Raw genomic sequence first — 114,843 nt, forward strand, 5'->3', positions numbered from 1 at the left:
GCCTCGATCAGCGTGCTCTCCGGTGACGTGCACCACTCGTACGTGGCGCGGGCCCGGTTCGACGACCGGAGCGTCGTCACCCCCGTGCACCAGCTCACCTGCTCGCCCATCCACAACCAGGTGCCCGCCGGGATGCGCCCGCTGATGCGGCTGGGCTGGTCGCCCGGCCCCGCCGGGGCCACCCGGGCGCTCGCCCGCTCGGCCGGGGTCCGCCGCCCGTCGCTGCGGTGGAAGCGGCTGGCCGGCCCGTACTTCGGCAACGCCGTCGCCACGCTGGTGCACACCGGTCGGGCCGCCGAGGTGACCATCGAGGGCACCACGAGCGACGGCCACCTGCGGCCGGTGATGCGGCAGCGCCTGGCCGACGGCGACTGAGCCACCGGCCGGGCGCGGGCGCGATAACCGGTCGCGATTGTCGGACCGCTCGGTGAGGATGGCCCGCATGACCTGGCGAGCACCGGAGATCACCCGGACCCCCGAGCCCTACGTCGGCGACGAGCGCACCATGCTGGAGGGCTGGCTGGATTACCACCGGCAGACCCTGCTGCTCAAGTGCGCCGGGCTGACCGCGGAGCAGTTGAAGACGCCAAGCGTCGAGCCCTCCGGGCTGACCCTGCTCGGCCTGGTCCGGCACCTGGCCGAGGTGGAGGCCTGGTGGTTCCGGGAGAACCTCGCCGGCGAGCGGGTCGACTACCCCTACTTCACGCCCGACAACCCGGACGCCGACCACGACGTCAGCGCCGCCGACGCCGAGGCCGACTTCGCCACCTTCCACCGCGAGGTGGAGCTGGCCCGGAGGGCCGCGGCGGGCCGCTCGCTCGACGAGACCTTCACCGAGGTCGGCCCGAAGCGCCGCACGTTCAACCTGCGCTGGGTCTACGTGCACATGATCGAGGAGTACGCCAGGCACAACGGGCACGCCGACCTGATCCGCGAACGCATCGACGGCGTCACCGGGGACTGATCCCCTCCGGCCGCCGCGCCTGGCCGACCCGCCCGGCGTGCGGCAGGCGTTCGCCGGGCGGGGGTCCGACAGCCAGCTCGACGCCGGCGCCGTCCACGGTGACCGGGGTGCGGGGCCTGTGCTGACCGGCCCGCCGGTCGGGCGACGCCGGCCCCGGCTCAGTACGCCAGCGCCGCCCGCAGGTAGCGCAGGTCGGCCGGGCCGCTCCAGCGCAGCGCCGAGAGCCCGGCGGCGCGGGCGCCCCGGACGGCCCAGTCCTCGTCGTCGACGAAGAGCACCCGCCCCGGCGAGGTCTCCAACGCCTCGCAGGCGGCCTGGAAGTACTCCTTCGCCGGCTTGTGTACCCCGATCTTCGACGAGTTGACCACCACGTCGAACTCGCCGACGAGGCCGAGCGCCGCCAGGTCGGCGTCGAGCAGGTCGGTGGCGTTCGTGCCGAGCCCGACCCGGATGCCACCGGCCCGCGCGTCGCGGACCACGTCGAGCACCTCCCGGTCCACCTCGCCCCGGTAGCGCTGCCACTGCTCCACCGCCGCCCGGGCCCGCTCGCGGCTGCCCACCGACTCGGTGAGCGCGTCGGCGACGCTGGCCACCCAGTCGGCGTGGCTGACCTCGCCGGTCAGCACGGGCCGGAGCCGCCCCCACTGCATGGCGATCTCGGTGAGCACGCCCTCGGAGAGGCCGTACTCCCGCTCCACGCCGGCGGCCACCGCCGGGTCCCAGCGCCGCAGGACGCCGTCGAAGTCCACCAGGAGCGCCGTGGCGCGTTCCCGACCCACTACTCGTTCTCCTCGCCGCGGCCGTGCCGCTCGTCGTCGGTGTCGGCCCGGTTGAGCCGTTGGCTGATCACCTGGGTCACCCCGTTGCGCATCGTCACGCCGTACAGGGCGTCGGCGACCTCCATCGTCCGCTTCTGGTGCGTGATGACGATGAGCTGGCTCTTTTCCCGCAACTGGGCCAGCAGCGTGATCAACCGGCCCAGGTTGACGTCGTCGAGCGCCGCCTCCACCTCGTCCATGATGTAGAACGGGCTGGGCCGGGCGCGGAAGATCGCCACCAGCATCGCGACGGCGGTCAGCGACCGCTCGCCGCCGGAGAGCAGCGACAGCCGCTTGATCTTCTTGCCCGGCGGGCGGGCCTCCACCTCGACGCCCGTGGTGAGCAGGTCGTCGGGGTCGGTGAGCACGAGCCGCCCCTCGCCGCCGGGGAAGAGCACCGTGAAGACCTGCTGGAACTCCCGGGCCGTGTCCTCGAACGCGCTGGCGAAGACCTCCAGGATCCGGTCGTCGACGTCCTTGACCACGGTGAGCAGGTCGCGGCGGGTGGCCTTGAGGTCCTCCAGCTGCTCGGAGAGGAACTTGTAGCGCTCCTCCAGCGCGGCGAACTCCTCAAGCGCCAGCGGGTTGACCTTGCCGAGCAGGGTGAGTTCCCGTTCCGCCTTGGCGGCCCGCTTCTCCTGCACCGGCCGTTCGTAGCGCACCGGCTCGGGCACCGGCAGGCCGTCGCGCTCGGCGGCGGCCACGTCGGCCTGCGTGGGCGGCACGGGCTGGTGCGGGCCGTACTCGGCGATGAGGGTCTCCACGTCCAGCCCGAAGTCCTCCGCCGCCTTGGCCTCCAACTGCTCGATGCGCAGTCGCTGCTCGGCGCGGGCCACCTCGTCCCGGTGCACCTGGCTGGTCAGCCGCTCCAGCTCGGCGGCGAGCCGCTTGGCGGCGCCGCGTACCTCCTGGAGCTCGGCCTCGCGGGAGGCGCGTTCGCGCGCCACGGCGTCGCGGTGCTCCTCGGCCGCCGCGATGGAGGCGGCCAGCCGGGTCAGGGCCTCCCGGGCGCCGCCCGCCACGGCGCGGGCGATCCCCGCGCCCCGGGTGCGCGCCGCCCGCCGCGCCGCCGCGCGTTCCCGCGCGGCCCGCTCCGCGTTGGCCTGCCGGCGCAGCGAGTCGGCGCGGCCGGCGATCGAGGAGACGCGCTCCTCGGCGGTACGCACCGCGAGCCGGACCTCCATCTCGTTCTGCCGCGCCTGCGGCACCATCGCGGCGAGCTGGTCGCGCTCCTCGGTGGAGGGTTCCGCGTCGACGGGGGTCTCCTCGGCCAGCCGCAGCCGCTCCTCCAACTCGGCGAGGGTGAGCAGGTCCCGTTCCCGGGCCGCCTCCGCGCGGGCCCGGGACTCGCCGAGCCGGTCGGTCTCCGCCTTCGCCGAGCGGGCCGCCGCCCCCAGCTCGGCCAACCGCCGGGCGGCGGCGTTGCGGTGGCTCTCGGCCTCCCGCTTGGCGGCGCTGGCGTGCTGCACCGCCTCCTTGGCGGCGGTCACCTCGGCGCGGGCGTCGACGAGCTGTTCGCGCAGCTCCGCGCCGGTGTGCTCGGCGGCGAGCCGGTTCGACCGGGCCTCCTCGACCGCCGCCTGCACCTCGATGAAGCTGGGCGCCTTGGCCGACCCGCCGGCCGCCGCGTACGCCCCCACCACGTCGCCGTCGGGGGTGACCGCGCGCAGCTCCGGGTTGCCGGCGACCACCTCGGCGGCGGCGGCGAGGTCGTCGACCAGCACCACGTCGCGCAGCGCCCGGTGCACCGCCGGGCGGATCTGCGGGGAGCACTCCACCAGGTCGGGCGCCCAGCGGGCGCCGTCGGGCAGCTTCGGCCGCAGCGCGTCGACCGGGGCGTCCATGCCCGGCCCGGCGGGGCTGCCGACCAGCAGGCCGGCGCGACCGGCGTCGGAGATCTTCAGCAGCCGCATGGCCTCGACGGCCTCGTCGACGCCGCTGACCGCGACCGCGTCGGCGAGCCCGCCGAGCGCGGCGGCCAGCGCGGCCTCCTGCCCGGGGGCCACGGTGAGCAGCCCGGCCAGGCTGCCCAGCAGGCCGGGCACCTCGTCGGCGCGGGCCAGCAGCGCGCCCGCGCCGTCCTTGCGGCGCAGGCCGAGGGCGAGCGCCTCCTCCCGGGCCTTCCAGGTGGCGGCGTCCTTCTCCGCGGCCCGCTCGGCGTCGGTCAACGATCGCACCGTGGCCTGCGCCCGCTCCAGGGCGGCGACCGCCTCGGCGTGCCGGGCGTCGAGGTCGGCGTTGTCCCGGTCCGCCTCGGTGGACTGCTCGGCGACCGCGTCCAGCTCGGCCTGCGCCTGCTCGGCCCGGGCCAGCGCGTCGGCGTGCGCGGCGGCGAGCCGCTCGATCTCCTCGCCCCCGCTGGTCGTCCGGGCCCGCGCAGAGTTGACCTGCCCGGTCAACCGGGCCAGCCCCTCCCGCCGGTCGGCGATCGCCTTGGCCGCGGCGACCAGCTCGCGCTCGGCCGCGGCGAGCTGCCGCTCCAGCTCCTGGCGGTGCTCGACGGCCTCGGCCAGCCGGATCTGGTCGTCGGTGAGCGCGGCGCGCAGCTCCTCCTCCTGCTCCCGGACCCGCTCGGCCTCGGCCTCCAACTGGTCGGGGTCGCGGCCGGGGCGCTCGTCGTCCGGCGTGGCGCTGAGGTGCCGCAGCCGCTCCCGGGCGAGCTGCTCGATGGAGCGGAACCGCTCGGAGAGGGCGGAGAGCTTGTACCAGGTGTCCTGCGCGGCGGCCAGCAGCGGCGCGTCCTCGGCGAGGGCCGCCTCCAGCTCGCCCAGCCGCGCCTGCACCTCGGTGTGCTCGGCCTCGACCTGCTCGCGTCGCGCGCGTACCGCCGTCTCGTCGGCGATCTCCCGGTCGAGGGTGGCGCGCAGGGTGGCCAGGTCGTCGGCGAGCAGCCGCAGCCGGGCGTCACGCAGGTTGGCCTGGATCGCGGCGGCGCGCCGGGCCACCTCGGCCTGCCGGCCCAGCGGCTTGAGCTGGCGGCGCAGCTCGGCGGTCAGGTCGGTCAGCCGGTTGAGGTTGGTCTGCATCGCGTCGAGCTTCCGCAGTGCCTTTTCCTTGCGCTTGCGGTGCTTGAGGACGCCGGCCGCCTCCTCGATGAACGAACGCCGGTCCTCCGGCTTGGCGTGCAGCATGCCGTCGAGCCGACCCTGGCCGACGATGATGTGCATCTCCCGGCCGATGCCGGAGTCCGACAGCAGCTCCTGGATGTCGAGCAGCCGGCAGGAGTCGCCGTTGATCTCGTACTCGCTCTCGCCGGAGCGGAACATCCGACGGGTGATCGACACCTCGGTGTACTCGATCGGCAGCGCGCCGTCGGTGTTGTCGATCGTGAGGGTCACCTCGGCCCGACCCAGCGGCGCCCGGCCGGCCGTGCCGGCGAAGATGACGTCCTCCATCTTGCCGCCGCGCAGCGCCTTGGCGCCCTGCTCGCCGAGCACCCAGGCGATGGCGTCGACGACGTTGGACTTGCCGGAGCCGTTGGGGCCGACCACGCAGGTGATCCCCGGCTCCAGCTTCAGCGTCGTCGCGGAGGCGAAGGACTTGAAGCCCTTCACCGTCAGGCTCTTGAGATGCACCTTCTCGATCCTCGTCCGGTGGCCGCCGTACCGTCGCCGGCTGCGCGGACCTGGGTGAACCCGCAGACTAACCCGGGACCGGCGGCGGCCCGGCACGCGACCCGCCTGGTGGGCTCCCGGCCGGACCGTACGGCGGGGGCGGCGGGTGCCCGTCCGGCGGCGACGGAGCGGCCCCCATTCACAGTTCTCGGACCGGTCGGCGCAAGATCGCGAATTGACGTCGACGAAAAGGGTGCGGACAAAGCTGCGCGCCGGCACGGAAGTGTCGGCGCGCTTTTTGCGTGATGCGATTCAGTTTTCGGAACCCGAGGCTCAGGTCAGCGCGGGCTCGGCCAGACGGAGCAGGTCGTCCGCCTCCGCCGCAGCCGCCGCGAGCCGATCGTTCTCGGCACGCAGCCGCGTGATCTCGAACTCCAGAGCCCGAACCGTGGCACGCAGTCGGGTGACCTCGTCGAGCAGACGCCGATCGGGCGCTGCGCCTACGTGGCCGTACAGGGCCTTAGCCATGATGACTCCTTGATATGCGCTGCCGGAAAGGCCGGCCAACGCGCGCCCATGTGTACGCGGCTGTCATTTCCAGACGATTCTGGGCACGACCGGGCGCGACTGGCGACACCTACATATTGAGCCGATACCCCCTCCGTCGTCAAGTTCTCGCAGGCCGTAGATCATTTCCACGTCGACCTGTCCACTTGTCGGGGGGCTGCCACAAGGCGCGGACACGCTCTGTCCGGACACCCTGACTCTACGCCTCGTATCCCCGGAAGTCCCTACCCGGCCGTCCGACTTCCCCTTAACTCTTCCTTAGCCACGTTGCCGCTGTTCCTTCCCGACACGTAGCGTCACCCCGGCCCGCAACCCGACCCCGTGGAGGCACAGGCGTGTACCGCTGGACCGACCCGAACGACCCGGACGGCGCCCCCGGACGCCCCGAGCAGCCGCTGCGCGAGGAGCCGGCCTGGCTGACCGACCGTCCGGAGCCGAGGTCGGCCTACCTGTTCGGCGACGACCCGGACCGTCCCGCCGACGAGTGGCACCGCGACCAGCCGACCCCGCGCTGGCAGGCCGAGCCGACCACGACCTGGCAGGCCGAGCCCGCGGAGCCGCACCGGCCCTGGCAGGGCGGGGACACCCGGCCGGGCGGGCGCCGGCAGGGCGAGGCCGGCGAGCGCTGGCACACCGACACCGACCGCCGGGCGGACGGGCCGTACGCTGCCCCGGCCGCCGGCCGGCCGATCGACGCCCCGACCGCCGCGTTCGACCTCGCGGGGCACGGCGACTCCCCGGCCGCGACGGCGCCCGCCGAGGGCCGGCACCGCTTCCACCGCCGCCTCTCCCGCCCCGCGCTGATCGGCGGCGCCGCCGCGGCGGCCACGCTGGTGGTCAGCCTGGGCGTCGGCGCGGTCGCGCTCGGCGACGGCCCGGAGACCGACCGGACCGCCGCGGCCGACACCGTCGCCGGCGCACCGGCCCCGGCGGGCACCGAGGGCACGCCGGGCGACGCGCTGGCCGCGCCCACCCCGAGCGCCGCACCGACCACCGCGAAGCCCACCCCGACGCCCACCAGGACGACCAAGCCCACCCCGGCGCCGTCCCGCTCCACGGCGCCGTCGCGGCGCACCGTCGAGCGGAGCAGCGCGCCGACCACGAAGGCTCCCGCCAGCAGCGGCGTCAGCGCCCAGGCCCGCGAGGTGGTGAACCTGGTCAACGCCGAACGGGCCAAGGCCGGCTGCGGCGCGCTGAGCGTCGACACCAAGCTGATGACCGCCGCGCAGCGGCACAGCCAGGACCAGGCCGACCACCGGAACATGTCGCACACCGGCAGCGACGGCAGCGACGCCGGGGAGCGGCTGGACCGCGTCGGCTACGCCTGGCGCACCTACGGCGAGAACGTGGCCTGGAACCAGAAGACGCCCGCGGCGGTGATGGACGCCTGGATGAACAGCCCCGGCCACCGGGCCAACATCCTGAACTGCGCCTTCACCGAGATCGGCGTCGGTGTCGCGAGCAGCAACGGGCCGTACTGGACGCAGGTCTTCGCCGCGCCGCGCTGAACGCGAGTCGTGGCCGGGTCCGCGCTCGTTTGACCGGGTGAGGTACGCCGCACCGGCGTACCCGCCCGGGCGGCACGGGGCCGCCCGCGACCTGCGGAGCTGCCGATGCGGATCGGGCCGCGTACGCGCGCCCTCGGGCGGGGCCCGCGCGGGATCCTGGCCCGCTGCGCCGTACTCGCGCTGCTGACCGCAGTCGGCGCCTGCCGGGTGGCGCTCGCCCCGCCCGGCGCGCCGACCACCTGGCCGGTGGAGTCGGCCGGGCGGTGGCAGTGGCAGTGGCAACTGAGCGGGGTGCTGGACCCGACCGTCGACGCCGACGTCTTCCTGCTCGACCCGGTCGCCACCACCGCCGCCGAGACCGCCGAGCTGCGATCCCGGGACCGTCGGCTGGTCTGCCTGGTGCACGTGGGATCGGTCGCGCCCGCCGACCCCGACGCGAGCCGCTTCCCGACCGCCGTACGCGGCGCCCCGGCCCCGCGCCCGCAGAGCCGGTGGCTCGACGTGCGGCAGTGGGACGCGCTGCGGCCGGTGCTGGCGGACCGGTTCCGGCTCTGCCGGGGCAAGGGCTTCGGCGCGGTCGCGCTGGCCGACGCCGACGGGTACGCCCGACGCTCCGGTTTCCCGCTCGGCTTCGACGACCAGTTGCTGTTCAACCGCCGCCTGGCCGAGCTGGCCCGGTCCCTGGACCTCTCCCCCGGCCTGGTCAACGCCGTGCCGCAGGTGGCCGCCCTGGCACCGGACTTCGACTTCGCCGTCAACGAGGAGTGCGTCCGGCTGGGCCTGTGCGCCAAGCTGCTGCCGTTCGTCGAGGCGGGCAAGCCGGTGTTCCACGTGGAGTACACGGGCGCAACCACGGACTTCTGCGTCACCACGGTGGGCTACGGCTTCTCCTCGATCCGCAAGGAGCGACGGTTGGACGCCTGGCGGATCCCCTGCCCGACGGCGCACGCGACCGGGTGACGGCGCGCGTGGCCGGGCGACGGCGCGCGTGGCCGGGCGACGACGCACGCGACCGGGTGACAGCGCACGCGACCAAGCAACGGCGCGCGTGGCCGGGCGACGGCGCGCGTGGCCGGGCGACGGCGCGCGTGGCCGGGCGACGGCGGGAGGCCGGACCGCGGGTGCGGTCCGGCCTCCGGAGTGGGGTGGGTCAGCGCGCGCCGACCAGCTCCGGTGTCGGGGCCGGCGGGTCCGTGGGAGCGTCCGCGGCGGGGCGCGCCCGCAGGAACTTCGGGGCCCACCAGTTCGCGTCGCCGAGCATCGTCATCAGCGCCGGCAGCACCACCGCGCGGATGATCGTGGCGTCCAGCAGGATCGCCGCCGCAAGTCCGATGCCGAGCTGCTTCATGTCGATCGTGCTCAGCGTGGCGAAGATCGAGAAGACCCCGACCATCACGATCGCCGCGCTGGTCACCACGCCCGCCGACGAGGTGATGCCGTACGCCACCGCGTCCCGGTTCGACATGCCGGCCCGGACGCCCTCGCGGATCCGGCTCACCACGAAGACGTGGTAGTCCATCGAGAGTCCGAACAGCACCACGAAGAGGAAGAGCGGCAGCCAGGTGACGATCGCGCCCATCGAGGTGAAGCCGAGCAGCCCCTCGGCCCAGTCGCCCTGGAAGACCAGCACCAGCAGCCCGTACGCGGCGCCGGCGGAGAGCAGGTTGAGCAGGATCGAGCTGAGCGCGACCACCACCGAGCGGAACGTCAGCACCATCACCACGAAGGTCAGCACCAGCACGAAGCCCATGACGATCGGCAGCTTGTCGCGGATGTGCTGCGCGTAGTCCTCGCTGTCGGCGATGTCGCCGCCGACGGCGTACTCCACGCCGGGCACGCCGCCGAGCGCGGCCGGGACGAGGTCGTCGCGCAGCCGGTCCAGCGAGCGGCCGGCCTCGTCGGTGCGGCTGGTGTGCGGGGTGGCGACCTCCAGCACGGAGACCCGCCGGTCGGCCGAGACCTCGATCTTCGGGCCGTCCGCCTCGACCGGCGCGAAGAGCGGGTCGGCCGACGCCCTGGCCGCCAGCGCGGTCAGCGCCGCCGCGACGCGGTCCGCCTCGGCGGCCGGCGCCCGCACCGCGACCGTGTGGCTGGTGCCGTTGCTCGGGAACGCCGCGGTGAGCCGGTCGTACGCCTGCATGGCCGCCGTGCTGCGGGGCAGGTCCTCCATGCCGGGGAACTTCATCTTCATGCCCAGCGCGGGTGTGGCCAGGGCGAGCAGCAGCCCGACCGAGATCACCAGGGTGGCCACCGGCGCCCGGAGCGCGGGCTTCAGCACGGCCGGCCAGAACCGGGGCCGCGCCTCGCCGTGCCGCCCGGTACGCGGAGCGGTGAGCCGCCACAGCAGGGGCACCCGGGGACGGTCGACCCAGCGGCCGAGCTTGGCCAGCAGGGCCGGCAGCACGGTCAGCGAGCCGATCACCGCGACCGCCACCACCAGGATCGAGCCCACGGCGAGGGAGGAGAAGATGGCGTCGTTGGCGAGCAGCAACCCGCCCATCGAGATCATGACGGCGAAGCCGGAGACCACGACGGCGTGACCGGAGGTCTCCGCGGCGATCTCCACGGCGTCCAGGCCGGAGCGTCCCCTGGCCCGTTCCTCCCGCTCGCGTCGCACGTAGAACAGCGAGTAGTCGACGCCGACCGCCATGCCGATCAGCAGGATGACGCTGGCCGTCGTGTCGGTCGCCGGCACCAGGTGCGAGGCGAGCGTCGACAGCCCCATCGCGGCGGCGACCGAGGAGAGCGCCAGCAGCACCGGCACCCCGGCGGCGATCAGCGCGCCGAACGCGATGATCAGGATGGCCAGGGTCACCGGCAGGCTGAGCAGTTCGGCCCGCTTGAAGTCCTCGCCGAGCGTGTCGTTGAGCGCCTTGTTGATCGACGGTCCGCCGACCTGCTCGACCCGCAGCCCCGGGTGCCCGTCCTGCACCTGCGCGGTGGCGTCCCGCAACGGCTGCACCCGGTCGGACGCGGTCTCCGGGTCACCCGACATCGTGATCGGCAACAGCAGCGCGGAGCCGTCCCGGGCCGTCACCGGCTGGCCGACCGAGGCGACGCCGGTCACCGAACGCAGCCGGGCCGCCGCGTCGTCGGCCGCGGCCTTCGCGGCGGCCGGGTCGAGCGTCCCGCCACGCGCGGTGATCAGGACGTTCTCCACCGCCGGGTCGTCGAAGTCGCCGGCGTCGACGATGAGCCCGGCCCGGCCCGACTCGCCGACGGCCTGGTCGGCGCCGGTCGCCTCCTTGAGGCCCGCGGCGTTCCCCCCGACGAAGCACACCGCCACGAACACCACCCACAGGGCGATGGCCCGCCACGGGTGCTCCGCGCTCCACCGCGCCAACCGCACCGTCACCGGTCTTGCCATTCCGGGTCCCCCTGTCACGTCAACCCCCTGTCAACGGGTCGACGCTATGGGCGGGCCGGGCCCGGAACATCAGGGAAGCGCCCCGGCCTCACCCGGAACCTGGAAGCGGCCTGAACGTCGGCGCGCACGGGGCGACCCGGCCGAAACGGGCGCGTCGGGAGGGAGATCCCCGACCGGTCGGGCCGACGCGCCGGGCGCCACCCGGAAAACGGCTCGGGGTCATCCCCGAAGGGCCCCCCGGGGGCGGGGTTGGCAGCGCGGGCAACTGTACGACGAACGGTTCATGAACGCCTCCCGCCGCACGGGCGCGCCGCAGCGGCGGCAGGGCTGGCCCTCCCGGCCGTAGACGTTCAGCGACCGGTCGAAGTAGCCGCTCTCGCCGTTGACGTTGACGTAGAGGGCGTCGAAGCTGGTGCCCCCGGACGTGATCGCCTCCGCCAGGACGTCCCGGACGTGACCCAGCAGCCGCAGCGCGGCCGGGCCGGTCAGCGCGTCGGTGGGGCGGGCGCCGTGCAGCTTCGCCCGCCAGAGCGCCTCGTCGGCGTAGATGTTGCCCACCCCGGAGATCAGCGTCTGGTCCAGCAGGGCGCGCTTGACCTCCGTACGCCGTCGCCGCAGCGCGGCCACGAACGCCGCGTCGGAGAACTCCGGGTCCATCGGGTCGCGGGCGATGTGCGCGATCTCAACCGGCAGCTCCGCGCCGCCTGCGGAGACCGACAGCCCGCCGAACGTGCGCTGGTCGACGAAGCGCAGCTCGGGGCCGTCGTCGGCGAACCGGAACCGGACCCGCAGGTGGGTCTCGTCGGGCGCGTCGGCGGGCTGCACCAGCAGTTGACCCGACATGCCCAGGTGGCCGATGACGGCGTCCCCGCTGTCCAGCGGCAACCACAGGTACTTCCCCCGCCGGCGCACGTCGAGCACCGTCCGGTCGGCCAGCACGTCGGCGAAGTGCACCCCGCCGGGCGCGTGCCGGCGTACCGCGCGGGGGTGGCGTACCTCGACGGAGGCGATCCGCCGGCCCGTGACCCACCGGGTGAGCCCCTGCCGGACCGTCTCGACCTCCGGCAGCTCAGGCACGGCCCAGGCCCGCCTCGGCGCCGGCGGTCGCCCCGTCGGCCGCGCCGCCCGCCCCGGCCCGCTCCTGCTCGGCGCGTTCCTGCTCCGTCCGCTCCTGCTCGGCGCGTTCCTGCTCGGCCCGCTCCCGCTCCGCCTGCTCGGTGAGCGTGCGCCAGGCCGCCTCGGCGGCCCGCTGCTCGGCCTCCTTCTTGCTCCGCCCGTCGGCCCCGCCGTAGCGGTTGCCGGCGACCACCACCCAGGCGGTGAAGGTCTTGAGGTGGTCCGGCCCGGTGCCCTCGATGCGGTATTCCGGCACGCCGAGCCCGAGCGCGGCGGTCAGCTCCTGGAGGCTGGTCTTCCAGTCCAGGGCCGCGCCCCGGCCGGCCGACTCGGCCATCAGCGGGTCGAACAGCCGGTGGATGACGATCGCCGCCGTGTCCAGGCCGTACTGGAGGTAGATCGCGCCGAGCAGCGCCTCCAGGGTGTCGGCGAGGATGCTCGCCTTGTCCCGCCCGCCGGTGGTCTCCTCGCCCTTGCCGAGCAGCAGGTAGGCGCCGAGCCCGTCGGGGCCCAGGCCGCGGGCCACGTCGGCGAGGGCGCGCATGTTGACCACGCTGGCGCGCAGCTTGGCGAGCTGCCCCTCGGGCAGGTCGGGGTGGTTGTGGAAGAGCGCCGTGGTGATCACCACGCCGAGCACCGAGTCGCCGAGGAACTCCAGCCGCTCGTTGGTGGGCAGGCCGCCGTTCTCGTACGCGTACGAGCGGTGGGTCAGCGCGCGCTCCAGCAGCTCCGGATCCAGGCTGACGCCGAACGCGGCTTCCAGGTGACCGACGGACGCCCGCCGCCGCTTGTCGTTGCTCATGATGTGGGTACCTCGGTGTCGGTGGTGCGGTCGGTGCTTTCCTCGGGGTCGCCCGCCCCGGCGCCGTCGAGCAGCGCGCGGACCTGGTCGGCGGCGCGCCGCCGCCAGAGGTGGGCGGCCAGTGCGATGCCGGAGGCGACGTCGTCGGCCCGGGCCGCGCCGTGGCAGACGACCACCGTCCCGGCCACCCCGAGCAGGGCGGCCGCCCGGGGGGCGCCACCGCCGGGCGGCGGCCCGCCGGCCATCGCGTACGCGCCCTCGATCGCCTTGAGCAGCACGTTACCGGTGAAGCCGTCGGTGACCACCACATCGGCGCGCGTGCCGAGGGAGACGTCGTACCCCTCGACGAGGCCGACGTAGCGGGCGCCGCAGGGCAACGGCGCGGCGGCGAGGACGGGATCGGCGAGGCGGCGGGCGCGGTCGCCCTTGCCGGCCTCGGTGCCGACCGAGAGCAGCCCCACGCGCGGGGTCCCGACGGCGTGCGCGACGGCGGCGTAGGCCGCGCCGAGGACGGCGTGCCGGGTGAGGGTGGCCGGGCGCGGCTCCAGCGACCCGCCGACGTCGAGCAGGACCACCGGGCCGGCGACGGCGGGCAGGGTGGCGACCAGCGCGGGACGGCGTACGTCCGGCCAGCGGCCGAGGCCCAGCGCGACGGCGGTGACGGTGGCGCCGGTCGAGCCGGCGGAGACGAGAGCGTCGGCGATGCCGTCGCGGACGGCGTGCACTGCCGCGCGGACGGTGCTGTCGGAGCGGGCGGCCACGGGATGGTCGGCCATCCGCACGACGGACCGGACCGGACGAACGGCGACCCGGGCACGCTGCGCCGGGTCGAGGGCGTCGATCAGCGCGCCGGCGGCCTCGGCCGGGCCGACGAGCAGCAGGTGCAGATCCGGGTCGGCGCGTACGGCCCGCAGAGCGCCGTCAACCACGACGGCGGGAGCATCGTCCCCGCCGAGGAGGTCAACGGCGATCCGCGCGGTGCCCGGCTCCGTCGGATCGCCGGCCGGAGCGGGCCGGCCGACGTCGGAGGGAGCCGGGGCACCGGGCGATTGCCAGGGCGCGCGCGCCGCCCGACCAGCGGTCGGGGGCGTCACTCGGCTGCCGGGGTCAGACCTCGAGGACCTGACGGCCGTTGTAGGTGCCGCAGACGGAGCAGGCGGCGTGCGGCAGCTTGGCGGACTTGCACTGCGGGCAGGCCACGGTCGCGACCACGGCAGCCTTCCAGTTCGCCCGGCGGGCGCGGGTGTTGCTGCGCGACATCTTGCGCTTGGGGACGGCCACGGTTCCTACTCCTCTTTACGGGTCAGTTGCGACAGGCCCGCCCAACGCGGGTCGATCTGCTGGTGACTGTGGTCGGCCGGCAGATCGTCCCAGTGCACCCCGCATTCGGGGCACAAGCCTGGGCAGTCCTCCCGGCAGAGCGGGTTGGTCGGCAGTGCGAGCACCACCGCGTCCCGCAGCGCCGGTTCCAGGTCGATCAGGTCTCCCTGCATCCGGCCCACCTCGTCCTCGTCGGTCGTGGAGTCCGTGGTGCTGTTCTCGTACGCGTACAGCTCCTGGATCCGCACGGCCACCGAGTCGTTGATCTCGCGCAGGCAGCGGCCGCACTCGCCCCGGACGGGACCGGTGACGGTCCCCGAGACGAGCACGCCCTCGGACACCGACTCCAACCTCAGGTCGAGGTCGAGGTCAGCGCCCTCCGGCACGCCGATCAACTCCACGCCGAGGTCCGCCGGTGCCGGTGACACCCGCTTGACCGTACGCAACGCACCAGGCCGACGCGGCAGCTCCCTCGTGTCGAGGACCAGCGGCGACCTGGGGTTGAGTGTGGGAGGCGTGTGTTTGGGCATAGTCAGACTCCGGCCGGTGAGAGGCCGACAAAAGAGGTTACCTGGGCGACCGCCGCACCGTCGAACCGGGGGCGACGCCCGCCCCACCTGTCGGCTGGTGAGGTGCCGTTCAGAAGGGTAGCGGGCGTTCCGCCTCGTCCCCAGCGAAGGTGCCGATCTCACGCAGCGCGTGCATCTTGTCCCGGCCACGCTCTATCGAGGCCAGCGCCCGGGTGAGGAACTGCTCGAAGTTGGCCAGCGCGGTGTCGACGTAGTCGTCGACCTCCTCGCGCAGGCGCTGCGCCTCGGCGCGGGCCTCGGCGATGATCCGGGCGCCCTCGTGCTCGGCGGAGACGGTGATCTCGTTCACCGAGACCAGGCGGGCGTGTTCCGCCTCACCCTCGCTGATGATCCGGTCGGCCTCCCGCTTGCCGGCCTCCATGATCTTGTCCCGCTCCTCGAGCAGCGCGGCGGCCCGCCGCAGGTCGGCGGGGAGTTCGGCGCGCAGCTCGTCGAGGGCCGCGATGAACTCGCCCCGGTCGACCATGCAGTTGTTGCGCGACATCGGGACGGAGCGCGCCTGCTCCACCATGGCGATCAGTTCGTCGATGCGATCGAGCGGGTCCACCGGTACCTCACTCCTGTCGTTCGTCGGGCCGACCTACATGATGCGGGCTGCGGCCGGGTTCCCGCTCCACACATCATGTCGCGCCCCGACCACAGCGCGCCCCTCACCCCGGCCCGGCGCGTCGCGCCACCCGCCCCGTTGCCTTGCCGGGCGGCCGGTGGACGAAGGCCGGTGGCAGCGGCCCGCGGGTGAGGACGACCCACCGATGGAGGGTGACCCGCCCGGTGCGGGCGACCGCCGATGGAGGGCGGTCCGTCGACGGGGGGGGGCCGCCGACGGGGGCGACCGCCGACGGAGGGCCTCCCGGCACGTGCCGTGGCGGGCCAGCGATCAGGCGCGGGCCAGCGATCAGGCGCGGGCCAGCGATCAGGCGCGGGCCAGCGATCAGGCGCGGGCCGGCGGCGAGAGGCGGGCCGTGAGCTCCGCGCGGACCCGGTCCGGCACGTGCGCGGAGATGTCGCCGCCCCACTTCGCCACGTCCTTGACCAGGCTGGAGGAGAGGAACGAGTAGAGCGGGTTGGTCGGCATGAACAGCGTCTCCACGCCGGCCAGGCCGATGTTCATCTGCGCCATCTGCAGCTCGTAGTCGAAGTCGCTGACCGCCCGCAGGCCCTTGATCAGCACGCTCGCCTGCTGCGCCCGGCAGAAGTCCACGAGCAGGCCGCGGAAGGACTCGACCCGGACGTTGTCGTAGGAGGCGGTCACCTCGCGGAGCATGTCGATGCGCTCCTCGACGGTGAACAGGCCGCTCTTCGACTGGTTGACCAGCACGCCCACGATCACCTCGTCGAACAGGCGGCTCGCCCGGCCGATGATGTCGAGGTGTCCGTTGGTGACCGGATCGAACGAGCCGGGACACACCGCACGTCTCATGATCGGCGACCGTACCAAAGGGTGGTTTCGCCGTACCGGCGACTGCGCTCGCCGGTGACACCCTCCACCCATCCGACCGGCCCCGTCCGGCTGGACCGTTCCACCACGACCAGGGCGTCGGGGGCCAGCCAGCCGCCGCCCACCAGCGCGGCGAGCATCGCGGTGACCTCCGCGTCCGACACCGCGTACGGCGGATCGGCGAAGACCACGTCGTACGGGTCGCCGTCCGGGCCGGCCGCCAGCACCGTGGACACCCTGCCGGTGACCAGCCGGGCGGCCGGGGCGGCGCGCAGCGCGGCGACGTTCTCCCGGATCACCCGGGCCGCCCGCGCGTCGGACTCCACCAGCAGCACGTGCGCCGCGCCCCGGGAGAGCGCCTCCAGCCCGACCGCGCCGGAGCCCGCGTAGAGATCGGCGAAGCGGGCACCGGCCAGGTCGACCTCGGCCTGCACCGCGCTGAACAGCGCCTCGCGGACCCGGTCCGAGGTGGGCCGGGTGCCCGCCCCGGGCGGCGCGGCGATCCGCCGGCCGCCGAGCGTGCCGGCCACGATCCGCGTCACCTTCTCCGCCTGTTCATGCGCACGACGCTACGCGACGCGACGGCACGCCGTTCTCAGCCCTTCTCCAGGTATTCCGCGCGTTCCTCGTCGACCAGGGCCGACACCGAGGCGGCCAGGGCGGGATGGCGCGCCAGCTCCGGATCGTCCTCGACCAGGGTGATCGCCTCGGCGCGGGCGTCGCGGATCAGGTCGGCGTCGCGCAGCAGCGACAGCAGGCGCAGGTGCGAGCGCCGCCCCGACTGGGTGGCCCCCAGCACGTCGCCCTCGCGGCGCTGTTCCAGATCCAGCTCGGCGAGCTTGAACCCGTCCGTCGTGGAGGCGACCGCGTCGAGCCGCTCCCGCGCCGGTGTGCCCTCCATCGCCTCGGTGACCAGCAGGCAGAGCCCGGGAGCCGAGCCCCGGCCGACCCGGCCGCGGAGCTGGTGCAGCTGGGACACGCCGAACCGGTCGGCGTCGAGCACGACCATCACGGTGGCGTTCGGCACGTTGACGCCCACCTCGACCACGGTGGTGGCGACCAGCACGTCGACGTCGCCGGCCGCGAAGGAGCGCATCACCGCGTCCTTCTCGTCGGCCGGCAGCCGGCCGTGCAGCACGCCGATCCGCAGGCCGTGCAGAGGCCCCTCGGCGAGCAGCGGCGCCACCTCGGTGACCGCCATCGGCGGGCGCCGGCCGTTGTCGTCCACCGGCGGCGGCTCCTCCTCCGAGGCCGGCCCCTCGCCGATGCGCGGGCAGACCACGTACGCCTGGTGGCCGGCGGCCACCTCCTCGCGCAGCCGGCGCCAGGCCCGGTCGAGGAAGGCCGGCTTCTCGGCCGCCGGGACCACGTGCGAGGCGATCGGCGATCGGCCCTGCGGCAGCTGGGAGAGGGTCGAGGTCTCCAGGTCGCCGTAGACCGTCATCGCCACCGTGCGCGGGATCGGGGTGGCCGTCATCACCAGCACGTGCGGCGGCTGCTCGGCCTTCGCGCGCAGCGCGTCGCGCTGCTCGACGCCGAAGCGGTGCTGCTCGTCCACCACCACCAGGCCGAGGTCGGCGAAGTCGACGCCCTCGTAGAGCAGGGCGTGCGTGCCGAGCACGATGCCGGCGGCGCCGCCGGCCACCTCGGCCAGCGCCCGGCGGCGGGCCGCCGCGCCCAGCGAGCCGGTGACCAGCTCCACCCTGGTCGCGTCGTCGGCCGCGCCCAGCTCGCCGGCCCGCCCGAGCGGGCCGAGCAGGTCGAGGATGCCCCGGTGGTGCTGGGCGGCGAGCACCTCGGTCGGGGCCAGCAGCGCGGCCTGCCCGCCGGCGTCGACCACCTGGAGCATCGCGCGCAGCGCCACCACCGTCTTGCCGGAGCCCACCTCGCCCTGGAGCAGCCGGTGCATCGGGTGCTCGGTGGCCAGGTCCGCCGCGATCTCCGAACCCACGTCGCGCTGGCCGGGCGTCAGCTCGTACGGCAGCCGGGCGTCGAACGCGTCGAGCAGGCCGCCGGGCTTCGCCGGGCGAGGGCGGGCCGGCGACGCGGCGGCCCGGTGCTTGCGCTGCACCAGGGTGAGCTGCACGGCGAACGCCTCGTCCCACTTGAGCCGCCGCCGGGCCCGGTAGAGCGCCTCCTTGCTGGACGGCCGGTGGATCTCGCGCAGCGCCACGTCGATGCCGACCAGGTTGCGGCTCGCCCGCAGGGCGGCGGGCAGCGGGTCCTCCGGCGGGGTGAAGGTGTCCAGCACCACCCGGACGCAGCGGGCGATGACCCAGGTGGGCACCGCGGCGGCGGCCGGGTAGACCGGGATCAGCGCACCGGCGAACTCCTCGATCTCCTCGCTGGCCGCCGCCTCGCCGTCGCCGCCCTCGCCGAGCAGCACGTACTCCGGGCCGTTGAGCTGCCGCTTGCCCCGGAACTCGGTGACCTTGCCGGCGAACAGGCCCCACCGGCCGGGGCGCAGCTCCCGCTCCCGCCAGGCCTGGTTGCCGAAGAAGGTCAGCGTCAGGGTGCCGCCCGAGCCGTCGCCGACGGTGACCTCCAGCAGGTTGCCGCGGCGCTGGCGCATCGGGCGCACGGCGGTGCGCTGCACCTGTGCCAGCACGGTGACCTGCTCGCCGACGTCGAGGGAGCGGATGTCGGTGTGCTCGCCGCGCTCGTCGTAGCGACGCGGGAAGTGGTAGACCAGGTCGCCGGCGGTGTGCAGGTCGAGGTGCCCGGCGAGGGCCTTCGCGGTCTTCTCCCCGACCAGCTTCTTCAGCGGCGTGTCGACAGTGGACGGCTCGGACGTCATTCGACCCCCACCAGGAGCGGATAGTACGGCTGCCCGCCCGGGTACGCGTGCACCTCGACGAACGGCCAGCGCCGCCCGACGTGCTCGCGGACCGCCTCGGCCAGCCCGTCCGGGGCGTCCGCCCCGGAGAGCAGCGTGACCAGCTCGCCGCCACCGCCGAGCATCCGGTCGACCACGGCGACGCAGGTCTCGGTCAGGTCCGCCCCGATGAGGTGCACCTCGCCCTCGACCAGCGCCAGCACGTCGCCGGGGCGGCACGGGCCGGCGACGGTGAGCGCCTCGCGGCCGGCGTGGCAGACCTCGGCGTAGCGGCAGGCCCCGGCCGCCTCGGCCATCGCGATCACGTCGTCGGAGAAGCGGCGGGCCGGGTCGCGCACCGCGAGGGCGGCCAGCGCCTGCACCGGTGACCGGGTGGGCACCACGCTGACCTTGACGCCCTGCCGGTGCGCCTCCTGCGCGGCGGCGCTCGCCACCGCCTGCGTGTCGGGGTCGTTGGGCAGCACCACCACGCGGGCCGCGCCCGTCGCGCGGATCGCGTCCAGCAGCTCGCCCGTCGACGGGTTGCCGGGCACCACCGTCGCGCCCTCGCCGGCGAACAGCTCGGCGATGCCCGCGCCCGAGGCCACCACCACCGCCGCCCGGCCGTCGCGCGCCGCCGGCCGGGCGGGGGCCACCTGGTCGGCGAAGCGGGTCACCGAGATGCGGTGCGGCCGGCCGGCGACCACGCCCGCCTCGATCGCCGCGCCCACGTCGTTGACGTGCACGTGCACGTTCCAGGTGCCCGGGCCGGCGGCGCCGTCGCCGACGATCACGAGGGAGTCGCCCAGGGCGGCCAGCTCCGCCCGCAGCCGGGCCACCGCCTCCGGCCCGGCGTCGAGCAGGAACTGCACCTCGTAGGCGTACTCCTCGGAACCGGTCTCGCGGACGGCCGTCGCCGGCGGGCGGACGCTGCGCGGCGCGGGCGCGGGGTGCTCCGGGCTCTCCCCGGTGACCACCTCGACCAGGGCGTCGAGCAGCAGGCAGAGGCCCTGCCCGCCGGCGTCGACCACGCCGGCGGCGGCCAGGGCCGGCAGTTGCTCGGGGGTGCGCGCCAGCGCCAGCGCCGCCTCGCCCGCCGCCGCCCGGGCCACCGCGCGCAGGTCGTCGCTGTCGGCCCGCTCGGCGGCGCGGGCCGCCGCGGCGACGACGCTGAGCAGCGTGCCCTCGACGGGCCGGGCGACCGCGGCGTAGGCGGCCGTGGTGGCGTCGCGCAGCGCGGCGGCCAGCTCCCGCCCGCGCACGGCCGGCACGGCGGCGACCGCGTCGGCGAAGCCGCGCAGGATCTGCGACAGGATGACGCCGGAGTTGCCCCGCGCGCCGAGCAGCGCGCCCCGGGCCATCAGCCGCAGCGCGTGCCCGTGCGGGGTGGGGCCGTCCTCCGGGAGCGTGCCGAGATCCATCGCCAGCGCCTGCTGCGCGGAGGTGAGGGTGAGGACGAGGTTGGTCCCGGTGTCGCCGTCGGGCACCGGGTAGACGTTCAGGTCGTCGATCTCGCCCTGGTGCCGCTTCAGCGCGGCGAGCCCGCCCACGCACCAGCGGCGCACCGCGGCGGCGTCGAGGGTGTCCTGCACGGCGAGAAGCCTACTGGCGGGCACCGACGCGCGCCGGGGCCGCGGGTCGCCCCCCGGCGTGTCCGGCGGTGGACAGGCGGCTCCCCCGGCCCCGGTCGCGCCGGTGACGCCGGCCGTGACTACCCTCGTGGTCGCGTCCCTTCGTGCGCGTGGCTGAGGGACGGTGCCGACCGGGCGATCGTGTCCGCGTCGCGCTGCGACGGGCCCCGCCCCGGAGCCCCGCCCGGGGCCGGTTGGTCGGGTGCCCGGGTCATCGGGTAACCTGGCCAGGTTGCCCGGGCAGCGCCTGGCGGCGACCTCATGAACGTTTCAAACCCAGGAGTATCCCGTGGCTAGCGTGTGCGACGTCTGTGGCAAGGGACCGGGCTTCGGCCACAACGTGTCCCACTCGCACCGGCGGACCAACCGCCGCTGGAACCCGAACATCCAGTCGGTGCGTACCCCGGCCGGTGGCGGCAACACCAAGAAGATGCAGGTCTGCACCTCCTGCATCAAGGCTGGCAAGGTCACCCGCGCCTGACGCGGTAGCCCTCAGCTTCACACTCGTCACTACCGGCGGGCCCCTCGTGGGCCCGCCGGTTCTGTCGTGTCCGGACCTGCCGCCCGCCGGTCCTGTCGCGTCCGGGCCGCCGTCGAGACACCGGTCCGTTGCCGCCCGGCGGTCCGGGTCAGGGCCGGCCGGCTGACGGATAGGCGACGGCCGGTTCGAACGCACGACGCTGACCTGGTTAGGGTCTGCGTGCGCCGGGAGTCCGGATCGAGGCCGGCGCGACGGAGAACCGAGCGCGGAGGACGACTGGTGCAGCTTGACCTAGGCCGGCACGAGATGGTCATCGTCGGGGCCTCCCTCGGAATGCTGCGCTGGTTCAGCGAGGAGCTGCCGGCCGGCACCGTCGTCCTCGTCGAGGAACCGGACGTCATCGAACGCCGAGGGCTGGAGCGGTTCGCCCGCGAGATGGCCTTCATCTCCCGGGTGGTGCCCGCCGAGTACCAGACCGGCCTGGACGCCGCCGCGCTGATCGCCCGGGAACCCGCGCTGGCGACCGCCCGCCTGGTCATGCCCGGCCTGGAGTACGCCGTCGGCGCCGCCGCCCGGCTCGCCGAGGCGCTGGGCCTGCCCGGGGCCGGTCCCGCCGCGGCCGACATCTTCGCCGACAAGCACCGGATGCGGCTGCTCGCCGCCGAGGCCGGCCTGGCCAACCCGGCCTTCGCGCTGGTCGACTCCCCCGTCGCCGCGACGGAGTTCGCCGAGCGGCACGGCGGCCGGTGCGTGCTGAAGCCGACCCGCCGTTCGGGCAGCCTCGGGGTGCAGATCATCGCCGACCCGGCGGAGGTCGCCGGCGCCTGGGCGGGGACGGCCTCCCCCGAGGAGCCGCCGGAGGCGACCGGCCGGGGGCTGCCCACGGGCGTCCTCGTCGAGCAGGTCGTCGACGGTCGGGAGCACAGCGTCGAACTGCTGGTCGCCGACGGCGAGGTCTTCTTCGCCAACGTCACCGACAAGCGGGTGCTGCCGGGACGCGCCCCGGTGGAGACCGGCCACACCGTGCCGACCGCGCTGCCCGAGGCGACCCGTCGGGAGCTGATCGAGGTGGCGACCCGGCTGGCCGCCGCCGCCGGTTTCCGCACCGGCACGCTGCACAGCGAGTGGATCGTCGCCGACGGGGTGCCGACGCTGGTCGAGTGCGCGGCCCGGCTGCCCGGCGACATGATCACCGCGCTGGTGTCGATCGCGTACGAGTGCGGGTTCATCGAGGCGTACCTGCGGACGCTGCGCGGGGAGCGGCCGGCGCTGCCGGCGCGGCCGAGCGGCGCGGCGGCGGTCGAGTTCCTGCTGGCCCCGCCCGGCACCGTCACCGCCATCGACGGGAGGCGCCAGGCCCTGCGGGTGCCCGGGGTGCTCGAGGTGCAGCTCGACGTGGCGGTCGGCGACGCCGTGGCCCAGGTGACGTCCTCGCTGCGGCGCAGCGGTCACCTGCTGGCCTGGGGCGCCGACCCGGCCGAGGCGACCGCCAACGCCGGCAAGGCCGCCGAGCAGATCCGGATCACCACCGCCTGAGCCGGCGCGCGGCGCCCCGGGCGGCGGCTCAGAGGGTGCGGCCGAACGAGATGCAGCCCGGGGCGTCCTTGTAGAAGCCGAAGTTGGGGATCCGCTCGTAGCCGGCCGCCGTGTACATGGCGATGGCCTCGGGCTGCCTGTCGCCGCACTCCAGGACGATCCGCTTGCGCCCGTGCTCGCGGGCCGAGCGCTCCACCGCCGCCAGCACCGCCCGGGCCACGCCCCGGCCCCGGGCCGCGCGGGTCGTGAACATCCGCTTCAGTTCGGCCGTGTCGCCCTCGTCACCGTGGCTGCGCCAGCCGCCGCAGCCGACCGGCTCGCCGTCCAGGTGGGCGACGAGGAAGGCGCCGGCCGGCGGCTCGAACTCGCCCGGCTCGACCGGGGTGTCGTCGCCGCTGCCGCCGTACCGCTCGCCCAGCTCGGCCAGCGCGGCGCGGATCAGCCGCTGCGCGACAGGCGAGTCGAAGCGCTCGACGCGGATCTCGATTGCACTCACGGAGTAAAGGGTACGACCCGTGCCGGCCCTTACCGGAAGTGGTCCCAGCCGCCGGGCCCGTCGTAGGGGCGGCCGTCGACGGTGACGCCGGAGCCCTCCGTCACCCGCCCGACCGCCCGCCAGTCGGGCGGCAGGGCCACCGCCGGCGGGAAGGTCGCGGCCAGCGCGTGGTCCTCGCCCCCGGCGAGGAGCCAGGAGTACGGATCGACGCCGAGCGCCTGGGCGGCGTCGCGCATCTGCCGGGGCACCTCGAACGCGTCCCGCCGCACGTCCACGGCCACCCCGCTGGCCTTCGCCACGTGCCCGAGGTCGGCGACGAGCCCGTCCGACACGTCGATCATCGAGGTGGCGCCGAGCCGGGCCGCGTGCGGTCCGGCCGCGTACGGCACCTCCGGCCGCCGGTACGCCTCCACCAGCAGCCGGGGCGTGCGGAAGCCCCGGGAGAGCACGGTCAGCCCGGCTGCCGCGTACCCGGTCCGGCCGGCCAGGGCCAGCACGTCCCCCGGGCGCGCCCCGGCGCGGGTGACCGGCGGCCGGCCGCCGAGGTCGCCGAGGGCGGTGACCGCGATCGTCAGCGTGGGGCTGGCCGACATGTCCCCGCCCACCACGCTCGCGCCGACCTTCGCCGCCTCGGCGGCCAGCCCGTCGGCGAGCTCCTCGGCCCACTCGAGCTCCAACTCCGGCGGCATGCAGAGCGCCACCAGCAGCGCCGTCGGCTCCGCCCCCATCGCGGCGATGTCGGCCAGGTTGGCCGCCGCCGCCCGGTGGCCGACGTCACGCGCGGCCGACCAGTCCCGCCGGAAGTGCCGCCCCTCCACCAGCACGTCCGTCGAGGCCGCCACCCGGGCGTCCGGGGCGGACACCAACGCCGCGTCGTCCCCCGGACCGAGCAGAACGGTCGATCCGTACGACAACCGGGCGGTCACCCGGTCGATCAGGCCGAACTCGCCGATCCCCGCCACACTCATGCCGGCCCTCCGCCGTGCTCGCTCACCGCTTCTCCTCGACCACCGATAGGGATCAGACCTGGTCCGTAAGGTACTTTCTCCCTTCGGGCCGCCTGTGAGCGGCGACGGACGGAGGTCGAGTCGTGGTACAGGCGTACATCCTCATCCAGACCGAGGTCGGCCGCGCGCGTGACGTGGCCGGTCTCATCGCGGACCTTGCCGGCGTGGTGCGGGTCGACGCCGTCACCGGGCCGTACGACGTGGTCGTCCTCACCGAGGCGAACACCGTCGACGAGCTCGGCAAACTCATTGTCAGCAAGGTGCAGATGGTGCCCGGCATCACCCGCACCCTCACGTGTTCGGTGGTGCGCCTGTAAGTGGACAAGATCACTGACTCTCCCATGACCGGTTCCGCCCCGGCGGACGAGGTCGCCCCCGACCGCCCGACCCGGGACCGGACGACCCGCAGCGCGGCGCTGATCGCCACGCTCGTCGCGCTCCCGGTCACCGCGCTGGTGGGCGTGCTCGCCTTCGTCCAGCTCTCCCCGGACCAGCCGGCCGAGCCCGCCGCCGCGCCCAGCCCGACGGCCAGCGCCGTACGGCCGCAGTCCACCGCCCCGGTCGAGATGGCCGCGCCGGCCCTGGCCGAACGTCCCGCCACGGTGTGCCGTGCCCTGCTGTCCCAGCTGCCGCCGGCGATCGGCGACCTGGCGCAGCGCCCGGTCAGCGCCGGCCCGGAGCAGAACGCCGCGTACGGCGACCCGGCGGTCACCGTGGCCTGCGGCGGCACCGAGCCGGCCGTCGACGACACGGACGAGGTGCTCATCGTCAACGGCGTCTGCTGGCATCCCGAGCAGGCGGCCGACGTCACCGTCTTCGGCACGCTGGACCGCGAGACCGCGGTGACCGTCCGGGTGCCGAACGCCTACGAGCCGCCGGCGAAGTGGCTCCCGCTGATCTCCGACACGGTCGTGGCCTCGGTGCCCTCCGGCGGCGACGCCCCGCGCGGCTGCCGCGGCTGACCTCCCCACCACCGACCAGCCGACCTTCCTCCCGGCCCTTCCGCCCTCCGGGCAGGCCGGGCAGGCCGGGCAGGCCGGGCAGGCCGGGCAGGCCGGGCAGGGCAATTTCCCGGAGAGAGTGGCCTTCCCCCCGTCGGGAGGCCACTCTCTCCGGGAAACTGTGCGGATCTGGATGCGTCCGACGGGCCTGGAACTGTGCGGATCTGGATGCGTCCGACGGGCCGGCTGCCCGGCGGCCGGTCGTCAGTGCAGGCCGACGCCGCGGTGCAGAGCGGTGCGGATGAGGCGGTTGACCAGCTTCGGGTACTCCAGCCCCGACGCCGCCCACATCCGGGGGAACATCGACGTCGGCGTGAAGCCCGGCATCGTGTTGATCTCGTTGAGATAGACGTCCAGCTCCGGGGTGACGAAGAAGTCGACCCGGGCCAGGCCGGAGCAGTCGAGCGCGGTGAAGGCGCGGGTGGCGTACTCCTGGACCTGGCGGGTCACCCGCTCGGGCAGGCCCGCCGGGATGTCGTACTCGCAGGCGTTCTCGGAGTCGATGTACTTCGCCTCGAAGTCGTAGAAGTCGTAGTCGCCGACGACCCGCACCTCGGCGAGCACGGACGCCTCCGGCGCGCCGCCGGCCTCGCCCTCCAGCACGCCGCACTCGATCTCGCGGCCGACGACGGCACCCTCGACGAGCACCTTCGGGTCGATCTGGCGGGCCGTGGCGACGGCGGCGTCCAGGTCGGCCCAGTCGGTGACCTTGGTGATGCCGAACGACGAGCCGGCCCGGGAGGGCTTGACGAAGACCGGCAGCCCCAGCCGCTCCTTGTCCGCCTCGCTGAGCGTCATGCCGTTGCGCAGCACCGCGTACGGGCCGACCGGGATGCCCTCGGCGACGCAGAGCTTCTTGGTGAACTCCTTGTCCATGGCGGCGGCGGAGGCGAAGACGTTCGCCCCGACGTACGGGATGCCGGCCATCTCCAGCATGCCCTGGATGGTGCCGTCCTCCCCGTACGCGCCGTGCAGCACCGGGAAGACCACGTCGACGTCGGCGAGCGCCCGGGGGCCCTCGGTCGGGTCGAGCACCATCAGCCCGTTGCCGGTCGGGTCGGCGCGCAGCACGATGTCGGTGCCGGACTCCGCCGTGATCTCGGGCAACCGGCGGGCGTTGATCGCCAACTGGGCCGGGTCGCCGCTGGTCAGCACCCACTGGCCGGCCCGGGTGATGCCCACCGGCACCACCTCGAACTCGTCCGGGTCGAGCGCGCCGAGCACGCTTCCGGCGCTGACGCAGGAGATGCCGTGCTCCGGGCTGCGGCCGCCGAAGACGATCGCCACGCGGGTCCTGCCTGGGGTGGTCACTGCGTCACCTCTTCGTACGCGACTGCGGCGCCCGTCGTGGCGCTCACCCGGTTGACCTTACTGTGCGTGGCCGAATCCGGATGGCGATACCCGGGAGGGACGACGGCCACGCCGCAATCGGTCAGCAGCGCCTATACGGTGCGTAACTGCCGACGCGCCCCCTTTCTGCCGACCCGGCCGCCCCGCGGCTCCCGGCGGAGCGCCTCCCACCGACAGTCGACTCCGACCGCGCCCGGCCGCCCCGGCGACGCTCCCACCGGTCGCCTCACCCGGGCCGCGTCCGCCGTCACCGCCCGGGCCGCGATCCGGGGCGGTGACGGCACCGGGGGCCCACTACGCTGCTCGTCCTATGAGCGCTGATCCCCTCATCGAATCGCTGTCGGCGGCCCTGGACGCGCGCCCCGACGACCTGCCGCTGCGACTGCACCTCGCCTCGCTGCTGTTGGACGCCGGCCGGGCCGGAGAGGCGATCGCGCAGGTCGGGCAGGCGCTCGCCCGTGACCCGGGAAACGCCCAGGCACAGGCCCTGATGCATCGGGCGCTGGGTGGCTCCGTACCGCCGCCGGCGCCGGCCCCGGCGGGGCCGCGGCCGCCCGCGCAGCGCCCGGCGCCCGCGACGCCCGGCGGTCCCGCCGCGACCGCCGACCAGGATCCCCTCGCGGCCTACGAGCAGGAGTTGGCGGACGTCGTGCCGCCGCGCTTCGCCCGCGCCGGCGACGAGCCGGAGCCGGTCACCGGCGACTCCGACCGGGTGTACGACGTGGAGACCTCCGTCGTCCGGCTGGCGGACGTGGGCGGCATGTCGGCGGTGAAGGAGCGGTTGGAGCTGGCGTTCCTCGGCCCGCTGCGCAACCCGGAACTGCGCAAGATGTACGGCAAGAGCCTGCGCGGCGGGCTGATGCTCTACGGCCCGCCCGGCTGCGGCAAGACCTTCCTCGCCCGGGCGGTCGCGGGCGAGATGGGCGCCAAGTTCATCTCCCTGTCGATCGTGGACGTCCTGGACATGTGGATGGGCAACTCGGAGCGCAATCTGCACGAGCTGTTCCAGGCGGCCCGCCGCAACGCGCCCTGCGTGCTGTTCCTCGACGAGGTCGACGCGCTCGGGCACAAGCGCTCGCAGGTCAGCTCCAGCTCCATGCGGACGCTGGGCAACCAACTGCTGGCCGAGCTGGACGGGATGGAGGGCAGCAACGAGGGCGTCTTCGTGCTGGCCGCCACCAACACCCCGTGGGACGTCGACCCGGCGCTGCGCCGCCCGGGCCGGCTCGACCGGGTGGTGCTGGTGCTGCCGCCGGACGCGGAGGCGAGGGCGTCCATCCTGGAATACCACCTGCGGGAGCGGCCGATCGCCGGCATCGACCTGCGGAAGATCGTGGCGGCCACGGAGGACTACTCCGGCGCCGACCTGGCCCATCTCTGCGAGACCGCCGCCGAGTTCGCGATGGCCGACTCCGTGCGCACCGGCGAGGTACGCATGATCGAGCAGCGGGACCTGGAGCGCGCGGTGAAGGATGTCCGGCCGTCGACGAAGCCGTGGATGGCCACCGCCCGCAACGTGGCGATGTTCGCCAACGAGGGCGGCGTCTACGACGACCTGGTGGCCTACCTGAAGCGCCGCCGGATGCTGTGACGCCGGGCGGCCCGGCGGGGCGCCGGGCCGCGCCTCTCCGCCGGGCCGGGCCTCCTGCCGGACGGGCCCTCCGTCCGGCGGGGCCGCTCTCCCCGATCGCACCGTTCCGGCCGCGAGCCGGGCGCGCGGGCGGGGGCCGTCGGCTCAGCCGCGCGCGTGCCGCCGGCCGATGGCGATCACCTTGACCCGCTGCCGGCCGGCCCGCACCATGCCCAGCGCCATGAACGCGCCGGCGATCCGGTCGGCCGCCTCGCGGCTGGTCGCGCCGACCACCTGGCGGCGCCGCTCGGGGCAGGTCCGCTCGTCGCGGCCGGCGCCCTCGACGGGACGGACGTCGGTGAGCACCACGAGGAAGCGCGTCATCGGAGGCCGCCGGGGCGGTCGGCGCGGGCCTGCTGACCAGTACGCACGTCGAATCCCTTCCGGCTGACGGCCACGGGGGCGTGGCACGCGGCGATCGGGTACGGGGGAGAAACCCGATCGCCGCGCGCCCCATCCCCTCCGGTCGCTCACCACCACCGTCGCCACGACAACCGGCGGTGAGGACGCGACGACAGATTGACATGTCCATAGCCATGAATGCAACTCTCATCGGCGTTCTCTCATCTACACCTTCCCGTGAAGATGTGCGACGATCGATGCATGGCCCCCAAGACGGCCCGGGCCCGACGCCTGGGCATCGCGCTGCGCACCCACCGGGAAGCCGCCGGCCTCACGCTGGAGGCGGCAGCGGACGAGATCAGCAGCACCCGCAGCACCCTGTCCCGCTACGAGAACGCCCAGACGCTGGTCAGCCCGGCCACCGTGCGCGCCCTGCTCACCCTCTACGGGGTCGGCGCCGACGAGGTGGCGGCGGCCGTCCAGCTCGCGAAGGACGCGCGCAAACCCGGCTGGTGGGTGTCCTACTCGTACCTGCTGGACCGGCGCACCATCGACTTCATCGCGCTCGAGGCCGAGGCGACCGGGATCGCCAACTTCGAGCCGTCGGTGGTGCCGGGGCTGCTCCAGACCGCCGACTACATCCGGGGCGTCATGCGGGGCGGCCCGCACACCCTCGGCGACGACGAGGTGGAGCAGCGGGTCCACGTGCGGCTGGACCGGCAGCAGCGGCTCACCGCCGACAACCCGCCGATCCTGGACGCCATCATCGACGAGGGCGCGCTGCTGCGGCCGGTCGGCGGCCGGTCGGTGATGGAGAGCCAACTGCACCACCTGCTGAAGATGGCCGAGCTGCCCAACATCACCGTGCAGGTGATCCCCCTCGCCGCCGGCTACCACCGGGGCACCCGGGGCTCGCTGCACATCCTGGAGTTCGCCGACCCGGAGGACCCGATCATCGCCTCGGTGGAGACCGTGGCCGGGCAGATGGTCCTCGACCGGCCGGGCGACCTGCGTACCTGCACCAAGATCATGGAGCACCTGCGGACCGTCGCGCTCAGCCCGGCGGCCAGCCGCGACCAGCTCCTCCAACTCCTGAAGGGACGGTAGGACCATGACACCGACGACCAGCGCGGCGCTCGCCGTGGCCCGGTGGCGCAAGAGCAGCCACAGCGGCGACCAGGGGGCGTGCGTGGAGATGGCGGTGCTCCCGGAGACGGTCGCCGTCCGCGACTCGAAGGACCCGTCCGGCCCGGCGCTGCTCTTCCCACCCGCCGCCTGGGCCGCCTTCGCGGAGGCGCCGCCCCGCCGCTGACCCCGCCCCGGCGCCGGCGCGTGCCCCCGCAGGCCACGCCGGCGCCCCCGCGCCGTCGACGGTGCCTCCGTTGGGAGCCGGCGGGGCCGTCGACGCGCGGGTCACGGCGGGATCCGACACGAGCCGGTTCAGCCGAGGCGTCAACCCGGTCGGCCCGGGCGGCGGGCGGTGACGGCGGTGGCGTCCCGGTCGTCGTCGCGGGTCACCGTCGGGATCAGGCCGGTGGCGGCCAGCGCCGCGCAGAGCGCGCCCGCCTGCGCCTCGCTCGTCTCCACCACCAGGTGGCCACCCGGGGCCAGCCAGCGCGCCGCGCCCGCGGCGACCCGGCGCAGCACCGCCAGCCCGTCCGCCCCGCCGTCGAGGGCGACCGACGCCTCGTGCAACCGGGCCTCCGGCGGCATCAGCGCCACCGCCGCCGTCGGCACGTACGGGGCGTTGGCCACCACCAGGTCCAGGCTCCCCCGCCAGCGCGCCGGCAGCGGCTCGTACAGGTCGCCGTGGAAGACCGGGACGCCCAGCGGGGCCAGGTTGCGCCGGGCGCAGGCCACGGCGGCGGGGTCGACGTCGGCGGCGGCCAGCCAGCGCGGGGCGAGCCGGCGGGCCAGCGCCACCGTGGTGGCGCCGGAACCGCAGCACAGGTCCACCACGGCCGCCGCCGGGCCGGTCACCGCGACGGCGGCGTCGACCAGCAGGGCCGTACGGGCCCGGGGCACGAACACGCCGGGGTCGACGGCGATCCGCTCGCCGCAGAACTCGGCCCAGCCGAGCAGGTGCTCCAGCGGCAGCCCGGCGACCCGGCGGTCGGCCAGGTCGGCCAGCGCCCGCGGGGAGTCGGCGGCGGCGATCAGCAGGTCGGCCTCGTCCTCGGCGTAGACGCAGCCGGCGGCGCGCAGCCGCTGCACGAGGGCGGGTCGGTCGGGGCGGAAGGAAACGGTCACATGGGCCTCCGGGAACGCTCGTCGACGCTCCCGGGCCGCCGGATTCAGCCGGCGTGACGTCGGAGGGGAGCGTCGGTCCTGCCTGTCGGGTGGATCGGACTCACCTCCTCGGGTCGGGGCCCGACGTGGGGCCACGGACGGCCCCGGCGCGGGGCCACGGACACGATAGCCCAACGGAGGCTCGGCGGCCGGCCGGAAATAGACACCCGCCGCCGCACACCCAGCGCCCGGACCGAACCGACGCGCGTCCCACACATCCAGCGACCGAACCGGCACGCGCCCACGCACACCCAGCGGCCGGACCGAACCGGTACGCGACGTCGACCGCCCGCCGGCGCCGGACGCTCAGCGGCTGGCGTCGAGCGCGTTCGCCACGTCGGCGACCAGGTCGACCGGGTCCTCCACGCCGCAGGAGAGCCGGACGAAGCCGGGCGAGGTGTCGTCGCCCCACTGGGCCCGCCGGTCGGCGGTGGTGTGCAGGCCGCCGAAGGAGGTGGCCGCGCCCACCAACCGGGCCGCGTCGAGGAACCTCGCCACCCGCTCGGCGTCGCCGAGGTCGAACGCGAGCAGGCCGGGAATCCGGCGCATCTGGGCGGACGCCACCGCGTGGGCCGGGTCGCCCGGCAGCCCGGGCCAGCGCAGCCCCGTCACGTCGGTGCGCCCCGCGAGCAGCCCGGTCAGCGCCTCGGCGTTGGCGGTCTGCCGGCCCAGCCGCAGATCCAGGGTGGCCAGCGACCGGTGCGCGAGCCAGGCGTCGAAGGCGCCGGGCACCGACCCGGTGACGTTGCGCCAGTTGGTCGCCGCGTCCAGCAGCTCGGCCGAGCGGGTGGCAAGGTAGCCGAGCAGCAGGTCGGAGTGCCCGGTGAGCGCCTTGGTGCCGGAGGCCACCACGACGTCGGCCCCGAGGTCCAGCGGGCGCTGCCCGAGCGGCGTGGCGGTGGTGTTGTCGACCGCGACCAGGGCGCCGGCGGCGTGCGCGCGGGCGGCCACGTCGGCGATGTCGGCGACGTCCAGGCCGGGGTTGGCCGGTGTCTCCAGCAGCACCAGGCGTACGCCGTCGAGGGCCGGGCAGGGGCCGGCCGTGGGGGCCAGGACCACCCGGACGCCGAGGCCCTCCAGGGTGTCGGCGGCGAACGCCCGGACGGAGTAGTAGCCGTCGGACGGGAGCACCACCGTGTCCCCCGGCCTGAGCACCGTCAGCAGCAGGCCGGTGATCGCCGCCTGCCCGCTGGCGAAGACCCGGCAGTCGCCCCCCTCCAGCTCCCCGATGGCCGCCTCCAGCAGGCGCCGGGTGGGGTTGTCCGGCCGGCCGTACCCGTCCGGCGCCGCCGCCGGCCCCGCCCACGGGTCGAGGTGGTACGGCGCGGCGAAGACCGGCCCGGGCAGGAACGGTTGGCCGGGCACCGGGGCGGGCAGACCGGCGCGTACGCAGCGGGTGCCGTCGGCGAGCCCGGCCGGTCGGTCGGCGGGCCCGTCGCCCGGGCGCTCGTGGGGCTCGGTCATGTCCCTCACTCCGGTTTCGTCGTACGGCTCATCAGGGCGTCGACGGCGAGCCGCGGGTCGACGCCCTCGTGGCAGACCAGTTCGACCTGCTCGGTGATCGGCATCTCCACGGCGTGCGCCCGGGCGAGGTCGCGGATGGCGAGCGCGCTCTTGACCCCCTCGGCGGTCTGCCGGGTGGCGACGCGCGCCTCCTCCAGGGTCGCGCCCCGGCCCAGGTGCTCGCCGAAGGTGCGGTTGCGCGCCATCGGCGAGGAGCAGGATGCCACCAGGTCCCCCATCCCGGCCAGGCCGGCGAAGGTGAGCGGGTCGGCGCCGAGGGCCACTCCCAGGCGGGCGGTCTCGGCCAGTCCCCGGGTGACCAGCATGGCGCGGGTGTTGTCGCCGAAGCCCATCGCGACCGCGATGCCGTACGCCAGGGCGATCACGTTCTTGACCGCCCCGCCCAGCTCGCAGCCGATCACGTCGTCGTTGGTGTACGGCCGGAAGTAGGGCGTGGTGATCGAGCGCTGCACCAGCGTGGCCCGGGCGGAGTCGGTGCAGGCGACCACGGTGGCGGCCGGCTGCTCGGCGGCGATCTCGGGGGCCAGGTTGGGGCCGGAGACCACCACCACCCGGTCCGCCGCCACCCCGGTGGTCTCGACGATCACCTCGCTCATCCGCTTGGTGGTGCCGAGCTCGATGCCCTTCATCAGGGAGACCAGGGTGGCGTCCGGGTGCAGGTGCCCGGTCCACTCGGCGAGGTTGCCGCGCAGCGTCTGCGACGGCACGGCCAGCACCACCAGTTCGGCCCCGGTGATCGCCTCGACGGCGTCCCCGGTCGCCGTGACCCGGGACGGCAGCAGCACGTCCGGCAGGTACTCCGGGTTGCGCCGCTCGGCGCGGATCGTGTCGGCGACCGGCTGCCGGCGCGCCCAGACGGTGACGTCCCGGCCGGCGTCGGCGAGGATCTTGGCGAACGCCGTACCCCACGAGCCGGCCCCGAGGACCGCGACGTGCCCGCTCACGCCGCCGCCTCCGGCCGGCGCTCGTCCCCCGGGCGGGCCGGTCGTTCCCACAACGGCGGCGGGGTACCGCCCCGGATCTCCGCGAGCATGTCACGCAGGCGCAGCATGATGGTGTCGGTCATCTCCTCGAGAACGGCCTTGGTCGGGGCGGCCCCGGCCCAGCGGCTCAGGTCCACCGGGGGGCCGGCCACCACGGTCACCGGCATCCGGGGGCGCGGATTGAACCGGGAGTCGCGCGGGTCGAAGATCCGCTCCGGTCCCCACATCACGACCGGCACCACCGGCGCCCCGGTGGCGAGCGCGAGCCGGGCCGCGCCGGTCTTGCCCTTCATCGGCCACAGCTGCGGCTCGCGGGTGATGGTGCCCTCCGGGTAGATCACCACCGCGCCCCCCTCGGCCAGTGCGGCGACCAGGGCGTCGAGCGACCGCACGGCGTCGACGGTGCCCCGCTCGACCGGGATCTGCCGGCACCGGTGCAGGATCCAGCCGACCAGCGGGACGCGGAACACGCTGGCCTTGCCCAGGAACTGCGGCCAGCGGCCCGAGTCGTAGACGAAGTGCGCCGCGACCAGCGGATCGGCGTGCGAGATGTGGTTCGGCACGATGATCACGCCGCCGTCGCGGCGCAGGTGCTCCATGCCCCGCCAGGTCCGCCGGGTCCAGAGCAGCATCACCGGCTTGACCAGCACCACGGCGAACCATTGCCAGAATCCCAGCCTCCGCCGTGTCACTGTGCCTCCTCGTCCCGCCCCGCCCCGTACCGGATCCGCGCCCGGTCACGCCCCAGCGAAATCATGCCTGCTCGGCCCGGGTCCGGCCAGAGAGGGTACCGCCGGCCGGCTGGCAGGATGGCGGGTGTGAGTCAGCCGAGGTGGATCGTCGTGGTGCCGGTGAAACCCCTCGCCGCCGCGAAGAGCCGGCTGCGGGGCGCCCTGCCGGCCGTACCGCACGAGGCGCTGGCGCTGGCCCTGGCCGCCGACACGGTCGCCGCGGTGCGGGCCTGTCCGGCGGTGGCCGGGGTGCTGGTCGTCACCGACGACCCCCGGGTGGCGGCGGCGGCCCGGCGGGCGGGCGCGACGCCCCTGCCGGACGTCCCGGGCGCCGGGCTGAACGCCGCCCTCCGGCACGGCGCGTCGGCCGCCGGCGGCGGCTGGGTGGCCGGGCTCACCGCCGACCTGCCCGCGCTGCGCCCGGCCGAACTGGCGGCGGCGCTGCGGGCGGCGCAGGCCGGCCCCCCGGGCGTACGCCGGTACGTCGCCGACGCCCCCGGCGACGGCACCGTGCTGCTGGCCGCGCCGCCGGGGGTGCCCCTGGATCCCCGGTTCGGGGTCGGTTCGGCGGCGGCGCACGCCGCCAGCGGGGCGCTCGCCCTGACCGGTGAGTGGCCGAGCCTGCGCCGCGACGTGGACACGGCCGACGACCTGGCGGCGGCGGCCCGGCTCGGGCTGGGGCCGGCCACCGCCGCGCTCACCCGCGCCGGCTGCGCCGCCTGACGGGCCCACCGCGGCGCGGCACGGCGATGGTACGGGCGGTGTAGCGTGCGGGGCATGCAGGGCACGGTGGCGACCTACGACGCGGCGACCCGCAGCGGGCTGCTGCTCCTCGACGACGGCACCGAGCTGGCCTTCCCGGCCCGGGCGTTCGACGCCTCCGGCCTGCGGCTGCTCCGTCTCGGCCAGCGGGTACGCGTCGACACCGACGCGGCCGGCGAGGTCGTCCGGGTGACGCTGCCGACGATGACCTGAGCGAGTGGTCGAAGTTCATTTTGCGTTAACCGGGATCGGGTGATTATGAGCGGGTGAGCACCCCTCGCGAGCCCGCCGACCGCCCGTCCCACGCCACCGGCCCGACCGCGCCCCGCAACGGCACCCGCCCCCGGGGCGCCGACGGCCGCTTCCGCCCCCAGGCGTCGGCCGAGACCGCCGACGACCGCCGCTTCCGCCCCCAGGCGTCGCCCGGGACCGCCGACGACGACCGCCTCGGCCCGCAGGCGTCGCCCGGGGCCGCCGACGACGACCGCCGCTTCCGCCCCCAGGCGTCGGCCGAGACCGCCGACGACAGCCCCGCCGCCGGCGCGACGACGGTCCCCGACGCGGCGGTCGCCTCCACCGGCCTGGAGGAGGTGCTGGACCCGGTCGCCGGGCCGGCGGGGGGCGCGTCGCCGGCGCGGGCCGGGTCGGCGGACGACGAGCCGCCGACCGCGGCGCCGCTGCCGGAGGACCGCTTCCTCAACCGGGAGCTCTCCTGGCTCGACTTCAACGCCCGGGTGCTGGCGCTCGCCGAGGACCCGCGCACCCCGCTGCTGGAACGGGCCAAGTTCCTGGCCATCTTCGCCAGCAACCTGGACGAGTTCTACATGGTGCGGGTGGCCGGGCTGAAGCGGCGGCTCCAGGCCGGCCTGCCGGTGCGCGGCGGCGACCGGATGCCGCTGCGTACCCAGTTGGAGGCGGTCGCCGAGAAGGCCGCCGCGCTGGTCACCCGGCACTCGGCCTGCTTCACCGACGACGTGCTGCCGAGGCTGGCCGCCGAGGACATCCGCATCCTGCGCTGGGCGGACCTGGACGACCCGGAACGGGAGCGGCTGCGCGCGTACTTCCGGGAGCAGATCTTCCCGGTGCTCACCCCGCTGGCGGTCGACCCGGCGCACCCGTTCCCGTACATCTCGGGGCGGTCGCTCAACCTGGCCGTGGCGGTACGCGACCCCGACGGCGGCTCCGAGCTCTTCGCCCGGGTGAAGGTGCCGAACAACGTGCCCCGGTTCGTCCGGGTGCACCGCGACCAGCCGGGTGTGCGGATGCTGCCGGTGGAGGACCTGATCTCCGTGCACCTGGGGCAGCTCTTCTCCGGCATGCAGGTGGTCGAGTGCCACCTGTTCCGGGTCACCCGCAACGCCGAGGTGGAGGTCGACGAGGACCGCGACGAGGACCTGCTCCAGGCCCTGGAGCGGGAGCTGGCCCGGCGCCGCTTCGGCCCGCCCGTACGGCTCGAGGTGGACGCCTCGATCTCGGACCACATGCTGGAGCTGCTCGTACGCGAGCTGGACATGCACGACCAGGAGGTGCTGCGGGTGCCGAGCCTGCTGGACCTCTCGGCGCTGTGGCAGCTCTACAACGAGGCGGACCGGCCCGACCTGAAGGACCCGCCGTTCGTGCCGGCCACCCACCCCCGGCTCACCGAGGGCGAGGTGCCCCGCAGCGTCTTCGCCACCCTGCGCGACGGCGACATCCTGGTGCACCACCCCTACCACTCGTTCGCCACGAGCGTGCAGCGCTTCATCGAGCAGGCCGCCGCCGACCCCGACGTGCTGGCCATCAAGCAGACCCTCTACCGCACCAGCGGCGACTCGCCGATCGTCGACGCGCTCGTCGACGCGGCTGCCGCCGGCAAGCAGGTGGTGGTGCTGGTCGAGCTGAAGGCGCGCTTCGACGAGGTGGCCAACATCGGCTGGGCGCGCACGCTGGAGCGCGCCGGCTGCCACGTCGTCTACGGCCTGGTGGGCCTCAAGACGCACTGCAAGACCGCCCTCGTCGTACGCCAGGAGGGCAACCAGATCCGCCGCTACTGCCACATCGGCACCGGCAACTACCACCCGAAGACCGCCCGGCTCTACGAGGACTTCGGCATGCTCACCGCCGACCCGGAGATCGGCGCCGACCTGACCGACCTGTTCAACGTGCTGACCGGCTACAGCCGGCAGACCGCGTACCGGCGGCTGCTGGTGGCCCCGCAGGGCATCCGCAGCGGGCTGATCGAACGCATCGAGCGGGAGATCGCGCACGTGCGGCTCGGCGTGCCGGGGCTCGTGCAGATCAAGGTGAACTCGCTGGTCGACGAGGAGATCACCGATGCCCTCTACCGGGCCTCCCGGGCCGGCGTGCACGTCGACCTGCTGATCCGGGGCATGTGCACGCTGCGGCCCGGGGTGCCCGGCCTGTCGGAGAACATCCGGGTCCGCTCGATCCTGGGCCGGTTCCTGGAGCACTCCCGGATCTTCCGGTTCGGCAACGACGGCGACGCCGAGTTCTGGATGGGCTCGGCCGACCTGATGCACCGCAACCTGGACCGCCGCGTCGAGGCGCTGGTGCGGGTGAGCGACCCGGTCGCCCGGGCCGAACTGGACCACGTCATGACGGCCGCGATGAGCCCGGAGGTGGAGGCGTTCGAGCTGGCGGCCGACGGCACGTGGAGCCGGCGTACCGGCACGGTCGAGGAACCGCTGGTGCACCTGCAGGAACTGCTGCTGCGTCGCGTCGGTGGCACCGCGAGCTGACCGGCGCGCGCATAGGCTGACCAGATGCTGCATGAGCGGGACGGGGCCGGCCCGGGTCGGGTCTGGGCGGCCGACGTCCCCGACGGGAAACCGCCGATCCGGGCGGCGGGCGGCGTCGTGTGGCGCCCCGACGGCGACCCCGACCCGGCCGGCGCGGGCGCCCGGCACGCCGGGACACGCGTCTGCCTGGTGCACCGGCCCCGCTACGGCGACTGGTCACTGCCCAAGGGCAAGCTGGAGCCGGGCGAGCACCCCCTGCTGGCCGCCGTACGCGAGGTGGCCGAGGAGGCCGGCGTCCGGGCGGTGCCGCAGGTGCGGCTGTCCACCGTGCGCTACCGCAGCGAGGGCCGGCCCAAGGTGGTCGACTACTGGTCGATGCGCGCGGTTGCCGACGGCGGCTTCCAGCCGGACACGGAGGTCGACGAGGTGCGCTGGGTCGGCGTGGACGAGGCCGTCCGGCTGGTCAGCTACCCGCACGACGCCGAGGTGCTCGCCGGCTTCGCGGCCCTGCCGCCGGTCACCGGGACGGTCGCGCTGGTCCGGCACGCGCACGCCGGCAGGCGCGCCACCTGGTCCGGCCCCGACACCGGCCGGCCGCTGGACGCCCAGGGCTGGGCGCAGGCCCACGCGCTGGCGCCGCTGGTGGCGGCGGTCCGGCCGGCGCGGCTGCTGTCGGCCTCGGCCCGCCGGTGCGTGCAGACGCTCGACCCGGCGGCGGCGCTGCTGGACCTGCCGATCGAGGTGGACGGCGACCTGGACGAGCCGAGGCCCGGCCAGCAGGCCGACGAGTGCGCGCTGGCCGCCGCCGCCCGCCTGAGCGCGCTGGTGGCCTCGGGCGGGCAGGCGGGGGCGTGCAGCCAGGGCAAGGTGATTCCGGGCGCCCTGGAGCGACTCACCGGCCGCGCCGACGACTTCACCACCCCGAAGGGCGGCGGCTGGCTGCTCGCCTTCACCGAGGGCCGGCTGCTCGCCACCGACCGCCTCTGACCCGCCCACCGCCGCGACCGTCCGGCCGCCCCCCACCCCGTCCGCCGCCACCCGCGAACCACTCCGACCAGCCGGCGTAGCGACACCCGGAGACCGACCGGCCGGGCGGGGCGACACCCGGAAACCGCCCGGCCGGCGTAGCGACACCCGGAGACCGACCGGCCGGGCGAGGCGGCAGGCGACCGACTACGGGGCCGGCGGCAGGGTCAGGGTCACCGCGACCGGGAGGTGGTCGCTGGCCGTGCCGCGCGGCGCCACCGCGTCCCGGGCGGCCAGGCCGGGCGTGACGAGGACGTGGTCGATCTGCTGGCGCGGGTCGTCCGCCGGGCTGGTCGGCAGCGGGCGGGCCGGGGCCAGCGCGTCGACCAGCCCGGCCCGGGTGAACTCGGCGAACGCCGGGGCGTCCGGCTCGGTGTTCAGGTCACCGGCGACCACCAGCGGGCGGCCGGCCGCGTACCGCAGGGCGAAGTCGGCGACCGCGCGGGCCTGGACGACCGGCTCCTCGCCCGGCGGCGGTTGCAGGTGGGTGGCGACCACCGCCAGGCGGACGCCCTCTCTGAAGTTCACCGTGACGCCGAGGGCCTGCGCACCGGTGGGCGCGCCGACCGCCGGCAGCGGCCTGGTCCGGGCCTCGTCCAGGGGCCAGCGGCTCAGCACGGCGTCGCCCCAGAGCGCGTCGGCGGCGGGGGCGAAGACGTACGGCATCTCCAGCCGCTCCGCCAGCAGGTCGAGCGTGTCGTGGCCGCCGTTGAGCAGCCAGCCCCGGTCCACCTCGCCGAGCGCCACGACGTCGGCCCCGGCGACCGCCCGGGCCAGCGCGTCCGGGTCGAAGCGGCCGTCCGTGCCGAATCCCATCCGGACGTTGTACGCCGCCACCCGCACCGTCTCGGGCGGGCCGTCCCGGTTGCTGGCGACCAGCAGCTCGTCGCTGACGACGGCGGCGAGCAGGGTCAGCAGGGCGGCGCAGGCGGCGGTGCGTACCGGCGGCAGCGCCGGCGCCGCCCGACCCGACGCGGGCCGGGCGGTCAGCGCCACGGCGGCCACGAGCACCGCCACGGCCACGGGCACCCCGGCGTTGGGGTGCCCCAGGTCGTACGCGGCGTAGTAGAGCACCGCCGCGACGGCGAAGAGCAGCATCCCGGCGACGACGGCGTACCCGCGCCGCCCCGCCGCCCGGGCCGGTTCGGCGGCGCCGCCGGTCGCCGGAAGCGGATCGGCCGCGCCGGCGGACGCCAGGCAGCCGCCGAGCCCGGCCGCGGTGAGCAGGATGGCCGGCAGCAGCAGTTCACCGCGTTCGAGGGCGAAGAGGACGGCCCCGGCGACCAGGGCCGTCGGGGCGAGCCACCGCGTCGCCGCACGGGACGGGGACGCCAGCGCGGCGAGCAGGAACCCGCCGACGGCGACGGCGACCGGGGCGGGCCCGAGGAGCGGCACCGTGGCGACCCCCACGTCGTCGCCGAGGTGCGGGCGCAGCAGGCCGAACTGGTAGGACGTCGCCGTGCGGGCGACCGCCGGGGAGAGCGCCACCATGCCGGCGAGCAGCAACGCCGGGCCGGCCAGCAGCCAGCTCCGTGCGCCGCCCGGCCCGGCCGGTGGCGCGGGACGCGCCTGCCCGGCCAGGAAGAGCCCGGCGACCCCGACGGCGGCCAGCCACGACGCCCAGGCTCCACCCAGCGGCGGCTGGTAGGTGTCCAGCGCGGTGTGCACGAGCGCGCCGAGCGCCAGCCCGAGCGCCAGGCCGGGCACCGGCCGGTCGGTGGTGGCGGCGACACCGGCGAGCCAGAGCAGCCCGGCGAGCAGGCCGGCCGTGGCGAGCCAGAGCTGGAGCCGACCGCCGGGCTGGCCGACGACGGCGAGCCGGGCGGCGACGAGCAGCACGGCGGCGGCGAGCGTCACCGGGCGGGCGCCGACCCAGCGGACCAGCGCGGGGGCGGCCAGCGCGAGCACGAACCAGCCGAGCGCGAACGCCCCGAGCAGCTCGGCCGGGGTCGAGGCGGCCTGCCCGAAGATGGTGATGACGGCCGGCAGGAAGACGCGCAGCACGTCGACCAGTAGCACGACGCCCAGGGCGAGGGTGAGGGTGGGAAGGTGGCGGTAGCGCACGGGGCTGCCTTTCGCCGACCGGAAGGGGTGCGGCGATTCTGCGGGCGGCGCGCCGCCACGGTCAACGCCTGCGGCGAACCTGCCCGCCGGTGCGCTCGCTCCTCCCGGCCGGCCACGACCCCGGGCGGACGCGACGAGGGCGCCCACCCCCCGGGTGGACGCCCTCGTACCGCCAGGATCAGCGCTTGGTCGCGGCCTTCTTGGCCGGCGCCTTCTTCGCCGGGGCCTTCTTGGCCGCGGCGCTCCTGCTCGCCACCGCGGTGGTCTTCTTCGCCGCGGTGGCCTTCGTCGCCGCGGCGGTCTTCTTCGCCGGGGCCGCCTTGGTGGTCGCGGTCTTCTTCGCCGCGGTGGTCCTGGTCGCCTTCGCCGCCGGGGCCGTCTTGGCCGCGGTGGTCTTCTTCGCCGCGGCGGTCTTCTTCGCCGCGGGCGTGGTCGCCTTGGCACCGGTCGCCTTCGCGCCCGTGGCCTTGGCACCGGTCGCCTTGGCTCCGGTCGCCTTGGCACCCGTGGCCTTGGCGCCGGTGGCCTTCGCCCCGGTGGTCTTGGCGGCGGCCGTGGCGGTCTTCTTCGCCGCCGCCGTGGCCTTCGGCACCTTGCCGCTGGCCACCATCTCCTTGAATCCGGCGCCCGGACGGAAGGTCGGGACGGATGTCTTCTTGACCTTCACCGCCTCGCCGGTCCGCGGGTTGCGCGCTGTTCGGGCGCCCCGGACGCGCTTCTCGAACGCTCCGAATCCGGTGATCGCCACCTTCTCGCCCTTGGTGACCGCCGCCTGGACCTCAGCGAGGACCGCGTCGAGCGCGGCCGTCGCCGTCTTCCGGTCCCCCAGGCGAACGGCGAGCGCCTCGATGAGCTCGGCCTTGTTCACGACTTCCTCCCGATTGTGCAACTGACTCGACGCGAGCCATTCTGCGCGCACGGTATGCCCTGTGCTGCCGGGACACAAACATTCGGTGGAAAAAAGCCCTTGTGTCGTAACGGATTCGCCCCCACCGGGTCGGACCGGTGGGGGCGGAAACCGCTGCGGGATCGGGCGTACGGCTATGCGACCGTCGGCAGGAACGGCGGCCTGGTGGCCTCGAAGGCGCTGATCTCGGCCTCGTGCCGGAGGGTGAGTCCAATGTCGTCCAAGCCCTCCATCAGCCGCCAGCGGCTGAAGTCGTCCAGCGGGAACGACCAGGTGGCATCGCCGACCCGGACCTGCCGGGCGGTCAGGTCGACCGTGACCGCGGTGGTCGGATCGGCCTCGACGAGACCCCAGATCTCCTCGACGGCTTTCAATTCCAACTCGACCGGCAGCAACCCCTCCTTGAGCGCGTTGCCCCGGAAGATGTCACCGAAGCGGGGGGAGATCACGGCGCGGAAGCCCCAGTCGCGCAGCGCCCAGACGGCGTGCTCGCGCGAGGAGCCGGTGCCGAACTCCGGGCCCGCCACGAGAATCGATGATCCCGAATACGCCGCATCGTTGAGCACGAATTCCGGGTCCTCGCGCCACGCGCTGAACAAGCCGTCCGCGAAACCGGTCCGGGTCACCCGCTTGAGGTACACGGCGGGGATGATCTGATCGGTGTCCACATTGGAACGGCGCAGCGGCACGGCGGTGCCGGTGTGGGTGGTGAACCTGTCCATCTGCGGTGCCCTTCTACAGGTCGGCGGGAGCGGCCAGCCGGCCCGCCACGGCGGTGGCGGCGGCGACCGGCGGGGAGACCAGGTGGGTGCGTCCGCCCCGGCCCTGGCGGCCCTCGAAGTTGCGGTTGGAGGTGGAGGCGGAGCGCTGCCCCGGCGAGAGCGTGTCGGGGTTCATCCCCAGACACATCGAGCAGCCGGCGAAGCGCCACTCGGCCCCGGCGTCGGCGAAGACCTTGTCCAGCCCTTCCGCCTCGGCCGCCTCGCGCACCGCGGCGGAGCCGGGCACGACGAGCATCCGCACCCCGTCGGCGACGCGGTGCCCGCGCAGCACGTCGGCGGCGGCCCGGAGATCCTCCAGCCGGCCGTTGGTGCAGGAGCCGACGAAGACCACGTCGACGGCGAGGTCGCGCAGCGGGGTGCCGGCGCGCAGGTCCATGTACTCCAGCGCGCGCCGCGCGGCCGTCCGCTCGGCCTCGGTGGCGAACTCCTCCGGATCCGGCACCACCGCGCCCAGCGGCGCGCCCTGGCCCGGGTTGGTGCCCCAGGTGACGAACGGGGTCACCGCGCCGGCGTCCAGGGTCACCTCGGCGTCGAAGGTCGCGCCCTCGTCGGTGGGCAGGGTTCGCCACCAGGCGACCGCCGCGTCCCAGTCGGCGCCCTTCGGGGCGTTCGGCCGCCCCTTCAGGTACGCGAACGTGGTCTCGTCCGGCGCGATCATGCCGGCCTTGGCGCCCCACTCGATCGACATGTTGGCGATGGTCATCCGCCCCTCCATGGACAGCGACCGGATCGCCTCGCCGCGGTACTCGACGATGTGCCCGCGCCCGCCGCCGGTGCCGACCTGGGCGATCAGCGCGAGCACCAGGTCCTTGGCGGTGACCCCGGGGGCGAGCTGCCCGGTGACGTTCACCGCCATCGTCTTCGGCCGGGCCTGCGGCAGCGTCTGGGTGGCCAGCACGTGCTCGACCTCACTCGTGCCGATGCCGAACGCGAGCGCGCCGAACGCGCCGTGGGTGGCCGTGTGCGAGTCGCCGCAGACGATGGTCATGCCCGGCTGGGTGACGCCGAGCTGCGGGCCGATGACGTGCACGATGCCCTGGTTGGCGTCGCCCAGCGGGTGCAGCCGCACGCCGAACTCGGCGCAGTTGCGGCGCAGCGTCTCGATCTGCGTACGCGAGGTGGGGTCGGCGATGGTGAGCAGGTCGCCGCGCCGCTGCCGGAACGACGGGTCGGCGTACCCCGTCGGGGTGTTGTGGTCCTCCGTCGCGAGCGTGAGGTCGGTGCGGCGCACCCGGCGGCCGGCGAGGCGCAGCCCGTCGAAGGCCTGCGGGCTGGTCACCTCGTGCAGCAGGTGCAGGTCGATGAAGAGCAGATCGGGCTCGCCCTCGGCGGACCGTACGACGTGCGCGTCCCAGACCTTCTCGGCCAGGGTCCTCGGCTCGGTAGTAGTGACTCCCACCATCTGGACATCCTAAATTCTGGGAGGTAAATTTCGGCTTGTGGGACACAGTATGAGCGGTGTCGGCGTTCTCGACAAGGCGGTGGTCATCCTGGCCGCCTGCGTCGACGGCGCCAGCCTGGCCGAACTCGTTGAACGCACCAAGCTGCCCCGGGCCACCGCGCACCGGCTGGCGCAGGCGCTGGAGATCCACCGGATGCTGGTTCGGGACACCCAGGGCCGCTGGCGCCCCGGGCCGCGCCTGGGCGAACTCGCCAACGCCGCACCGGACGTGCTGCTGACGGCGGCGGAGCCGCTGCTGGCGGCGCTGCGGGACGCGACGGGCGAAAGCGCCCAGCTCTACCTGCGCCGCGCCGACGAGCGGATCTGCGTGGCCGCCGCGGAGCGGGCCAGCGGCCTGCGGGACACCGTGCCGGTCGGCTCGGTGCTGCCCATGACGGCCGGCTCGGCCGCCCAGATCCTGCTCGCGTGGGAGCCGCCCGAGGCGGTGATGCCGCTGCTGCCCCGGTCCAAGTTCACCGGCCGCACCCTGGCCGAGGTGCGCCGCCGCGGCTGGGCGCAGAGCGTCGCCGAACGCGAGGCGGGTGTGGCGAGCGTCTCCGCCCCGATCCGCGACCGCACGGGCCGGGTCATCGCCGCGATCAGCATCTCCGGCCCGATCGAGCGCCTGGGCCGCCGCCCCGGCGAACGCCACGCCATGGCCGTCGTCCGGGCCGGCCAACGCCTCTCCGGCCTCTGACCCCATCCGCGAGAGGGCGGCTGGAATGCGGAACGGCCCGTCCCACCGGGGTGGGACGGGCCGTTCCAGATGTAGCCCCGACCGGATTCGAACCGGCGCTACCGCCTTGAGAGGGCGGCGTCCTGGGCCGCTAGACGACGGGGCCAAGACTTCGCTGCTTCCACCACCCTTCCGGGCGGTGCCGCTGTAGTCTAGCGGCGTCCCCTCCGGGGACGAAAACCGGGGCACCGAGACGGGGCGCGCCCAGGCCAGGCCGACCCCGGAGCACGCCCAGCCGGATCGCGCCGGGCCGGATCGCGCCGGGCGGAGAACGGCGGCATGGCGGCCACCCACCGGTGGGGTCGTCAGGTCGGCGCGATCGGGCCACCCACGATCGGGCCACCCAGGAGCGAGCCCCGCGAGGACGGGCCGATCGTGGGAAACGCCGCCCACCGGCCGGGCGTCGAGTTCGCCGCGAGCGGCCGGGCACGCGAAACGGCCCGCCCCACCGGAGTGGAACGGGCCGCTCAAGATGTAGCCCCGACCGGATTCGAACCGGCGCTACCGCCTTGAGAGGGCGGCGTCCTGGGCCGCTAGACGACGGGGCCAGAACCTGCCTTGCCGCACCGCTCTACCGAGCGGTGCGGCTGGACTCTATCAGAGAGAACCTCCGACCCCCTGACGGGAACCGGAGATGCTCTCCAGAGAGATCCAGCGCTCGAAGCTCTCTCGAACCTCGGCTGCGCTGGGGTACCAGGACTCGAACCTAGACTAACTGAACCAGAATCAGTCGGGCTGCCAATTACCCCATACCCCATTGGCCCCTTGCGGCGCCGGGAACAAACTTTACCCTCCCGGTGCCAGCAGGCCAAATCGAGCCCCCGAAACCGCCGCTGAGCTGCGCAGACAGGGCCTCGGCCCGGATCAGGCGACGGGCACCACCGGATTGGTGAGCTCCCCGATCCCCTCGATCCGCACGGTGACCGTATCCCCGTCCGTGAGCGGGCTAACCCCCGCCGGCGTGCCGGTGAGCACCACGTCGCCCGGCAGCAGCGTCATCACGTGCGAGACGTACGACACCAGGGCCGGCACGTCGAAGACCATGTCCCGCGTCCGGCCGAGCTGGCGGACCTCCATCTCCTCGGGATTGCGCCCGACCTCGCAGCGGATCTCCAGGTCCCGGACGTCGAGCCCGGTGGTGATCCACGGCCCGATCGGGCAGAACGAGTCGAAGCCCTTGGCGCGGGTCCACTGGCCGTCGGAGCGCTGGAGGTCCCGGGCCGTGACGTCGTTGGCGCAGGTGTAGCCGAAGATGGCCCGCTCCGCGGCGGCCCGGTCGGCCCGACGCGCGCCGGGCGCGCCGATGACCACCGCCAGCTCGGCCTCGTGCTCGACCTGCTTGGAGAAGATCGGCAGCCGGATGGCGTCCCGGGGGCCGATCACGGAGGTGGACGGCTTGAGGAAGAGCAGCGGCTCCTTCGGCACCTCGCTGCCGTGTTCGGCGGCGTGCTCGGCGTAGTTGCGGCCGACGCAGACGACCTTGCTGGGCAGGATCGGCGAGAGCAGCCGGACGTCCGACAGCGCCCAGCGGGCTCCGCTGAAGGTGATCTGGCCGAACGGGTGGCCCTCGATCTCGGCGACGGTCAGGCCCTGCGGGCCCGCCTCCGGCTCGCCCTCGACGACCCCGAACGACATTCCCTTGGCATGAGCAAAACGAGCGATACGCACGTGGCCAATCTAGCCCCGACGGGCGGCGCCCCGGCCGAGGCCACGACCGGTCGCGGCACGCCACCCGACCTCGACCCCGGGGCCGGCGCACTGTACGCCACCGGCCGCCCGCCCGGGCGGACTTCCCGACTTCGTACCCGCCCGGCGTCGCCGCGCCCCTAGCGTCGGCTCCGGAGGTTCGTTCGTATGCCTGCATCGACACGACACCACAGGGCCCTCGCAGTGTTCGTACACTGCCTCGGCATTCTCGCCGCCGTGCCGGCACTGCCCACGGCGGCACCGCCCGCGGCGGCCGCGCAGCCACCACCAGCGGCGGCCGCGCAGCCACCACCAGCGGCGGCCGCGCCGACCCCGGCGCCGGGCATGCCGTCGGCGCCGCCGGCGGTGCCGACCCCGACCCGGGCCGCCCCGCCGGTGGCGAAGCCGCCGGTCACGGTGGCGGTGGCGCCGGAGAGCACGCCGTCGCCGCGCTACCGGATCGAGGTCCGCAACGCCGGCAGCACGCCGGTGGACACGACCGTGCGGCAGGAGCTGCCGCCTGGCGCCTCGGCGACCGCCATCACCACCGGCGGGCGGGCCAGCCGCGCCGGCGGCCAGTCGGCCACCGAGGTGACCTGGCAGCTCAAGCTGCCCGCCCGCAGCACCACCACCCTCGGCACGACGCTGACCACCGCCGCGCCGGACCGGCCGCTGACCGCGCCGGCCTGCGCCTTCGCCCGGGACGGCAACCGGCCGTACGACTGCGCGACGGCGACCTGGAACGCCGCCGCCCCGGCGGCCCCGCAGGAGACGGCGGAGACGCCGGCGTGGCGCCGGACGCCGGTGCTGCTGGCCGGGCTGGCCACGGTGGCGGTGCTCGCGATCGGCGGGGTCTGGACGTGGCGGCGGCGACGCCGGCGGCCCGTCGCCGCCGCCCTCTCCCCCGGCGGGCCGGGGACCGTCTACCCGAGGCCGGCCACGCCCCGGCCCGTGCAGGTCCGCCGCACGCCGTCGGTCTGGCTGATCGTCCCGGTGGCCGCCGCGGTGCTGGCCGGCACGGTGGGCACCGCCGCCTGGACGGCCACCCGGGAGGCCGCGTCCATCGACACCGACAGCCAGCCGACCAGCGGCGCGTGGATCGGTCAGGGCGCCAACGGTGCGCTCGGCGAGCCGCTGCGCGAGTCCGCCTTCGAGTTCACCGTCTACCGGGTCGCGTGCGAACCGGGCCGCGGCGCGAGGCAGTGCCAGGCCACGGTCGGGGTGCGCAACCTCACGCCGGAGCAGCAGAGCTGGCACGGCCGGCTGCAACGGGCGTACCTGCCGGACGGCAACTTCGTCACCGCCGACGAGCAGGCCACCCGGGCCGCCAACCAGGGCCGGGACGTGTTCGCCCAGCCGATGGCGGCCGGCAGCCGGACGGTGCTGCCGCTGGTCTTCACGGTCGACGGGCAGGGGCCGCCCGAGCAGTTGGAGCTGCGCAGCGGGGTGTTCTCCGCCGGTGTCCGGGTGGACGTGCCCTGACCGGCGGCCGGGCGGCGGTCGTACCCTTGGGTCCGTGACCGTCGCCCGCGCACCCGACCTGCCCGACGTGGGGGATCGTCGGGCGGCTCGGAGCGGACGACCGGGGCCGGCGACCAGCGTCCCCGTGGCGAGCTGGGTTCCGCTCATGGCGGCCCACGAGCGGCGCGCCGACTCCCTCACCGCGGGCCACCGCGCGCGCCGGGCCGCCCGGGAGCGGCACGCGATCGACGACTTCCTGTACGACTACTACGGCACCCGGCCCTCCGTGCTGCGGCGGTGGCACCCCGGGGTGGGTGTCCGCCTGGAGCCGGGGCCGGACGTCGCCGTCCCGCACGGGCGGTGGCGCTGGTACGCGACGGACGCCGACGGGGTCGTGGGGCTCGACGTCGCGGCGTTCCTCGCCGACCGGGGCGACTCGGTGCGCTTCGTCCACCGGTTGTTGTCCGCGATCGCGTCGCGCCCCGCCTTCACCGGCTGCTTCGGCCTGCACGAGTGGGCGATGGTGTACCGCCGTCGGGAGCACCGACACCCGCTCCCCCTGCGACTGGGGCAGGCGGGCACCGACGCGGTGGTCGAGTCGCACCAGATCCGCTGCACGCACTTCGACGCGTTCCGGTTCTTCACGCCCGAGGCGGTGCCCCTCAACCGGCTGCGCCCCACCAGGGAGAGCCAGGTGGAACTCGACCAGCCCGGCTGCCTGCACGCCTCGATGGACTGCCACAAGTGGGCGACCAAGCTGGGCCCCGCGGTCCCGGGGGACCTGGCGCTCGACTGCTTCGAGCTGGCGCGGGACATCCGCCTGCTCGACATGCGGGCGTCCCCGTACGACCTCTCCTCGTACGGGGAACCGGCGGTGGCCGTCGAGACCCCGGAGGGCAAGGCGGAGTACGTGGCCCGGCAACGCGAGTTCGCGCAGCGTGCCGGCCGGCTGCGCGACCGGCTGATCGAGGTGTGCGCGACGCTGCTGGACGCGGCGGAGCCGCCGGCAGGGGTGACCGGCTGAGCCGTCAGTCGCCGTCGACGCGGCGGTCGCGCTTGCGCTGCGACTGGCGCTTCTTCTCGGCCAGCCGACGCTCCTTGGCCCCACGCGAGGGCCGGGTCGGCCGGCGCGGCGGAGGTGGCGGGGCCGCCGCCTCGCGCAGCAGGGCGGCCATCCGTTCCCGGGCCGCCTCCCGGTTGGCCAACTGCGCGCGGTGCTCGCTGGCGGTGACGGTGAGCACGCCGTCGACGAGCCGCCCGGCGAGCCGTTCCATCGCCCGCGCCCGCAGCGGCTCGGGCACACCGGGCGACGCGCCCAGGTCGTAGCTCAGCTCGACGCGGGAGTCTGTGGTGTTGACGCCCTGGCCGCCGGGCCCGGACGAGCGGGAGAAACGCTCCCGCAGCTCAGCGGCGGGGACGACCCACCGGCCGGTCACCCGCAGTCCGTCGTCCACACCCCGAGGCTAACGCCCCGCCCGGGTGCTCGGGGTGGCGGACGGGCTCGGGGTCGGGGTCGGGGCGGGCTCGCCGTCGGAGCCGACGGCGGCGTACGCGACCGCCCCCACCAGCAGCAGGGCGATCACCCCGATCTTCGTGGTGGCCACCTTGATCAGCAGCCACGCGGTGCGCCGGGCACCGGGCACGGTCTTCTTGACGGTCTGGTAGTCGGCCCACCCGCGTCGCGCCCGGGCGTACGCCGACCCCACACCGGTTCCGATGAACAGGCCCACCAGCAGGAGGGCCGCGATGACAGGACGCTCCGCCCACGCCAGTATCCATACTCAGCGTAATATTTCCATGGTCCGATCATTTCGCGCCGGGTATCCGACAGTTCTCACGTTCCCAGGGCCGGGCCGGCGGGTGTGCGCGCAGCTCAGCCGCCCTTTCCGATGATCGTGTCGGCGGTCTGCTGCACCTGCTCGATGGGGATGGCGAAGCCGATCCCGATGGAGCCGTTGCCGTCGATCGTGGCGATCGCCGTGTTCACCCCCACCACCTCGCCACGCGCGTTCACCAGCGGGCCGCCCGAGTTGCCCGGGTTGATCGAGGCGTCGGTCTGCACCGCCGTGTGCCGGTTGTCGCCGAGGCGCACCTGCCGGTCCAGGGCGCTCACGATGCCGGCCGTGACGGTGCCGGCGAGTCCCAGCGGCGAACCGACCGCCAGCACCGGCTCGCCGACCCGGGTCGACCCCGGCTTGGCCAGCGGCAGCGCCGCCAGGCCGGCCGACGGCGGGACCCGCAGCACCGCGAGGTCGCTGCGCGGCTCCCGGCCGACCACCTCGGCGGCGAACCGCCGCCCGTCCGGCAGCTCGACGGTCACCGAGCCGTTGCGCCCCTTGGCCAGGATGTGGTCGTTGGTGATGATGTGCTGCTGGTCGTCGACGGCGAAGCCGGAGCCGGTCGCCGAGCCCCCGCGCCCCCCGCCCACGAGCACCGAGACCACCCCCGGCACCGTCTTCTCGGCCGCGGTCACCAACTCCGCCGGCACCGGGGCGGCCGAGGCCGCCGCCGGGCCGGGATCGCCGTCCCGGCCGGCCACCACGCCGCCGGCCAGCGCGCCGGAGGCGGTGGACAGGGCCACCACCGCCAGCCCGGCCAGCAGCCGCCCGCGCGGTCGCCACCCCGCCGGGCCCCGGCCCGGTCCGGTCCCGTCCCACCGGGTCCGCCCGTCCGGGTCCAGCTCCGGCGAGACGAACCAGGGGCCGCGCGGTTCGCCCAACCCGGTCTGCGCTGCCATGCGTACTCCTCACGTGTCCTTCTCGGCGGTGGCCGTACGGGGTCAGGGCAGCCGGGAGAACCAGCGCATCGAGCCGGCCGCGGCGCCCAGGGCGAACACCAGTCCCAGCCCGATGAAGCGGGCCGAGACGTCCTGCCGTTCGGTGCGGTAGCCCACCGAGGTGCCGATGTCGTCGTAGACCGCACGCAGCTCGTCGCTGGTGCTGGCCTCGTGGAACCCGCCCCCGGTCTCCTCGGCGACCGCGCGCAGGGTCTGCCCGTCCACGGGCACCTGGATCGGCCGGCCGCCCCGGTCGACGGTGCCGCCGGGAGTGCCGAACGAGATGGTGTGCACCGGCACCTTCATGGTCACCGCGTCGGCGGCGGCCTCCATCGGATCCATGCCGGAGGTGTTCGCGCCGTCGGAGAGCAGGATGATCCGGGCCGGCGGCGGATCCTTCGCCGCCTCGCTGTCGAAGCCCTTGACGGCGCCGAGCGAGGTGCTGATGGCCTCCCCGATGGCGGTGCCCTGCACGCCGGTGGCGCCCTCGACCAGCCGCTCGATCCCCTCGTGCAGCGCCTCCCGGTCGGTGCTGGGCGGCACCAGCACCGCCGCGCTGCCGGCGAAGGCGACCAGGCCGACGTTGAACTCGTCGGGCAGGCCGTCGACGAAGCTCCGGGCGGACTCCTTGGCGGCGCTGAGCCGGTCCGGCTCCACGTCGCCGGCCAGCATCGAGGTGGAGACGTCCACGGCGACCATCACCGTCGCCCGCTCCCGCGGCACCCGCACCTCCGCCGTGGGCCGGGCGAAGCCGACCACGAGCAGCGCCAGCATGGCGAGGAACAGTCCGGCCGGCAGGTGCCGACGCCAGGTCGGCCGCTGCGGCGCGACCCGGTCGAGCAGCCGCAGGTTGGTGAAGCGCACGGCGTAGCGGCTGCGGCGGCTCTGCATCAGCAGGTAGCCGACGGCCAGGGCGAGCACCCCGAGCAGCAGCCACAGCCGCACCGGCGACTGCCAGATCACGCCGCACCTCCCCGGGAGGCGCGGGCCGGAGCCGCGGCGAGGCGCCGCTGGGCGTGCACGTGACGCACGATGTCGGCGCCCCAGTCCCGGTCGGTGCGCAGCGGCAGGTGGGCCGCCCCGCTGCGACGCAGCGCCTGGCGTACCTGGTCGCGCTGGGCGGCGGCGGCGACCGCGTACCGCTCGCGCAGCCGTGGGTCGCCGGTCCAGACCTCCCGCCGCCGGCCGGTCTCCGGGTCGGCCAGGGTGATCAGGCCGACGTCCGGCAGCTCCAGCTCACGCGGGTCGGTGACCTCCACGGCCAGCACCTGATGCCGTACGGCGAGGCGGCGCAGCGGCGCCTCCCAGGGCGGCGCGTGCCGGGGATCGTCGGGCAGGCCGTCGAGGAAGTCCGAGACCACCACCACGAGGCCGCGGCGCGACGCCACCCGGTGCACGGCGGCCAGCCCGTCGGTGAGGTCGGGGCCGTCGGGCGGCGGGTTCCGCTCGTCGTGGCCGCCGGTGCGCGGCGCGGTCAGCAGGGTCCGGAGCAGCCCGAGCAGGTGGGTACGCCCGCTGCGCGGCGGGAAGCGGCGCAACCGGGTCGGGCCGAGCACCTGCGCGCCGAGCCGGTTGCCGGCCCCGGCGGTGAGGAAGCCGACCGCGGCCACGGCGGCCACGGCCAGTTCGCGCTTGTCCAGCTCGGCGGTGCCGTACTCCATGCTGGGGCTCGCGTCGACCAGCAGCCAGGTGGTCAGCTCCCGGTCGGCGTCGACCTCGCGGACGTGCGGGACGGTGGTCCGCGCGGTCACCGCCCAGTCCATGCGGCGTACCTCGTCCTCCCCCGGGCGGTACTCCCGGCTGCCGGCCGGCTCGCTGCCCGGGCCGGGCAGCAGCCCCCGGTGCTGCCCGTGCAGCAGGCCGTCGAGCCGGCGGGTGACGGTCAGTTCCAGCCGGCGCAGCCGCCGGTCCGGGGCGAGGTCGGCCAGCCCCGGGTCCGCCGGAACGCGCGCCGGCGCGGCGGCCCCGCGCCGGATCATGCCGCCGCCAGGTCGGTCGCGTGCGCGGGGTGGCCGGTGGCGACCCGGGGTGGCGGCACCGCGTCGACCAGCCGGCGCACCACCGACTCGGCGGAGACCCCGTCGGCGACCGCGTCGAAGGAGAGCACCAGCCGGTGGGCCAGCACGTCCACGGCCAGCTCGCGGACGTCCTCGGGCAGCACGTACTCGCGACCGCGCAGCAGCGCCTGGGCCCGGGCGGCGGCGACCAGGCCGAGGGTGGCCCGAGGGCTCGCCCCGTACGCGAGCAGCGGGGCGACCTCGGGCAGGCCGAACCGGCCCGGGTCGCGGGTGGCGAGGATGAGCCGGACCACGTACTCGGCGATGGCGTGGTGCACGAAGACGTGGGTGGCGCGGGCCTGGAGTTCGCGCAGGCGCTGCGGGTCGAGCACCTGGCGGGCGGTGGGCCGGTCGGCGCTCATCCGGTAGAGGATGGCGAGTTCGTCGGCGTCGCTCGGGTAGTCGACGACGATCTTCATCAGGAACCGGTCGCGCTGCGCCTCCGGCAGCTGGTACACGCCCTCGGACTCGATCGGGTTCTGGGTGGCCAGCACCAGGAACGGCTCGGGCACCCGGTAGCTGCGCCCGCCGATGGAGACCTGTCGCTCCGCCATCGCCTCCAGCAGCGCGGACTGCACCTTCGCGGGTGCCCGGTTGATCTCGTCGGCGAGCACCAGGTTGGCCATGATCGGGCCGAGCTCGATGTCGAAGGTCTCCTTCGACGCCCGGTAGATCCGGGTGCCGACGATGTCGGACGGCACGAGGTCGGGGGTGAACTGGATCCGGGAGAAGGTGCCGCCGACCACGGTGGCGAGGGTCTGCGCGGCGAGCGTCTTGGCCACTCCGGGCACGCCCTCCAGGAGGCAGTGCCCGTCGGCGACGAGGGCGGTGAGCAGGCGCTCGACGAGCCGATCCTGCCCGACGATCACGCGTTTGACCTCGAAGAGGGTCTGTTCCAGCTCGGCCGAACTCGCGTCGGGATCGGCCGGGCTGGGCAGGCTGGCCAGGGTGTCCGAGATGTCCGTCACGGTGCTTGCTTCCCGTGGCGGCCCTCGGACAAACGTCGGATTATCAGCGGCGAGGCGGCCCTTACCCGCCCGAACCGGGACGACCCTACCGAGACGGCGGGGACGAGACGGCGGACGACGACCGTCGGGCGTCCCGCCGCGCCGGGCGGCGATCCACCGCTGTGCGGGGGTGGATGCTGCTGCGGTCGCTGGCGATCTGATGCCGCACACGATTCACCCCTGCGCGGGGGCGGACGTTCCGGGTCGCTGTGGAGCTGATGTCGCAAACGACTCACCCACACGGGGTGGACGCCGCGGGCGCTGTCCGAGCTGGTGCCGCGATGATGCACCCGTACACGGGGGTGGACGGCTCGGGACGCTGTGGAACTGATGTCGCAAACGATTCGCCTCTGCGCGGAGTGGACGTCGCGCGCGCTGCCGAGCCGCTCCAGGTACGGGGCGGCGCATCACCCGATGACGTCGCCCACCGAGCGGTGACCTCGGAGGGACCGGTGAGCGTCCGAGGTCTCGGCAGGCAGGTGCCCCTCCAGGGGCCATTTCCTACCAGGATCTCGCGGGTGCTGTTCCGGCGAAGCCCGAGCGCGGTGATCGGAAGCAGGCTGCCTGGGCCCGAGGCGCCGGTGACGGGCAGCTCGCTCCTGGTCGGCGCGACGGTCGGGCTGACCGGCGAGCCGGCGGTCGGGCCGACCATCGGGCCGGCGGCCGGGTCGGCCGTCGGGCAGACCGTCGGTACGACGGTCGGGGTCGTGGTGGGCCTGGGGCTCGCCGCACAGGTGGGTGAGGACGAACTGGAGCAGACGTCCCGGTCCCCGTACGGCGGCCCCCGCCCAGGCTGGGGTCACAGTTCTGGGGCCTCCTCGGCCGCGGTGGGGACGTTGCCCGGGTTGACTCTGGTCGTCGTGGTGCCACGGCTGGCGCCGACCCCCACGGACGGTGGGGGCCGGCGTCGTCGGGTCGGGCGTCAGTTGGCGACGACCAGGTGGAACGGCCGGTCGGCCGGGGTGCCGGACGAGCTGCGGGTCTGGATGAAGACTGCGTTCGGCGTATCGAGCCGCGGCGCCACCGAGATCTCGCCACCCGGCGGCACGTTGTACGGGTCGGTGGTGCCGATGGTCGCGACGAACGTCTCCTGCGAGACGTTGTAGTTGAACAGGACCTGGTACTGCCCGGGCCCGTACCGGGTGGCGGAGACCGCCTCGGGCGAGCCACGGAGCAGGGTGCCGCCGCTGGTGACGACGGCGGAGGCCACGGTGCCCGGCGCGGTCGCCAGCGCGGACGGGCCCTGCGCCAGCGCGGCCTTGGCCTTGCGGGCCTCGGCGGGGGTCACCGCCGGCTGGCTGCCGGAGCCGGGCGCGCGGACGGCCGGCTGGGCGACCTCGGCGGGCGCCTGGGCCGCGGGCTGGGCGACGGCGATGCCGCCTCCGGCCAGGGCGAGCGCCAGGGCGGTGAAGGCCACCGCCGCCGCCTTGCGTCGGAAGATTTTGGTCATGACAGGTCTCCCTTTTTTTGACCGTACGGATTCGACCGGTCCCACCCGACGGCGGGACGGCTGATTTCCAATTCTCGGGTCGGGGAATTGACCGACAACCGCCGGAAGCCCGCGCTTCAGGCCGCACCATGAATGTTGTCGACTCAACGTTTTCCACCGACTCTGAGCAGGTATTACTACTCAGAGTTTCGACGTCTCAACCCACTGGAACGTAGCACCGGAAAAAGCCAGGCGTCAATAGTCGATCACTCGGCAAAACCGATGCCAGCGGTTTGTGAAATGCGAACGTTCCGCCATTCGCAGATGACTCCCCGGCGCAGCGGCGGGCGGCGCCGCGCGGCGGTGCCGCGATACCCTCCGGTGGTGATCACCGACGCGGCGGCACGGCCGGCGACGGACCAGGCCCGGACCTCGGGCACCCTGCTCTGCTGGGCGGCCGTCGCGCCCGGCGTCGCCTGGGCGGTCGTGCGGCTGGCCGGCCTCGACCGGGGACCGCTGGTGCAACTGCTGGCGTTCACGCCGTACGTCGCCGCCGGGAGCCTGCTGCCGCTGCTGCTCGCGCTCGCCCTGCGGCGCCGGTGGCCCGCGGTGGTCGCGGCGGTGGTCACGGCGGTGCTGGTGGCCGTGGTCGCGCCCCGGGCCCTGCCCGCCGGGCAGCCGCCGGCCGACGGGCCGACGGTGCGGCTGCTGACCGCCAACCTGCTCGCCGGGGCCGCCGACGCGCGGGCGCTGGTCGGCCTGGTCGAGCGGCACCGGGTCGACGTGCTCACCGTGCAGGAGTTCACGCCGCGGGCGGCGGCCGAGCTGGACCGGCTCGGCCTCGGCCGGCTGCTCCCCCACCGGCACCTCAACCCGCAGGCCGGCACCGTGGGCTCCGGGCTCTACGCCCGCTTCCCGGTCGGCGAGGTCGGCGTCCGGCGCAACCGGGGCGGATGGGGCTTCGACCAGGCGTACGGCACCGTGGCGGTGCCCGGAGCGCCGCCGGTGCGGGTCGAGTCGGCGCACCCGGCGGCCCCCTACGCGGTGGACCAGGTCGGCCACTGGCGCACCGACCTGGCGGCGCAGCCGCCCGCGACGCCGGACGGAGGGCTGCGGATCCTGGCCGGCGACTTCAACGCCACCCTCGACCATGCCCCGCTGCGCGCCCTGCTGGCCACCGGCTACGTCGACGCCGCCGCCGAGGTCGGCGCGGGCCTCACCGGCACCTGGGGCCCCTACGACGGCGACCCGATCCCGCCGGTGACCATCGACCACGTGCTCGTCGACCGGCGGATCGCGGTGCGGGCGGTGGCCGTGCACCGCGTGCCGGGCAGCGACCACCGCGCCGTCCTGGCCGAACTGCGCCTCCCGGCCGGCTGACCCGCCCCGGGCACGGCCGACGCGGTCAACCGCGCCCGGACGCGGGCACGGCCGACGCGAACGCCCCGCGCCCGGACGCGGGCACGGCCGACGGCGAACGCCCCGCGCCCGGACACCGGCACGGCCGACGCACACCCCCGCGCCCGGACGCGGGCACGGCCGACGGCGAACGCCCCGCGCCCGGACACCGGCACGGCCGACGCGCACGCCCCGCGCTCAGACGCGGGCGCGGTCGAGGCCGTAGGTGAGCGAGTCGACGAGGGCGTGCCAGCTCGCCTCGACCACGTTGGGGTGCACGCCGACCGTCGTCCAGTCGCGGCCGGTGCGGTCGGTGGTCTCCAGCAGCACCCGGGTCACCGCGCCGGTTCCGCTGCTGCCCTCCAGGATCCGCACCTTGAAGTCGGCCAGCTCGAAGTCGCCCAGCTCCGGGTAGTGCCGGGCGAGGCCGGCGCGCAGCGCCTCGTCCAGGGCGTTGACCGGACCGTTCCCCTCGGCCGTGGCGATGACCCGCTCGCCGCGTACGCGGATCTTGACGGTCGCCTCGGAGACCACCGCGCCGTCCTCGCGGTGCTCGACCAGGACCCGGTAGGACTCCAGCGCGAACGGCTTCGCCGGCGCGGTGTCCAACTCGGAGCGGACGAGCAGCTCGAACGAGGCGTCGGCGGCCTCGAACGACCAGCCGCCGGCCTCCAGCTCCTTGACGCGCCCGGTGACCCGGGACAGCGCCTCCGGATGGCCGGCCAGGTCCAGGCCGAGCTCGCGGCTCTTGAGCTCGACGCTGGCCCGGCCGGCCATCTCGGTGACGAGGATCCGCATGTCGTTGCCCACCACCTGTGGGTCCACGTGGTTGTAGAGCAGCGGATCCACTTTGATCGCGCTCGCGTGCAGCCCCGCCTTGTGGGCGAAGGCCGCGGCCCCGACGTAGGCCTGGTGGGTGTCGGGGGCGATGTTGGCGATCTCGGCGATGGCGTGGGAGACCCGCACCATCTGCCCCAGGCAGCCGTCCGGTAGGACGGGCAGCCCGAGCTTGAGTTGGAGGTTGGCGACCACGGCGAAGATGTCGGCGTTGCCGGGTCGCTCGCCGTAGCCGTTCGCGGTGCCCTGGAAGTGCCGCACTCCCGCCTCGACGGCGGCGACGGTGTTCGCCACGGCGCAGGCCGTGTCGTTCTGGCAGTGGATGCCGAGCAGTTCCGGGGCGACGCCCAGGCGCGCGGTCAGGTCGGCGATCGCGGCCGTCACCTGGGAGGGCAGCATGCCGCCGTTGGTGTCGCAGAGCACCACCCGCTCGGCGCCGGCGGCGAGCGCCGTCTCCACCACCGCCGCCGTGTACGCCGGGTCGTGCCGGTAGCCGTCGAAGAAGTGCTCCCCGTCGACGAAGACCCGCCGGCCCTCGGCCACCAGGTGCGCCACGGTGTCGTGGACCATCGCCAGGTTCTCCCCGGCCGTGGTGCGCAGCGCCCGCTCGACGTGCCGCAGGTCGGCCTTGGCGACCAGGGCTACCGCCGGGGTCTGCGCGTCGAGCAGGCCACGGACCTGCGGGTCGTCGGCGACCGGCACCCCCGCCCGCCGGGTGGCCCCGAACGCGACCAGCAGCGCGTGCCTCAGGTCCAGTTCCGTGCGCGCCCGGCGGAAGAACTCGGTGTCCTTCGGCACCGCGCCCGGCCAGCCGCCCTCGATGAAGCCGACGCCGAACTCATCGAGCAGCCGCGCCACCGCGAGCTTGTCGACCACCGAATAGCTGAGCCCCTCGCGCTGGGCGCCGTCGCGCAGCGTCGTGTCGTACACCTGGAAGGTCATCGGGGATCCTTTCGAGAGCAACAAAAAGACCCCCCGCGGATGCGGGAGGTCTGCGCGCTCGGCGGAGGGGAGGCCGGCGCGCTAGGTCCGAATAATCAGGTGGGTGCTGTTCACGATCGCCACTCTGCCACCCGGGCGCGGTTTTGGGAGGCAAAATCCACATGGCGGGACGGTGACGCACCGTCGCGGGGCCGCCCTGAAGGTACGGCCACTGCGGAAACCGACATCGGTGATCCACTTCACAAGTCACCCGGCCGCCACCAGGCGGAAACAACGCTGAGGAAGTATCTGGAACTGATCCAGATACCGGCCTTCGTGCCGCTGCCAAGGAGGACCTGTGCTCACTGTCGGTGACCGCTTCCCCGAGTACGAACTCACCGCCTGCGTGTCGCTGGACGCCGACAAGGCGTTCGAGACCATCAACCACAAGTCCCACGAGGGCAAGTGGCGGGTCGTCTTCTTCTGGCCGAAGGACTTCACCTTCGTCTGCCCGACCGAGATCGCCGAGTTCGGCCGGCTGAACGAGGAGTTCGCCGACCGGGACGCCCAGGTCCTCGGCGTGTCGGTGGACAACGAGTTCGTCCACTACGCGTGGCGCAAGGACCACCCGGACCTGCGCGAGCTGCCCTTCCCGATGCTGAGCGACGTCAAGCGCGAGCTGACCGCCGCCTGCGGCGTGCTGGGCGAGGACGGCGTGGCCCAGCGGGCGACCTTCATCGTCGACCCGAACAACGAGATCCAGTTCGTCATGGTGACCGCCGGCTCGGTCGGCCGCAACGTCTCCGAGGTGCTGCGCGTGCTCGACGCCCTGCAGACCGACGAGCTGTGCCCGTGCAACTGGAACAAGGGCGGCGAGACCCTGGACGCGACCAAGCTCCTCGCCGGCGCCGGGGCCTGACCATGGGTCTGGACGCGATCAAGGCGGCTCTGCCCGAGTACGCCAAGGACATCAAGCTCAACCTCGGCTCCACGATCGGCACCTCGACGCTGAAGCCGGAGCAGGCGTGGGGCACCGCCCTGGCCTGCGCCGTCGCGGCGCGCAACCCGGTCGTGCTGCGGGAGATCGCCGACGAGGCGGCCACCCACCTCGGGCCGGAGGCGGTCGAGGCCGCCAAGGGCGCCGCCGCCATCATGGCGATGAACAACGTCTACTACCGGGCCAAGCACCTGATCGGCGACGAGCAGTACCAGTCGATCCCGGCACGGCTGCGGATGCAGATCATCGCCAAGCCGGGCGTGGAGAAGGCCGACTTCGAGCTCTGGTGCCTGGCCGTCTCGGCGATCACCGGCTGCGGGGTGTGCCTGGAGTCGCACGAGAAGACCCTGCGCGGCGCGGGCTTCAGCCGCGAGCAGGTGCACGAGGGGCTGCGCATCGCCGCCGTCGTGCACGCCGCCGCGGTCACCCTCGACGCCCAGGCCGCGCTCGCCTGACGCGTACGCCCCGGTGGGCCGGCGCCGCACGACGGCGCCGGCCCACCGCCGTCTCCGGCGGCCACCGCGTCAGCGCCGTCTCCCCGGCTCCGGGGTCCCGCCGTTTCCGGTGGCGACCGCCCGGGTAGCTCCTCCCAGGACGAGGACACGATCCGGCGAGACGACTGGCGACAGTCGGGGCAGGAGTTGTCAGATGGACAGGCTCGACCCGCACAGCACGCACGGCAGCCCGGATCCGGTGCGCGACGGCGGCCGGGGCGAGTTCGCCGGCGGCGCGCCCGCCGGCTCCTTCGACCCGTGGCGCTACCGCGACACCGCGAGGGTGGCCGACGCCGACCTGGTCGGCTACAAGGTCGAGGCCACCGACGGCAGCATCGGCAAGATCGACAGTGCGAGCCACGAGGTCAACGACAGCTACCTGGTGGTGGATACCGGTCCGTGGGTCTTCGGCCGCCGAGTCATGATCCCGGCCGGCACCGTCAACCACGTCGACCACGACGAGCGCAAGGTCCACGTCGACCGGAGCAAGGACCAGATCAAGGCCGCCCCGGAGTACGACGAGACCGCCGACACCGACCCCACCTACCGGGACCGGCTCGGCGGCTACTACGGCGAGACGTACTCGGCAATCCCGCCCGGCACCGCCCGGTAGTCACCGGCAGCTCGCCCTCGGCACCGCCCGGTGATCGCCGGCGGTTCGCCCCGGCACCGCGCGGTGGTCACCGGCGGTTCGCCCCCGGCACCGCCCGATGGTCACCGGCAGCTCGCCCGGCACCGCGCGGTGGTCACCGGCGGACGACGGTCTCCCGCGTCCCGTGGGAGGCCGTTACCGTGTCAGCGTGGACACCGCCGAGGTCAACCGCAGTCCGTTCGCCACCCTCTTCAACTTCCGCGACGTCGGCGGCCACGTCGGCCACGACGGGCGGGCCGTCCGCCCTGGCCGGCTCTACCGCTCCGACTCCCTGCACCGCCTCGACGGCGCCGACCGCGAGGCGTTCGCCGCCCTCGGCGTACGCACGGTCATCGACCTGCGCCGCCCGCACGAGGTGGAGCGTGACGGCCGGGTCCCCCACTTCGACGGCCTGACCTGGCACCACGTCCACCCCGAGCACGCGGAGTGGGGCGAGACCCCCTACCGGCCGGGCAGCGACCAGGCCCGCTACCTCGCCGACCGGTACGCCGACCTCGCCGCGACCGGCACCGCCGGGCTGGCGAGGGCCGTCGGGCTGATCGCCGAGGCCGCCAACGCTCCCGTGGTGGTGCACTGCGTCGTCGGCAAGGACCGGACTGGCCTCGTCTGCGGGCTCACCCTCGCGGCCCTCGGCGTCGCAGACGACGACATCGCCGCCGACTACGCGCTGAGCACGGCGGCCGGCGAGCGGTTCCACGCCTGGTACGCGGCCTACACCCAGCGGACGGGGCAGAGCCTCCCGCCGCTGACCTGCCCCGCCGAGGCCATGACGCTCTTCCTCGCCGAGCTGCGGGTAGCCCATGGCTCCGTCGAGGGCTACCTCCGCCACGCCGGCGTCACCGAGGCCCAACTAGCCGCCCTCCGCACCCACCTCCTGACCTGACCCCGCCCCACCCGGCACCGCCCCACCCTGGGCGGGGCGGTGAGGCGGGGCGGCGCGGGAGGGCGAGGCGGTCGTGGGGTAGGTAGCGCGGGGTGGTGACGGGCGTCAGGTGGGGCCGCCCCCGCGGCCGGGGAGGGCGCGGGGGCGGGCAGTGGTGCGGGGGCGCGGGTCAGAGGATGCGACGGACCCAGCCGTGCGGGTCGGCGGCGCCGCCCCGCTGGAGGTCGACGAGCTGCTGCCGCAGGGCCATGGTGACCCGGCCGGGCTCGCCGCCGCCGATCAGGAAGCCGCCGTCGGGGAAGCGCACCTCCCCGATCGGGGTGATCACGGCGGCGGTGCCGCAGGCGAACACCTCCCGGAGCCGCCCGCTCGCCGCGTCGGCCTGCCAGTCGGCGAAGCTCACCGGCCGCTCCTCGATCCGGTGCCCCGCGCCGGCGGCCAGGGTGAGCACCGACTCCCGGGTGATGCCGGGCAGGATCGTGCCGGTCAGCGGCGGGGTGACCACGGTGCCGTCGTCGTAGACGAAGAACACGTTCATGCCGCCCAGCTCGTCGACGAAGCGCCGCTCCACCGCGTCCAGGAAGACCACCTGGTCGCAGCCGTGCTCGATCGCCTCGGCCTGGGCCACCAGCGAGCTGGCGTAGTTGCCGCCGCACTTCGCCGCGCCGGTGCCGCCCGGGGCGGCCCGGGTGTAGTCCGGCGTGACCCAGACGGTGACCGGCTTGACCCCGCCCGGGAAGTACGCGCCGACGGGCGAGGCGATCACCACGTAGAGGTATTCGTTGGCCGGCCGGACGCCGAGGAACACCTCGCTGGCGAACATGAACGGACGCAGGTAGAGGCTGCCGTCCTCGCCCGCGGGGATCCAGTCCCGGTCGATCTCGACGAGCCGGCGCAGCGAGTCGACGAACGCCTCCTCGGGCAGCGGCGGCATCGCCATGCGCCGGGCGGAGGCGGCGAAGCGGGCGGCGTTGGCCTCCGGGCGGAACATGGTGACCCCGCCGTCGGCCGTCCGGTACGCCTTCAGGCCCTCGAAGATCTCCTGCGCGTAGTGCAGCACCGCGGCGGCCGGGTCCATCGGGATGGGCGCGCGGGCCTCGACCCGGGCGTCGTACCAGCCCTTGCCGTCGGCGTAGCGGATGGTGACCATGTGGTCGGTGAAGACCCGGCCGAACCCGGGGTTGGCCAGCAGGGCGGCCCGGTCGGCGACGGATACCGGCGCGGGATTCGGACGGATCTCGAAGTCGAGCTTGTCACCACCGCTCATCGCGCTGACCTCCCTGCGGAACGAACGGCACACGGGTCCGCATGCCGAGAAATGTGGTGCGAGAAACTTACCCCGAACGGTCGTTCAGCCGGTAGCGCCGTCCGGGCGCTGCCGCGCCGCCGCACGGACGCCCCGCCGGCGCGTGGTGGGGCGCGGCGGGCGCAGACCGGCGACCGGACGGGGCGACGCGGTGGACGGAGACCGGCGGCCCGGGCGGGACGGCCGGGGTCAGGAAGCGGCGAGCGCGGCCAGCCGGTCGCCGACCTCCTCGGTGCGCAGCGGTACGCCCGCGCTCCGGGCGGCCAGCTCCGCGCCGACCGCGGCGGTGACCCGGGCGGCGGCGTCGGCGTGGCCGAGCTGGTCGAGCAGCAGCGCGGCGGAGAGCACGGCCGCCACCGGGTCGGCCACGCCGCGCCCGGCGATGTCCGGCGCGGAGCCGTGCACCGGCTCGAACATCGAGGGGTACGCCCCCTCGGGGTTGATGCTGCCGCTGGCCGCCAGCCCGATCCCGCCGGTGACGGCGGCGGCGATGTCGGTGAGGATGTCGCCGAACAGGTTGTCGGTGACCACCACGTCGTAGCGCTGGGGCTGGGTCACGAGGAACATCGCGGCGGCGTCGACGTGCTGGTATTCCGTGGTCACGTCGGGGTGCTCGGCGGCGACGGCCTCGAACGCGCGCGCCCAGAGCGAGCCGGCGTGGGTGAGCACGTTGGTCTTGTGCACGAGGGTGACCTTGCGCCGCTCCCGGCGGGCGGCGCGGGCGAAGGCGTCGCGGATCACCCGCTCCACGCCGTGCCGGGTGTTCAGGCTCTCCTCGGTGGCGACCTCGGCGGGGGTGCCCCGGTGCAGCGCGCCGCCGGCGCCGGCGTAGAGGCCCTCGGTGCCCTCGCGGACCACCACGAGGTCGACCTCGCCCGGCTTGACGGTGGCCAGCGGCCCTGCGACGCCGGGCCAGAGCCGCGACGGGCGCAGGTTGACGTACTGGTCGAAGGCGAACCGAAGCTTCAGCAGCAGACCCCGCTCCAGCACGCCCGGCGGCACGGTCGGGTCGCCGACGGCGCCGAGCAGGATGGCGTCGTGCCCGGCCAGCTCGGCCAGCACCGAGTCGGGCAGCACCTCGCCGGTGCGGTGCCAGCGGGCCGCGCCGAGGTCGTACTCGGTGGCCTCCACGCCGGGGAGCACGGCGTCGATGACCTTGCGGGCCTGCGCGACCACCTCGGGTCCGATCCCGTCCCCGGCCACCACCGCGATCCGTGCCACGTCCTGCGCTCCTTCGACTCGCCGTTTGGTCCGACCGTACGCCGCCGTCCCGCGTCCCGGTACGAAGCTTCCAGAATGCGGGAAATGCGGATGCACAGGGAGCTCTCAGGTGACATTCATGGTCAGGTCATCTCCGCTGCCTAGCGTGGTGACGAGTCGGGTCACGGGGGCCCGCGACGGTACCGCGACGACGCGGCGCCGGCAGCGAGGGAGCACTGTCATCATGCGGATCGACCAGCAGCCACGCACCCGCTGGGTGGACCAGTCGGCCTTCCAGCCGCGCCGGCCGGACCTGCGCCTCGGCTCCCGCAGCCACCGGGTCGACCGGCTCGGCGCCGCCACCGGCGACCGGATCGCCGTGCAGCACACCGTCCGGACCACGACGGCGGAATACTCGCTGCTGCTCAACGCCCCCGAGTGGCTGGGCCGCCGGGGCGTCGGGGAGGCCCTGCGGGACGCGGTCGCGGAGCTGCGGGCCATCGACCTCACCTACGGCCCCACCCGGCCGGAGAGCCTCGTCTCCCGGCTGCGCCGGGGCGAGATCAGCCCCGAGTCGTACCCGCCGCTGGCCGACCTCGTCGACCGATGCGCGGCGATGCGGGCGGCCACCGACGGCTGGTTCGACGCCTGGGCGGTGCCCGGCGGCTTCGACCCGGGCGGCCTGCTCGGCGGGTGGGCGGTGGAGCGGGCCGCCGCCCGGCTGCGCGCCGCCGGCATCCACGACTACGCCGTGCTCAGCGGTGCCGACCTGGTCGTACGCGGGCACGCGGCGCACGGCGGCCCGTGGCGGGTGGCGGTGCACCACCCGACGGACCGGCACCGCGCGCCGCTGGTGCTGGAGATGACGGCGGGCGCGGTCGGCACCTCGGGGGTGAGCGGCCGGCGGGGGCACGTGGTCGACCCGCACACGGGCGAGCCGGCCGACCAACTGGTCGCCGCGACGGTCGTCGGCCCCGACCTCGCCGTCGCCGACGCCTACGCCACCGCGCTCTACGCCGCCGGGCCGGCCGGGCTGGCCTGGTTCCGCAACGGGTCGGACTACCGCGCGCTCTTCGCCCACCGCCGCTGAGGCTGGCCCCGGCAGCGGGTCAGCCGCTCGTGGGCCGGGCTGGTCGGCCCGCCCCACCCCGGCCGTCGGCGACGGCGGGCACACGCGGGAGGCGACGGGCATGGGCGGGCTGGTCGGCCCGCCCCACCCCGGCCGTCGGCGACGGCGGGCACACGCGGGAGGCGACGGGCATGGGCCGGCTGGTCGGCCCGCCCCACACCCCGACGTCGGCGACGACGGGCACGCGCGGGAGGCGACGGGCAGCGGGGAAGGCGATCGGCCCCCACGGTCTCGGCAACGACCGTGGGGGCCGGTCAGCGACGAGTGCGCGTGGCTCGCGCAATCGAGGGGTGCGGGCCGGTCGGCCGGACGTCGACCTCGCCACCCGAAGACGGGCCCACGCCGCGAGCTCGGCCAGTGACCGCACCGGTACGCTAGCGAATCGACGCAACTCGACGCAAGGGTCTCCACAGCGGACTCTCGCGGCGTCGATCGCGCCGGTCGGCGGGGCGATTTCGACAGTGAGAGCGGCGGATGGCACGCTGTCCGCCGTGAGTTTCGATCTGAGCGTGTGGGCCCTGGCGGACGGGGCGACACCCGAGGACGTGCGGGCGGCAGTGGGCCGTTGCCGGCAGGGGCAGCACGTCGAGCGCCACCCGGACCCGCGGGTCGTGGCGTTCTACCGGGCGATCACCACCAGGTACCCGGACCGCCCGGCCGGGCGGGACACCCCGTGGGCGGTGGCGCCGCTGCACGCGGCGAGCGACCACGTCGAGTTGAACCTGCACCCGACCTGCGCGGACGAGGTGCTGCTCGACATCGAGCGGTTGGCCGGCGAGCACGACCTCATGCTCTTCGACGCCCAGGACGGCTCGGTCTACCCGCCGCCGGCCCGGCTGACCGGCTGACGCCACCCGCGTACGACGAAGGGGCCCGGCGGATCGCCGGGCCCCCGCTGTCGTGCGCTCAGGTCACTCGTCGCGCAGGTCGGCGGCGCTGGCCGCCACCGCGCCGATCGAGTCCGCGGCGGAGGTGAGCAGGTCCGCGCCGAGCGCCTGGTCGACCGTGAGGGTCATCAGCGTCTCGCCGCCGGCCTCCCGGCGGGCCACCTGCATCGCCGCGATGTTGATCCCGGCCTCGCCGAGCAGCGTGCCGACGGTGCCCACGACGCCGGGGCGGTCGGCGTAACGCAGGAAGACGAGGATGCCCTCCGCGCCGATCTCCACGTCGAAGCCGTCCACCTCGGTCAGCTTGATGACGTCCCGCGCCCCCGCCTGCGTCACCGTGCCCGAGACGCTGACCGTACGACCGTCGGGCAGCGCGCCGCGGACAGTGACCAGGTTGGGGTGGTCGACCGTCTCGGCCTGGGTGGCGAGGGTGACCTCGACGCCGCGCTCGGCAGCCAGGTGCGGGGCGTTGACGTAGGTGACCTGCTCCTCGACCACGGAGCTGAACAGCCCCTTGGTGGCGGCGAGCTTGAGCACCGACACGTCGTGGTTGACGATCTCACCGCGCACCTCGACGGTGACGCTGGCGGCGACCCCGCCCGCGACGGCGGTGAAGGCCCGGCCGAGCTTCTCGGCCAGCGGCAGCAGCGGCCGCACGTCCTCGGCGACGACCCCGCCGGCCTGCACGTTCACCGCGTCCGGCACGAACTCGCCCTGGAGCGCCAGCTTGACGCTCTTGGCTACGGCCAGGCCGGCCTTGTCCTGCGCCTCGGCGGTGGAGGCGCCCAGGTGCGGGGTGGCCACCACGTTGTCGAAGGCGAACAGCGGCGAGGAGGTGCACGGCTCCTTGGCGTAGACGTCCACGCCCGCGCCGGCGACCCGGCCCTCGGCGATCGCGTCGGCCAGGGCCTGCTCGTCGACCAGCCCGCCCCGGGCGGCGTTGACGATCCGGACGCCCGGCTTGACGACGGCCAGCTCCTTCTCACCGATCAGGCCGACGGTCTCCGGGGTCTTCGGCAGGTGGATCGAGATGAAGTCGCTCTCGCGCAGCAGCTCCTCCAGGCCGACCAGGCGGACGCCGAGCTGGGCCGCGCGGGCCGGCTGGATGTAGGGGTCGTACGCGATCAGCCGGGTGCCGAAGGCGGCGATCCGCTGCGCGAAGAGCACGCCGATGCGGCCGAGGCCGACCACGCCCACGGTCTTGCCCTGGATCTCCACGCCGGTGTACTTCGACCGCTTCCACTCCCCCGCCTTCAGCGCGGCGCTGGCGCTGGCGGTGTTCCGGGCCACGGCGAGCAGCAGCGCGAGGGCCTGCTCGGCGGCGGACACGATGTTGGAGGTGGGGGCGTTGACGACCATGACGCCCCGCGCGGTGGCGGCCGGCACCTCGACGTTGTCCAGGCCCACGCCCGCCCGGGCGACGACCTTCAGCCGCGGCGCGGCGGCGATCGCCTCGGCGTCGATCTGGGTGGCGCTGCGCACGATGACGGCGTCGGCCTCGGAGAGCGCCGAGAGCAGGGCCGGACGGTCGGTGCCGTCGACGTGGCGCACGTCGAAGTCGTGGGCCAGCACCTCGATGGCGGCGGGGGCGAGTTCTTCGGCGATCAGTACGACAGGAGTCATTGGTCCTCTAGGTGTCGTCAGAGCGGTGGGCCGGGCTGCGGGACGCCGCGCTGCGCCCCGCGCTGATCCGTGCCATGGCCGTCAGGTGCCGGCTACGCACCTACCCGCGATCGTAGGGGGCGGCCCGGTCGGCGTGTCCCGGAGCGTGGGGTGAGTGCCCTCACAACCGGTGTCGACGCGCCGGTGAACGGCGGATCGCGGCGGGACGCGCCGCGGATCCCGCGCGGGGCGGGCGAGCGGCGGATCAGGGCGGCGGATCAGGGCGGCGTCCGGCGCGCTGATCAGCGTGGTCGCCCCGCCGCGCGGCGGTGGCGCACGGCGGTGGCGCACGGCGGTGGCGCACGGCGGTGGCGCACGGCGGTGGCGCGCGGCGGTGGCGCACGGCGGTGGCCGATGGGAGGCGGCCCGGGCCGGGCGCCGGGGAGAGCGCCGGGCCCGGGCCGCCGGTGTGCGGTCAGGCGGTCTCGGTGATCGGGCGATCGACCCAGCTCATCATGCCGCGCAGCTTCCGGCCGGTCTCCTCGATCGGGTGCGCCGCGCCCTCGGCCTGCCACTTGCTGAAGTTCGGCCGGCCCGCCTCGTCCTCGGCCACCCACTCCCGGGCGAACTCGCCGGACCGGATCTCGCCCAGGATCTTGCGCATCTCCTCCTTGACCCGGGCGTCGATTACGCGCGGCCCACGGGAGAGGTCGCCGTACTCGGCCGTGTCCGAGATGCTGTAGCGCATCTTGGCGATGCCGCCCTCGTACATGAGGTCGACGATCAGCTTCAGCTCGTGCAGGCACTCGAAGTACGCCACCTCCGGGGCGTAGCCCGCCTCGGTGAGCACCTCGAAGCCGGTCTGCACGAGCGCCGCCGCGCCGCCGCAGAGCACCGCCTGCTCGCCGAAGAGGTCGGTCTCCGTCTCCTCGGTGAAGGTCGTCCGGATCGCGCCGGCCCGGGTGCCGCCGATGCCCTTGGCGTACGACAGGGCCAGGGCGAGCGCGTTGCCGCTGGCGTCCTGCTCGACGGCGACCAGGCAGGGCACGCCCTTGCCGTCGGCGTACTGGCGGCGGACCAGGTGACCGGGGCCCTTCGGGGCGACCATCGCCACGTCGACCTCGGCGGGCGGCTTGATCAGGCCGTAGCGGATGTTGAAGCCGTGGCCGAAGAAGAGCGCCTTGCCCGGGGCCAGGTTCGGCGCGATCGACTCGGCGTAGAGGCGGCGCTGGGCGGTGTCCGGCGCCAGGATCATGATGACGTCGGCCTCGGCCGCCGCCTCCGCCGGCGTCACCACCCGCAGGCCCTGCTCCTCCGCCTTCGCCCGGCTCTTGGAGCCCTCCGGCAGACCGATCACCACGTCGACGCCGGAGTCGCGCAGCGACAGCGCGTGGGCGTGGCCCTGGCTGCCGTAGCCGACCACCGCCACCTTGCGGCCCTGGATGAGGCCCAGGTCGGCGTCGTCGTCGTAGTACACCTCAACGCTCATGATTTCCCTTTCGTACGGCGGTCCGGGCGGCCCGTCGTGGATCTGTGCGGTGTCGGTTCTCCGCGGCGCGGCGGCGCCGGCGTCGTCGGGGTTCAGGCGGCCCGGAGAGCGGGACCGGCGGTGATGGAACGCGAGCCGCGCCCGATCGCCACCAGCCCGGACTGGACCATCTCCTTGATTCCGAAGGGTTCGAGGTCGCGCAGCAGCGCGTCGAGCTTGTCCGGAGTGCCGGTGGCCTCGATGGTCAGCGTGTCCGGGGCCACGTCGACCACCCGGGCCCGGAACAGACCGACCGTCTCCAGGACCTGGGCCCGGGCCGCGCGGTCGGCGCGCACCTTGACCAGAAGCAGTTCCCGGGCGACCGAGACCTGCGGGTCCAGCTCGACGATCTTGAGCACGTTGACCAGCTTGTTGAGCTGCTTCGTCACCTGCTCCAGCGGGGACGACTCCGCGTTGACCACGATCGTGATCCGGGAGACGTCCGGGTTCTCGGTCTCGCCGACGGCGAGGCTGTCGATGTTGAAGCCGCGCCGGGAGAACAGCCCGGAGACCCGGGCCAGGACGCCCGGCTTGTTCTCCACCAGCACGGACAGGGTGTGCATCGTCATGGGAGTGCCTTCCTCGTCATGCCCTCGTGGCCCTCGCTCCGCTCGGTGCGTGCGGTCATGACTACAGCTCGTCCTCGTCGAAGGCGGGGCGGACACCCCGGGCGAACATGATCTCGTCGTTGCTGGTGCCGGCGGCGACCATCGGCCACACCATGGCGTCCTTGCCGACCACGAAGTCGATGACCACCGGGGCGTCGTCGATGGCCATCGCGGCCTCGATGGTCTTGTCGACGTCCTCGGCGTTCTCGCAGCGCAGGCCGATGCAGCCGAGCGCCTCGGCGAGCTTGACGAAGTCGGGGATGCGGTGCTTGTGGGTGCCGAGGTCGGTGTTGGAGTAGCGCTCCCCGTAGAACAGGGTCTGCCACTGCCGCACCATGCCCAGATTGCCGTTGTTGATGACGGCGATCTTGACGGGGATGCCCTCCAGCGCGCAGGTGGCCAGCTCCTGGTTGGTCATCTGGAAGCAGCCGTCGCCGTCGACCGCCCACACCACCGTGTCGGGCTTGCCGACCTTGGCGCCCATCGCCGCCGGCACGGCGTAGCCCATCGTGCCGAGGCCGCCGGAGTTGAGCCAGGTGTACGGCTTCTCGTACGAGATGAACTGGGAGGCCCACATCTGGTGCTGGCCGACACCGGCGACGTAGATCGCGTCCGGACCGGCGATCTCGCCGAGCCGCTTGATCACGTACTGCGGGGAGAGGGTGCCGTCGGCCGGCTCCTCGTAGCCCAGCGGGTAGCGCCTGCGCAGGTCGTCGAGCTGGGTCCACCAGTCGGCGGTGTCGGCGCGGTGACCGGCCGACTGCTCGTTCGTCACCGCCGCGATCAGCTCGTCGATGACGTGCCGGGCGTCGCCGACGATCGGGACGTCGGCGTGCCGGTTCTTCCCGATCTCGGCCGGATCGATGTCGGCGTGCACCACCGTCGCGTCCGGGGCGAAGGAGTCGAGCTTGCCGGTGACCCGGTCGTCGAAGCGCGCGCCCAGCGCCACGATCAGGTCGGCCTTCTGCAGGCCGTAGACCGCGGCGACCGTGCCGTGCATGCCGGGCATGCCCAGGTGCTGCGGGTGCGAGTCGGGGAACGCCCCGAGCGCCATCAGCGTGGTGACCACGGGGATGCCGGTCAGCTCGGCCAGCCGCCGCAGCCCCTCGGTGGCGCCGGCCTTGAGCACGCCGCCGCCGACGTAGAGCACCGGGCGGCGGGCGGAGGTCATCAGCCGCGCCGCCTCGCGGATCTGCTTGCCGTGCGGGTGCAGGGTCGGGCGGTAGCCGGGCAGGTCCAGCGTCGGCGGCCAGGTGAAGGTGGTCGGCGCCTGGAGGACGTCCTTGGGGATGTCGACCAGGACCGGGCCGGGCCGGCCGGTGGCCGCCAGGTGGAACGCCTCGGCCAGCACCCGCGGGATCTCCTCGGCCTCCTGCACGAGGAAGTTGTGCTTGGTGATGGGCAGCGTGATGCCCTGGATGTCCGCCTCCTGGAAGGCGTCCGTGCCGATCGAGGGCCGCGCGACCTGCCCGGTGATCGCCACGATCGGCACCGAGTCCATGTACGCGTCGGCGATCGGGGTGACCAGGTTGGTCGCGCCGGGGCCGGAGGTGGCCATGCAGACCCCGACCCGGCCGGTCGCCTGGGCGTAGCCGGTGGCGGCGTGCCCGGCGCCCTGCTCGTGGCGGACCAGGATGTGCCGGACGGTGGAGTCGTAGAGCGGGTCGTACGCCGGCAGGATCGCGCCACCCGGGATGCCGAAGACGACGTCGACGCCGAGCGCCTCGAGGGACCGCACGAGCGAACCGGCGCCGGAGACCTGGGCCGGAGCGGGTGTGCGTACCCCCGGGACGGCCGGGTTGGCCGCGGCGCGGGCGGTGCCGGCGTGGTCGGTGTCGGTCGCCGGCTCGGCGCCCGTACGGGCCCGGCGGGCGGAGTGGGCGAGTGTCTCTGGCGTGGGTCTCGTCATGGCGGTTCAGGCCTTCGGCTGGAGTGGTGGGGCTGTTCGAGCGGTGTGACGCGGGACGCGGGCCCGGCGTCGATTGGTCCGACGGCAACAAAAAAGCCCTCGTGCAGGATGCACGGGGCCGGCGCACTCTCGATGGACGAGAGTGCGCTCAGGTAAGTACTCGCAGCGACCGGTACGACGACATGCGGTCAAGCCTGACGCATCTCACGCGATGAGTCAACTGATCCCACATGTTGGTTGACGGATCGCGGGGATTCACCCGTTCGGGGCGCCTGCGCACCCCGCTCCACCTGCCCGGACTCCGGCTCGGGCGGGCGCGGGGCGGGCACCGTGGGCAGCCGTCGGGGCCGCGCGGCCGGCGCGACGGGCGGGGCGGGGGCGGGGGGTGGCGCCGGGCGGGCGCCGGGCGACGTGGCCGCCTCCAGCATCGCCTCCAGGTGCTCGGCCGGCACGCCCCAGCCGAACAGCGCGCCCTGGCCGAACCGGCAGCCGGCGGCGACCACGGCGGCCAGCTCGGTCGGCGTGGTCACCCCCTCGGCGATGACCTCAAGGCCGAGCTGGTGGCCGAGGCGCATGACGATGTCGACCATCGGCGCGAAGGCGGGGCCGTCCCGGTCGACCGGCCGCACCGGCTCGTGCTCGGCGACCAGGCCGTGGTCGATCTTGAGGATGTCGATCGGCAGGCGCCGCAGCTGCCCGAGCGAGGAGTAGCCGGCGCCGAAGTCGTCCAGCGCGATCCGCACGCCGGTCAGCCGCAGCGCGGTCAGCCGCCGGATCAGCTCGTCCAGGTCGGTCGCCACGGCGTGCTCGGTGACCTCCAGCACCAGCCGCTGCGGCGGCACGTGGTGGGCGCGCAGCGCCTCGGCGACCTGGACCACGTATTCCGGGGCGTGCAGCTCGCGCGGGGAGACGTTGACCGAGACCCAGACGTCGTGGCCGTCGGCGAGCCAGCGGGAGAGCTGGTAGCAGGCCTGGTGCAACACCCACGCGCCCAGCTTCGCGATCATCCCGCACTCCTCGGCGAGCGGGATGAACTCGTCGGGGCGGACGTTGCCCAGCTCCGGGTGGCGCCAGCGCAGCAGCGCCTCCGCGCCGACCGGCCGCACGGACGGCAGCGACGCCACCGGCTGGAACACCAGCCGCAGCTCGTCGCGCTCGATCGCCCCGCGCAGCTCGTGTTCGAGGGTGGTGCGCCGGCGCAGCAGCCCGTCGTACGCGGCGTCGTAGCGCTCGATGCGGTTCTTGCCGCGCTGCTTGGCGTAGCGCAACGCCAGGTCGGCGTGGCGCAGCAGCAGCTCCACGTCGGGCTCCCCGCCCCAGCCCGCCAGCCCGATGCTCACCGACAGGAAGACCGCCCCCTCGGGCTGGTCGTAGGCACCGCCGAGCACCCCGAGCAGCCGCTCGGCGACCCGGTCGGCGTCGGCCGGGCGGCCGTGCATCAGCACCGCGAACTCGTCGCCGCCGAGCCGCGCCGCCACGTCGCCCGGGCGCAGGTTGGCGCGCAGCCGCCGGCCCACCTCGGCCAGCACCGCGTCGCCGACGTCGTGCCCGCGCATGTCGTTGACGTTCTTGAAGCCGTCGAGGTCGAGGCCGAGCAGCACGCAGGGCGTGCCGGCCTCGGCGCAGCGGTGCAGCGCCCGCAGCAGCCCTCGCCGGTTGGCCAGCCCGGTCAGCGGGTCGGTGTGCGCCAACTCGCGGAAGTGGGCCTCGCGCTCGGCCAGCCGCCCGGCGTAGCCGCGCACGTCGTGCAGGGTCAGGTACTGCCGGGTCACCAGGGCGAAGCCCTCCACGCTGCCGGCGACGATGCCGAGCGCGTCGAACCGGCCGTCCTGGAGGAGGTGGTACATCGCCGAGGCCGCCATCGCGAACATCGGGACGAACGCGTGGTCGCCGTCGCGACGGATCAGGTCGAGGTCGGCCCGGCCGGCCGGCGACTCCGCGCGGGCGGCCAGCGCCGCGACGAACAGGCCGACGGCGAGCGCCCCCGCCCCGGCCAGCGCCACGCCCGGCCCGGCCTGGCAGAGGCCGGTGGCGACGCCGAGCCCGCCGCAGGTCACCGCGGTGGCCCCGGCGCCGATGCCGGCGAGGAACCGGCGCGGCGGCTCGGCGCGGAACGCCACGATGAGGGCGATCCCGGCGGTCAGGGCCGCGCTGACCGTGGCCAGCAGGATCGGTGGGCAGGCCACGGGGGTGGCGCCGCCCAGCAGCCGGGTCGGCTCGGAGAACAGCACCCACCCGACGAACCAGAACGCGGCGGCCATCACCAGCCCGTCGAGCGCCAGCCGGAGCGTCGCCGCCGCCGAACCCGCCACGCCGGGGAGCCGGAGCAGCCCGGCGGAGAAGAGCAGCCCGCCGGCCGCCGTGCCGACCCCGACGACGGTGGCCCAGCCCGGGCGTCGCTCTGAGGCGTGCGGCTCGTGACCGGCGGCGGAGAGCGCCACGGCGACCCCGACCAGGAGGCTGACGAGCGCGACCGCGGACGCCGCGGCGAGCAGCGCGTACGCCTGCCGGTGCGGCCCGGACCGGCGCCGGGCGTCGACGGCCGACAGCGCGGCGGCCGTCGCCGCGAGCAGGCCGCACAGCACCGCCGCCGCGACCAGGCCCGGGGAGAGATGCACGTCTCAACTGTGCCGGATCGGGACCGGCCGTGGGGGACCGGGTGTGCATCTGTTGGGACACGGCACGCACGCCCGGCGGTCGCCCCCGCGACGGTGCCACACTGGTGGGCATGCCTGAGCTGCGGTCGAAGACCTCCACGCACGGTCGGACGATGGCCGGTGCCCGGGCCCTGTGGCGGGCCACCGGGATGACCGACGACGACTTCGGCAAGCCGATCGTCGCCATCGCCAACAGCTTCACCCAGTTCGTACCCGGCCACGTGCACCTCAAGGACATGGGCGGCCTGGTCGCCGAGGCGGTGGCCGAGGCCGGCGGGGTGGGCCGCGAGTTCAACACGATCGCGGTCGACGACGGCATCGCCATGGGCCACGGCGGGATGCTCTACTCGCTGCCCAGCCGCGAGCTGATCGCCGACGCCGTGGAATACATGGTCAACGCCCACTGCGCGGACGCCCTGGTCTGCATCTCCAACTGCGACAAGATCACCCCGGGCATGCTGCTGGCCGCGCTGCGGCTGAACATCCCGACCGTCTTCGTCTCCGGCGGGCCGATGGAGGCCGGCAAGACGACGGCGATCGAGGGGGTCGTGCACAGCAAGATCGACCTGATCGACGCGATGATCGCCTCCTCCAACGAGGCGGTCACCGACGGCCAGCTCGGCGAGATCGAGCGGTCGGCCTGCCCGACCTGCGGCTCCTGCTCCGGCATGTTCACGGCCAACTCGATGAACTGCCTGACCGAGGCGATCGGCCTGGCGCTGCCGGGCAACGGCTCGACGCTGGCCACCCACGCCGCGCGCCGGTCGCTCTTCGTCGAGGCCGGCCGCACCGCCGTGAAGATCGCCAAGCGGTGGTACGACGGAGACGACGCCTCCGTGCTGCCCCGCGCGATCGCCAACCGGGCCGCGTTCGAGAACGCGGTCGCCCTGGACGTGGCGATGGGCGGTTCGACCAACACGATCCTGCACCTGCTCGCCGCCGCCCGCGAGGCCGAGCTGGACTTCCACGTCGCCGACATCGATGAGATCTCCCGCCGGGTGCCCTGCCTGGCCAAGGTCGCCCCGAACTCCCCGCAGTACCACATGGAGGACGTGCACCGGGCCGGCGGCATCCCGGCCATCCTCGGCGAGCTGGACCGGGCCGGCCTGCTCAACCGTGGCGTGCACGCGGTGCACTCCCCCAGCCTGGAGCGCTGGCTCGCCGACTGGGACGTCCGGGGCGGCTCGGCGACGCCGGAGGCGGTCGAGCTGTTCCACGCCGCCCCGGGCGGGGTGCGCACCACCGAGCCGTTCTCCACCACCAACCGCTGGTCGTCGCTGGACACCGACGCGGCCGGCGGCTGCGTGCGGGACCGCGAGCACGCGTACTCGGCCGACGGCGGGCTGGCCATCCTGCACGGCAACCTGGCCCCGGACGGCTGCGTGGTGAAGACCGCCGGGGTGCCCGAGGAGTGCCTCACCTTCCGCGGCCCCGCCAAGGTCTTCGAGTCCCAGGACGCGGCCGTCGAGGCGATCCTGAACAAGCGGGTCGTCGCCGGCGACGTGGTGGTGATCCGCTACGAGGGGCCGAAGGGCGGCCCCGGCATGCAGGAGATGCTCTACCCGACCTCGTTCCTCAAGGGCCGGGGGCTGGGCCGGGCCTGCGCGCTGCTCACCGACGGGCGTTTCTCCGGCGGCACCTCCGGGCTCTCCATCGGGCACGTCTCCCCCGAGGCGGCCTCCGGCGGGCTGATCGCCCTGGTCCGCGAGGGCGACGAGATCGTCATCGACATCCCGGGCCGCTCGATCGAGCTGAACGTGCCGGAGGACGTGCTCCAGGCCCGCCGGGTCGCCGAGGAGAAGCGCGACAAGCCGTACACGCCGGTGGACCGGCAGCGGCCGGTGTCGGCGGCGCTGCGCGCGTACGCCTCGATGGCAACCTCGGCCAGCGACGGCGCCTACCGCCGCGTGCCGGAGTAGCCGCCCGCGCTCCCCGCCGCGGTGGTGGCCGGGCCGGGCGGGGGGCGAAGGGGTCGTGCGGACGCTTTCGAGCTGAGTCGTTTGCGACATCAGGCGATGGCGGCTGGGCAGGCCGGGCCGGACGGGCCAGGCCGGACGGGCCAGACCGGACGGGCCAGACCGGACGGGCCAGACCGGACGGGCCAGACCGGCCAGGCCAGACCGGCCAGGCCAGACCGGGCCAGGTTTAGGCGGACCGACCAGGCGAGGTCAGGCCGGACGGACCAGGCCGGACGGACCAGGCCGGACCGGGCGGCGGGCGGCGGGCGGCGGGCGGCGGGCGGCGGGCGGCGGTGAATCGTCTACGACATCAGCTCGACAGCGCTCCCGCGCACCTGTCCGGGCAGAACCTGACCGTGGCGCTCGTGTCAGCGCCTTCGAACTCCGACTCCGCTCTGCCTCTGGTCCTTTGGCCGATAGTCAGAGACCGACGGAGCGCAACGCCCCGGCTCCCGCCAGCACCTCGCTGCGGGCGTGGCGGATGGCGGCCGGGGTGTCGGGGAAGACCAGCCCGTCGCGGCGCAGCTGGTCGGCGACGCCGAGGGCGGCCAGCACCTGGTCGTGGTCGGGGTCGATGCCGGAGAGCAGCACGGTGACGCCGCGTTCGGAGAGGCGGTGGATGACGTCGCCGAGCACCTGCGCGCCTGTGGCGTCGAGGGTGGTCACCCGGGACATCCGCAGGATGACCACGCGCACCTCGGCCACGTCGGAGAGGCGGAGCAGGAAGTTGTGCGCGGCCGCGAAGAAGAGCGGGCCGTCCAGCCGGTAGGCCACGATGTGGTCGGCGAGCAGGGCGTGTTCCTCGGCGCTGTGCTCGCCGGGGTCGAGCGGCACCTGCTCCACGCGCGCCGTGCGGGCCACGGCGCGCAGGGCGATCACGATGGCCACGCCCACGCCGACCGCCACGGCGGTGACCAGGTCCAGCGCCACCGTGACCGCGAAGGTGAGCACCAGCACGAGGGCGTCGCCCCGGGTGGCGCGGGCCAGCGCCCAGAGCGACCCTGCCTCGACCATCCGCACGGTGGTGGCCAGCAGGACGCCGGCGAGGGCGGCGAGCGGGATCCGGCCGACCAGCGGGGCGGCGGCCAGGACGATCCCGGCGAGAGCGACGGCGTGGGTGAGCGCCGCCAGCTTGGAGCTCGCGCCGGCGCGCACGTTCACCGCCGTACGGGCGATGGCGGCGGTGGCCGGGATCCCGCCGAACGCCGGGGCGGCGAGGTTGGCCAGCCCCTGCCCGAACAGCTCGCGGTCGGGGTCGTGGCGCTGACCGACCGTCATCCCGTCCGCCACGGTGGCGGAGAGCAGGCTCTCCAGCGCGGCCAGCGCCGCGACGGCGAGGGCGGAGGGCAACAGGACCCCGACGGCGCCGAGGTCGAGGAAGCCGAGCGAGGGCGCGGGCAGGCCGGCGGGCAGCGCGCCGATGCGGGCCAGCTCGACCGGGGCCGTCTCGGCGACCAGGGTGGCGGCGGCCACCCCGAGCAGGGAGAACGGCCAGCCGGGACGCCAGCGCGCACCGAGCAGCATCACGGCCGCGACGCCGAGGGCCATCGCCACCGGGACCGGCCGTGGGTCCGCGACGAACCGGGAGACGGCATCGGCTGCCACGGCCCAGACGCGGTCGCCGTGCGCGTCGGTCACCCCGAGCGCCGCCGGCACCTGTTGCAGGGCGATGACCACCGCGATGCCGGCGGTGAAGCCCTCGATCACCGGCACGGGCAGGTAGTGGACGTAGCGGCCGAGGCGGGCGAGTGCCAGGGCGATCAGCACGAGCCCGGCCATCGCCCCGACCATCAGCACCCCGGTGGGGCCGAACTGTTGGACCACCGGCACCAGCACCACGGTCATCGCCCCGGTGGGCCCGGAGACCTGGAGGTGGGAGCCGCCGAAGACGGCCGCTACCGCGCCGGCCACCACCGCCGTCACCAGCCCGGCCTGCGCGCCGAGCCCGGAGGTGACGCCGAAGGCCAGGGCCAGCGGCAGCGCCACCACCGCCACGGTCAGCCCGGCGAGCAGGTCGCGCCGGGGCGCGCGGCGCACCGCCTGCCAGTCGGCGCGCGGCGGCAGCAGCCCGAGGAAGCGGTCGGCCAGCCCGAGCGTCTGGCTCACCGCCGCTCCCCGGAGGATCGCAGCTCGTCCAGCAGCGCGTCCCGGTCGGTGAGGACCGCGCCGAGGATGCGCCGGCCGGCGGCCAGCAGGTCGGCCACGTCGGGGGTGCTGAGCGCGTACATCACCAGGGCGCCGTCGCGGCTGGAGGTGACCATGCCAGCCCGGCGCAGCACCGCGAGCTGCTGGGACAGGTTCGACGCCTCGACGTCGATCGCCGCCAGCAGGTCGCGGACGGGCTTCGGCCCGTCCTGGAGCAGCTCCAGCACCCGGATCCGCACCGGGTGGCCGAGGGTGCGGAACAGCTCCGCCTTCGCCTGGTAGAGCGGTACCGACACGTCAGCCTCCGTCACGCGACCCACATCCGGTTGCCGACTTTAGCACTTGCGAAAACCTTCAACTAGCGTCGGGCGAGGTACGCGCGGCACCCCGGCCGCGCGAACACCTCAGTCGGCGACGACGTCGTTGACGCAGCGCAGGACGGGGCGGGCGGTCAGGGCCGCCGGGTCCAGCGGGGCTCCGGAGATCACCGTGAAGGTGGCCGACTCCCCCGGCAGCAGGGTGACCAGCGCCTCGTCGACCTCGGCCGCCGGATCGAGGCGGTCCGGGAAGATCGTCACGTCGCGCAGGACCGTCCGGGCGGTGACCCGCACCCGCTGCCCGCCGTCGACGGGCTCGACCACCGCGTCGTAGCGGGCCGGCGGCCAGTGCGCGTCCCGATCCTCGGCGAAGAACCAGAGCGCCCGCTCGGCCGGGTCGCCCGCCTCGGCCACCAGCAGCTCGCGGCGGGCCTCCTCCGGCCGCGCCAGCTCCGCCGGCAGCGCCAGCTCGACCTTGCCGTACGCCGGGACGTCCAGCTCCAGCGTCGCCTTCGCCCGTGGCTCGCCGGCCAGGGTCAGCCGGGTCACCGACGCGGTCGCCCGCCAGGGGCCTGGACCGTCGTTCACCGCGACCAGGGCCAGGCCGCCGCCGCGGGGCTGGACGGTCAACAGCCGGTCGGCGTACGCCCGGCGCAGCGCGTACCACAGGGGCTTGCGGCGGCCGTCGCCGTCCACGGCCGACCACGAGGTCACCGGCCAGCAGTCGTTGAGCTGCCAGACGATCGTGCCCGCGCAGACGTCCCGGTGGGAACGGAAGTGCTCGACGGCGAGCCGGATCGCCCGCGCCTGGTTGAGCTGGGTCAGCCAGTGCCAGTCGTCGAAGTCCCCCGGGGCGGGCAGGTGCGCGTCGAGCCCTCGCCGGAGCTTGGCGTCGCCGTCGATCGCCTTCTGGTGGTGCGCCATCCCGGGCGAGTCGGGCGCGAGCGGCTCGTCGGACAGCGCCCGGCGCAGCGTCGCGTACGCGGGCGGGGCCTGGTAGCCGAACTCGGCGACGAAGCGCGGCACGTACTCGCGGTACTTCGTATAGTCGTCGGTGTTCCAGACGTCCCAGATGTGCGTGGTGCCGTGCGCCGGGTCGTTGGGGTGGATCTCCTCGCTGCCGGACCACGGGCTGCCCGGCCAGTACGGCCGCGTCGGGTCCAGCTCGCCGACGATCCGGGGCAGCAGCTCCAGGTAGTAGCCGCGTCCCCAGGTGCGCCCGGCGAGGGGCTCCTGCCAGTCCCAGTCGTGCCAGCCCCAGATGTTCTCGTTGTTGCCGGTCCAGAGCACCAGCGACGGGTGCGGGGCGAGCCGGACCACCTGCTCGGCGGCCTCGGCGGCCACCTCGGCGCGCAGCGGCTCCTCCTCCGGGTAGGCGGCGCAGGCGAAGAGGAAGTCCTGCTGCACGAGCAGGCCCAGCTCGTCGGCGAGGTCGTAGAAGTCGTCCGACTCGTACCGGCCGCCGCCCCAGACGCGCAGCAGGTTGACGTTCGCGTCGGCGGCCTGCCGGAACCGGTGCGCCAGCCGGTCCCGGGTGATCCGGGTGGGGAACGCGTCGTCGGGGATCCAGTTGACGCCCCGCACGAAGACCGGGGTGTCGTTGACGTGCAGGGCGAACGGAGTGCCGTGCGCGTCGGGGGCGGTGTCGAGGCGTACCGAGCGGAAGCCGATCCGGCGCGACCACGTGTCGAGCGGGTGCGCGTCGGCGTCGTGCAGCGTCACCTCCAGCGGGTGCAGCGGCTGCTCGCCGTACCCCCTGGGCCACCACAGCGCCGGGTGCCGGACGGTGAGGGCCAGCACGGCCGTGCGCTCCCCCGGCGGGATCGTCGCCTCGGCCGCCACGCCGGCGACGCTGGCCCGCACGGTGAGCGGCGCGTCCCCGGCCCGCTCGACCTCGACGTGCAGCTCCACCCGGCCGTCGCCGGCCTCGACGGTCACCAGGGGACGTACGACGGCCAGCCGCGCCGTCGACCAGGCGTGCAGCCCGATCTCCTGCCAGATGCCGGCGGTGACCAGGGTCGGCCCCCAGTCCCAGCCGAAGTTGCAGGCCATCTTGCGGATGAACGGGAACGGCTCCGGGTAGGCGTTCGGGCGGTCCCCGAGCCGGTCCCGCTGCGCCTCGGCGTAGCGGTAGGCGGAGTCGAAGCGTACGGCGAGGGTGTTGGACCCGGCGACCAGCCGCGACCGGACGTCGAAGCGGTGACCGCGGTGCATGTTCTCGGTCCGGCCGACCTCGGCGCCGTTGAGGGTGAGCGTGGCGACGGTGTCGAGGCCGGCGCACACCAGGTCGACCCGGTCGTCACCGCCGGGCTCGTGCGCGAAGGTGGTCTCGTAGACCCAGTCGGTCCGGCCGATCCAGGCCAGGGCCGTCTCGTTGTCGTCGAAGTACGGGTCGGGGATCAGGCCGGCGGCGAGCAGATCGGTGTGCACGCAGCCCGGTACGGTGGCCGGCACCGCGCGCCCGGCGACCTCTGCCGGCACCTGCGGCCCCTCCACCGCCCGCAGGGTCCAGCCCTCGTGCAACGCTTGCCGGGTCACGACTTCACCGCACCTTCCATGATTCCGCGGACGATCTGACGGCCGCCGATGAAGAGCATCACCAGCAGCGGGAGGGTGGCGACCAGGGCACCGGCCAGCACCCGCCGGTACAGCACGTAGTTGCCGCTGGCCAGGTCGGACAGCGCGACCATCGAGGTCGGGTAGTCGGTGCCACCGAGGGTGATCAGCGGCCACTGGAACTCGTTCCAGGTGGCGACGAACGTCAGCAGGCCGAGCACCGCCATGGCGGGCCGGACCGCCGGCACCACCACGCTCCAGAAGATCCGCATGGTGCTCGCGCCGTCCATCCGCGCGGCCTCGACCAGCTCGTCGGGCACCGCGTCGAGGATGAACTGCCGCATGTAGAAGACCCCGAACGCGCTGACCAGGCCGGGCACGATCACCGCGAGGAGGGTGCCGTTCCAGCCGCCCTCGCCGGGCATCCGGCCCATCAGGATGTAGAGCGCCACGACGCCGAGCTGGTTGGGCACCGTCATGGTCAGGACGACCATCACCATCAGCGCGTTGCGCCCCCTGAAGCGCAGCTTGGCGAACGCGAAGCCGGCCAGCGAGCAGAAGAACAGCACCGACGCCGTCACCACGGACGAGACGATCACGCTGTTGCCGAGGGACTGGAGGAAGAAGACGTCCTGCATCGAGAAGACCTCGCGCAGGTTGGTGAGCAGCCGGCCGCCGGGGAGCACCTGCGGCGGGATCTTCGCCAGCGCCTCGTCGGTGTTCGTGGCGATCACGAACATCCAGTAGAGCGGGAACGCCGAGAACGCGATCACGACGCTGAGGAACAGGTAGGTCCAGACGGTGCCGGGCATGTGCTGCGGCGCCCGGCCCGTCAGCGCCGCCCGCCGGGAGTTCGAGGCACTCACCTGTGCCACCTTTCGTTCGCGACTGCGGGGCTCGCAAGCTCACTCCTCGCGCTCACCTGTGCCACCTTTCGTTCGCGACTGCGGGGCTCGCAAGCTCACTCCTCGCGCTCACCTGTGCCACCTTTCGTTCGCGACTGCGGGGCTCGCAAGCTCACTCCTCGCGCTCACCGCTTCCCACCGCCCAGGCGGTTGGTGAGCAGGGCGTTGACCGCCGCGACGAGCAGGATGACCAGGAACAGCGCCCAGGACATGGCGGCGGCGTAGCCGAGGTTGAGGTCCCGCCAGCCGACCTTGTAGATGAGCTGCGCGACGGTCTGCCACTGCCCGTCGTCGCCGCCGAGACCCAGCGCCGGGTTGGCGTCGAAGAGCATCGGCTCGGTGAACAGTTGCAGGCCACCGATGGTGGAGAGCACGACCGTGAAGATGACCACCGGCCGGATCATCGGCACGGTGATCCGCCACAGCTGACGCCACGGCCCGGCCCCGTCGACGGCGGCGGCCTCGTAGACGTCGCGCGGGATGGACTGCATGGCGGCCAGGTAGAGCAGCGCGTTGTAGCCGATCCACTTCCAGTTGACCATGGTGGCGATGGCGATCCAGGAAGACCACTTGGCCGACCGCCAGTCGATCGGCTCGGTCTCGCCGATGCCGAGCAGCGACAGCGCCCAGTTGGCGATGCCGGTGTCGCGGGCGAAGACCACCGAGAAGATCAGCGTCGACGCGGTCACCGGGGTGATGTACGGCAGCAGCACCCCGACCCGGAACCAGGTCTGGGCACGCAGCTTGCGGTTCAGCAGCGACGCGACGATCAGGGCCAGCAGCAGCTGCGGCACGGTCGAGAGCAGGAAGATGCCGAAGGTGTTGGACAGCGCGTTGAAGAAGTCGTCGTCGGTGAAGAGGCGGCGGAAGTTCTCCAGCCCGGCCCAGCCGGTGAGGGTCGGGTCGTCGAGCCGCCAGTGGCGCAGGGCGACGACGCCGTTGAAGACGATCGGGAAGAGCCCGAAGACCGCGAAGAGCAGGAAGAACGGGGCGATCAGCAGGTACGGCACGTAGCGCACGTCGAAGCGGTGCAGCCGCGTACGCCAGGGGCCGGGTTCGTGCGGGCGGTCGCGGCGGCTGGCCGTCGCGCCGGGGTCCCGGCCGGGCCGGGGCGTCGCGGGAGCGGCACGGGTGGTGGGCATCGGGGACCTCCAGGAACCGAAGGGGTACGGCCGGCCGGCCGGGGCGGGTCGTGGGGCCACCCGCCCCGGCCGGGCTCGGCGTGCGGTCAGGACTTGGCGGCCTTCTCGGCCTCCTTGACCGCCTCGGTCCACGCCTGGTCGGGCTTGCCCTTCAGGTTTCCGGTGGCCAGCCGGTTGAGGACGTTCTCCACCGCCACCCGGGTGGGGCCGTTGCGCCGGCCGAGGTACTGCGGGGTCAGGTTCTCGGCCGTCTTCGAGAAGATCTGCCCCACCGGGGCGTCGTTGAAGAAGGGGTTCGTGAAGTCGCGGATCGCCGGGTCCTGGTAGAGCGCCGGCTGGGAGGGCAGGTTGCCGACCTTCTTGAAGATCTCGATCTGCTGCTCGGGCTGGATCAGCCACTCGACGAACTTGTACGCCTCGTCGACGTTCTTGCCCTGCTTGGGGATGGTCAGGAAGGAGCCGCCCCAGTTGCCGCCCCCGCCGGGGATGGCGGCCACGTCCCACTTGCCGCTGGTGCCGGGGGCGGTGTTCCTGATGTGCCCCTGCATCCAGGCCGGGCAGGCGAGCACGGCGAAGTCGCCCTTGACGAAGCCGCTGTTCCACTCGGGCGAGAACGCGGTGAGGTTGGCCGAGAGGCCGGCGGCGATGGTGCGGGCCGCGACGTCGAAGGCGACCTTCGGGCCGCCGTCCATCCTCAGCGTCTCGCTCTCGTCGTAGAAGCCGACGGGCTGCTGGCCGAGGACGGGGTTGAAGACGTTGGTGCCGGCGTCGATGAACTTCCTTCCGCTCTTGGCGGTGTACTGCTGGCCGACCTGGACGAACCGGTCCCAGGTGGGCCAGAGCGCGGAGACCTGGTCGCGCCCCGTGGGCAGGCCGGCGGCTTCGAACAGGTCGGTGCGGTAGCACATGGCCAGGCCGCCCACGTCGGTGCCGAGGCCGATCTGGGACTTGCCGTCGGGCGTGAGGGTCTGCTTCCACTTCCACGGCAGGTACTTCTGCTCGTACGCGCCGGCGCCCTTGTCGAGGAGGTTGACGAACTTGTCGGCCTGGCCGCGGAACTGGACGACGAAGCCCTCGTCGACGGCGGCGATGTCCGGCGCGCCGGACCCGGCGACGAGCTTCTTCTGGAGGTCCTCGTGCTGGGCGTTGTACTCGCCGGTGTTCAGGCTGATCCTGACGTTCGGGTTGGCGGCCTCGTACTTCGTCTTGAGCTCGTCGAGCCCGAAGTCGCCCCAGAAATTGATCTTCAACGTGACGGGGCCGCCCGGCTCGGAGCCGCCGCCGCTGTTGCCGCTGCACGCCGCGATCAGGACCAGGCTGACCGCGCCGACGGCGGTCGCCCGGGCCCAGTGCGTCAAGGACCGTCCCATGTCATCCTCCGCGCCAGAGTGGGAACGCTCCCGACATAGAGGAGCGTCGACTGAACCGGATAAGTGACGCCACCGTACGGGCCGGCATCGACGCTGTCAACGGGCAACCTCGCCCCGGCACCCGACGGTAACCTGCCTGTTGTCACGGAACCTGATCGCAGTGGTGGCAGCTGTCGCGCGGCGACGGGCGGCGGACGCAGGCGGGCGCCGACTGACACGGAAAGCCAGCTACTTAACCGGAAAAGCTCATGGTTCGACCAGCACTGTGGCCGGTCGGAGCGGCCCGGCCGCCGGTCGGTGCAGTAGCGTGGATCGCCGCCGGTCGTCCCCGGCCTCGCGGTGAAACCCGCCCAGGCGGGAGAAGTGGAGGAGTACGCCGGTGAAGCGGCCCACGATCGCCGACGTCGCCCGCCGCGCCGGAGTGTCCAAGGGGGCGGTCTCCTACGCGCTGAACGGCCAGCCGGGGGTCTCCGAGACCACCCGGCAGCGGATCCTCGCCATCGCCGCCGAGATCGGCTTCAACCCGAGCCGCGCCGCGCGCTCCCTCTCCGGCGCCACGGCCGACGCCGTCGGCCTCGCCCTCTGCCGCCCGGCCCGCACGCTCGGCATCGAGCCGTTCTTCATGGAGCTGATCAGCGGCGTCGAAGCCGAACTCTCCGCCCGGTCGTACGCCCTCACCCTCCAGGTGGTCGCCGACCAGGAGGCGGAGGTCGCGGTCTACCGCCGGTGGTGGGGCGAGCGGCGGGTCGACGGGGTCCTCGTCTGCGACCTGCGCACCGACGACCGTCGGGTGCCGGTGCTGGAGGAGCTGGGGCTGCCAGCGGTGGTGATCGGCGGCCCGGGCGGCACCGGCGGGCTGGCCAGCGTCTGGTCCGACGACGCGGCGGCGCTGGTGGAGACCGTGGAATACCTGGTCGCCCTCGGCCACCGCCGGATCGCCCGCGTCGGCGGGCTGCCCGACCTGCTGCACACCGAGATCCGCACCGAGGCGTTCGCCGGGGCCTGCCGGCGGCTCGGCCTGACCGACGCGGTCACCGTGCCGTCGGACTACACCGGCGAGGAGGGGGCGCGCGCCACCCGACGGCTGCTCAGCTCGGCCGGCCGCCCCACCGCCGTGATCTACGACAACGACGTGATGGCGATCGCGGGCCTGTCGGTGGCCCAGGAGATGGGCCTCGCAGTGCCGGCCGACCTGTCCATCGTGGCCTGGGACGACTCGCCGCTCTGCCAACTGGTGCACCCGCCGCTGACCGCGCTCGGCCGGGACATCCCGGCGTACGGCGCGCACGCCGCCCGGCAACTGCTCGCGGTGATCGGCGGCGCGCCGGCCGACCGGGTCCAGGACGAGACGGCCCACCTGACGCCCCGGGGCAGCACGGCCCCGCCGCGCCGGAGCAGTTGAACCGGTCAACGATCATGGGTCGCCCGCGGGTCGGCGCGACGCCGACGGGAACTCCTCGAAGTACGCCTCGACCCGCTCCGCCGTGGCCGGGCGGGCCAACGCGAAGCCCTGCCCGTACCGGCAGCCCGCCCGCCGGGCGCCCTCGACCAGGCCGGCCGACTCGAGCTCCTCGGCCACGATGTCGAGCCCCAGCCGGTCCCCCACGTTCACCACCACGTCGATGAGCGGACGCTGCGGATCCGCCGGGTCCACCAGCTGCGGGCCGACCTTGAGCAGGTCGATCGGCAACCGGCGGAGCTGCGCCAGCGAGGCGTGCTCGGCCCGGAAGTCGTCCAGCGCGGTGCGCACACCCAGCGAACGCAGGCCGGCCAGCCGGGCCACCACGGTCGGCAGCTCGGCGCCCACCCGGGGCTCCGCCACCTCGACCACCAGCCGCTCCGGCGCCACCCCGTACGCGTCCAGCACCGCGGCGGTACGCGGCACGAAGTCGGGCGCGGCCAACTCCCGTACGGTCACGTTGACCGCCATCCAGAGCTGCCGGCTCCCCAGCGACCAGGCGGCGAGCTGCCGGCAGGCCCGGTCCAGCACCCAGCAGCCCAGCTCGCCCACGATGCCGAGGTCCTCGGCCACCGGCAGGAACTCGGCCGGCAGCACCGTGCCGAGCACCGGGCTGCGCCAGCGCAGCAGCGCCTCCGTGCCGACCGGCTGCCGGTCGGTCAGGTCGAGCACCGGCTGGTAGACGAGGTCCAGCTCGCCGCGGGCGACCGCCCCGGGCAGTTCCCGCTCCAGGTCGAGCCGGCGGACGAGCTGCTCCTCCAGGTAGGCGTCGTACCACTCGACCCGGTCCCGGCCGAGTTGGACGGCGCGCCGCCGGGCCAGGTCCGCCTGGCGCAGCACGTCCTCCGGGGCGGCGCCGGCGACCTCGGCCAGCCCGATGCTGACCCGCAGCCGCAGCACCCCGCCCGGCACCTGGTAGGGCTGGGTGAGGGCGGCGAGCAGCCGGGCGCCCAGCGCGTACGCCAGCACCGGGCCGGTCGCGGTGACGACCGCGAAGCCGGTGGCGGTGAGGTCGGCGAGCAGGTCGCCGGGGCCGACGACCGCGCGGGCGCGCCGGGCGACCTCGGCCGGCAGGTCCTCCCGGGCGGGGTCGCCGGGCCCGTCGCCGGCGGTGCCGCCGGGGCCGTGCAGGTCGACGACCAGCACCGCGCCACCGGGCGACGGCGCGTCGCGCAGGACGGCGAGGGCCCGCAGCAAGCCGGGGCGGTCCGCCGGCTCGCCGGACCGGCCGCGCACCGCCGCGTACCGGCCCGCCCCCGCGATGCCGGCCGCCGCCTCCCCGACGCCGGTCTCCTCGGCGCGGACCGGCGCTCCTTCCAAGGCCGCCCCCTCGGCCAGGATGGCCGCCTCCTCGACGCCGGCCGGCGGGGCGCCGGCGGGGTCCGGGCCCGCGTCGGCACGGGCCGGCGGGGCGTGACCACCGGCCGGCGGGGCCTCGCCGGGGGGCGACGGTGCGCCGGCCGGCGGGGCGTGACCGGGTGGTGGCGCGGGCGGGTCGCCTGCCCGGAGCAGGTCGCGGAGCACGAGCGGCGGCGCCGCCGCGAGCGCGAGCAGCACCGCGGTGAGGTCCGGCGGCCCACCCGAGCGGAGCTGCCAGCCGGTGGCCGCCACGGCCGCGACGGCCGGGATCACCGCCCGCGGCCACACCAGGGTCGGCAGGGCCGGCGGGTCGGGCTCCGGCCGGGTCGCGCGCCGCGCCCCCGCCGCGGTGAGCAGCACCCCGCCCACCAGCGGGGGTACGGCCAGCAGACCCGCCCGCTGCGGCGCGACGGGAAGCGCGGCGAGTGCCGCCAGCCCGAGGAGGGTGAGCGTCGCCCCGGCGCGGCACCGCGCGGCGCCGGAGCGCCGGTGCGGCCCGGTCAGCGCCATGAGCGCCCCGACCGCCAGCCCGCCGAGGGCCACCGCCGCCGCGAGCCGGGCCGGCGGGTCGAGGCGGTCGCGGGGCAACAGCAGCCAGCCGGCGAGGACCAGCCCGATGCCGCCGGCGGACGCGTCGAGCAGCCGGCGCAGCCGGACCCGGGCGGCCGGGCGCGACGCCCGGGCCCACGGGGGCAGGCCGGCGACGAAGAGCGGGGCGGCGACGAACAGTCCCGCCAGGGCGACGGCGGGCCGGCGCCCCGCGCCGGCGAGCGGGAGGACGGCGGCGGCCAGCCCCGCCGCCACCACGGCGGCGTCGAGCAGCACGGCGACCCGGCGGGGCGCGGCCCGGCGCCGGGCCGCCCGGGACCGGGTGGGTGCCGGCGCGGCCGGCGGACCGGCGGCCAGCCGGGACAGGCGCGTGCCGGCCAGCGCGGAGCCCGCCGCGCCCGCCAGCGCCACCACGGCCGGTGCCGGCGCCCGGCCGGTCGCGCCGACCAGCAGGAGCAGCGCGACGGCGACGAGGACCACGGCCTCCGGCGTGGCCGGACGGCGGGCGGGGGCGCGGTGCGGGTACGCGAGGGGCACGGCGGTCGCCTTCGTGAGGGGGCACGGGCGGTGCGGCGGTGCGGGGCGCCGGACAGTTGGTCCACGGCCCACCTCACGCCAACGAGCGCGCAGGGCGGCGGTGACGCCGAGGCGACAGTGACCCTCGTCACTGACACGGCAGGATCACCCGGACACCGCCCGGCGCGTACCGGGGCCACCGGGGGTGGGATCATCGGGGGGTGAGCAGCTCCCACACCGTCAGCTTCCGGCACAACCAGGCGATCCTGGCCGCCGCGATCATCGCGTTCATCGGCACCCTGCCGCTGGCCGGCGCCCGGTGGTATCTGCTGCCGGTGCTGCTCGTCCCGCTCGCCGTCGGGCTCTGGGCGCTGCGCGCCGGCACCGACGCGGACGCCCACGAGCTGCGCCTGCGGGCACTGCTCGGGCAGCGCCGGATCAGCTGGGACCGGGTCGTGGAGCTGGCCCCCGGCCCGCGTGGCCGCGCGCTCGCGCGACTCGACGACGGGCAGGTGGTGCAGCTGCCCGCCGTCCGCGGCAGCGACCTGCCCCGCCTGGTCGAGGCCACCGGCCAGACCCTGCCCGGCGCGGCGCATTGACCCGGCGGCGCGGGCGTCGACGTGCCGACCGGGCGGCTCAGTAGCCGTCCACCACCACGTTGACCAGCGGCTCGCCGGCCACGAACCGCCGGACCTGCTCCCCGACCAGCCGGTACGCCCTCGGCAGGAAACCGCGCACCGAGCCCGCCACGTGCGGGGTGAGCAGCACGTTGGGCATCGTCCAGAGCGCGTGGTCGGCCGGCAGCGGCTCCGGGTCGGTCACGTCCAGCGCGGCCGAGATCCGGCCGGTACGCAGCTCGGCGACCAGCGCCTCCGTCCGGGCCACCGGCCCGCGCGCGGCGTTGACCAGCAGCGCGCCGTCGCGCATCGCGGCGAGGAACCTCTCGTCGACCAGCCCGCGGGTCTGCTCGGTCAACGGCACCAGCAGCACCACCACGTCGGCCTCGGGCAGCAGCCCCGGCAGCTCGTCGACGCCGTGCACGCCCTGCCCGGGGCGGGCGGTCCGGGCCACCAGGGTGAAGCTCACGTCGAACGGCGCGAGCCGGTCGCGTACCGCCGTGCCGATGGATCCCGCCCCGACGATCAGCACCCGCTTGCCGGTCAGCTCGTCGGTGGGGGCCACCTCGTCGTACGCCCACTCGCGCCGGGCCTGCGCCCGGGCGAGGGCCGGGAAGGCCCGCAGCTGGGACAGGATCGCCGTGACCACCCACTCGGCGGTGGACGGGTCGTGCACGCCCCGGGCGTCGCAGAGCGTCACGCCCTCCGGGACCCGGCCGACCCAGGCGTCCGCCCCGGCGGAGAGGAGCTGCACCACCGACAGGTCGGGCAGCTCCCGCAGCAGCGCGGTGGCGTCGCCGCCGGCCAGGAAGGGCGGCACCCAGAACCGGACGCCGGCCACCTCGGAGGGGCGCCGGCTCGCGTCGGCCAGCACCTCGACCGTGACGTCCGGCGGCAGCTCCCCGAGGAGCGTACGGCCGGCCTCGTGCGGGATCCATACCTTCACGCCCGCCGACGATAGGCCCCCGGCACCGCCGCCGGCGGGGCGGGGCGGGCCCCGGCACCCGAACGGGCGGCCGGACGCCGACGCGCGGTCCCGGGGCCACTGCACGTCGGCCGTGTCGATCCCGGTCCGGACGGGGTATAGGGGGGCCGGAGCGCCGGCCGGCCTCCGACCGGCACAGGCAGGTGATCGATGACCGACGGAATTCGCGGCGACGCTTCGGGGCACCCCGCTCCGAGCTCTGCGCTGCGCGACCCGGACCGGCTGCGATCCCTCGCCGAGACCGGGCTGACGGCCGCCCCCGACGAGGCGTTCGACCGGTTCGCCCGGCTGGTCGGCGACCTGCTCCACGTGCCCGTCGCGCTGGTCTCCCTGGTCGACGCCGACCGCCAGTTCTTCCCCGGCGAGGTGGGCCTGTCGCAGCCCTGGGCCGCCCTGCGGCAGACGCCGCTGAGCCACTCGTTCTGCCAGCAGGTCGTGCACCTCGGCACCCCGATGGCGCTGTCGGACGCCCGGTTCCACCCCACGGTCCGGGACAACCTCGCCGTGCCCGAGCTGGGCGTGGTGGCGTACGCCGGGATGCCGCTGACCGACCTCGAGGGCCGCGTCCTCGGGTCGCTCTGCGCGATCGACGACAAGCCCCGCGACTGGACCGCCGACCAGTTGCGGACGCTGGCCGACCTGGCCGCCGCCTGTTCGTCGGAGCTGCGGCTGCGGATCGCCCTCGACGGCGCCGAGCAGGCGCGCCGGCGCGCCGAGGAGGCCAACGGCCGGCTGGAGCTGCTCGCCGGGCTGGCGGGGACGCTGGCCGGGACGCTCGACGTGCCCACCGTGCTGCGGCACCTCCGCGACACCATGGTGCCGCTGCTGGCCGACTGGGCCCTGGTCACCCTCGTCGGACGCGACGGAGCACCCCGGGAGGTGACCGCCGTGCACCGCGACCCGTCCCGGGCCGCCGACGTCGCCCGCTTCGCCGAGCTGATGCGGACCGGCCTCAGCCCCGACTCGATCACCCGGACGGTGCTGCGGACCGGCCGGTCCGTGCTGGGCAGCGCCGGTTCGCTCGCCGACGTGCGGCGGGGCACCGTCGGGCCGGAGATGCCGGAGATCGCCGTACGACTGGGCTTCTCGTCGCACCTCAGCGTCCCGATCAGCGACGCCGGGCGGGTGCTCGGCTGCGTCAGCCTGATCAACGGCCCGGCGCGGCGCGGCTTCGACGACAGCGACCTGCTCATCGCCGAGGACATCGGCCGCCGGGTCGGGCAGGCCATCGGCAACAGCCGGATGTACGGCGAGCAGCGGCACGTCGCGTACGTGCTGCAGCACAGCATGCTCCCGGAGCTGCCCGCCGCCGACGACCTGGAGCTGACCGCCCGCTACCAGCCGGCCGCCGACCGGGTGGAGGTCGGCGGCGACTGGTACGACGCCTTCCGCCAGCCGGGCGGGGAACTGATCGTCGCGATCGGCGACGTGGCCGGCCACGACATCGAGGCAGCCGCGACCATGGGCCAGCTGCGCAACCTGGTCCGGGGCAACGCGTACGGCCGGCCCGACACCGTCGGCGAGCTGATGAGCCGCCTGGACGAGACGATGCGCGGGCTGCGCATCCCCGCCGCGGCCACCGCCACCCTGGTGCGGCTGCGCGCCGACGACGCCGGCGGCCGGCGGGTCACCTGGTGCAACGCGGGCCATCCCGCGCCGCTCGTGGTCCGGGCCGGGGGCGCGGTGGACGTGCTCGGCGGGGCGGCGGAGCCGCTGCTCGGGCTGCGCCGGCCCGTGCGCCGCACCAGCCGGGAGGCCCACCTGGCCGTGGGGGACACCCTGTTGCTCTACACCGACGGCCTCATCGAGCGGCGGGACCGCAGCATCGACGAAGGGATGGCGGAGCTGACCGAGCGGCTGGCCGGCACGGACGGGCTGCCGCTGGACGAGCTCTGCGACCTGCTGCTCACGGCCGTCCACCACCGGGAGGACGACGTCGCGCTCCTCGCCGTGCGGGCCCGCCGAGCCCGCCACGGCGGCCGGTCCGATCCGTCGGCCCCGGTGGGGCGCCCCGGCGGGCTACCCTGGGCCGGGTGAGCGCCCGTCCCCCGTACCCTCGCACCCGCCGCCTGAGGGCGGCCCTGGCGGCGTCGTGCGCGGCGCTGCTGCTCGCGAACGCCGGTTGCAGCTTCGGCGAGCCCGAGCCGGACCCGGCCGGTGAGCCGCCCACCTTCCCGACCCCCTCGGCGACGGCGAGCGCCGGCGCCGCCGGCCAGGAGGTGGTCACCACCGTGCTGGCCAAGGGGCTGCGGGTGCCGTGGGGGATCGCCTTCCTGCCCGACGGCACCGCGCTGGTCACCGAGCGGGACAGCGGCCGGATCCTGCGGGTCGGCCCGGAGTCGGGGCCCGAGGGCCTGAAGGTCACCCCGGTGCAGACCGTCCCCGACGTGGCGGCGGCCGGCGAGGGCGGGCTGATGGGCATCGCCGTCTCCCCCGACTACCAGCGCGACAGGTCGGTCTTCGTCTACTACACGACGGCACGCGACAACCGGATCGCCCGGCTGGAGCTGGGCGGCACGCCCACGCCGATCCTCACCGGCATCCCGAAGGCGGGCATCCACAACGGCGGCGGCCTCGCCTTCGGCCCGGACGGCCTGCTCTACGCGAGCACGGGCGACGCCGGCGACCGGCCGCAGGCGCAGGACGCCAAGCGCCTCGGCGGCAAGATCCTGCGGATCACCAGGGACGGCAAGCCGGCACCCGGCAACCCGTTCCCGAACTCCCCGGTGTGGTCCCTGGGCCACCGCAACGTGCAGGGCATCGCCTGGGACGCCGCCAAGCGGATGTACGCCGTCGAGTTCGGCCAGAACACCTGGGACGAGATCAACCAGGTCACCAAGGGGCGCAACTACGGGTGGCCGCAGGTCGAGGGGCGCGACGACGACAAGCGCTACGTCAACCCGATCACCCAGTGGCCGACGTCGGAGGCCTCCTGCTCGGGGCTGACCGCCACGGACCGGCTGCTGGTCACCGCCTGCCTGCGCGGCAAGCGGCTGTGGCTGGTCGAGCTGACCGACACCGGCACCGTGCTCGGCCAGCCTCGGGAGCTGCTGACCGGCCGGTTCGGGCGGCTGCGGGCCGTGGCCGCCGCCCCCGACGGCTCCATCTGGGTGAGCACCTCCAACCACGACGGGCGCGGCAACCCGGCGCCCGAGGACGACCGGCTGCTGCGTCTGGTCTTCGCCGGCGGCGGGGCCGGGCGGAGCTGACGCCACCGGAGCGTCCGGGTTTCCCAAGATCCCTCACTGGGCAGGTCAGAATCTCAACATGGACGGGCAGGAGAACGAGCAGCAGGACCGCCGGGGCGTGGACGCCCCGGCGGCCGGTCGTGTCCGCCGCGGCGACGCCGGCCGGCGCGCGCTCCGCGCGACCGGGGTGACGCTTGCGGTCCTGGTCGTCACCCTGGTCGGGGTGTTGATCGGCGTGCTCGCCGGCGGCCGGGTCAGCACCGACATCGGGCCGTTCCAGGCCGACCTGACGGTGGCGCCGGCGGTCAGCGGCGGCACGACCGTCGACATCCCGCCGCTGGGCGCGCTGCTGCTCGACAGCCACGACGGGCCGACCCATCTCACGGTCGAGCTGGGCGCGCTGGACCAGAGCCGCACCGAGGCGCTGCTCGACGACCCGGCCAGCATCGACCGGGCCAGCCGGTCGGCCGTCGAGGACGTCCGGGAGGGCGTGCTGCGGCTCGGCCTGCGGACGCTCGCCTCGGCCGTGCTGGTCACCCTGCTGCTGGCGCTGCTGGTCTTCCGCGACGCCCGCCGGGCGGCCTGGGCCGGCGGGCTGGCGCTGGTCATCACGGCCGGCAGCCTCGGCACCGCCGCGTCGACCATCCGCCCGCAGGCCATCGAGGAGCCACGCTACGAGGGGCTGCTGGTCAACGCTCCGGCGATCGTCGGCGACGCCCGGCGGATCGCCAACGACTACACCCGGTACGCCGAGCAGCTCCAGCGCATCGTCGGCAACGTCAGCCAGCTCTACACCACCGTGTCGTCCCTGCCGGTCTACGAGCCGGCGCCCGGCACCACCCGTGTGCTGCACGTCTCCGACATGCACCTCAACCCGACCGGCTGGCAGCTCATCCGCACCGTGGTCGAGCAGTTCGGCATCGACGTGGTGATCGACACCGGCGACATCACCGACTGGGGCAGCGAGCCGGAGGCCTCCTACGTCGGCTCGATCGGCCTGCTCAAGAAGCCTTACGTCTACATCCGGGGCAACCACGACTCCGGCCGGACCGCGGCGGCCGTGGCCCGACAGCCGAACGCGATCGTGCTCAACAACACCACCACCACCGTCGCCGGGCTGACGATCGCCGGCATCGGCGACCCGCGGTTCACCCCCGACAAGAACACCTCCCCGGCGGGCAGCGGCCTCACCAAGCAGGTCGCCGACCAGGTGATCGGCGTCGGCGACCAGCTCGCCGCGACGGTGCGCAGCTCGCCGCGGCCGGTGAACATCGCGCTGGTGCACGACCCCGCCTCCGCCGGCCCGCTGTCGGGCACCTGCCCGCTGGTGCTCGCCGGGCACACCCACAACCGGCAGGTGTCGAAGCTGCCGGCGGCACCCGGGCAGATGCCGACCCAGCTCATGGTGCAGGGGTCGACGGGCGGCGCCGGGCTGCGCGGGCTGGAGGGCGAGAAGCCCACCCCGCTGTCGATGAGCGTCCTCTACTTCGACGAGAACAAGCTGCTCCAGGCGTACGACGACATCACCGTGGGCGGCACCGGCCAGGCCCAGGTGAACCTGGAGCGGCACGTCGTGGAGGACCCGAAGGCGGGCGTGCCCGCCCCGGTCACCCCCACCCCGACGCGCTGACCCCGACCGGCTGGCCGTCCTATCCGTTTGTCCTGGCGCGCCGGTCCTAGGCGGTGGCCCTGACGCGCTGGCCCTGGCAGGCCCGGCCCTGGCACGCCCGGCCCAGGTGCGCCCGGCCCTGGCACGCCCGGCCCAGGTGCGCCCGACCCTGGCACGCCTGACCCTGGTGGGCTGGTCGTGCGGCTCCGGCCGCTGAGCGCCGAGCCCGGAGGGCGACCGTTCCGACCGTTGCCGGACCACATCGACTCGCCTCCGGCCGTGACCCTCGGTAGTTGTCTCCGCCCGCAGCCCTTCCTGTCGTCGGACGCTTTGCTCTGCACCCACTGACGCACCAGTAACGCCGTGTAGCGGCCTGCCGTCGGTAGCCGATCGACCGGGTTCACCTCCGCCCCGGCTCAGGAGCCTGGTGCGTCCGTGGGTGCAGAGCAAAGGGCGCGAGCGGACACCGCTGCGGCCCGCAACGGCAGTTGCACTGTGTCATCTCCACTGTCGTCGCGTTCGGTGACGGCCACGCCGACCGTCGCCCTGTCTCCGCCGCGTCAGGCAGGGACAGGGCGACCCAGCGCCACGTCAGCGCAGGGACAGGGCGGCGAGGGCGGCGTTGACGATGCTGCCGGGAAGCAGGTCGTGCAGCTCGTACAGCTCGTGGACGCTGCCGGACTGGCCGAACTCGTCGACGCCCAGCGGGACCGCCGGGGCGCCGACCGCCGAGCCCAGCCACGCCATCGCGTGCGAGGCGGCGTCGTGCACGGTCACCACCGGCACCCGGTCGGCGAACGCCGAGCGCAGCGCGCCCGGCACGCTCGGCACGGTCGCCGTGCGGACGCCCTGCCGCAGCGTGCGCTGCCAGGCCCGGTAGAGCCGGTCCAGCGAGGTGACGTCGACGACGTGCGCGGCGATGCCCTCCTCGGCCAGCTCCGCCGCCGCGGCGAGCACCTCGGGCAGCACCGCGCCCGAGGCGGCGAGCTGCACCACCGGGGCGTCGACCAGGTGCGGGTACGCCTGGTGGGCGTCGACCAGGCGGTACGCCCCGGCGACCGCCTGCCGGCGCAGCACCGCGTCGCCGAGCCGGGCCCGGGCCGCCTCGAAGGGCGCCTGGTCGATCGGGCGGGTGCTGAGCCGGAAGTAGTACGCGCCGTCCTCGGCCGGGGCGGCCGTCGCCGACGGGGTGGAGCCGCCCGCGATCTGGCCCAACGCGTCGCAGAGCAGCCAGTCCAGGGTGGCGGCGTAGGCCGGCTCGAGGAACGTCACCCCGGGCAGCTCCAGGCCCACCGAGGCGGTGATGGTCGACTGGTGGGCACCGCCCTCCGGGGCGAGGGTGATGCCCGACGGGGTGCCGGCGACCACGAAGCGGGAGCCGGAGTAGGTGCCGTAGAGGAACGCGTCGAGGCCGCGCAGCACGAACGGGTCGTAGACGGTGCCGACCGGCAGCAGCGGCTGGGCCGACAGGTCCCACGACAGGCCGAGCTGGCCGAGCAGCAGGAACAGGTTCATCTCCGAGATGCCCAGCTCGATGTGCTGCCCGGCGGGGCTCTCCGTCCAGCGCAGCATCCGGTCCTCGGTCCAGGAGCGCTGCTCGGTGGGCGCGAAGACGCCGGTCTTGTTGATGAACCCGGCGAGGTTGGTGGAGGTCGCCACGTCCGGCGCGGTGGTCACCAGGTAGCGGCCCACCTCCGGGTTGCGGGCCAGCTCGACCAGCACCCGGCCGAAGACCTCCTGCGTCGAGATCGGCTTGTTGGCACGTACCCTCGTGGTCTCCGGGACGGTGACCCCCAGCGCCCGCTCGCGCGGCACGCGGGACAGCGCCTCCCGGCGCTCGCCGGCCCGGATGCCGGCCTCCGACGCCGGGTCGAGGCGGTCCCACTCGGTCTCCGTCGTCAGGCCGTGCGCGGCGCGCAGCGCGTCGACCTGCTCGGTGCTGAGCAGCGCGGAGTGGTTGCGCGGGTTGCCGGCGATCGGCAGCCCCCACCCCTTCACCGTGTACGCGAACACCACGCTGGGGCGGTCGGTCACGGCGTCGCACTGGGCGTACGCGTCGAGCATGGCCGCCATGTCGTGCCCGCCCAGGTCGGTGACCAGCGGCCCCAGCTCGTCGTCGCCGACGTCGGCGATGAACGCCTCGACCTCGTCCGGCGCGCCGTCGAGGAACTGCCTGCGCAGCGCCGGCCCGGCGAGCCCGAACAGCGACTGGTACTGCTCGTTGGGCATCGCGTCGATCCAGTCGCGCAGCCGCTCCCCGCCCGGCCGGGCGTACGCCTCGGCGAGCCTTCGGCCGTACTTGACCTCGACGACGTGCCAGCCGGCGGCCTCGAACTGCCCCCGCCACTGGTTGATCCGCACCCCGGGCACCACCCGGTCCAGCGACTGCCGGTTGAAGTCGACGAGCCACATCACGTTGCCCAGGCCCGTGGTGGCCGGGTCGGCGACCGCCTCCCAGATGTTGCCCTCGTCCAGCTCGGCGTCGCCGATCAGGGCGACGAACCGCGAGTGCGGGCGGGCGCCGAAGTGCGCGTCGACGTAACGCCGGGTCGCCGCGGCGAACAACGGCGCCGCCGCGCCGAGCCCCACCGAGCCGGTGGAGAAGTCCACCTCGTCGGGGTCCTTTGTCCGCGACGGGTACGACTGGAGGCCGCCCCGGGCCCGCAGCCGGGTCAGGTAGGAGCGGTCGAGGTTGCCCAGCAGGTACTGGATGGCGTGGAAGACCGGCGAGGCGTGCGGCTTGACCGCGACCCGGTCCTCGGCGTCCAGGTGCGCGAACCACAGCGCCGTCATCGCCGTCACCAGCGAGGCGCTGGACGCCTGGTGCCCGCCCACCTTCACCCCGTCGCCGGTGTCGCGGTCGTGGTTGGCCGCGTCCACGATCCGGGTGGCGAGCCAGAGCACCCGTCGCTGGATCTCGTCGAGGACGTCGAGGTCGGTACGGGGCGGTCGCTCGTTCACGGTGGCTCCATCCAGGCGTCGCCGTTGACGCCTCGCGAGGGGTGCGGGGGTGCGGGGGTGCGGGGGTGCGGGGGCGTACGTAAGGGCCCCTTCCTGCGAACCGAAGGGGCCCTTACGTGCACCTCAGGCGGTGAGGCGTTCCAGGATCAGTTCGCGGACGGTCTTGGCGTCGGCCTGGCCGCGGGTGGTCTTCATGACCGCGCCGACCAGCGCGCCGGCCGCCGCGACCTTGCCGCTGCGGACCTTCTCCGCGATGTCCGGGTTGGCGGCGATCGCCTCGTCCACGGCGGCCGTCAGCGCGCCGGTGTCCGAGACGACCCCCAGGCCCCGGTTGGTCATGATCTCGGTCGGCGAGCCCTCGCCGGCCACCACGCCCTCCAGGACGGTGCGGGCCAGCTTGTCGTTGAGCTTGCCGGCGTCGACCAGGCCCTGCAGCTCGGCGACCTGCGCCGGGGTGGCCCCGACGTCGGCCAGCTCGACGCCGGTCTCGTTGGCCCGCCGGGACAGCTCGCCCAGCCACCACTTGCGGGCGGCGGCCGGGGTGGCGCCGGCGGCCACCGTCTGCTCGATCAGCTCGACCGCGCCGGCGTTGAGCACCGACTGCATGTCCGCCTCCGACAGGCCCCACTGCTCCTGCAGGCGGCGCCGGTGCAGCCGGGGCAGCTCGGGCAGGGCGGCCTTCAGCTCGGCGACCCAGGCGGCGTCCGGCGCTAGCGGCACCAGGTCCGGCTCCGGGAAGTACCGGTAGTCGGTCGCGGTCTCCTTGGAGCGGCCCGGCGTGGTGTCGCCGGTGTCCTCGTGGAAGTGCCGCGTCTCCTGCGTGATCCGGCCGCCCGCGTCGAGCACGGACGCCTGCCGGATGATCTCCGACCGGACCGCCCGCTCGACCGACCGCAGCGAGTTGACGTTCTTGGTCTCGGTGCGGGTGCCCCACTCCTGGCCGGGCAGGTTGAGGGAGGTGTTGACGTCGCAGCGCAGCGACCCCTCCTCCATCCGTACGTCCGAGACGCCCAGCGAGCGGATCACGTCGCGCAGCTCGGTGACGTAGGCGCGGGCCACCTCCGGCGCGAGCGCCCCGGTGCCGGCGACCGGCTTGGTGACGATCTCGACGAGGGGGATGCCGGCCCGGTTGTAGTCGACGAGCGACTCGGTCGCGCCGTGGATGCGCCCGGTGGCGCCGCCGACGTGCAGCGTCTTGCCGGTGTCCTCCTCCAGGTGCACCCGCTCGATGCCGATGCGCACCAGCTCGCCGTTGACCTCCACGTCCAGGTAGCCGTCGAAGCAGAGCGGCTCGTCGTACTGGCTGATCTGGAAGTTCTTCGGCATGTCCGGGTAGAAGTAGTTCTTCCGGGCGAACCGGCACCACTGCGCGATCGAGCAGTTCAGCGCCAGGCCGATCCGGATGGTCGCCTCGATGGCCGCCTTGTTCGCCACCGGGAGCGAGCCGGGCAGGCCCAGGCAGACCGGGCAGACCCGGGTGTTCGGCGCGCCGCCGAAGTCGGTCGGGCAGCCGCACCACATCTTGGTGTTCGTGCCCAGCTCGACGTGGGTCTCCAGGCCGATCACCGGCTCATAACGCTCGACAACCTCGTCGTACGACGGCAGGACGATCGTGCTCATCGGCACTCCAGCTCTCGACATCCGGACAGACCCGGCCAAGCCTAGTGGCTGGTCCGCCCCGGCCCCGACCCGGCCGGCCGGTGCTCACGCGTCGCGCCGGCGCAGCACCAGGTAGCCGCCGACGAGGGCGGCGGCGGCCCAGAGCGCGAGGATGCCCAGTCCGGCCCAGGGGCCGTACGCGCGGGCCCAGCGCGGATCGTCCGGCGGCCCGGCCAGGTGCATGATCACCCAGCCGGCCTGGTCCGGCAGGAACTGCGTCACGGTCTTCAGCTTCGGGATGTTGCCGAGCCCCTGCCCACCGAGGAAGAACAGCGGGATCAGGATCCCGAGCGACAGCGCCGAACTGCGCAGCATCGTCGCCACCCCCATGGCGAACACACAGATCAGCGTCAGATAGAGCCACGCGCCGACGATCGCCTGCGGCACCCCGTCCGCGCCGAGGGTCGTACCGCGCGGGCCGAGCGCCGCCTGCGCCACGACGAAGGTGGCCAGCACGGTGACCAGCGAGACGCCCGCGACCAGCAGCGCGCCGGCGAGCACCTTGCCGCTGTAGAACACGCCCCGGCGGGGTACCGCCGCCAGCGACATGCGGATCGTGCCGGAGCCGTACTCGCCGCCGACCACGAGCACCGCGAACGCCACCAGCGCGAGTTGGCCGAGGGTGAGGCTGTAGAACGTGGCGAAGAGCGGGTCGAAGTATGCCGACCCGGTGGGCGAAGGGTTGCGGAAGCTGAGCCCGAACAGGGCGGCGAGGCCGACGCAGAGAGTGAAGCCCAGCAGGAGAAGCCAGCCCGTCGACCGGACAGTCCGGATCTTGGTCCATTCGGAGGTGAGGACCGCCCCGGCGCTCATCGCTGCCCTCCGACGGCCCGGTACTCGACGGTGTCCCCGGTGAGCCTCATGAACGCCTCCTCCAACGTGGCCGACTGGGTGCTGACCTCGTGGACGGTCAGACCGTGCGCCGCAGCCAACTCGCCAATTTCCGAGGCTTGCGCCCCGTTCGCCTCCAACGCGCCGTCCGCCGCCTGCCGAACCACGATGCCGGCCGCCGTCAGCGCGTCACGCATCCGCTCCGGCTCCGGCGTACGGATTCGGACGTACGAGCGGGCGTGGGCCGCGATGAAGTCGTCGACGGTGGTGTCGGCGAGGAGCCGACCGCGGCCGATCACGACGAGATGCGCCGCGGTGAGCGCCATCTCGCTCATCAGATGACTGGAGACGAAGACCGTGCGCCCCTCGGCGGCCAGCCCCTTCATCAGGTGCCGGATCCAGAGCACGCCCTCCGGATCCAACCCGTTGACGGGCTCGTCGAACAGCAGCACCGGCGGATCGCCGAGCAGCGCGGCGGCGATGCCGAGCCGTTGGCCCATGCCGAGCGAGAAGCCCCTGACCCGTTTCCTCGCCACGTCGGCCAGACCGACCAGCTCCAGGACCTCCCGCACCCGGGCCTTGGGGATCCGGTTGCTCTGCGCCAGCCACAGCAGATGGTGGTACGCGCTGCGGCCGGGGTGCACCGCCCCGGCGTCCAACAGGGCGCCGACCCGGCGTAGCGGTTCGGACAGCTGCCGATAGCGCATGCCGTCGATGCGGACCTGACCGCCGGACGGCCGGTCGAGATCCAGCATCATCCGCATCGTGGTGGACTTCCCGGCCCCGTTCGGCCCGAGAAACCCCGTCACCCGGCCGGGCCGTACGGTGAAGGTGAGGCCGTCCACGGCGACCGTGTTCCCGTACCGCTTGCTGAGGTTGCGCACTTCTATCACCGGACCCAGGCTAGGGACCGCGCGGAACGCGGGCAGTCCTCGAAGGTTGTCGGTCTTCGTCGCCAAAGTTGATCCGGCGTCGCGCACTAACCTGCTAGGCGTGGCCAAGTTTCTTCTCGTCGCCATGGTGGCCGTGGTGGACACCCTGCTCCTGGCGGCCGCCCACTCCGACGGCCTGCCCCCGGCGGCCATCGCGGCATACGCGCTGACCGTCGTGCTGGTGATCGCCCTGCGGTACCGGAGCCCCGCGGCCTCGTTCGTGGCCGCGCTGGCGCTGGCCACGCTGACCGGCGGCACGTACGTCCTGCTGCTCTGGGCCGCCTACCAGGCCGGGCGGGCGATCTCCTCCCCGACCGGCACCGCCGTGACCGTGGGCGCGGCGGTCGGCGGCCTCGGCGCACAGCTCGTGGCCCGGGGCGCGCAGGGACTCGCGCCCGTCGTCTCGACGTTCGTCGTGTTCGTCGCGCTGCCGCTGCTGGTCGGCAGGTATCTCGCGCAGCACGACCGGCTGGTGTCGGCGCTCGACCGGAACAACCGGCAGCTCCGCCGGGAACAGGAGATCCTCGCCGAGCGGGAACGGCTCGACGAACGGCTGCGGATCGCCCGGGACATGCACGATTCGCTCGGCCACCGGCTCAGCCTGGTGTCGGTCCAGGCGGCCGCGCTCGAGGTGGCGGAGCTGCCACCGCAGCAACAGCAGGCGGTCCGGCAGTTGGCGACCGCGACGCGCAGAGCGATGGTCGAGCTGTACGAGCTGGTGGGGGCGCTACGCGAACGGGACGAGGCACCCGCCGCGTCGACGGGGGTGCCGGCGATCGGCTGGCTGGTGGCCGAGTTCCAGGCGGCCGGGGTGTCGGTGACGCTGCGCGAACGCGGCCAGGCGCTGCCGCTGTCGACGGCGGCCGGGCAGGCGGCGTACCGGGTGGTCGAGGAGGGGCTGACCAACGCCGTCAAGCACGCCCCGGGCCAGCCGGTCACTGTCGACGTCGGCTGGGAGGACGGCACGCTGCTGCTCACCGTCGTCAATCCGCTGCCCGATCCGCCGACCCCACGCAACGACATCGGGTCGGGCCACGGCCTGACCGGGTTGAGCGAGCGGCTCCTCCCGGCCGGCGGGTTCCTGGATCACCGCCTGACCGAGGGTTCCTTCCGGCTCTACGCGATGCTGCCCTGCGTGCGGTCCGGCGTCGCGGAACAGCCGGCCGACGACGACCACCCGCTCACGGTCGGACGTTTCCGTACGGTCGCTGTCGGGTTCGCGGCCGCGGTGCTGATGTTCGTGGTCCTCCCCGCGAGCATCCTGGCGGGGGTGGGCTGAATGATCAAGGTTCTGGTCGCCGACGACGAACCCCTGATCCGGGCCGGCATCCGCACCGTGCTGGAGTCGGCGCCGGACATCACGGTCCTCGCCGAGGCGGAGAACGGCCGGGCAGCCGTGGCGGAGGCCGTCCGGCACCGCGTCGACGTCGCGCTGATCGACCTCAGGATGCCGGTGTTGGACGGACTGGGCGCGCTCGAGGAACTCGGTCGACAGGCGCCCTGGCTGCGGGTGGTGGTGCTGACCTCGTTCGGCGCGGAACCGAACGTGCTGCACGCCCTCCAGCACCGCGCGGCGGGATTCGTACTCAAGAACTGCACCCCGGACGAGTTGGTCCGCGCGGTCCGGGCGGCGCACGCCGGCGACGCCTGGCTCTCCCCCGCCGTGACCCGCCTGGTGCTGGGCATGGTCACGCCGGTGACCGCCCGGCGCCGGCAGGATGCCGGCGAGCGGCTGCGCGCGTTGACGTCGCGCGAGAGGGAGGTCGTGGGGCTGGTGGCCGAGGGCCTGTCCAACGCCGAGATCGGCCGGCGGCTGCACATGAGCGAGACCACCATCAAGACCTACGTGAGCCGGATCCTCACCAAGCTGGACTGTGCGAACCGCGTCCAGGCGGCCCTGCTGGTCCGCGACACCGAGGGCCGGTAGGTGACAGGCTGGCCGCACGGTGCCGGCCCGGCCCCCGAACCGCGGGTCCGGGCCGGCACCGTGCGAACGACGTCGGCTACAGCGCCGGTGGGGTGAACGTGCCGACGGCGCTCTCCAGCGCGGCGGCGACCCGGTACATCCGGTCGTCGGCCATCGTCGGGGCCATGACCTGCAGACCGACCGGCAGCCCGTCGGAGAGCCCGCACGGCACCGAGATGCCGGGACCGCCGTAGAGGTTGGTCGGGATGGTGAACAGGTCGGCCAGGTACATCTGGTAGGGGTCGGAGGTGCGCGCCCCGACCGGGAACGCCACGAACGGGGTGGTCGGCGAGATCAGCGCGTCGACCTGCTCGAACGCGGCGGTGAAGTCCCGGGTGATAAGGGTCCGGACCTTCTGCGCCTGCCCGTAGTAGGCGTCGTAGTAGCCCGACGAGAGCGCGTACGTGCCGATCATGATCCGGCGCTTGACCTCGGGGCCGAAGCCGACCTCGCGGGTCATCGACATGACCTCCTCCAGCGACCGGTTGCCGTCGTCGCCGACCCGCAGGCCGAACCGGACGCCGTCGAACCGGGCCAGGTTGGAGGAGCACTCGCTCGGGGCGATCAGGTAGTACGCCGGCAGGGCGTACTTGAAGTTGGGGCAGGACACCTCGACGATCTCGGCGCCCAGCTTGGTCAGCGCGTCGACCGACTCGCGGAACGCGGCCAGCACGCCCGGCTCGGCCCCCTCGCCGGTGAACTCGCTGACGATGCCGAGCCGCACGCCGGTCAGGTCGCCGGTCGCGCCCCGCTTCGCGGCGGCCACCACGTCCGGCACCGGCTGCGGGATCGAGGTGGAGTCGCGCGGGTCGTGCCCGCCGATCACCTCGTGCAGCAGCGCGGCGTCCAGCACCGTACGGGCGCAGGGGCCGGGAGTGTCCAGCGAGGAGGAGAACGCCACCAGGCCGTAGCGGGAGGTGCCGCCGTAGGTGGGCTTCGCGCCGACCGTGCCGGTGACCGCGCCGGGCTGGCGGATCGAGCCGCCGGTGTCGGAGCCGATCGCCAGGGGCGCCTCGTACGCGGCCAGCGCCGCCGCGCTGCCGCCGCCGGAGCCGCCCGGGATCCGGCTCAGGTCCCACGGGTTGTGGGTCGGCCCGTACGCCGAGTATTCCGTGGAGGAGCCCATCGCGAACTCGTCCATGTTGGTCTTGCCGAGCATCACCGTGCCGGCCTCGCGCAGCCGCCGCACGATCGTCGAGTCGTACGGCGGGCGCCAGCCCTCCAGGATCTTCGACCCGACGGTGGTCGGCACGCCCTTGGTGGTCAGCACGTCCTTGACGGCGACCGGCACGCCGGCCAGCGGGCCCAGCTCCTCGCCGGCGGCGCGGCGGGCGTCGACCTCGGCGGCGGCGGCCAGCGCGCCCTCGCTGTCGACGTGCAGGAACGCGTGCACCCGGTCGTCGACCGCGGCGATCCGGTCCAGGTGCGCCCGGGTGACCTCGACGGCGGAGGTCTCGCCGGCGGCGACGAGCCCCGCGATCTCCGTCGCGGTCAGTCTGGTCAGGTCACTCATGCCGCCGCCTCGCTTCGCTCACCGGCGCCCTGAGCGCCGCGCACACCGCGCCTGATGGTCCGCTCGCTCATGACGCCACATCCTCGTCCAGGATCCGCGGTACGCGGAACCGCTGCTCCTCGGCGTCGGGCGCGCCCGACAGCGCCTCCTCCGGGGTCAGCCCCGGCACCACGACGTCGTCCCGCAGGACGTTGGTCAGCGGCACCGAGTGCGAGGTCGGCGGGATGTCCGCCGCCGCGACCTCGCCGACCTGCGCGACCGCCTGGAGGATCACGTCGAGCTGACCGGCGAAGGTGTCCAGCTCCTCCTCCGTGACGGCGAGCCGCGACAGTCGCGCCAGGTGCGCGACCTCCTCGCGGGAGATGGCGGCCATCGGTGCCCCCTTCGTGACGATGCTGCTGGTCGGGCCGGGTGCCGCCCGCGCGACCGGTGGTGCGTGACGCGCGGTGACCGGAGCGAGTCTATTGTTCCGCCCCGGCGGCGCGTCCCCGACTCCCCCTCCGGGCGCGGCGCGCCCGACCGCGCCGCCCACCCGCGCCGCGCGCCAGGCGGTTCGGACGGGCAGGTCCCGGCGGCGACGCCGGACGCGTGCCGGCGGGGTGGTCCGGCTCAGCGGGCGTGCCGGCGGGGGATCTCGGTGTCCGGGGCGGGGGTGGGGCGGACCGGACGGTAGCGGGCCAGCCAGGCGACGAGTTCCCCGGCCGGCATGGGCCGGGCGTAGAACCAGCCCTGCGCGGCGTCGCAGCCGGCCGCGTGGAGCATCCGCCAGGTGCGCTCGTCCTCCACGCCCTCGGCGACCACGCGCAGCCCGAGCGCCTTCGCCAGCCCGATCGTCGACTGCACGATGGCCGCGTCGTCGGCGTCGTCGGCCATGCCCAGCACGAAGGAGCGGTCCACCTTCACCTCGGACAACGGCAGCCGGCGCAGGTGTTGCAGGGAGGAGTATCCGGTGCCGAAGTCGTCCAGCGCGATGCCCACGCCGATGCGGTGCAGCCGGGTGATGGTGGCCAGCACCCGGCGGGGGTCGGCCATCAGGGCGCCCTCGGTGATCTCCAGTTGCAGCCGCTGCGGCGGCACGCCGTACCGGGCGAGCCGGTCGGCGATCTGGTCGGCGATCTCGCCGGTGTGCAGGTCCCGCACGCTGACGTTGAGCGCCGCCGGCAGGCCGATCCCGGCGGCCGACCACTTGGCGAGCTGCTCCACCACGTCGTCCACCACCCGGCGGGTCAGCAGCCGCATCACCGCGCTCTGCTCGGCGACCCGGATCAGCTCCTCCGGGTCGACCATCCCCCGGCGCGGATGCCGCCAGCGAAGCAGCGCCTCCACGCCGACCACCTCACCGGTCGCGATGGCGACCTGCGGCTGGTAGTACATGGTGATCTCGCCCGCGTCGGCGGCCGGGCCCGGCTCCGCGTCGCGCCCCCGGCCGGGCCCCGGTTCCGCATCCCGCCGCCGGCCCGCGTCCTGCCGGGCCCCCCGCCGGCCCGCCGGGTCGCCGTCGCCGGGCGTGCCCTGCCGGCGTACACCGACGCCGGTCTCCCCGGCCGCGCGCGCGGACCGCTCGCGGCGGGCGGGCCCGTCGCCCCGGTCCGGGCCGGCCTCGCCGACAGCGGTACGGCGGCGGATCGGGTCGGCGGCGGTGACGATCTGGTTGATCAGCTCGTCGGCGTGCGGCGGCCCGGTCCGCTGCCGGCGGCGGCGCAACCGCCACCGGCCGGACCCGGCGTCCGGGCGCAGTCCGGTCGGGTCGGCCGGCAGCTCGGCGCCGTCCCCGCCGCGCGCGCCCACCGCCGCCGTGGCCGCCACCACTGCGCCACCACCCACGCCGGGGAGGTCACCGCCAGCGTCGGCCGGGACCTCACCGGCACCGGCCGTACCGGCCACCGCCGGGCCGACCGCCTGCCCCGGCCGGCCTGCCTCCAGGACCCGGCGCAGGTCCGCGAGGAGGCCCAGCCGCTCGGCCGAGTTGTGGTCGGACTCGGCCGTGTAGACCGCCACGGTGTCGTTGCGGTGCTTGGCGTCGTACATCGCCACGTCGGCGTGGCGCATCAGGGTCGCGAAGTCCTCGCCGTGCTCGGGGAAGATCGCGACGCCGATGGAGCCGCCCACGTCGAGCGGCAGCCCGTCCAGGGAGACCGGTTCGGCCAGGGCGCGGACCACCCGGTCGGCGAGGTCCCGGGCCTCGCCGGCGTCGGTCAGCCCGGTCATCACGATGGCGAACTCGTCGCCGCCCAGCCGCGCCACCATGTCGTCCCCGACCACCGTGGTCAGTCGGGCGCTCACCTCGACCAGCAGCCGGTCGCCGACCGCGTGCCCGAGGGCGTCGTTGACGTTCTTGAACCGGTCGAGGTCGATCAGCAGCAGCGCCAGACGGGCGCCCGGCTCGCCGCGGGCCGCCCGTTCGGCGTGCAGGTGCACCCGCTCGCCGACCTCGGCCAGCAGCGCCTTGCGGTTGGGCAGGCCGGTGAGCGGGTCGAGGGAGGCGAGCTGCTGCTGCTCCACGCTGAGCCGGGCCATCCGGTAGACGGCGAACAGCGGCACCAGCACCAGCGGGATCAGCGCCGCGCTGGCCCGCGCCGCGGCGACCAGCACCGGGGCGAGCAGCAGCAGGGAACCGGTGGAGAGCAGTTCGAAGCCCAGCCCCTGCCGCAGGCTGGGCCACCAGCGGTCGCCGAAGCGCAGCCGGACGGCCGCGCTGACCAGCGCGTAGTTGACGGCGAACCAGGCCAGCGTCGCGCCACCCACCGCCGCCACGTCCGTCCAGCTCAGCATGCCCCCGTCGAAGATGCCACCGGGCCCGAGCCAGGTGACCGCGTACGCGGCGGCCAGGGCGCAGGCGTACTGGCCGGCGTTGAAGGCCGTCCGCCAGGGGGCGTGCCCCATCCGCCAGCCGGACACGACGACGGCCACCGCCTGCACGGCGACGGCCGGGCCGAGCCCCCAGCCGAGCAGGATCGCGAAGGTGAAGCAGGTGGACGGGAAGACCGCCGAGGTCTGCCGGCGGCCGGGCGGCACGAACGGGCGCGCGTCGCAGCCGACCGCGAGGGCCGCCATCACCCAGAACGCCGCCGGCAGCTCCGGCAGCGCGTCCGGAAGGGCGAGCAGCGGGCGTACGCAGACCAGCACGGCCAGCGCGACCACCGAACCGACGAACGCGAAGAAGGGTCGCCCCCGGTCGGGCGGAACGGAGTTTCGCAGGTCGGCGGCCTCCATCACACCTCCCGAGGGCTCGGTCCACGAGGGCGTGACCCGCTGCACGCCGTGTCGTCAATGAAACGCCCTTGACGGCGCAATGCCCGACACGACAGTCGCGAATCGGTCGTAGTCGTAATTAAGTTGGTATCCGGGCCGCTTCCCCCCGCCGCGCGCGTCGTCAGGACTCGATGCGGGCGACCTCCCGGGCCGCGTCCGGGCCCGTGTCCAGCAGCGTCCGGAATCCCTCCTCGTCGAGGACGGGCACCTTGAGGCTGGCCGCCTTGTCGGCCTTCGAACCCGGGTTGTCGCCCACCACGACGAAGGAGGTCTTCTTGGAGACCGAGCCGCTCACCTTGCCGCCCCGGCCCTGGATCTCCTCGGCGGCCTGGTCGCGGCTGAACCCGGCGAGCGTCCCGGTCACCACCACGGTGATCCCCTCCAGCGGGCGCTGCCCCTCGTCGACCGCCTCCTCGGCCATCCGTACGCCGGCCTCGGCCCACTTGCGGACCACGTCGCGGTGCCAGTCGACGGCGAACCACTCCCGGATGCTCGCCGCGATGGTCGGGCCCACGCCGTCGACCGCGGCGAGCTCCTCCTCGCTGGCCTTGTCGATCGCCTCGACGGAGCGGAAGTGCCGGGCGAGCGCCCGCGCGGCGGTCGGCCCGACGTGCCGGATGGAGAGCCCCGCCAGCACCCGCCACAGGTCGCGCTCCTTGGCCACGGCGAGGTTGTCGAGCAGCTTGGCCGCGTTGCTGCCGAGGCTGCCGTCCTTGTTGACGAAGAAGGGCGACCGGGCGAGCTGCTCGGCGTCGAGGGCGAACAGGTCGCCCTCGTCGGTGATGATCTGGCCGTCGAGCAGCGCCGCGGCGCTCTTGTAGCCGAGCGCCTCGATGTCGAACACCTTGCGGCTGGCGAGGTGGAAGACCCGCTCCCGCAGCTGACCGGGGCAGGTGCGGGAGTTGGGGCAGCGGATGTCGACGTCGCCCTCCTTGGCCGGCGCAAGCGGCGAGCCGCAGGCCGGGCAGGTGGTGGGCATGACGAACGGCCGGGCGTCGGCGGGGCGCAGGTCGACCACCGGGCCGAGCACCTCCGGGATCACGTCGCCGGCCTTGCGCAGCACCACCGTGTCGCCGATCAGCACGCCCTTGCGCTCGACCTCCCGGGCGTTGTGCAGGGTGGCGTACGCGACGGTGGAGCCGGCCACCTTCACCGGTTCGAGCAGGGCCCGGGGGGTGACCCGGCCCGTACGCCCCACCTCGACGTCGATGTCGAGCAGCTTGGTGGTCACCTCCTCCGGCGGGTATTTGAAGGCGATCGCCCAGCGCGGCGCCCGGCTGGTCGAACCGAGCCGGCCCTGGATCGCGACCGGGTCCACCTTGACGACCACGCCGTCGATCTCGTGCTCGACGTCGTGCCGGTGCTCGGCGTAGTGGGCGATGTATTCCGCGACGCCGGCCAGGTCGGGCACCACGCGCCAACGGTCGCTGGTCGGCAGCCCCCACGCCTTCAGGGCCGCGTAGGACTCTGACTGGGCGGTCGGCTGGAAGCCGCGGCGGGCGCCGATGCCGTGCACCACCAGGCGCAGCGGGCGGGACGCGGTGATCCGCGGATCCTTCTGGCGCAGGCTTCCGGCGGCGGCGTTGCGCGGGTTGGCGAACGGGGCCCTGCCCTGCTCGACCAGCCCCGCGTTGAGGTCGGCGAAGGCCGCCACCGGGAAGTAGATCTCGCCTCGGACCTCGACGAACTCCGGCACGTCGGGGAACTCGTCCGACGGCGTCAGTCGGCCCGGGACGTCGCGGATGCTGCGCACGTTGGCGGTGACGTCCTCGCCGGTGCGGCCGTCGCCCCGGGTCGCCGCCCGGACCAGCCGCCCGCGCTCGTAGGTGAGGTTGATCGCCAGCCCGTCGACCTTCAGCTCGCACAGGTAGGGCACCGGCCCGCCCGCGTCCCGCTCGACCCGCTCGGCCCAGGCCGCCAGCTCCTCGTCGGCGAAGGCGTTGTCGAGCGAGAACATCCGCTCGGCGTGGGTGACCGGGGTGAAGTCGGTGGAGAAGGTGCCGCCGACCCGCTGGGTCGGCGACTCGGGGGTGCGCAACCCCGGGAACTGCTCCTCCAGCGCCTCCAGCTCCCGCAGCTGACGGTCGAACTCGGCGTCGGAGACGGTCGGCGCGTCCAGCACGTAGTAGCGGTACTGGTGCTCCGTCAGCTCCTGGCTGAGCGTGGCGTGCCGGTCCCGCGCCTCTGGGGTCGGCTCGGCGCCGGCCGCCGCCTCCTGCGCCGGAGTGACCTGCTGAGGGGTGGGTTCCTCGGACACCGTGCGACCTCCCGTGTTTCCGCTACCCCGGCACCGTAGCGGGCCGGTCGGACAATCCGCCGGCCACCCGCCGCGCCCGAGCGGCGACCCCGCCGCCGACGTGCGAGGATCGCCGGACGGCGGGGCACGGCCGGGGCGGCCCGCCGCGCCCACTGGCGAGACGGGGGTACGGATGCCCGAATGGCTGCTCTGGGCGGCGGCGGTCGTGCTGGCCGTCGCGGCGGGCTGGGCGTGGAGCGAGTGGCGACGCGGCGCCCGTGGCGGCGCCCGTGGCGGCGCCCCGCGCCGGCCGGAGCGACCGCGCACCCGGCCGGGCCGGGGCCCGGCGTCCCGGGGCGGCCCGGGCCGGTCCTCCGCGCCGCCCCGGCCGCGTACCGCCGAGCGGGCGCCCGCCGACGCGCCGCGCCCGGGCGACATCTGGTGGGCCGAGGTCCCGTACGCCGACGGCACCGGCTCGAAGGTGCGGCCGTGCCTGGTGCTGCGGGCCGACGCGCGGGGCGCCGACGTCCTGAAGATCACGAGCCAGGACAAGAGCGCCCGGGACGACCACGTGCGCATCCCGACCCGGGAGTGGGACCCGGACGCCGACCACGACAGCTTCCTCGACCTGGCCGAGCCGGTCCACGTCCCGCTGGCCGACTTCGCCCGCCGCGCCGGCGCCTGCGACCCCGCCCTGTGGCGGCGCGTGCGCCGGCTGCCCCACCTCCCCGGCGCCTGACCCGCCGCGGGGCCACGCGGGGACGCGGGTCCGCCCGGGTGCCGACCGCCCGCGGAGCGCACAGGCGGGTGCCCCGCCGCCGACGTCACGACCAGCGGCGCAAGTGGCAGCGCCGCCAGCAGCGGCACCGTCGACTTCAGCAGGCCCGGCCCCCCATGCCGGCGGCCGGCGGTCGGTCCCAGGCGTGGGCGAGGGCGCCGAGCTGGTCGGCGTACTCGATGCGGGCGGACCAGGCGGCGGGCCAGGCCGGCATCCCCAGGGCCGCGCCGACGAAGGCGCCGGCCAGCGCGGCGATCGAGTCGGAGTCGCCGGCGGTGGTGGCGCCCCGGGCCAGCGCGGCGACCGGGTCGTCGGCGTGCCGGATCGCGCAGAACAGGGCGGTGGCCAGCGCCTCCTCGGCGATCCAGCCCTCCCCCGTGTGCCGGCACGGGTCGCCGCCGTCGTCGGGGCCGGCGAGCGCGGCGTCGAGGCGGCCGAGGACGGCCAGGCACTCGTCCCAGCCGCGCGCGATGAAGTCCTGCGGCGTGTCCACCCCCGGGCGCTGCCAGAGGTCGCCGAGCCAGTCGGCGCGGTAGACCCGCCGCTGGCCGCGCGCCCGGTCCGTGAGCAGCCGCGGCAGCTCCGCCGGCGTCGCGCCGTCGCGCAGCAGCCGCACGGCGTACGCGGTCAGCTCGCTGGCCGCCAGGCCGGTCGGGTGGCCGTGGGTGAGGCCCGCCTGGAGCTGGGCCAGCCCGGCGAGCGTGTCCAGGTCGACGTCGACCAGGCCGACCGGGGTGACCCGCATGTTGGCCCCGCAGCCCTTGGACCCGGCGACCGTCGCGTCCTGCCAGCGGACGCCCCGCCCGAGTTCCGCGCAGGCGCGCAGGCAGGTCATCCCCGGCGCCCGGTTGTTCTCCGGGCTGGCCGCCCAGTCGAGGAAGCGTCGCCGCAGCAGCGGCTCGACGGCCTCGGGCGTGAGCGTCGGGGCGTCGTGCAGCGCCCAGCCGACGGCCAGCGCCATCTGGGTGTCGTCGGTCACCAGCGCCGGGTCGCCGTCGAGCTCGCGCGGCCCGGCCGGACCGTGGCGGCGGACGATCTCGGCGACGGTCAGGAACTCGGTCGGCTTGCCCAGCGCGTCACCGTAGGCGAGGCCGAAGAGGGAGCCGGCGGCCCGGCGGAGCGAGGTGTCGATCATTCCCGCGATCATGCCGCCCGGGCGCAACCCGCACCAGCGCGGCGGACCGGCGGAAGATCAGTCGGAGAACACCAGGCAGAACGGATGACCGGCGGGGTCGGCGTAGACCCGGAAGCCGTCGCCCTGACCGGGCAGCCGCCGGGCGCCGAGCGCCAGCGCCCGCTTCTCGGCCTCCTCCACGTCCTCGACCTGCACGTCGAGGTGGAACTGCTGGGGGCGCGCCGGGTCGGGCCAGGACGGCGGACGCAGGTCGAGCGCCCGCTGGAAGGCGAGCCGGTGCCCCGAGCCGGCGAGCACCACCCAGCCGTCGTCGCTGGCGCCGGGGTCGAGGGGCAGGCCCAGCAGCTCCGAGTAGAAGTCGGCCAGTGCCCGGGGGTCGGGGCAGTCGATGACGACGGTGCGAAGCTGTCCGATCATGCCGATCATCTGCCCCGCCCGTACGACGGGAAACCTCAGTCCTCGGCGAGCCGCCGCCCGGCGTCCCGGCAGGCGGCGAGCACCGCGCGGGCGTACTGCGGGGTGGCGCCGGCGAGGCCGCAGGCCGGGGTGACCACCACCTGCTCGGCCAGTTGCCGGCGCGGGAAGCCGAGGCGGTCCCAGAGCCGGCGTACCCGGTCGGCGACCTGCGCGGAGGTGGGCGCGCGACCCGGGGCCGGCGGGCGGGTGGGGGCGGCGCCGGCCAGCAGGCCGAGCCCGGCGTCGATCGCCTCGCCCAGCGGGTCGAGGTCGGTGACGAGGTCGAGGTCCAGGGCCACGCCGGCGGCGCCGGCCGACCGGATCAGCTCCACCGGAACGTCCGGCGCGCAGCAGTGCACCACGACCGGCACCCCGGCCGCCTCGACGACAGTGCGCAGCAGCGAGGCGGCGGTGCCCGGCTCCATCGCCCGGTACGCGCCGAACCCGCTCTCGGTGGGCACCCGGCCGGCGAGGACCGTCGGCAGCGACGGCTCGTCGAGCTGGAGCAGCACGGTGGCGCGCGGCAGCCGGCGGGCGACCGCCGCCACGTGTCCGCGCAGCCCTTCCGCGAGCGAGCCGGTGAGGTCCCGCACCGCGCCGGGGTCGCGCAGCATCCGGCCCCCGATCGGCAGCTCCAGGGACGCTGCCAGGGTGAGCGGGCCGCCGGCCTGGACCTTGACCGGCCCCGCGTACTCCTCGGCCTGCTCGGCGAGCTGGTCGAGGTCGCGTTCCATCAGGTCGCGGGCGCGGCGCAGGTCCCGCCCGGGGCGCGGCGCGACCCGCCACCGGGCGGCGTACAGCTCCACCGGCAGCTCGACCAGCAGGCCGGCGGTGCGGCCGATCAGGTCCGCGCCGGGACCGCGGGCCGGCAGCTCCGGCAGGTGGGGCAGCGCGGGAAGCTCGCCGAGGACGATCCGCTGCGCCTCCGCGATGTCGGTGCCGGGCAGGGAACCGATGCCGGTCGCCGCGCCGGCCGGCCAGGGCCACGCCTGATCTGTCACGGCCGAAGACTAACCGGCGCCCGGACGGCCGGAACGCTCAGCCGGCGATCGTCACGGAGCCGGGCACGACGTCACCGCCCGGGTCGGGGGCCGACAGGCGACGACCGCTCAGCCGGCGATCGTGGCCGAGCCGAGCACGACGTCACCGCCCGGGTCGGGCCGGTAGGCGACGATCGCCTGACCGGCGGCGACGCCGCGCACCGGGCGGCGCAGCTCGGCGCGGAGCCCGTCGGCGGTCAGCTCGACGGTCGCCGGCACCACGTCGCCGTGCGCGCGCAACTGCACCTCGCACTCCAGCGGCCCGTCCGGGCGGGGGCCGCCCGTCCACACCGGGCGCTCGGCGCGTACCCGGGAGACCTCCAACGCCTCGGCCGGACCGACCGTCACGGTGTTGGTCTTCGGCGTGATCGAGAGCACGTACCGGGGGCGGCCGTCCGGCGCGGGCCGGTCCAGGTGCAGGCCGCGCCGCTGCCCGACCGTGTACGCGTACGCCCCGGTGTGGCTGCCCACCACGGCCCCGGTGGCCGCGTCCACCACCTCGCCGGGGGCCTCGCCGAGCCATTGGGCGAGGAAGCCGCGCGTGTCGCCGTCGGCGATGAAGCAGATGTCGTGCGAGTCGGGCTTGTCGGCCACCGCCAGTCCCCGCCGGGCGGCCTCCTCGCGGACCTGCGCCTTCGTCGAGTCGCCGAGCGGGAACATCGACCGGTCCAACTGCTCGCGGGTGAGGACCGCGAGCACGTACGACTGGTCCTTGGCCTCGTCGACGCTGCGGCGCAGCAGCCCGTCGGCGCCGAGCCGGGCGTGGTGGCCGGTGACCACGGCGTCGAAGCCCAGGGCCACGGCCCGGTCCAGCACCGCGGCAAACTTGATCTTCTCGTTGCAGCGCAGGCAGGGATTCGGCGTACGGCCGGCCGCGTACTCGGCGACGAAGTCGTCCACCACGTCGGCGTGGAAGCGGTCGGCCATGTCCCAGACGTAGAACGGGATGCCGATGACGTCGGCGGCCCGGCGCGCGTCGCGGGAGTCCTCCAGGGTGCAGCAGCCGCGCGCCCCGGTGCGGTACGTCTGCGGATTGCGCGCCAGCGCCAGGTGCACGCCGGTCACGTCGTGCCCCGCCGCCACGGCCCGCGCCGCCGCGACCGCCGAGTCGACCCCGCCCGACATCGCCGCCAACACCCTCACCGGCCCACTCCCTTCACCCCACCGAGCCTATCCCCGCCCCCACCCACCCGACCTCCCCCGCCCCCGCGCCCCGCCCGCCCCGCGCCCCTGCGGGCGAACAGAGCGGCGATCTTGCACTTCTGCCCCGACAAAAGGCGTGAATGCCGCGATCCGGGGGCCGAAAGTGCAAGATCGCGGCAGAGAGGGGGCGGGCGGGGCGGGGTGGGTCAGCGGGGGGTGCGGAGGGCGGCGGCGCGGCGGGCGCGTTCGACGGTGGCGGGGAGGGCCGCGATGAGGGCGTCGACGTCGGCGGGGGTGCTGGTGTGGCCGAGGGTGAAGCGCAGCGAGGAACGGGCGCGGTCGTCGTCGGCGCCCATCGCCAGCAGGACGTGCGACGGCTGGGCCACCCCTGCGGAGCAGGCCGAGCCGGTCGAGCAGGCGATCCCCTGGGCGTCGAGCAGGAGCAGCAGGGCGTCGCCCTCGCAGCCGGGGAAGGAGAAGTGCGCGTTGCCCGGCAGCCGGTCGGTCGGGTCGCCGTTGAAGATCA

General features: G+C 74.7%; 97 protein-coding genes and 3 tRNA genes (2 of these 100 cut by a window edge). 34 read left to right on the forward strand and 66 right to left on the reverse strand.

The annotated features are described in order from the left end of the window. On the forward strand, positions 1 to 375 hold the 3' portion of the coding sequence (locus GA0070606_RS09205; RefSeq protein ID WP_091096798.1) for an alkaline phosphatase D family protein. 1,338 nt of this gene lie to the left of the window's left edge; only the last 375 of its 1,713 coding nucleotides appear in the window; its start codon lies beyond the left edge, outside the window; it ends in the stop codon at positions 373 to 375. A gap of 67 nt (positions 376 to 442) precedes the next feature. Continuing rightward, complete coding sequence (locus tag GA0070606_RS09210; protein ID WP_091096800.1) at positions 443 to 964, forward strand: DinB family protein; 522 nt, start codon at positions 443 to 445, stop codon at positions 962 to 964. A gap of 158 nt (positions 965 to 1,122) precedes the next feature. On the opposite strand, the gene GA0070606_RS09215 is transcribed toward GA0070606_RS09210, so the two are convergent. The 3 genes from GA0070606_RS09215 to GA0070606_RS09225 all read right to left on the reverse strand — a co-directional run bounded on the left by GA0070606_RS09215 (position 1,123) and on the right by GA0070606_RS09225 (position 5,864). Further along, the gene (locus tag GA0070606_RS09215) at positions 1,123 to 1,743 is read right to left on the reverse strand and encodes an HAD family hydrolase (RefSeq protein ID WP_091096802.1); all 621 of its coding nucleotides are present in this window, start codon (positions 1,741 to 1,743) and stop codon (positions 1,123 to 1,125) included. Beyond that, the gene (gene smc, locus GA0070606_RS09220; RefSeq protein WP_091096804.1) at positions 1,743 to 5,357 is read right to left on the reverse strand and encodes a chromosome segregation protein SMC; all 3,615 of its coding nucleotides are present in this window, start codon (positions 5,355 to 5,357) and stop codon (positions 1,743 to 1,745) included. Before smc ends, GA0070606_RS09215 begins: the two co-directional genes overlap by 1 nt. A 312-nt stretch (positions 5,358 to 5,669) precedes the next feature. Then, positions 5,670 to 5,864 carry a hypothetical protein gene (locus tag GA0070606_RS09225; RefSeq protein ID WP_091096806.1) on the reverse strand — a complete coding sequence of 65 codons (195 nt, stop codon included), beginning with the start codon at positions 5,862 to 5,864 and terminating at the stop codon, positions 5,670 to 5,672. A gap of 374 nt (positions 5,865 to 6,238) precedes the next feature. Between GA0070606_RS09225 and GA0070606_RS09230 the strand changes: the two genes are divergently transcribed. Further along, positions 6,239 to 7,411, forward strand: coding sequence for a CAP domain-containing protein (locus tag GA0070606_RS09230; protein ID WP_091096808.1), 1,173 nt, complete (start codon positions 6,239 to 6,241; stop codon positions 7,409 to 7,411). Between the two features lie 105 nt (positions 7,412 to 7,516). Continuing rightward, complete coding sequence (locus GA0070606_RS09235; RefSeq protein WP_091096810.1) at positions 7,517 to 8,371, forward strand: endo alpha-1,4 polygalactosaminidase; 855 nt, start codon at positions 7,517 to 7,519, stop codon at positions 8,369 to 8,371. 190 nt (positions 8,372 to 8,561) lie between these two features. On the opposite strand, the gene GA0070606_RS09240 is transcribed toward GA0070606_RS09235, so the two are convergent. The 11 genes from GA0070606_RS09240 to GA0070606_RS09290 all read right to left on the reverse strand — a co-directional run bounded on the left by GA0070606_RS09240 (position 8,562) and on the right by GA0070606_RS09290 (position 20,451). Further along, entirely contained in the window at positions 8,562 to 10,778 is a 2,217-nt protein-coding gene (locus tag GA0070606_RS09240; protein WP_091096812.1) for an MMPL family transporter, read from the reverse strand. Positions 10,779 to 10,997: 219 nt separating this feature from the next. Continuing rightward, positions 10,998 to 11,855, reverse strand: a complete 858-nt coding sequence (gene mutM / locus GA0070606_RS09245) for a bifunctional DNA-formamidopyrimidine glycosylase/DNA-(apurinic or apyrimidinic site) lyase (RefSeq protein ID WP_091096813.1) — start codon at positions 11,853 to 11,855, stop codon at positions 10,998 to 11,000. After that, positions 11,848 to 12,696: a ribonuclease III gene (rnc, locus tag GA0070606_RS09250; RefSeq protein WP_091096815.1), complete on the reverse strand. Its 849-nt coding sequence runs from the start codon at positions 12,694 to 12,696 to the stop codon at positions 11,848 to 11,850. The genes mutM and rnc overlap by 8 nt, the downstream gene beginning before the upstream one ends. After that, on the reverse strand, positions 12,693 to 13,667 hold the full coding sequence (locus GA0070606_RS09255; protein ID WP_245724924.1) for a phosphate acyltransferase PlsX: 975 nt from the start codon (positions 13,665 to 13,667) through the stop codon (positions 12,693 to 12,695). The genes rnc and GA0070606_RS09255 overlap by 4 nt, the downstream gene beginning before the upstream one ends. Before the next feature lie 136 nt (positions 13,668 to 13,803). Beyond that, on the reverse strand, positions 13,804 to 13,977 hold the full coding sequence (gene rpmF, locus GA0070606_RS09260) for a 50S ribosomal protein L32 (RefSeq protein ID WP_091096818.1): 174 nt from the start codon (positions 13,975 to 13,977) through the stop codon (positions 13,804 to 13,806). A 5-nt stretch (positions 13,978 to 13,982) separates the two neighbouring features. Then, a complete protein-coding gene (locus GA0070606_RS09265) occupies positions 13,983 to 14,546 on the reverse strand; it encodes a YceD family protein (RefSeq protein ID WP_091096820.1) in 564 nt (187 codons plus the stop codon). A 109-nt stretch (positions 14,547 to 14,655) separates the two neighbouring features. After that, entirely contained in the window at positions 14,656 to 15,153 is a 498-nt protein-coding gene (locus GA0070606_RS09270; protein ID WP_091096821.1) for an SPFH domain-containing protein, read from the reverse strand. Positions 15,154 to 15,537: 384 nt separating this feature from the next. After that, positions 15,538 to 16,026, reverse strand: a complete 489-nt coding sequence (coaD, locus tag GA0070606_RS09275; RefSeq protein WP_091096823.1) for a pantetheine-phosphate adenylyltransferase — start codon at positions 16,024 to 16,026, stop codon at positions 15,538 to 15,540. Next, positions 16,023 to 16,586: a 16S rRNA (guanine(966)-N(2))-methyltransferase RsmD gene (rsmD, locus tag GA0070606_RS09280; RefSeq protein ID WP_091096825.1), complete on the reverse strand. Its 564-nt coding sequence runs from the start codon at positions 16,584 to 16,586 to the stop codon at positions 16,023 to 16,025. Before rsmD ends, coaD begins: the two co-directional genes overlap by 4 nt. A 53-nt stretch (positions 16,587 to 16,639) precedes the next feature. Further along, positions 16,640 to 18,841 (reverse strand): ATP-dependent DNA helicase RecG, encoded by a 2,202-nt coding sequence (gene recG / locus GA0070606_RS09285; RefSeq protein ID WP_091096826.1) that lies wholly within the window; start codon positions 18,839 to 18,841, stop codon positions 16,640 to 16,642. Next, entirely contained in the window at positions 18,838 to 20,451 is a 1,614-nt protein-coding gene (locus GA0070606_RS09290) for a DAK2 domain-containing protein (protein WP_091096828.1), read from the reverse strand. Before GA0070606_RS09290 ends, recG begins: the two co-directional genes overlap by 4 nt. A 328-nt stretch (positions 20,452 to 20,779) precedes the next feature. On the opposite strand from GA0070606_RS09290, the gene rpmB reads away from it, so the two are divergent. Both rpmB and GA0070606_RS09300 read left to right on the forward strand, forming a co-directional pair. Continuing rightward, entirely contained in the window at positions 20,780 to 20,971 is a 192-nt protein-coding gene (gene rpmB, locus GA0070606_RS09295; protein WP_088963534.1) for a 50S ribosomal protein L28, read from the forward strand. A 279-nt stretch (positions 20,972 to 21,250) separates the two neighbouring features. After that, positions 21,251 to 22,507 (forward strand): ATP-grasp domain-containing protein, encoded by a 1,257-nt coding sequence (locus GA0070606_RS09300; protein ID WP_091096830.1) that lies wholly within the window; start codon positions 21,251 to 21,253, stop codon positions 22,505 to 22,507. Positions 22,508 to 22,535: 28 nt separating this feature from the next. Here the strand turns inward: GA0070606_RS09300 and GA0070606_RS09305 are convergent, their stop codons facing one another. After that, complete coding sequence (locus GA0070606_RS09305; protein ID WP_091096832.1) at positions 22,536 to 23,003, reverse strand: GNAT family N-acetyltransferase; 468 nt, start codon at positions 23,001 to 23,003, stop codon at positions 22,536 to 22,538. A gap of 29 nt (positions 23,004 to 23,032) precedes the next feature. Then, positions 23,033 to 23,971 (reverse strand): thiamine-phosphate kinase, encoded by a 939-nt coding sequence (locus GA0070606_RS09310; RefSeq protein WP_091096834.1) that lies wholly within the window; start codon positions 23,969 to 23,971, stop codon positions 23,033 to 23,035. A 122-nt stretch (positions 23,972 to 24,093) separates the two neighbouring features. Between GA0070606_RS09310 and GA0070606_RS09315 the strand changes: the two genes are divergently transcribed. Both GA0070606_RS09315 and GA0070606_RS09320 read left to right on the forward strand, forming a co-directional pair. Next, entirely contained in the window at positions 24,094 to 24,327 is a 234-nt protein-coding gene (locus GA0070606_RS09315) for an Lrp/AsnC ligand binding domain-containing protein (protein ID WP_013284547.1), read from the forward strand. Continuing rightward, positions 24,328 to 24,972, forward strand: coding sequence for a DUF3515 family protein (locus tag GA0070606_RS09320; protein ID WP_425413036.1), 645 nt, complete (start codon positions 24,328 to 24,330; stop codon positions 24,970 to 24,972). Positions 24,973 to 25,215: 243 nt separating this feature from the next. Here GA0070606_RS09320 and GA0070606_RS09325 read toward each other — a convergent pair whose 3' ends face one another. Continuing rightward, positions 25,216 to 26,322, reverse strand: coding sequence for a D-alanine--D-alanine ligase family protein (locus GA0070606_RS09325; protein WP_091096839.1), 1,107 nt, complete (start codon positions 26,320 to 26,322; stop codon positions 25,216 to 25,218). 349 nt (positions 26,323 to 26,671) lie between these two features. Here GA0070606_RS09325 and GA0070606_RS09330 point away from each other — a divergent pair, with 349 nt between their 5' ends. Then, on the forward strand, positions 26,672 to 27,952 hold the full coding sequence (locus tag GA0070606_RS09330; RefSeq protein ID WP_091096840.1) for an ATP-binding protein: 1,281 nt from the start codon (positions 26,672 to 26,674) through the stop codon (positions 27,950 to 27,952). A gap of 144 nt (positions 27,953 to 28,096) precedes the next feature. On the opposite strand, the gene GA0070606_RS09335 is transcribed toward GA0070606_RS09330, so the two are convergent. After that, entirely contained in the window at positions 28,097 to 28,315 is a 219-nt protein-coding gene (locus GA0070606_RS09335) for a hypothetical protein (RefSeq protein ID WP_091096842.1), read from the reverse strand. 279 nt (positions 28,316 to 28,594) lie between these two features. Here GA0070606_RS09335 and GA0070606_RS09340 point away from each other — a divergent pair, with 279 nt between their 5' ends. Next, positions 28,595 to 29,440, forward strand: coding sequence for a helix-turn-helix domain-containing protein (locus tag GA0070606_RS09340; protein WP_091096844.1), 846 nt, complete (start codon positions 28,595 to 28,597; stop codon positions 29,438 to 29,440). Positions 29,441 to 29,444: 4 nt separating this feature from the next. After that, positions 29,445 to 29,645 carry a DUF397 domain-containing protein gene (locus GA0070606_RS09345; RefSeq protein WP_091096846.1) on the forward strand — a complete coding sequence of 67 codons (201 nt, stop codon included), beginning with the start codon at positions 29,445 to 29,447 and terminating at the stop codon, positions 29,643 to 29,645. A gap of 140 nt (positions 29,646 to 29,785) precedes the next feature. Here GA0070606_RS09345 and GA0070606_RS09350 read toward each other — a convergent pair whose 3' ends face one another. The 4 genes from GA0070606_RS09350 to GA0070606_RS09365 form a co-directional block, all read right to left on the reverse strand. After that, the gene (locus tag GA0070606_RS09350; protein WP_091096848.1) at positions 29,786 to 30,583 is read right to left on the reverse strand and encodes a putative protein N(5)-glutamine methyltransferase; all 798 of its coding nucleotides are present in this window, start codon (positions 30,581 to 30,583) and stop codon (positions 29,786 to 29,788) included. 345 nt (positions 30,584 to 30,928) lie between these two features. Beyond that, on the reverse strand, positions 30,929 to 32,086 hold the full coding sequence (locus tag GA0070606_RS09355; RefSeq protein WP_091096849.1) for a cystathionine gamma-lyase: 1,158 nt from the start codon (positions 32,084 to 32,086) through the stop codon (positions 30,929 to 30,931). 5 nt (positions 32,087 to 32,091) lie between these two features. After that, positions 32,092 to 33,090 carry an NAD(P)H-dependent glycerol-3-phosphate dehydrogenase gene (locus GA0070606_RS09360; protein WP_091096851.1) on the reverse strand — a complete coding sequence of 333 codons (999 nt, stop codon included), beginning with the start codon at positions 33,088 to 33,090 and terminating at the stop codon, positions 32,092 to 32,094. Next, entirely contained in the window at positions 33,087 to 33,821 is a 735-nt protein-coding gene (locus GA0070606_RS09365) for a lysophospholipid acyltransferase family protein (RefSeq protein WP_091096853.1), read from the reverse strand. The genes GA0070606_RS09360 and GA0070606_RS09365 overlap by 4 nt, the downstream gene beginning before the upstream one ends. A gap of 126 nt (positions 33,822 to 33,947) precedes the next feature. Here GA0070606_RS09365 and cofC point away from each other — a divergent pair, with 126 nt between their 5' ends. From cofC to GA0070606_RS09385, 4 genes are all read left to right on the forward strand, one after another. Further along, positions 33,948 to 34,583 (forward strand): 2-phospho-L-lactate guanylyltransferase, encoded by a 636-nt coding sequence (gene cofC, locus GA0070606_RS09370; RefSeq protein ID WP_245724625.1) that lies wholly within the window; start codon positions 33,948 to 33,950, stop codon positions 34,581 to 34,583. 54 nt (positions 34,584 to 34,637) lie between these two features. Then, positions 34,638 to 34,835, forward strand: a complete 198-nt coding sequence (locus GA0070606_RS09375; RefSeq protein ID WP_176737277.1) for a cold-shock protein — start codon at positions 34,638 to 34,640, stop codon at positions 34,833 to 34,835. Positions 34,836 to 35,212: 377 nt separating this feature from the next. Beyond that, on the forward strand, positions 35,213 to 37,360 hold the full coding sequence (locus GA0070606_RS09380; protein ID WP_425413089.1) for an RNA degradosome polyphosphate kinase: 2,148 nt from the start codon (positions 35,213 to 35,215) through the stop codon (positions 37,358 to 37,360). A gap of 24 nt (positions 37,361 to 37,384) precedes the next feature. Continuing rightward, complete coding sequence (locus tag GA0070606_RS09385) at positions 37,385 to 38,347, forward strand: NUDIX hydrolase (protein WP_091096859.1); 963 nt, start codon at positions 37,385 to 37,387, stop codon at positions 38,345 to 38,347. A 186-nt stretch (positions 38,348 to 38,533) separates the two neighbouring features. Here the strand turns inward: GA0070606_RS09385 and GA0070606_RS09390 are convergent, their stop codons facing one another. The 4 genes from GA0070606_RS09390 to leuC all read right to left on the reverse strand — a co-directional run bounded on the left by GA0070606_RS09390 (position 38,534) and on the right by leuC (position 43,541). Beyond that, complete coding sequence (locus tag GA0070606_RS09390) at positions 38,534 to 40,450, reverse strand: endonuclease/exonuclease/phosphatase family protein (protein WP_091096860.1); 1,917 nt, start codon at positions 40,448 to 40,450, stop codon at positions 38,534 to 38,536. Positions 40,451 to 40,628: 178 nt separating this feature from the next. Then, positions 40,629 to 41,318, reverse strand: a complete 690-nt coding sequence (locus GA0070606_RS09395; RefSeq protein ID WP_176737278.1) for an HU family DNA-binding protein — start codon at positions 41,316 to 41,318, stop codon at positions 40,629 to 40,631. A gap of 173 nt (positions 41,319 to 41,491) precedes the next feature. After that, entirely contained in the window at positions 41,492 to 42,079 is a 588-nt protein-coding gene (gene leuD / locus GA0070606_RS09400; RefSeq protein ID WP_091096862.1) for a 3-isopropylmalate dehydratase small subunit, read from the reverse strand. A 13-nt stretch (positions 42,080 to 42,092) separates the two neighbouring features. Then, the gene (gene leuC / locus GA0070606_RS09405; RefSeq protein WP_091096863.1) at positions 42,093 to 43,541 is read right to left on the reverse strand and encodes a 3-isopropylmalate dehydratase large subunit; all 1,449 of its coding nucleotides are present in this window, start codon (positions 43,539 to 43,541) and stop codon (positions 42,093 to 42,095) included. A 49-nt stretch (positions 43,542 to 43,590) separates the two neighbouring features. Between leuC and GA0070606_RS09410 the strand changes: the two genes are divergently transcribed. After that, positions 43,591 to 44,277, forward strand: coding sequence for an IclR family transcriptional regulator (locus tag GA0070606_RS09410; RefSeq protein WP_013284529.1), 687 nt, complete (start codon positions 43,591 to 43,593; stop codon positions 44,275 to 44,277). 72 nt (positions 44,278 to 44,349) lie between these two features. Here GA0070606_RS09410 and GA0070606_RS09415 read toward each other — a convergent pair. The 4 genes from GA0070606_RS09415 to GA0070606_RS09430 all read right to left on the reverse strand — a co-directional run bounded on the left by GA0070606_RS09415 (position 44,350) and on the right by GA0070606_RS09430 (position 45,984). Beyond that, positions 44,350 to 44,422, reverse strand: a tRNA-Glu gene (locus GA0070606_RS09415). Between the two features lie 369 nt (positions 44,423 to 44,791). Next, a tRNA-Glu gene (locus tag GA0070606_RS09420) sits at positions 44,792 to 44,864 on the reverse strand. A 137-nt stretch (positions 44,865 to 45,001) separates the two neighbouring features. Beyond that, positions 45,002 to 45,073 (reverse strand) — tRNA-Gln (locus GA0070606_RS09425). A 107-nt stretch (positions 45,074 to 45,180) separates the two neighbouring features. After that, positions 45,181 to 45,984, reverse strand: a complete 804-nt coding sequence (locus tag GA0070606_RS09430; protein ID WP_091096864.1) for a fumarylacetoacetate hydrolase family protein — start codon at positions 45,982 to 45,984, stop codon at positions 45,181 to 45,183. 186 nt (positions 45,985 to 46,170) lie between these two features. Between GA0070606_RS09430 and GA0070606_RS09435 the strand changes: the two genes are divergently transcribed. Continuing rightward, the gene (locus GA0070606_RS09435) at positions 46,171 to 47,484 is read left to right on the forward strand and encodes a hypothetical protein (protein ID WP_091096865.1); all 1,314 of its coding nucleotides are present in this window, start codon (positions 46,171 to 46,173) and stop codon (positions 47,482 to 47,484) included. Between the two features lie 145 nt (positions 47,485 to 47,629). Further along, positions 47,630 to 48,487, forward strand: a complete 858-nt coding sequence (locus GA0070606_RS09440) for a 3-methyladenine DNA glycosylase (protein ID WP_425413090.1) — start codon at positions 47,630 to 47,632, stop codon at positions 48,485 to 48,487. Between the two features lie 4 nt (positions 48,488 to 48,491). Here GA0070606_RS09440 and arfB read toward each other — a convergent pair whose 3' ends face one another. From arfB to GA0070606_RS09475, 7 genes are all read right to left on the reverse strand, one after another. Continuing rightward, the gene (gene arfB, locus GA0070606_RS09445) at positions 48,492 to 48,917 is read right to left on the reverse strand and encodes an alternative ribosome rescue aminoacyl-tRNA hydrolase ArfB (protein WP_091096866.1); all 426 of its coding nucleotides are present in this window, start codon (positions 48,915 to 48,917) and stop codon (positions 48,492 to 48,494) included. Between the two features lie 9 nt (positions 48,918 to 48,926). Then, positions 48,927 to 49,193: a hypothetical protein gene (locus GA0070606_RS09450; protein ID WP_245724627.1), complete on the reverse strand. Its 267-nt coding sequence runs from the start codon at positions 49,191 to 49,193 to the stop codon at positions 48,927 to 48,929. Between the two features lie 143 nt (positions 49,194 to 49,336). Next, complete coding sequence (locus GA0070606_RS09455) at positions 49,337 to 50,200, reverse strand: S1C family serine protease (RefSeq protein WP_091096868.1); 864 nt, start codon at positions 50,198 to 50,200, stop codon at positions 49,337 to 49,339. Between the two features lie 42 nt (positions 50,201 to 50,242). After that, positions 50,243 to 51,202, reverse strand: a complete 960-nt coding sequence (locus GA0070606_RS09460; protein ID WP_091096869.1) for a VWA domain-containing protein — start codon at positions 51,200 to 51,202, stop codon at positions 50,243 to 50,245. Then, positions 51,199 to 52,218 carry a DUF58 domain-containing protein gene (locus tag GA0070606_RS09465; RefSeq protein ID WP_091096870.1) on the reverse strand — a complete coding sequence of 340 codons (1,020 nt, stop codon included), beginning with the start codon at positions 52,216 to 52,218 and terminating at the stop codon, positions 51,199 to 51,201. The genes GA0070606_RS09460 and GA0070606_RS09465 overlap by 4 nt, the downstream gene beginning before the upstream one ends. Beyond that, positions 52,215 to 53,264 carry an AAA family ATPase gene (locus GA0070606_RS09470; protein WP_091096871.1) on the reverse strand — a complete coding sequence of 350 codons (1,050 nt, stop codon included), beginning with the start codon at positions 53,262 to 53,264 and terminating at the stop codon, positions 52,215 to 52,217. The genes GA0070606_RS09465 and GA0070606_RS09470 overlap by 4 nt, the downstream gene beginning before the upstream one ends. A 961-nt stretch (positions 53,265 to 54,225) precedes the next feature. Next, positions 54,226 to 54,753 (reverse strand): hypothetical protein, encoded by a 528-nt coding sequence (locus GA0070606_RS09475; RefSeq protein WP_091096873.1) that lies wholly within the window; start codon positions 54,751 to 54,753, stop codon positions 54,226 to 54,228. 360 nt (positions 54,754 to 55,113) lie between these two features. On the opposite strand from GA0070606_RS09475, the gene GA0070606_RS09480 reads away from it, so the two are divergent. Beyond that, positions 55,114 to 56,112 carry an endonuclease/exonuclease/phosphatase family protein gene (locus tag GA0070606_RS09480; RefSeq protein WP_425413037.1) on the forward strand — a complete coding sequence of 333 codons (999 nt, stop codon included), beginning with the start codon at positions 55,114 to 55,116 and terminating at the stop codon, positions 56,110 to 56,112. Positions 56,113 to 56,328: 216 nt separating this feature from the next. On the opposite strand, the gene cimA is transcribed toward GA0070606_RS09480, so the two are convergent. Beyond that, positions 56,329 to 57,909: a citramalate synthase gene (gene cimA / locus GA0070606_RS09485; RefSeq protein WP_091096877.1), complete on the reverse strand. Its 1,581-nt coding sequence runs from the start codon at positions 57,907 to 57,909 to the stop codon at positions 56,329 to 56,331. A 337-nt stretch (positions 57,910 to 58,246) separates the two neighbouring features. On the opposite strand from cimA, the gene GA0070606_RS09490 reads away from it, so the two are divergent. From GA0070606_RS09490 to GA0070606_RS09505, 4 genes are all read left to right on the forward strand, one after another. After that, positions 58,247 to 58,807: a peroxiredoxin gene (locus GA0070606_RS09490; protein ID WP_091096879.1), complete on the forward strand. Its 561-nt coding sequence runs from the start codon at positions 58,247 to 58,249 to the stop codon at positions 58,805 to 58,807. 2 nt (positions 58,808 to 58,809) lie between these two features. After that, complete coding sequence (ahpD, locus tag GA0070606_RS09495) at positions 58,810 to 59,340, forward strand: alkylhydroperoxidase, AhpD family (RefSeq protein WP_091096881.1); 531 nt, start codon at positions 58,810 to 58,812, stop codon at positions 59,338 to 59,340. Between the two features lie 193 nt (positions 59,341 to 59,533). Continuing rightward, the gene (locus GA0070606_RS09500) at positions 59,534 to 59,992 is read left to right on the forward strand and encodes a PRC-barrel domain-containing protein (protein ID WP_091096883.1); all 459 of its coding nucleotides are present in this window, start codon (positions 59,534 to 59,536) and stop codon (positions 59,990 to 59,992) included. A 187-nt stretch (positions 59,993 to 60,179) separates the two neighbouring features. Further along, complete coding sequence (locus GA0070606_RS09505; protein WP_245724628.1) at positions 60,180 to 60,914, forward strand: tyrosine-protein phosphatase; 735 nt, start codon at positions 60,180 to 60,182, stop codon at positions 60,912 to 60,914. Positions 60,915 to 61,083: 169 nt separating this feature from the next. Here GA0070606_RS09505 and GA0070606_RS09510 read toward each other — a convergent pair whose 3' ends face one another. Both GA0070606_RS09510 and GA0070606_RS09515 read right to left on the reverse strand, forming a co-directional pair. Continuing rightward, positions 61,084 to 62,181, reverse strand: a complete 1,098-nt coding sequence (locus GA0070606_RS09510; RefSeq protein ID WP_091096887.1) for a branched-chain amino acid aminotransferase — start codon at positions 62,179 to 62,181, stop codon at positions 61,084 to 61,086. A gap of 228 nt (positions 62,182 to 62,409) precedes the next feature. Further along, a complete protein-coding gene (locus GA0070606_RS09515; RefSeq protein WP_091096890.1) occupies positions 62,410 to 63,441 on the reverse strand; it encodes a 3-isopropylmalate dehydrogenase in 1,032 nt (343 codons plus the stop codon). 223 nt (positions 63,442 to 63,664) lie between these two features. Here GA0070606_RS09515 and GA0070606_RS09520 point away from each other — a divergent pair, with 223 nt between their 5' ends. Then, the gene (locus tag GA0070606_RS09520) at positions 63,665 to 64,510 is read left to right on the forward strand and encodes an FAD:protein FMN transferase (protein ID WP_091096892.1); all 846 of its coding nucleotides are present in this window, start codon (positions 63,665 to 63,667) and stop codon (positions 64,508 to 64,510) included. A 530-nt stretch (positions 64,511 to 65,040) separates the two neighbouring features. Further along, the gene (locus tag GA0070606_RS09525) at positions 65,041 to 65,397 is read left to right on the forward strand and encodes a hypothetical protein (protein WP_176737279.1); all 357 of its coding nucleotides are present in this window, start codon (positions 65,041 to 65,043) and stop codon (positions 65,395 to 65,397) included. 63 nt (positions 65,398 to 65,460) lie between these two features. On the opposite strand, the gene serA is transcribed toward GA0070606_RS09525, so the two are convergent. The 5 genes from serA to GA0070606_RS09550 all read right to left on the reverse strand — a co-directional run bounded on the left by serA (position 65,461) and on the right by GA0070606_RS09550 (position 73,701). Continuing rightward, entirely contained in the window at positions 65,461 to 67,059 is a 1,599-nt protein-coding gene (gene serA, locus GA0070606_RS09530) for a phosphoglycerate dehydrogenase (RefSeq protein ID WP_091096896.1), read from the reverse strand. A gap of 454 nt (positions 67,060 to 67,513) precedes the next feature. Continuing rightward, positions 67,514 to 68,527, reverse strand: a complete 1,014-nt coding sequence (gene ilvC / locus GA0070606_RS09535; protein WP_091096898.1) for a ketol-acid reductoisomerase — start codon at positions 68,525 to 68,527, stop codon at positions 67,514 to 67,516. Positions 68,528 to 68,619: 92 nt separating this feature from the next. Continuing rightward, the gene (gene ilvN / locus GA0070606_RS09540; protein WP_091096900.1) at positions 68,620 to 69,135 is read right to left on the reverse strand and encodes an acetolactate synthase small subunit; all 516 of its coding nucleotides are present in this window, start codon (positions 69,133 to 69,135) and stop codon (positions 68,620 to 68,622) included. Positions 69,136 to 69,196: 61 nt separating this feature from the next. Beyond that, the gene (locus GA0070606_RS09545) at positions 69,197 to 71,083 is read right to left on the reverse strand and encodes an acetolactate synthase large subunit (RefSeq protein WP_091096902.1); all 1,887 of its coding nucleotides are present in this window, start codon (positions 71,081 to 71,083) and stop codon (positions 69,197 to 69,199) included. 188 nt (positions 71,084 to 71,271) lie between these two features. Then, positions 71,272 to 73,701 carry a putative bifunctional diguanylate cyclase/phosphodiesterase gene (locus GA0070606_RS09550; protein WP_091096904.1) on the reverse strand — a complete coding sequence of 810 codons (2,430 nt, stop codon included), beginning with the start codon at positions 73,699 to 73,701 and terminating at the stop codon, positions 71,272 to 71,274. A gap of 110 nt (positions 73,702 to 73,811) precedes the next feature. Between GA0070606_RS09550 and ilvD the strand changes: the two genes are divergently transcribed. Beyond that, positions 73,812 to 75,659 (forward strand): dihydroxy-acid dehydratase, encoded by a 1,848-nt coding sequence (ilvD, locus tag GA0070606_RS09555; protein WP_091107515.1) that lies wholly within the window; start codon positions 73,812 to 73,814, stop codon positions 75,657 to 75,659. Positions 75,660 to 76,118: 459 nt separating this feature from the next. Here ilvD and GA0070606_RS09560 read toward each other — a convergent pair whose 3' ends face one another. The 6 genes from GA0070606_RS09560 to GA0070606_RS09585 all read right to left on the reverse strand — a co-directional run bounded on the left by GA0070606_RS09560 (position 76,119) and on the right by GA0070606_RS09585 (position 84,133). Then, the gene (locus GA0070606_RS09560; RefSeq protein WP_245724629.1) at positions 76,119 to 77,804 is read right to left on the reverse strand and encodes a SulP family inorganic anion transporter; all 1,686 of its coding nucleotides are present in this window, start codon (positions 77,802 to 77,804) and stop codon (positions 76,119 to 76,121) included. Continuing rightward, positions 77,801 to 78,139 carry an ArsR/SmtB family transcription factor gene (locus GA0070606_RS09565; protein ID WP_091107517.1) on the reverse strand — a complete coding sequence of 113 codons (339 nt, stop codon included), beginning with the start codon at positions 78,137 to 78,139 and terminating at the stop codon, positions 77,801 to 77,803. The genes GA0070606_RS09560 and GA0070606_RS09565 overlap by 4 nt, the downstream gene beginning before the upstream one ends. Positions 78,140 to 78,247: 108 nt before the next feature. Further along, positions 78,248 to 80,698, reverse strand: coding sequence for a glycoside hydrolase family 2 protein (locus GA0070606_RS09570; protein ID WP_091096908.1), 2,451 nt, complete (start codon positions 80,696 to 80,698; stop codon positions 78,248 to 78,250). Next, the gene (locus tag GA0070606_RS09575) at positions 80,695 to 81,528 is read right to left on the reverse strand and encodes a carbohydrate ABC transporter permease (protein ID WP_091107519.1); all 834 of its coding nucleotides are present in this window, start codon (positions 81,526 to 81,528) and stop codon (positions 80,695 to 80,697) included. Before GA0070606_RS09575 ends, GA0070606_RS09570 begins: the two co-directional genes overlap by 4 nt. 218 nt (positions 81,529 to 81,746) lie before the next feature. Beyond that, positions 81,747 to 82,763 carry a carbohydrate ABC transporter permease gene (locus GA0070606_RS09580; protein ID WP_091096910.1) on the reverse strand — a complete coding sequence of 339 codons (1,017 nt, stop codon included), beginning with the start codon at positions 82,761 to 82,763 and terminating at the stop codon, positions 81,747 to 81,749. An 86-nt stretch (positions 82,764 to 82,849) separates the two neighbouring features. Next, complete coding sequence (locus GA0070606_RS09585) at positions 82,850 to 84,133, reverse strand: ABC transporter substrate-binding protein (RefSeq protein WP_091096912.1); 1,284 nt, start codon at positions 84,131 to 84,133, stop codon at positions 82,850 to 82,852. 379 nt (positions 84,134 to 84,512) lie between these two features. Between GA0070606_RS09585 and GA0070606_RS09590 the strand changes: the two genes are divergently transcribed. Next, positions 84,513 to 85,535 (forward strand): LacI family DNA-binding transcriptional regulator, encoded by a 1,023-nt coding sequence (locus GA0070606_RS09590; protein ID WP_091096914.1) that lies wholly within the window; start codon positions 84,513 to 84,515, stop codon positions 85,533 to 85,535. Positions 85,536 to 85,547: 12 nt separating this feature from the next. Here the strand turns inward: GA0070606_RS09590 and GA0070606_RS09595 are convergent, their stop codons facing one another. Then, positions 85,548 to 88,037, reverse strand: coding sequence for a bifunctional diguanylate cyclase/phosphodiesterase (locus GA0070606_RS09595; protein WP_091096916.1), 2,490 nt, complete (start codon positions 88,035 to 88,037; stop codon positions 85,548 to 85,550). A gap of 200 nt (positions 88,038 to 88,237) precedes the next feature. Between GA0070606_RS09595 and GA0070606_RS09600 the strand changes: the two genes are divergently transcribed. Then, the gene (locus GA0070606_RS09600) at positions 88,238 to 88,615 is read left to right on the forward strand and encodes a PH domain-containing protein (protein ID WP_091096918.1); all 378 of its coding nucleotides are present in this window, start codon (positions 88,238 to 88,240) and stop codon (positions 88,613 to 88,615) included. A 37-nt stretch (positions 88,616 to 88,652) separates the two neighbouring features. Here the strand turns inward: GA0070606_RS09600 and GA0070606_RS09605 are convergent, their stop codons facing one another. Next, complete coding sequence (locus GA0070606_RS09605) at positions 88,653 to 89,579, reverse strand: 2-hydroxyacid dehydrogenase (RefSeq protein ID WP_091096920.1); 927 nt, start codon at positions 89,577 to 89,579, stop codon at positions 88,653 to 88,655. A gap of 189 nt (positions 89,580 to 89,768) precedes the next feature. Between GA0070606_RS09605 and GA0070606_RS09610 the strand changes: the two genes are divergently transcribed. The 3 genes from GA0070606_RS09610 to GA0070606_RS09620 are packed head-to-tail and all read left to right on the forward strand — an operon-like array spanning position 89,769 to position 94,436. Continuing rightward, positions 89,769 to 91,655 (forward strand): GAF domain-containing SpoIIE family protein phosphatase, encoded by a 1,887-nt coding sequence (locus GA0070606_RS09610; RefSeq protein ID WP_091096922.1) that lies wholly within the window; start codon positions 89,769 to 89,771, stop codon positions 91,653 to 91,655. Continuing rightward, a complete protein-coding gene (locus tag GA0070606_RS09615; RefSeq protein ID WP_091096924.1) occupies positions 91,652 to 92,827 on the forward strand; it encodes a PQQ-dependent sugar dehydrogenase in 1,176 nt (391 codons plus the stop codon). Before GA0070606_RS09610 ends, GA0070606_RS09615 begins: the two co-directional genes overlap by 4 nt. Positions 92,828 to 92,885: 58 nt before the next feature. Continuing rightward, positions 92,886 to 94,436 carry a metallophosphoesterase gene (locus GA0070606_RS09620; protein ID WP_091096926.1) on the forward strand — a complete coding sequence of 517 codons (1,551 nt, stop codon included), beginning with the start codon at positions 92,886 to 92,888 and terminating at the stop codon, positions 94,434 to 94,436. Between the two features lie 570 nt (positions 94,437 to 95,006). Here the strand turns inward: GA0070606_RS09620 and GA0070606_RS09630 are convergent. The 4 genes from GA0070606_RS09630 to GA0070606_RS09645 all read right to left on the reverse strand — a co-directional run bounded on the left by GA0070606_RS09630 (position 95,007) and on the right by GA0070606_RS09645 (position 100,759). Next, complete coding sequence (locus GA0070606_RS09630) at positions 95,007 to 97,376, reverse strand: transketolase-like TK C-terminal-containing protein (RefSeq protein ID WP_091096928.1); 2,370 nt, start codon at positions 97,374 to 97,376, stop codon at positions 95,007 to 95,009. 123 nt (positions 97,377 to 97,499) lie between these two features. Beyond that, on the reverse strand, positions 97,500 to 98,996 hold the full coding sequence (gene gatB, locus GA0070606_RS09635; protein ID WP_091096930.1) for an Asp-tRNA(Asn)/Glu-tRNA(Gln) amidotransferase subunit GatB: 1,497 nt from the start codon (positions 98,994 to 98,996) through the stop codon (positions 97,500 to 97,502). An 84-nt stretch (positions 98,997 to 99,080) separates the two neighbouring features. Beyond that, complete coding sequence (locus GA0070606_RS09640; RefSeq protein WP_091096932.1) at positions 99,081 to 99,848, reverse strand: ABC transporter permease; 768 nt, start codon at positions 99,846 to 99,848, stop codon at positions 99,081 to 99,083. Next, positions 99,845 to 100,759 carry an ABC transporter ATP-binding protein gene (locus GA0070606_RS09645; protein ID WP_091096934.1) on the reverse strand — a complete coding sequence of 305 codons (915 nt, stop codon included), beginning with the start codon at positions 100,757 to 100,759 and terminating at the stop codon, positions 99,845 to 99,847. The genes GA0070606_RS09640 and GA0070606_RS09645 overlap by 4 nt, the downstream gene beginning before the upstream one ends. Positions 100,760 to 100,859: 100 nt before the next feature. Here GA0070606_RS09645 and GA0070606_RS09650 point away from each other — a divergent pair, with 100 nt between their 5' ends. Beyond that, complete coding sequence (locus GA0070606_RS09650) at positions 100,860 to 102,077, forward strand: sensor histidine kinase (RefSeq protein ID WP_091096936.1); 1,218 nt, start codon at positions 100,860 to 100,862, stop codon at positions 102,075 to 102,077. Then, positions 102,078 to 102,725 (forward strand): response regulator, encoded by a 648-nt coding sequence (locus tag GA0070606_RS09655; RefSeq protein ID WP_091096938.1) that lies wholly within the window; start codon positions 102,078 to 102,080, stop codon positions 102,723 to 102,725. A gap of 76 nt (positions 102,726 to 102,801) precedes the next feature. Here the strand turns inward: GA0070606_RS09655 and gatA are convergent, their stop codons facing one another. From gatA to ligA, 4 genes are all read right to left on the reverse strand, one after another. Next, positions 102,802 to 104,277 (reverse strand): Asp-tRNA(Asn)/Glu-tRNA(Gln) amidotransferase subunit GatA, encoded by a 1,476-nt coding sequence (gene gatA / locus GA0070606_RS09660; RefSeq protein WP_091096940.1) that lies wholly within the window; start codon positions 104,275 to 104,277, stop codon positions 102,802 to 102,804. A gap of 67 nt (positions 104,278 to 104,344) precedes the next feature. After that, a complete protein-coding gene (gatC, locus tag GA0070606_RS09665; RefSeq protein ID WP_091096942.1) occupies positions 104,345 to 104,650 on the reverse strand; it encodes an Asp-tRNA(Asn)/Glu-tRNA(Gln) amidotransferase subunit GatC in 306 nt (101 codons plus the stop codon). Between the two features lie 236 nt (positions 104,651 to 104,886). Next, positions 104,887 to 107,490, reverse strand: coding sequence for a putative bifunctional diguanylate cyclase/phosphodiesterase (locus GA0070606_RS09670; RefSeq protein WP_091096944.1), 2,604 nt, complete (start codon positions 107,488 to 107,490; stop codon positions 104,887 to 104,889). 160 nt (positions 107,491 to 107,650) lie between these two features. Continuing rightward, complete coding sequence (ligA, locus tag GA0070606_RS09675) at positions 107,651 to 109,786, reverse strand: NAD-dependent DNA ligase LigA (RefSeq protein WP_091096946.1); 2,136 nt, start codon at positions 109,784 to 109,786, stop codon at positions 107,651 to 107,653. Positions 109,787 to 109,958: 172 nt separating this feature from the next. Between ligA and GA0070606_RS09680 the strand changes: the two genes are divergently transcribed. Then, a complete protein-coding gene (locus tag GA0070606_RS09680) occupies positions 109,959 to 110,504 on the forward strand; it encodes a type II toxin-antitoxin system PemK/MazF family toxin (protein ID WP_091096948.1) in 546 nt (181 codons plus the stop codon). A gap of 136 nt (positions 110,505 to 110,640) precedes the next feature. On the opposite strand, the gene GA0070606_RS09685 is transcribed toward GA0070606_RS09680, so the two are convergent. From GA0070606_RS09685 to GA0070606_RS09705, 5 genes are all read right to left on the reverse strand, one after another. Further along, on the reverse strand, positions 110,641 to 111,678 hold the full coding sequence (locus tag GA0070606_RS09685; RefSeq protein ID WP_176737280.1) for an ADP-ribosylglycohydrolase family protein: 1,038 nt from the start codon (positions 111,676 to 111,678) through the stop codon (positions 110,641 to 110,643). 57 nt (positions 111,679 to 111,735) lie between these two features. Next, the gene (locus GA0070606_RS09690) at positions 111,736 to 112,095 is read right to left on the reverse strand and encodes a VOC family protein (protein WP_176737281.1); all 360 of its coding nucleotides are present in this window, start codon (positions 112,093 to 112,095) and stop codon (positions 111,736 to 111,738) included. Between the two features lie 35 nt (positions 112,096 to 112,130). After that, positions 112,131 to 113,135 carry a methionine synthase gene (locus tag GA0070606_RS09695; RefSeq protein ID WP_091096954.1) on the reverse strand — a complete coding sequence of 335 codons (1,005 nt, stop codon included), beginning with the start codon at positions 113,133 to 113,135 and terminating at the stop codon, positions 112,131 to 112,133. Between the two features lie 108 nt (positions 113,136 to 113,243). Beyond that, on the reverse strand, positions 113,244 to 114,317 hold the full coding sequence (gene mnmA / locus GA0070606_RS09700; protein WP_218106001.1) for a tRNA 2-thiouridine(34) synthase MnmA: 1,074 nt from the start codon (positions 114,315 to 114,317) through the stop codon (positions 113,244 to 113,246). Positions 114,318 to 114,523: 206 nt separating this feature from the next. After that, positions 114,524 to 114,843: the 3' end of a cysteine desulfurase family protein gene (locus tag GA0070606_RS09705; RefSeq protein ID WP_091096957.1), read on the reverse strand. 856 nt of this gene lie beyond the right edge of the window; only the last 320 of its 1,176 coding nucleotides appear in the window; its start codon lies beyond the right edge, outside the window — the gene reads right to left on this strand; the stop codon is at positions 114,524 to 114,526.

Origin of the sequence: Micromonospora citrea, assembly GCF_900090315.1 — a bacterium.
Lineage (GTDB): Bacteria > Actinomycetota > Actinomycetes > Mycobacteriales > Micromonosporaceae > Micromonospora > Micromonospora citrea.

Bases quoted from the DNA above. Each gene is read 5' to 3' on its own strand.
- GA0070606_RS09210 (WP_091096800.1), top strand. From the start codon at position 443: ATGACCTGGCGAGCACCGGAGATCACCCGGACCCCCGAGCCCTACGTC.
- GA0070606_RS09225 (WP_091096806.1), bottom strand. From the start codon at position 5,864: ATGGCTAAGGCCCTGTACGGCCACGTAGGCGCAGCGCCCGATCGGCGT.
- GA0070606_RS09235 (WP_091096810.1), top strand. From the start codon at position 7,517: ATGCGGATCGGGCCGCGTACGCGCGCCCTCGGGCGGGGCCCGCGCGGG.
- GA0070606_RS09240 (WP_091096812.1), bottom strand. From the start codon at position 10,778: ATGGCAAGACCGGTGACGGTGCGGTTGGCGCGGTGGAGCGCGGAGCAC.
- rnc (WP_091096815.1), bottom strand. From the start codon at position 12,696: ATGAGCAACGACAAGCGGCGGCGGGCGTCCGTCGGTCACCTGGAAGCC.
- GA0070606_RS09265 (WP_091096820.1), bottom strand. From the start codon at position 14,546: ATGCCCAAACACACGCCTCCCACACTCAACCCCAGGTCGCCGCTGGTC.
- coaD (WP_091096823.1), bottom strand. From the start codon at position 16,026: ATGAGACGTGCGGTGTGTCCCGGCTCGTTCGATCCGGTCACCAACGGA.
- recG (WP_091096826.1), bottom strand. From the start codon at position 18,841: ATGACGTCCGAGCCGTCCACTGTCGACACGCCGCTGAAGAAGCTGGTC.
- GA0070606_RS09310 (WP_091096834.1), bottom strand. From the start codon at position 23,971: ATGAGTGTGGCGGGGATCGGCGAGTTCGGCCTGATCGACCGGGTGACC.
- GA0070606_RS09330 (WP_091096840.1), top strand. From the start codon at position 26,672: ATGAGCGCTGATCCCCTCATCGAATCGCTGTCGGCGGCCCTGGACGCG.
- GA0070606_RS09335 (WP_091096842.1), bottom strand. From the start codon at position 28,315: ATGACGCGCTTCCTCGTGGTGCTCACCGACGTCCGTCCCGTCGAGGGC.
- GA0070606_RS09340 (WP_091096844.1), top strand. From the start codon at position 28,595: ATGGCCCCCAAGACGGCCCGGGCCCGACGCCTGGGCATCGCGCTGCGC.
- GA0070606_RS09345 (WP_091096846.1), top strand. From the start codon at position 29,445: ATGACACCGACGACCAGCGCGGCGCTCGCCGTGGCCCGGTGGCGCAAG.
- GA0070606_RS09355 (WP_091096849.1), bottom strand. From the start codon at position 32,086: ATGACCGAGCCCCACGAGCGCCCGGGCGACGGGCCCGCCGACCGACCG.
- GA0070606_RS09375 (WP_176737277.1), top strand. From the start codon at position 34,638: ATGCAGGGCACGGTGGCGACCTACGACGCGGCGACCCGCAGCGGGCTG.
- GA0070606_RS09385 (WP_091096859.1), top strand. From the start codon at position 37,385: ATGCTGCATGAGCGGGACGGGGCCGGCCCGGGTCGGGTCTGGGCGGCC.
- leuD (WP_091096862.1), bottom strand. From the start codon at position 42,079: ATGGACAGGTTCACCACCCACACCGGCACCGCCGTGCCGCTGCGCCGT.
- leuC (WP_091096863.1), bottom strand. From the start codon at position 43,541: ATGGTGGGAGTCACTACTACCGAGCCGAGGACCCTGGCCGAGAAGGTC.
- GA0070606_RS09410 (WP_013284529.1), top strand. From the start codon at position 43,591: ATGAGCGGTGTCGGCGTTCTCGACAAGGCGGTGGTCATCCTGGCCGCC.
- GA0070606_RS09435 (WP_091096865.1), top strand. From the start codon at position 46,171: ATGCCTGCATCGACACGACACCACAGGGCCCTCGCAGTGTTCGTACAC.
- GA0070606_RS09440 (WP_425413090.1), top strand. From the start codon at position 47,630: ATGGCGGCCCACGAGCGGCGCGCCGACTCCCTCACCGCGGGCCACCGC.
- GA0070606_RS09455 (WP_091096868.1), bottom strand. From the start codon at position 50,200: ATGGCAGCGCAGACCGGGTTGGGCGAACCGCGCGGCCCCTGGTTCGTC.
- GA0070606_RS09465 (WP_091096870.1), bottom strand. From the start codon at position 52,218: ATGATCCGGCGCGGGGCCGCCGCGCCGGCGCGCGTTCCGGCGGACCCG.
- GA0070606_RS09475 (WP_091096873.1), bottom strand. From the start codon at position 54,753: ATGACCAAAATCTTCCGACGCAAGGCGGCGGCGGTGGCCTTCACCGCC.
- cimA (WP_091096877.1), bottom strand. From the start codon at position 57,909: ATGACCTTCCAGGTGTACGACACGACGCTGCGCGACGGCGCCCAGCGC.
- ahpD (WP_091096881.1), top strand. From the start codon at position 58,810: ATGGGTCTGGACGCGATCAAGGCGGCTCTGCCCGAGTACGCCAAGGAC.
- GA0070606_RS09500 (WP_091096883.1), top strand. From the start codon at position 59,534: ATGGACAGGCTCGACCCGCACAGCACGCACGGCAGCCCGGATCCGGTG.
- GA0070606_RS09510 (WP_091096887.1), bottom strand. From the start codon at position 62,181: ATGAGCGGTGGTGACAAGCTCGACTTCGAGATCCGTCCGAATCCCGCG.
- GA0070606_RS09520 (WP_091096892.1), top strand. From the start codon at position 63,665: ATGCGGATCGACCAGCAGCCACGCACCCGCTGGGTGGACCAGTCGGCC.
- serA (WP_091096896.1), bottom strand. From the start codon at position 67,059: ATGACTCCTGTCGTACTGATCGCCGAAGAACTCGCCCCCGCCGCCATC.
- ilvC (WP_091096898.1), bottom strand. From the start codon at position 68,527: ATGAGCGTTGAGGTGTACTACGACGACGACGCCGACCTGGGCCTCATC.
- ilvN (WP_091096900.1), bottom strand. From the start codon at position 69,135: ATGACGATGCACACCCTGTCCGTGCTGGTGGAGAACAAGCCGGGCGTC.
- GA0070606_RS09545 (WP_091096902.1), bottom strand. From the start codon at position 71,083: ATGACGAGACCCACGCCAGAGACACTCGCCCACTCCGCCCGCCGGGCC.
- ilvD (WP_091107515.1), top strand. From the start codon at position 73,812: ATGCCTGAGCTGCGGTCGAAGACCTCCACGCACGGTCGGACGATGGCC.
- GA0070606_RS09575 (WP_091107519.1), bottom strand. From the start codon at position 81,528: ATGCCCGGCACCGTCTGGACCTACCTGTTCCTCAGCGTCGTGATCGCG.
- GA0070606_RS09580 (WP_091096910.1), bottom strand. From the start codon at position 82,763: ATGCCCACCACCCGTGCCGCTCCCGCGACGCCCCGGCCCGGCCGGGAC.
- GA0070606_RS09585 (WP_091096912.1), bottom strand. From the start codon at position 84,133: ATGGGACGGTCCTTGACGCACTGGGCCCGGGCGACCGCCGTCGGCGCG.
- GA0070606_RS09610 (WP_091096922.1), top strand. From the start codon at position 89,769: ATGACCGACGGAATTCGCGGCGACGCTTCGGGGCACCCCGCTCCGAGC.
- GA0070606_RS09620 (WP_091096926.1), top strand. From the start codon at position 92,886: ATGGACGGGCAGGAGAACGAGCAGCAGGACCGCCGGGGCGTGGACGCC.
- gatB (WP_091096930.1), bottom strand. From the start codon at position 98,996: ATGAGCACGATCGTCCTGCCGTCGTACGACGAGGTTGTCGAGCGTTAT.
- GA0070606_RS09640 (WP_091096932.1), bottom strand. From the start codon at position 99,848: ATGAGCGCCGGGGCGGTCCTCACCTCCGAATGGACCAAGATCCGGACT.
- GA0070606_RS09655 (WP_091096938.1), top strand. From the start codon at position 102,078: ATGATCAAGGTTCTGGTCGCCGACGACGAACCCCTGATCCGGGCCGGC.
- gatA (WP_091096940.1), bottom strand. From the start codon at position 104,277: ATGAGTGACCTGACCAGACTGACCGCGACGGAGATCGCGGGGCTCGTC.
- gatC (WP_091096942.1), bottom strand. From the start codon at position 104,650: ATGGCCGCCATCTCCCGCGAGGAGGTCGCGCACCTGGCGCGACTGTCG.
- GA0070606_RS09670 (WP_091096944.1), bottom strand. From the start codon at position 107,490: ATGGAGGCCGCCGACCTGCGAAACTCCGTTCCGCCCGACCGGGGGCGA.
- GA0070606_RS09680 (WP_091096948.1), top strand. From the start codon at position 109,959: ATGCCCGAATGGCTGCTCTGGGCGGCGGCGGTCGTGCTGGCCGTCGCG.
- GA0070606_RS09685 (WP_176737280.1), bottom strand. From the start codon at position 111,678: ATGATCGACACCTCGCTCCGCCGGGCCGCCGGCTCCCTCTTCGGCCTC.
- GA0070606_RS09690 (WP_176737281.1), bottom strand. From the start codon at position 112,095: ATGATCGGACAGCTTCGCACCGTCGTCATCGACTGCCCCGACCCCCGG.